Below are 115,343 nucleotides of genomic sequence, written 5' to 3' on the forward strand. Positions count from 1 at the left end.
GGAGCGAATGTATCAATAAAATCATGAAATAATTCAATATCCTCATCGCCTAAGTCAATCCCTAATTTATTTGCAAGTCCAATTACCTCTCTCATGGTATCATCCATTAGCTTTCTAGCATAGTAATCATTTTGAAAAACTTTATAATCAGCTCTAAGAATTGCTGAAGTTTGGTTAATTCCAACGTTTATCATGAATTTACGCCATATAACTTTCATTAAATCTTTAGGAGAATCATAAGGAATTCCAACTTCATCAAATAAATTCTTAATACCTTCTACTCTATTAGAATACACACTATTTTCTTTTTCACCAAACATTATAGTACCCAAATTTTTATAACTTATACCATTATCATTTCTAAGCGCATCAATTCCATAACATACTGAATATAGTAATTTTTCCTCACCAAGTTCTTTGGCAATTATAGCTTCACTTGATATACCATTAAGTAAAGACATTATGACCGTTTTAGAATTTACAAAAGGTTTTACTTGCTTGATAACATCACTTAAATGATGAAATTTACAAGCAATAATAATTAAATCAGCTTTTTCCATATTGTCTTCACTTGAAATAAACTTAAATTTATATTCTTTATTATTTACGATAAATTTTGAACTCTCATATTTTTCTTTACGTTTTCCATTTGCAATTACTTTAAAATTTTCATAGTCATTTTCAATAAATTTTGAGCAAAATGAAGCTCCAATTGCTCCAAGACCTATCAAATATACGCTCTTCATATTTCGCATCATTACCTCCTTATCGCCATTATACATTATTTTTGAAAGCACTCCTACATTATAACAAATATATCTTTAAATGCATTTAAACTTTTAAAGTTTAAAGCACTCTTTAAAATATAATCATATTGACATAAAGAGAAATAACCATTATAATTCATATGTGAGTAAAAATGAGAATATAAGTAAGCTAGTTTATACAAGCGAGAGTGGCGGAATGGCAGACGCGCAGGTTTGAGGGATCTGTGACCACTAGGTTGTACGGGTTCAAGTCCCGTCTCTCGCACCAATTAATAGCAGCCTAATGGCTGCTATTTTTTTTCATATACTCTAAATTGTCTATAATCTTAGTATTGGTATATCCAGAATAAAGTATTAATACATCATTTTTAAGCTCTTCTATACTAAAAGAATTATAAACAATAATATCTGATAATTCAATTTTATCGACTAATAACTTCTGAGCATTTATTCTTTTTATCGCTTCTTCTTTTTTAATATTGTCTCTTTTAACTAGCCTATCAATTTGAGTTTCTTTATCAACATATATTAACCAAGTTTCTGTTACATCATTTTCATATTTACTTTCATATAGCAAAGGACAATCAAAAAAAATAATATTTTCATTCCTATTTCTGTAATACTCAAATTCTTCATAAACTTTTTCTTTAATCCTAGGATGGGTAATCGCATTCAATAATCGTAATTTTCTATAATCACTAAATACAATCTTTCCAAGTTTTTTTCTATCCAAAGTTCCATCTTTATTAATAACTTCTTTTCCAAATGTTTCTTCAATTTCTTCTAATGATTTTTCACCTTTTTTTACAACATCACGAGCAATTTTATCTGCATCTACTATAATCGCTCCAAGTTCTTTTAGCACTTTTGATACAGTGCTTTTACCCGAAGCTATTCCTCCAGTAAGTCCTATAATTTTCAATTTCATCCCTCTTTCTTTTGCTACTTTGTATCAAACCAGCTAGTCCCCACTTTCATATCTACCAAAAGCGGAATATCAAGTTTATATGCATTTTCCATCTCATCTACTAAAATTTCTTTTACAATTTCTATTTCATCTTCACTTGTGTCAATAATAAGTTCATCGTGAACTTGAAGTATAAGTTTGGATTTTAATTTTTCTCTTTTTAATCTATTATATACATTAATCATTGCAATTTTAATTATATCAGCCGCACTTCCCTGAATTGGAGTATTCATTGCAGTCCTTTCAGCAAATGACCTTAAATTAAAGTTTTTGTGATTTATTTCAGGAATATATCTTCTTCTATTTAGTAAAGTTACTACGTATCCAATTTCCTTACATTCTTTGATTGTTGTATCCATATATTCTTTTACACCAGGATATTTTTCAAAGTATTGTTCTATATATAGCTTTGCGGTTTTTCTTGGTATTTTAAGTGTTTCACTTAAACCATAGTCACTCATACCATATACAATACCAAAATTCACTTCTTTCGCTCTACTTCTAATATCTGCTGTAATTTCATCTAAGGGAATATTAAAAACTTTTGAAGCAGTCATAGTATGAATATCTAAATTTTCTCTATAGGCAAGTAATAGGTTTTCATCTTTTGACATATGCGCTAGTACTCTTAGTTCAATTTGTGAGTAATCAGCATCTATTAATTTACAATTATTATCTGCAACAAACACTTTTCTAATTTTTCTTCCGATAGGAATCCTTACAGGAATATTTTGCATATTAGGATCACTTGAACTAAGTCTTCCTGTAACTGCAACAGTTTGATTTAAACTTGAATGAACTTTTCCAGTCTCTTTATTTATTACACTTCTTATTCCATCAACATATGTAGATTTTAATTTTGAATAAGTTCTATACTCTATTACAAGTGGTACAATAGGATGTTTTTTTTCGAGTTTTATTAAGACATCATGACTTGTAGAAAATCCTGTTTTCGTCTTTTTAATTACTGGAAGTTCAAGTGTTTCAAATAAAACCACGCCTAATTGTTTAGGTGAATTAATATTAAATTTTTCGTTAGAATAAGAGTATATTTCAGACTCAATTTCACGCAGTTTATTGGTTAAATCTTCATCAATTTCGTTTAAAACACTTTCATCAACTTTAAAGCCCTCATATTCAGTAGAAGCCAATATCTCAACTAGTGGAATTTCTACATCAATAAATAATTCACTTAAATTAAGTTCAATCAGTTTTTTATCTAATTCACAATGTACTTCAAATAGTATTCTTGAATAAACAGCACTATAATTGGATAAGTCACTAAAACTAATATCACAGTATTTTTTTGCTTTTGCACCTTTTCCAAGCAAATCTTCTTTAGACTTTATTGCCTTTGATAAATACTCCATAGCAACATCTGAAAGCTCATATTTGTTTCTGCTCGGATTAATCAAGTAATTTGCAATAAATCCATCAAACGTATGATTTTCAATGCTTATACCATATCTAAATGCTATTAAAAACTCTCTTTTTCCATTATAAGTTATCTTTTTAATATTTTCGTCTTCAAGAATTACTTTTAAATCAATAAATTTAACTTCACCCAATAAATCAACATAGTAAGTGGTATCTTTATCAGAAATTGCAAATCCAATAGCTTCATTAGTTCTAATATTAGCCTTGTCATATATTGACTTAATTGAAATTACTTTGTTTTTTTTAATTTCACTAACCATATTTGAAAGTTCATTAAGATTATTTATTAACTTAAATTCAATTTCTTCTTCTTCAACTAAATTATTGTTTATTTCATCTTCAGATGTAGTATTTGTCAAATGTAAGCTCTCTTCTTTCAAGTTTCTAATAAAAGAAGTAAATTCATATTTTTTATATAATTCAATTAATTTTTCAATATTTTTTTCTTTTATTAATAATTCATCTACATTAAATTCAAATGGTATATTTGTAACTATTGTAGCAAGTTTTTTACTAAGAAGTGCTTGTTCTTTATATTCTTCAACTAATCCTCTAATTCTCTTATTTTTTACCTTTTCTGAATTAAGTATTAAATTTTCAACCGTTGTAAATTCTAAAAGTAATTTAATAGCTGTTTTAGGTCCAACACCAGGTATTCCAGGAATATTGTCCGAAGTATCACCACTTAAGCCTTTATAATCGATAATCTGATTAGGCATCAAAGTAAATTCTTCAAAAACATCTTCTTCTCTGTATTCTTTAAGATTTGTTATCCCTCTTTTGGTGATGTAAACAGTAATATTATCATCAACTAACTGAAGTGCATCTTTGTCACCTGTAAAAATCATCACATCAAGATTTTCTCTACCACAAAGTTTTGCAACACTTCCAATTAAGTCATCAGCTTCAAAACCTTCAAGTTCCATTCTGTTAATGCCTAAATTATCTAATATTTCTTTAAGCATGTTCATTTGCGGTCTTAAATCATCAGGCATACCTTTTCTAGTTCCTTTGTAATCACTTGAAAGTTTATGCCTAAATGTTGGAGCTTTTAAATCAAATGCAACACTTACATATTTAGGACTGTGTTTATCTAGAAGTTTAAATAACATATTTAAAAATCCATACATACCATTAGTTGGAATGCCTTCTTTATTAGATAATGAAGGTATCGCAAAAAAAGCTCTATTTATTAAACTATTACCATCTATAATAATAACTTTATCTTTCATATTCACGCTCCATTTTTTATTTTCTTATTTATTCTATCATATAAAAAACTAATAATCATCTTAAAACGTTAAAAAAACGAGCTCAAAGAGCTCGCTTTTTTAACGTTTTTGTTTTTTTATTACTAATACTGATATTCTACTGTAACATTTGCTGTAACATCAATATTTTCAGCATTTATTGGTGTAGAAGCTGACAAAGCCTTTGCAGAAAAATCTGCATAAACATTTTCATTATACATTCTTCCGCCATAGCTAGATTCAGTAACTGAAGAAGGTTTAATTGGTGATTCATCAAAGGTTCCCATAATCGCTTTGGCTTTACTTTCCGCAGACTTCATAGCTAAAACAAGTGCATCATTATATGCTTTTGTAGTATCCGCTACTTCAAATCTAACACTATTAATTTTATTTGCTCCATTTTTAGCAGCTACATCAATAACTTTACCTACCATATCTAAATCAGTTAATTTTACTTTTAAGGTATTATTTGCAATAACAACATCTTCTTTTTCTTCTTTATTATATAAAGTTGTTTTATAAAGACTGTAATTACTTGTAGTTAAATTTTCTTTTAATAATCCCATATCAAGAAGTGAATCCATAACAGCATTCATAAGCTTTTTATTTTCTTCTTGTGCTAAAGCTGCAACTTCATTTTGAGTTGTAACACCCACATTTACATACGCCACATCTGGTTTCATAGATATTGTTCCACTTCCTGTTACACTAACTTTATTAGCAGAAGTTTTTGTAATCTCATCCGCTGAGGAAGTAGATGTCCCTTTTATATAACCTCCTCCAAACATTAATGCTACAGCCACGATTCCTACAATACTACCAATAATTAATTTTTTCATAATATTTCTCCTTTTAATTTAAGTTTAAACTACTATAATAACCACAATATTAATCGTTTAAGTTCTTTTTCTTTTTATAATAAATATATATAAGACTTGCTATAATAGTGAGGATTATAATAATAGGTAGGTTTGAAATTGCTAAAACAATTAGTATCTGCACAAAAGTTACCATTTTATTGATATTTGTAATTAAGCCCTCTTTTGATTTTTGCCAAATACTTTTGTCAATTGGATTTACTTCTTTATTTAATTTTTCAACTTCGACAATACTAATATTAATACTCGATAAACTTACTTCTTCATCCCAATTTTTCAAATTACCCTTATACCTATTGATTTCTCCTCTAACTAATGAAAGCTCTCTCTCAACTTCAATCACATCTTTAATGTTTTTAGCCTCATTCATTATTTCTCTTAATTTTTTTTCTCTTACCTCTAAATTTGCGACTTCATTTTCATAATCTCTATACTGTGATGTTATATCGCTAGTATATATATTCTTGTTATTAACTTCTCCAAAATCACCCGCTAGATTAAAGAAATCATAAAATTTGTTTTCTGGAATTCTGATTGTAATATTACCACTTTTTAATTTTTTATCAATTGAACTAATATACTTGCCATTATCGTAAGAAGAAAAATTTTCTATATAACCATTATAATTTTTTACTATTTGATATATAGAAGTAATTGTTTTATCAAAATCCTCGACTTCAATTGAAAAATTACCATTTTTTATTATTTTTCGTCCATTAAAATTATTAGTATTTATTGATGAAGACTTAGTAGTTTTAGCACTTATAGCTTTTGAATTTTCAATATTTCCAGACCTTGTATTATTACTAAGAGTCTCCCCATCAATTGAGCTCTTAAAACTTGGAGCAGATTCTACTAACATATCCATTTCAGGAGCACTTGCCATATCCATACTCATAGGACTAGAAACCGACTCATCCATCATTAAATTCATATTATTAAGATTACTAGACATAAGAGCATTATAACTTGCAAATCCAATAATAAATGAAGCTGCTAGTGCAATAAACCCTTTTTTATGACCATTAACAAATGATTTAATATGAAATATTTTACCTTTAGAAATTACATTCTTTGATTTTTTACTTACTTTACTAGTAGTTTTCATTGTTTGATTTTTTAGCTGTATAATATTTCCGTTTTCAAGTTTTTCATTTAATTCAGATTCATAATTTTCAGGAAGTTCTTTAAGTTTTATATCTCCAAGCATTTCGTTTATTAAAACCATTTCATCAAAAAGTTCTTTACATTCTTCACTTTCTTTTAAATGCATATCTAATTCTTTCCTTTCTGAATCCGTAATATCAGCATCTATATACTTATTTATTAAATATTCGATATTTTCGTATTTCATGTTTTCCTCCTTTCCTTAAAATTCACTTACAGTTTGAAGTTCCGCCTTAAGTATTTCTCTAAGTATTTTTCGACCTCTGTTTATTCTCGATTTTATTGTCCCTATTGTTGTTTCTTCAATTTTACTTATTTCTTCATAAGAATATCCTTCAATATCTCTTAAAATTATTGCAGTTCTATTATTAATAGGTAATTTGTAAATTGCTCCATTAATCTTTTCTCTTATATCTTTTCTTTCATATTCTGTTACAGGATTATAATTATTGTCTTTTGATTCAATAACATCATAACTTTCTTCCCTCTCATCAATAGAAATAGTTTCTTTACGTCTTTTAAGTTCATCTTTACACGTATTAATAACTATTCTATAAAGCCAAGTTGAAAAAGAAGAATCCTTTTTAAATCTTTTTATATTCTTATATACTTTTATAAGTGCATCTTGTGATACATCTTTTGCATCCTCAGGATTTTTCATCATCCTAAGAGCAATATTATAAGCATAAACTTGGTAGTCTTTGATTAAAAGTTCAAAACTTTTAACATCTCCATTTATACTTTTTTCTATAAGATCCGCTTCTCTCATTTTTTCACTCCCTTCATCACTCTATATTAGTTAGACTGATTTATTTAATAAAAGTTCCATAAAAAACAAAAAAACTTAGAAAACTAATTCTAAGTTAATAATATCAAAAAAAAATTTATATTTAAATTTTTATAATGTAACGTAATTCAAAAGTAATATATATATATTAAACTACATCTAATATAGGAATAAACTTCTCTCTATTATAAGGATGAGCATATGCTTCTAGAACATTGTAATCTTTATCAATTACTAAAGTAGCGTTGTGAAGAAAATCATCTTTGAAAATAAATCTTAAATCAACTATATTAAGAATAACTGTATCCTTTTTTTCTTCATGACTAACATGAACATTGGGAGAATAATCCATAAAACATTTTCCAAGCTTTGTAGACCTAAATACATTTACAAGATTTTTATCTATTTTATTAAGTCTTTTAATTTCATTTATTTTTTTAGAAAATATATTTACATTTCCAACAATGCTTTCTTCTTTTGAACTTATAATATAGTCCCATTTATAAAATGTTTTTAAAGAAGGCAAGATAGTAATAATAGTGTCTTTCTCTAGAATATTATAGTACTTTTTAACAAAATCACAGGCTTTTGTTTTCCATATATAGCGAATATATAAATACACAGCTACTAATACTGCCGAAGTAATTAAAGTAATATTGTTTTGATTTCTGTAGAATATCAAAAATAAAGAAATTAAAGAAATAAATGGATCATAGAGTGTTAGTAAATTAAATTTTAACTTTTTATTAAATAGCATAGCACCATAGGAATTTAAAATATCCATCAAAGTATGCGACGTAGCTCCTAAAAATGAAAATAAAAAAACTAAAGGCATATTCATACCTTTAAATATAAAAGATAAAATAAAAGTAATCACAAATGAATATAAAATAAGAAATGGCAGAGAGTGACTTCTACCTCTATGATGTCTTAAATAATACATATCATCTTTAAATAACCTTATTACAACATCAATATCAGGAACAATTGAACCAACAATTGCTGCAATTGTCATAGGATTTGTTAATGAAACTGTTTGACCAGAAAAAGCTGAAACCGCCGCTCCGAGTACACCATGCGTTAATGGATCCATAAAAACTCCTTATCAATATAATAAATACTGCGCTAATCGCAAGTAAGAAAGAACACATAAAAACAATGTTATGTAAACCATTTTATCATACTTTTGCTATTTTGAAAACAATAAATAAAAAAATAGAGTTTTTTAAACTCTATTTTTTAGGTGTCTGCTTTTTCTAAAGTAAGTTGCAAAAAGTGCTGTAAGAGGTATTGCGCTAACAAGCCCAATACTACCAGCAACAGCTCTAATAATTTCAGATGCTATTAAATCCATATTCATAACTTCTATTAATTTCAAATTATATGCATTAAATAATAATATTAGATGTATAGATCCACCTGCATAGGCTAAAATTAAAGTATTTGACATAGAACCCATAATGTCACGACCAACATTTAATCCCGATTTAAGTAAATCTTTGGTTTTTATTTTCGGATGTACTTCTTCAATTTCCCACATAGCTGAAGAAATAGATACTGTAACATCCATTATGGCTCCAAGCGCTCCTATTATAATTCCTGCATATAAAATGCCTTTAAAATCAAGTTTCATATTCTTAGGCAAATATGCAAGTAATTGAGCAGATTCATTGCCGAGACCTGTAAGCGTTGCAAGATTACCCACAATAAACACCATAATTCCTGATATTATTAATCCAGTTACGGTCCCAAGAAGAGCAGAAATCATTTTTTTATTTTTCCCCATAATCAATAGTAGTGACACCACCGTTGTTATTGTACAAGTTATAGTAGAAATTATAACCGGATTGTATCCTTTTAAAATAAGTGGAATAAGAATAAAACCTATAGCAAGTCCAGTAAATACTAAAGCAAGTATTGACTTTATACCATTTTTACCACCAATCATTATTAAAAAAATCAAAAATATTGCAATCGAAAAATATATATATTTATCTCTTACTCTTTCATAAACTTGAAGATTAACGATTTTACCATCTTTGTCTTCCATCATTCTAAGTAACATTGACTGATTTTTCTTAAATATTAACTTATATGGGTTAACCATTTCTATAAGATTCTGAACGGTATATTTTTCTCCTTTATGATTTCCTGATGTTATAATAATTCTTAAATGTTGATACCTTCTATCGCTTTCAATAGGAATATCATTTCTTATTTCTTTTGTTTCATCAAGTGGAACTTCTAGTATTTTAGCTCTAATTATTTGATACTTTGGTTCTTTAGTTAACTGATTGTAGTAAGCATTACGTTTAGCATTAACATCTGTATTTGTACTATTAGAATCATCTGCAAAATTTACGAAAGAAAAAATAGATTGCATAATTATAAATAGAACCAATAAAATTATTTTTTTATTTATTTTCAAAATTTCATCCTTTCAATTAATTAACTGAATATGCCCCCTACAACTTGTAGAGGGCATATTTTTCAAATACATTTTGCTATATTTTTATTATTGTACAGGAATTACTAATTGTTGACCAGGAATAATATAATTAACATTTTTAAGTCCATTATACTCACCAATAGCCTTATAAGTTACTCCATATTTCTTTGCAATTTTCCAAAGCATATCATTCGAAACAACAGTGTATGTTGGAAGTGCTTTGATTTCAGTAACAGCTTTTGGAGTTAATGTTCCTTTCTTAGCTGCTTCAACCAAAACGTCTCTAATTGGAACATAAGTATTTACAACATTTGTAGCATTCGAGAAATCATACTTATCTCCACCACCAAACATAAAGTCATTTACTACAACAGAATAATTTTTATTATCATCAAGTGGTGTACCATCAGCTAATTTAATAGAAACAATTCTTTGTCCAAATTCTTTTGCTGGATCATAAGTAACTAATAGGCCTGAGAAAGAACCGTTAGAAACATCAGGATTAGAAATACCATGCTCAATTGCAGCTCTTAAATCCTTACCTGGAAGATCCATTGTAACTAATGCGTTATCAAAAGGCATAATTTCATACATATCACCCATTGTAATATCGCCTGCATACATATCACGTCTTAATCCGCCACCGTTTTGAATACCAACTTGCACTCCAACTTTGTTTGCCATAACTTCACAAACCCATTGACCTAATGGAGTTACATTATCATCTTTTCTATTGTTTGTAAAAGTAGCAGTAGTTTTTCCAACAACTTCTTTTAATATTGGAGCAAAGTTCTCTTCATAAGTTGCTAAAACTTTCTCTGTAGATGGATCAGGAATAATGTCATTTTTAACTTTATAAACAGCATCTACTGTTGGTTCAACATTTAAAAGTTTATTATTTGCATCTAATGTAATTGTAAGGTGTCCTAAAGCTCTACCATATTTGTATGCTTGAACAATTGCAACTCCATTAACTTTACCATAAACTGTTTTATGACTATGAGCAGAAATAATTCCGTCAAGTCCAGTTACACCATTAGCTAAAGTAACAGCAGAACCAGTAATTTCTTTAGTATCATAGTTTTGTGCTGAGTCAAGGTGAGTTACAGCAATAATAACATCAGGAGTTCCTTCAGCAGCTTTACCAGCCTTTAAGAAATCAATCCATTCTTGAGCAGCTTTTACTGGATCTCTAAACTCAAGACCAGTAACATTTTCAGCTTTTGTAAGTGTTAAAGTATCAGGATGAGCAAGTCCAATAAGACCAATTTTAACTCCATCTACTTCAATAATTTTATAAGGCTTTGCCCATTCTACTGGTTTGCCAGTGCTTGTAACATAAATATTTGAAGCTAAATAATCAAAATTACCTTCTTTAGACCATTTTGAAAGATAATCTTGACCCCAATCAAATTCATGATTACCAACAGCTGATGCAGTAGTTCCAACAGCTTTCATCATTTCATTAACAGGTTTACCATAAGTTAAGTTAGAAATTGCAGTTCCTTGGTAGTTATCTCCACCAGAAATCACAACAGTATTTGGATTTTTAGCTTTTAAATCGTTGATTTCACCAACCATTTTTGCCATACCAATGTTTTTTCCCCAACTATTTACATCTTCTGCAACATTACCATGAAAGTCATTGAATTCTACTATATCAATAGTATGTGCAGGTGCAGAGTCAGCTAAAGAAATAGCTGGAATTGCAAAAAACAGTGTAAACACCATCATAGTTGCAATAATTAAATTCAGTTGCTTAGTTCTTTTCATTTCTTTCCTCCCCGTTTTTATGTAGTATATAAAATTAACTATATATACATATAATATTATAAATATAGACATATGGCAAACAATTATTTACTTTTTTTAATAATATTTTCAACAAAATCTAGTAAATTTATATGTAATTTTCTATTGTAAATATTAGAAATTTATGTTATCATTGTTTTTGTCGTCAAGTTGTACATTTTGCATGCCGAAGTGGTGGAACTGGCAGACGCGCTGGACTCAAAATCCAGAGCCTTTCGGGGCGTGCGGGTTCGATTCCCGCCTTCGGCACCAACGAAAAACACCTTGCTCTTTAGAGTAAGGTGTTTTTCGTTTTTGTCTTAAGGTATGGATAAGAACACGCTAAAAAAAGCCAAAAACAAGTAAAATCTAAATAATAAATAAAATAATCAATTACTATTACTTCAGTTAATAACAAACGCATGGTGGGCTCCACCTTCGATTCCCGCCTTCGGCACCAAGATAAAAATACCTTGCTCATAGAGTTAGGTATTTTTATATTTTTGTTTAAGGTATGGATGAAAACACGCTAAAAAAAGCCAAAAACATGTAAAATATAAATAATAAAAAATTATGTATGTACTTTAGGAACTTTCACCATAGTACATTCTCCAATCGTAATTCAAATCATAGTTAACATTATTATTTTAGCTTTTTACCGATTATAGTGTATCGATTAGCTTAAACATTTCATTATTTTCAGGAATATCCGTCATAGAATGTCCGTAATGTACATATCTAAGAGTTCCATTTTTATCGATCAACATTTGTGCTGGCATCCTTCCTAATTTAAAAAGATTAACCTTTTGTCCATATAGCTTAATAACACTATGTTTTGCATCTGGAATACCATAAAACATATATCCTTTTTCAGCCCAAAACGAAGTGAATTTTTCTTTATTTTCAGGTCCAACTATAATTATTTCAGTTTCTTTTTTTACGAATAAATCATAATCTTGATGCAACTGCATCATATGTTTTCTACAAAATGGTCAAATAAATCCTCTATTAAAAACTATTAGAACATTCTTTTTTTCTTTAAAATTAGAAAGTTTGATTTTATTACCTTTAAAATCTTCAATTTCAAAATTTGGAGCTTCTTTATTAATTTTGATACTAGACATTTAAACCTCCTCAATATATAAAAAAATGTGCAAATTTTTTACACAGCTATATTTGCATTTTAGAATCAATTGATATGATTCTCTTGCTTGAGCACTTCTTTGAATGCTTCTTCATATTTATCAATAATATAGAAATATGTAGTATCAAAATACGTAAATCCGTTCTCAATAAATTTATCAGCTATGATTTTAGTATGTTCCAATTCAACATTATCACCAACCATTGCTAAACGCATAAATCCAAAACCAAATTTTTTAATATTTTCTCCTAAATATTTAGTGTTCATAATTTGCTTAAACTACATTAGCATCTATTTATAGGATTTAGAAGTATTATTTACTAAGCTATATACATCATCAATGCCTATCTTAACACCATCGACCATATGAATTTCTCTTTTATTTATATCGATTTTTTTAATTTTTCCACTCTTATTAATATATTCTCCACCAGATTTTGTCTTATCAGCCTTAAAGTATATAACTTCTACATCAACCTCATTTGGAAGTTGTGCATCTATTTCTTGTAGTTGATTATCAATAAGAGCTTTTCCCATTTCGTCCAATTCTTTTCTTTGATCTGTATATCTTGCTGCTTCTTTAACGGCAGAATTATGTCCAACTACAGCTGCAAATGGTGCGAATTGAGCCGCTCTATTAGATATAGTCATTTGAGGTCTTCGACTTGAAACGTGATGAGGTAAATGAAGTATATCTTCATATTTCTTTAATTCATTAGAATTTTTCTTCTTCATAATATCTTGTATGATTAATTAATAAAAATTAATCACATCTCCTTGTATAATTAGGTTAGAAATATTGCTTAAGTTTCTTGCGAATATTCTTACCTAATTCATTTATATTGTTTGTGATTAAAAATAAGTTCAACCACTTAACATACTGTAATTTTTCTATTATAGTTATCTCATAAAGAGTATATGCGTCTTCTCCTTGAATGACTCATTTCTTGAGTTTATATTCGTAACAAAGCTTGCATTATTGTGAGATTCTTTGATTTAGCTGGTTGAATTTCTCTTTGATCATAAATATTATTAGAGAATTATTCGTGTCACTTACAAGGTTAATTGACTCACTAATTATTGTTACTCTTTATTATTTTAAATGGGGGTTATTTTATGTCTAACTATTACCATTTGCCTGTTGTAGGCATTGATGTTGCTGCTAATTTTTCAGTAGTTACTGCTTTAAAACCTAATGGCGACGTATTCCGTAAGAACCTTAAAATTAGCCATACACTTGGGGGCTTCAATAAACTTCTTCTTTTTCTACAAAAAATTGAAGAAGAGTTTAACGATAGTCCCAAAGTATTTTGCGAATCCACGGGAATATATCATCTTACTCTTCTTCATTTTCTTGTTAAAAATCAGATTGATATACATGTAATAAATCCTCTGATAACTAATTCTAACAAGAATTCGAACATAAGAAAAGTAAAAACTGATAAATTAGATTCTCTTTCCATCGCAAAAATTTGTAAATTTGATAATGTAAAGACTTCAACATTCACTAGTGAGGAGTTTTTACACCTTAAACTCCTAGTTCGTGAGTATTACAAAGTTGTTGATTTAAAGGCAAATTTGAAAAAAACTTTCTCAAATAATATTTATATTAACTATCCAGGACTTCAAAATGCATTTGCTAATATAACAGGTAAGACACCTTTAATATTTATTAGAAAATATCCAACACCTAAACATCTTCTTAACGCTGAGCCCAAAGTTGTTATTGAACTTCTAACAAAGTCATCAAGACGTGGTTCTAGTTGGGCTAATAATAAATATAACAAACTTATAAAAATCGCTAATAGTGCCAATATCATTGGTATTACTCCCTTGCTTTTTGAATCTAAAGTAATACGTTTTAGCGAAAGTTTTGATTTTTATACAAATCAACTTAGAAATATTGTAGATGAAATTCACCAATATATTGACAATGCCTCTTTTGGAGAAGTATTTAAACAAAATATTAATCTTCTTAAAAGTTTCAAAGGTCTTGGTGATATAACTGCAATTACTTTGTTAGTTGAAATGGGTGATATTAATAATTTTTCTAAGCCTCAACAACTTGTAGCTTTTTTCGGTGTAGATCCTAGCGTTAATCAATCTGGCAATTTTAGCGGTGATCGCAATAAAATGTCCAAACGTGGTACTGCTATAGATAGAAGAGCTTTGTACACAGTCGCTCTTGCTTCAATACGTACAAGTAAAAATAAAAAGCCAATAAATCTTGTTTTGTATGAATATTATCACATAGCCCTTGATAAGAAAAAGAAAAAAGTTAAACTTGTAGCTGTTATGAATAAACTACTTCGCTATATTTTTTCAATACTAAAAAATCAAAAACCATATGAAGTTAGAAATCCACTCGTCCACAAAAGGATGTTTTTAGAATCTAAACTTCATAATCCTGTTGCTGCTTAATAAATATTTTTACAGTAAATAATATTGAATGTTCATTTTTACTCGAGCATTATTTAGTATGCTCATTTTTAATAAGAACTTTTTTTATTAAATTACTTGACTATTACTAGCTGGTCTTTAAAGCATCATCATTATTTTCAAGAAATTCTATACCTCCACCTGGTAAATGATAATATGTTTCATCTTTACACACTTCTTCTAAAACTAAAATTTTATCCTCTGATTTTATTAACGCTTTAACTGTATTTCTAATTGATTTCTTTATATAATCGAAAGTTATTATATCTGATTCAAAAAAACGTTCTTGAAACTCGGTTAGTGCTTGTATCTGCTCTTTACTATAGCTATTCAATTCCTTTGCTAGTACTAGTTTATCTTCATTATCATTTTTACGATTAATTATTCCAATTACTTTTCCCTCATACTCAGATAGTGGTTCGAATTCACCTAAAATATACGCATCAATTCCTTCACCATCTCCTGCAATCGTTCCTTCAATATATCCGTAATTTATTGGATAAAACAAATCATATTTTGGATGCTTTGACCCCAATGGTCTATCAATTTTTATCTTTACAGTTTGTCCTAAATATTTATTCATAATATTCCCTTTCTCAACATTTACTTCGCTCTGATTTTTGCATAACGTTCCCGCAGTTTCCGTCGTGTCCCCTCTTTGCTTCGATTCGTTTTTTAAAATCAATATCTAAGCAATTCAATTTCTCTTTAATCACTAAGGATATGAAGGGAACTGGCGTGTTATGTGCCGGTTTCAAAACTTCCATTAACTTTGTTTAACCATTCTATTCTCCTGATTGGTTTGAATAATTCCTAATACTCATTCCAGTATTTTCCCTCATATCAAATCTTTCATAAAAAGATATCTTGTCTTTATCACAAATTAAATCAATCATATATAATTTTTCTAGACTCTCTAACATTAAATTTACTAATTTACTTCCAATGCCTTGACCTTGGTAATCTGGTAGCACTTCTAACAATGGTATATATCCCGATATAAATCCGTCAGTTATTGCATATATAAATCCAACAACTCTTTGCTCTTTGTCATCTATCGCCAACCATGTGTAATTGCTATTTAACAATATTTTTTTAAGCATTTTTCCACTAGGTGGTTTTGGCCAACCTACAAAAAATCCATTGTACTCATATTTTTCGATGTTCTCTTTACTATTTACGTACTTAATCATTTAAATTTTCCTCACGATATAATTTTTAAACAAACACTCCCTAGGGTTTTGAATCTGTCACATAACGTTCCCGCAGTTACCGTCGTATCCTATTTTTGCTTCGTTTTATTTTTAAAAATCCACATCCAAGTAATTCAACATCTCTTTAGTCGCAAGGGATATGATGGGAACTGGCGTGTTATGTGCCGGTACTACATGTTTTAAAAATAATTTTTTTTTTCAATTCTTTATAAATATTCGCCCTAATAAGATATTTTTCGCGAGCAATTACTTCACTTTTTAAATACAAAGTTGACGCGTCGCATCTAAAACCCTCAGCTCAAGCCTAAATATCTTTCGTGAACATTTACTCCACTTTCTTAATTATAAAATGGCGCGTCGCATTTAAAACCTTCAACCAAAACCAAATTGTCTTTCGCGAACAATTGCTCCACTTTCTAAATACAAAGTTAGCGCGTCGCATTTAAACCTTCAACTCAAACCTAAACATCTTTCGCGAACATTTACTCTACTTTCTTAAATACAAAGTAGCACGTCGCATTTAAAACCTTCAACTCAAACCAGAATATCTTTCGCGAACATTTGCTCCACTTTCTTAAATACAAAATGGCGCGTCGCATCTGAATTATTCTTTACTTCTATATCAATATAAAACAATTATATTTTTTGATGCATAATCTAATGTAGTTCTGTCACATAACGTTCCCGCAGTTTCCGTCGTATCCTATCTTTGATTCATTATATTTTTTAAGTTCATATATATGTAAATCTCAACCCTTTTAATCACGAGGATATGAAGGGAATTGTCGTGTTAGAAGAAGTTTCTCAAATTATTTGATACTTAATACTCTTAATCTCAACGGTTTTAATACTATTACATTTAACTATTTGATCACTAAATAAAGTAAGATTACATTTTTCTGGATTTTGATCAAATAATGAACTAAAATATAACACTCCACCCAAACCTTCTGATTTTATCAATTCAGCGAAATATTGCATTGGTAAATAATCAAAAGATGATTCAACCTTAGAGAACGACCTAGAGAACATCCCACCCAATAATAAAATAAAAGACGATAGATTAAAATCCGCACTATAATCAGAAATAGCATGTTTATCTGTTAAATTTACAATCTTTATATCTTCAGTTAGTTCAAATTCAGCAATTTCTATTTTTGTTCTAGCATTTGGTCTTAATTCCGAAACTACTGTTTCAATATCCGTCGCTAAATAAAAATGATTTATTCCATAAGAATTGAATCTACCCAATGACTTTATAGTACTATTTGGCATCATCATATCTACAACTTCATATGGTTTCTGAATATCATCACGAATTCTACCACGGTAATATTTTTCGCCTTTTTTTAGTTCAAAAGTTTTATTAAAAATAACACTTTTGAGGCAATCAATGATATCTTTATCAACAAAATACCTATTTGTTGTTTTAATTGATTTGGTAAATTTTTTAAGAACTTCATATTCTCTATCCATAAATACCCACTTTTGAATATTATTACAATTTGAAAAATTTCTGCTAACGTTCCCACAGTTACCGTCGTATCCTATCTTTGCTTCATTTTATTCTTTAAAATTTATAGCAAGTAACTCGATATCTCTTTAGTCGCAAAGGATATGAAGGGAACTGGTGTGTTATAAGAAGGTGCTGCATGTTTTAACAACACATTAATTTTATCAATTGTTTAAAATATTCGCTCAAATAATTCATTTTTCGTGAGCAATTACTTCACTTTCTTAATACAAAGTTGACGCGTCGCATCTAAAACCTTCAATCTAAATTAAAATGTCTTTCGCGAACAATTGCTCTACTTTCTAAATACAAAGTTAGCGCGTCGCATTTAAAACCTTCAGCCCAAACCAAACTATATTTCGTGAGCATTTGCTCCACTTTCTTAAATGCAAAATGGCGCGTCGCATTTAAAACCTTAAACTCAAACCAAAACATCTTTCGCGAACATTTACTCTACTTTCTTAAATACAAAATGGCGCGTCGCATTTAAAACCTTCGACTCAAAACAAAATATCTTCGCGAACATTTGCTCCACTTTCTTAAATGCAAAATGGCGCGTCGCATCTGAATTATTTTTTACTTATATATCAATATAAAACAATTATATTTTTTGATGCATAATCTAATGTAGTTCTTTCTTATAACGTTCCCGCAGTTTCCGTCGTATCCCTATCTTTATTTCGTTTTATTCTTTAATCTTATATCCAAGCAAATCTCAATCCCTTTAAACATGAGGATATGAAGGGAACTGTGTGTTATGTGCCGGTACTGCATGTTTTAACAACACTTTAATTTTTTCAATTCTTTATAAACACTCGCTCAAATATGATAGTTTACGTGAGCAAATGCTTCACTTTCTTAATACAAAGTTGACGCGTCGCATCTAAAACCTTCTACTTAAAACCAAAATATCTTACGTGAACATTTACTCTACTTTCTTAATAAAGAGTTGGCGCGTCGCATTTAAAACCTTCTTAATAAAACCAAAATATCTTTCGTGAACACTTACTCCACTTTCTTAATGCAAAGTTGACGCGTCGCATTTAAAACCTTCAACTCAAACCAAAATATCTTTCGTGAACATTTACTCCATTTTCTTAATGCAAAGTTGGCGCGTCGCATTTAAAACCTTCAATTCAAACCAAAATATCTTTCGTGAACAATTACTCTACTTTCTTAATTACAAAGTGGCGCGTAGCACCTAAATTGTTTTTCACTCCTAAATCAAATAAAATTGCTATATTTTTTGTTGCATAATCTAATGTAGTTCTGTCACATAACGTTCCCGCAGTTTCCGTCGTGTCCCTATCTTTGCTTCGATTTGTTTTTTAAAATCTATATCCAAGTAATTCGGTTTCTCTTTAATCACTAGGGATATGAAGGGAACTGGCGTGTTATGTGTAGTTCTAGGAACTTATTTTATACTTTTTATAAAATAGACAATACTATAATAGCCATTCATATCTGCATTTTTTTGTCTCAGTTTCTGAATATGCATCTGAATTCTTTGGTATTTCTATTATCTCTAATAAATTGGCACCTATTAGTTCACATGTGTTTCTGGAAGGATAATTATCTGGATTACACGTTATAATAACTTTTTCAATTTTATAGTCTAACAAGACCACTTTTAACAGTTCGCAAGCCTTAACTGAATATTTATTTCCTCTGTAATTTTCATCAATACCATAACCAATATGCCCTATGTAGTTTATTATTTTTTCATTATTTCCAAATCTAAGATTTATATGACCAATGGATTTATCTGAACCATGTAGTAAAACATGAAATTTATATTCAGGACTTCTCTTTTTAACTAGATTGCCAACACTTTTACTTACCATTTTAATATCAATTTCATTACCACATATAATGTCATAATCTTTTAGTTGCATTGTCATCCCCCTATTAGATAATCAATATTTATAACTCTACTATAACTTTGTTCATAGAATTGCACATAACGTTCCCGCAATTTCCGTCGTATCCCTATCTTTGTTTCGATTTACTCTTTAAATTCAAATCCAATTTAATCACAATCTCTTTAAACACAGGGATATGAAGGAAATTGGCGTGTTATCTGACGTTATTTTTTTCAATAATCTATTTTGTATATCATATACGATATACTTTTTATATCTTATATGATATAATTAGATATGAATTGGAATATCGAATTATATACTAAGGAAAATAAAATTCCTGTTTTAGAATTTATTCAATCATTACCAGCCAAACATCAAGCAAAAATTAAACGCGAAATTGATTTGCTTGAAAAATTCGGCATAAATTTGACTTACCCACATACTAAAAAGATTGAAGGTGAAAAATATAAAGGTTTATGGGAATTACGAATCAAATTCAGTAGTGATAATACACGAATTTTCTATTTTCTACACCTTAACAAAACCTTTGTATTATTGAATGGATTTCAAAAGAAATCTAATAAAACTCCTAGTAAACATTTAAAACTAGCTAAAGACTATATGGATAACTATAACGATCGGAGGTAACTCATGCAATGGAGCAATGCAAGTAAAATTATAGCTTCTAACCCAGAAGTTAAAGCTGAACTTCTCAAAAATGAACTTGAATATAAACTCATCGAAGAAGTTATTTCAGCAAGAATTGAACACAATTTAACTCAAAAACAACTTGCTGATTTAGTTGGTACCAAACAATCTAATATTTCTAGATTTGAAAACGGTAATGCTAACCCATCTATTGAATTTCTTAAAAAGGTAGCACTAGCATTAAATAAAAAAGTTGAAATACATTTAGTTTAGACTACACAGTCTAGACTTTTTTTCTATACACTATTTTAAAAATCATGTCAGATAACGTTCCCGCAATTTCCGTCGTATCCCTACCTTTGCTTCGATTTATTTTTTAAGTTCATATCTAAGAAAATCACAAATTCTTTAGACACTACGGATATGAAGGAAACTGTCGTGTTATGTGATGTTTAGGTGGCTTTTGTGATTATTTATTGAGTTTAAGATTATTTCTAAATATTTTTTGTATCCTCCCTTAAAACTCATTCCACGAGGATGCAATGTCCAATATAGTAATCGGTTATCTTTTAAAGTAAGTTTCCATACATACTCATTTAATTCTTCTCTATTAACAATGTTACTTTCACCTATAAATTCTTCCAAACCACATCTATCGCCCCAGTTCATTACTATATAAATATCTGGATTTAATGCATATGAAAAATTACTAATGTTATCAAAAATACCTGTTTCCATTTTCAACTCATTATACTTTTTCTTGTCTATTACTTTACTCTTTTTATTCAATGTTGCCATTTTTTCTAATGCATTAGTATTTCCCCAAGCAAATGCATTCAAAGACTTATTATTGCTTTCAATATTTAAGTTAGTCTCAAAACCAAGGTAACCCATATCATTTAACCTAAATTGCATATTAAATACAAATCTCCAAAACGGAGACCTCTTACCGTTGTCACTCCACTGACCAATATGATCTGTATTAGATAAACAAACAGTAGTTTTTCCAATGTAATAATCATAATTATTCATAGCTTCTTCGATACTAATCCATCCTAAAGTGTCTATTCCGAGATAGCATATACGTAATTTTGCGTTCATGTACTCGGTACCAATACCTGGTATATGAGGTGCTGATAAATTATTTATATCTGTTATATTTGCTATATTCTTTGAGAATTTTTTTACTATAGGATTATATACTTCATATATTTTTTCAATCAATTTCCTGCCTCCTAAATTTTACATAACGTTCCCACAGTTACCGTCGTATCCATATTTTTTATTTCAATTTATACTTTAAGTTCATATATAAGTAATTAGTAATCTCTTTAAACACGAGGATATGAAGGGAACTGGTGTGTTAGAGAGCGTTTAAATCGTTTGACTCATTAATAAAACACGTGTATAATGTACGTATAGGATGAAAGTTTTTCTTTTTAGGTTTTGTTTTTATTCTAAATAATTAATTGGAGGGAATAATGAACTCTCGTTCTTATAACTCAAAAGAACTACTTAAAATACTTTTAAATGATGGATGGAAAGTTATTAGAATCAAAGGTTCTCATCACCAACTTAGACATCCTCATAAAGATGGCTTAGTTACTATTCCACATCCTAAAAAAGATTTACCTCGTAAAACTATCGAAAGTATTCTAAAACAAGCTGGTTTAAAAAAATTTAGTTAGCTTATTATAATTAATACATGAAAGTAGGTGCTACTATGTACAAAGATAGATATATTTTTCCAGCAATTTTTCATTATGCCGACGATGGCATATCTGTTGAATTTCCAGACTTAGCAGGATGTTTTTCATATGGAAGCAATGATATAGAAGCTGTTTCCAATGCCAAAGAAGCTTTAGAATTACACCTTTACGGTCTTGAAGACGATAATGAAATTATCCCTAATCCAAGCAATATTCAACACATTAAACACTCTGAGAATGAAACAATCGTGCTAATTGATGTATGGATGATATCAGTTAGAGACTATATGAAAAATAAAGCTGTTAAGAAAACTTTAACAATTCCTAAATGGTTAAACGATGTTGCTATTGAAAACAAAGTTAATTTTTCGCATTTATTACAACTCGCAATTAAAGACTATTTAGGTATTCACAAAGACTAATTTTGACCTCAATTGAGGTCTTTTTTATTTCCAGATTTTAATGCTCGCTAACGTTCCCGCAGTTTCCGTCGTAGCCTATCTTTGCTTCGATTAAATTTTTAAAATCTATATCCAAGTAACTCAATATCTCTTTAATCGCAAGGGATATGATGGGAACTGACGTGTTATCTGAAGGTGTTGCATGTTTTAAAACACATTATTTTTTTCATTCACTTAAAACATTTGATCAAACAAGTCATTTTTCGCGAGCAATTACTTCACTTTCTTAATAAAAAATTAACGCGTCGCACCTAAAACCTTCAATTCTAAATAAAATGTTTTTCGCGAACAATTGCTCTACTTTCTTAATGAAAAGTTAACGCGTCGCATTTAAAACCTTCAATCCAAACTAAAATATCTTTCGTGAACATTTACTCTACTTTCTAACTGCAAAAGTGGCGCGTCGCATTTAAAACCCTCAGCTCAATCTAAAATTTTTTTCGTGAACATTTGCTCCACTTTCTTAAATACAAATCTAGCGCGTCGCACTTAAAGAGCATAATTTAGCAAAAGTTATTTCAACCAATTATAACATTTTATCAAACAATAGTAATGTTTTTTTCTCTCTATGCCATATAAATAACTATATTTTTTGTTGCATATTATAATGTAATTCTTTCAGATAACGTTCCCGCAATTTCCGTCGTATCCCTATCTTTGTTTCGATTTATTCCTTAATTTTCATATCCAAGCAAATCGCAATCTCTTTAAACACATGGGATATGAAGGAAATTGACGTGTTACATGCAGTCTTTTTCGTTGAAAAACACGGTTCTTTTATTCCGAATTTTCATTATCTTCGTACTTCTTCTTTATCTCATCATGTAAACCTTTGAACATGTTGATATCTTCATCATCAAAATAATTCATAACTTCACTTGTCATTTTATATTCAAGATGGTAATCCTTGAACATTTGAGTATTCTTACATACATAATCTAATGAAAGTTGTATCGTTGACTCAAAAGTAGCTGCTAGATTAACTTTAATTGTCGAATCCACACTTGCACTATTTATTTCAATCAAGTATCCATCTACTTTTTCTTCAATATCTGAGCAATTCTGTTTTGCAATTACTAGATGATTGTATTGTGTGTACATAGTTGTTAGCATTTCACTACTAGGATTGAAAGTACTGTTATCAGAGAATTCTTTTAAATTTTTATCATATTCGATGCAAATGAATTCTAATTTATTAATAAGTCTAGTATTTAAAACTTTAAAATCTAACAACACTGTTGTGTATTCTTGAAATATATCTTTCTCATTTTTTATATCTTTCATTTTTTTCATTTGAGTTGTAATACTAGTCAAATTATTATTCAAGTTTTCGTTAAATAGTCGAATATTCTTTTGAATATAATGAAACTTTATGATTGATAACTTTAACTCATTGAATTCTTTTTCATCTTCTCTTTTCATTCTTCCGATATTCATATCATTTGCTATTTTCCCATTCTTATAAGCCATCAAACCTAAGAAAATTGTTCCAAAAACCTGTAATATTTTTAATATGTCATTTGATTCAATTAGAATCTGACCCTTCAAAAATCCTCTAAACAATTCAAGTATATTAACGAAATTACTTGAGCCTACAAAAACTATTAAAACTAAATAAAGTATGAAATTATTTAGTTCTTCTTTGTATATTGAATAAATCACACCAATTATACTAAAAACGCCAAAAACATAACGTATTTCGGCTAGTTTAGATTTAAGCGTCATAATCAATATACAGATTATTATAATCAAAAGCGTTATCATAAATGTTCGTACATTATTGAATTGTTTTATTTTTCTTATTTTCAATGTTTATTTACCTCCAATTTTTTAATAAAGATCAGACTTAGAAAATTATTGCATGTAACGTTCCCGCAATTTCCGTCGTATCCCTATCTTTGTTTCGATTTACTCTTTAAATTCAAATCCAATTTAATCACAATCTCTTTAAACACTGGGATATGAAGGGAATTGGCGTGTTAGCTGATGGTCGTGAGCATTCACTTTTAATTATAATTAAACCAAACTACTTATTAATAAACTTGTATATATAATTACTAATATTTAAAAGTAGCTCTAGGCTATCAACATAATCGTCCTTTTCTAAATCGTGATTAGCACCTTCAATAATTTTTAAATTCACATTTTTATTATTAGAAATCATATCAATATGCTCTTGTTTAAAACCTTCATCATTAGTTCCAACTATAACCATACTATCCGTCTTATTTATACCTTCTACACATTCAGCCCACGGAGTCAAAAAAATATGTTTTTGATTATATTTTTCAAACTCTTTTCTAATTACATTTTGAATATAAGTCCCAAGACATTTTCCAATAAAGATTAGATGCTTATACTCTTTTTTATCTAAAGCTTTTCTTACAGCTTCTTTAACTTCTTTTATTAAAAGCAAATATGTATCATTATTAAATTCAACTTTTTTATCAATTCTTTGAAAACCGTATTCAATAGCTAAAACATCATATCCAGATTGAACTGATACGTTATATGAATAATATAAAAGTGGAGCAAATGTTGTATAAGTGCCACCAGGTAATAAAACCACCAAGGTATCTTTATCTTGTATCATCAATTCATTTTTTATTTTTACACCCCCAATTTGATTTTATCTCTATAAATTCCATATATATTTTACTCCTTTGATGCCTAATATAAATATAAATCCACACAAAGTTTTTGAATTATATTCTACTTTGTTAGACTGTAAGCTAACGTTCCCGCAGTTTCCGTCGTATCCTATCTTTGATTCATTATATTTTTTAAGTTCATATATATGTAAATCTCAACCCTTTTAATCACGAGGATATGAAGGGAATTGTCGTGTTAGAAGAAGTTTCTCAAATTATTTGATACTTAATACTCTTAATCTCAACGGTTTTAATACTATTACATTTAACTATTTGATCACTAAATAAAGTAAGATTACATTTTTCTGGATTTTGATCAAATAATGAACTAAAATATAACACTCCACCCAAACCTTCTGATTTTATCAATTCAGCGAAATATTGCATTGGTAAATAATCAAAAGATGATTCAACCTTAGAGAACGACCTAGAGAACATCCCACCCAATAATAAAATAAAAGACGATAGATTAAAATCCGCACTATAATCAGAAATAGCATGTTTATCTGTTAAATTTACAATCTTTATATCTTCAGTTAGTTCAAATTCAGCAATTTCTATTTTTGTTCTAGCATTTGGTCTTAATTCCGAAACTACTGTTTCAATATCCGTCGCTAAATAAAAATGATTTATTCCATAAGAATTGAATCTACCCAATGACTTTATAGTACTATTTGGCATCATCATATCTACAACTTCATATGGTTTCTGAATATCATCACGAATTCTACCACGGTAATATTTTTCGCCTTTTTTTAGTTCAAAAGTTTTATTAAAAATAACACTTTTGAGGCAATCAATGATATCTTTATCAACAAAATACCTATTTGTTGTTTTAATTGATTTGGTAAATTTTTTAAGAACTTCATATTCTCTATCCATAAATACCCACTTTTGAATATTATTACAATTTGAAAAATTTCTGCTAACGTTCCCGCAATTTCCGTCGTATCCCTATCTTTACTTCGTTTTATCTTTTAAAACTCATATACAATTTAATCTCAAACTCTTTAAACACAAGGGATATGAAGGAAATTGATGTGTTAGACGAAGGTTTTCTACGGTATCCATTTTCCAACTATAGACTGTTCAAATGCTTCTCTTATTTCTACTATAGATGAATAACGCTCAGAAATTTTATCAGATATACCTTTATTTATAAACTCATTTAAGGTGCTATTCGGTTTTAGTTTTATCTTTTTTCTACCTGTCATTATAAAGTAAATTAAACGAGTTAAAGCAAATGTTTCATGTTCAATTTTATAATCCTTAAAATTTCCGTACATTGCTAATTTAGGGTCGTTTAATGAGCCTTTGAACTCTGTAGATAAACTAGTCAAGTTACTATTTTTTCTTTTAACCAACCCAAAATCTGAAATTTTTATAACTTCAACATCGTGGTATATCTTAAGCAATATATTTGTCGTACTTATATCTCGATGGAGTAATCCTTGACTATGAATATAGTCTAATCCTTTGAATACTTGTCTTACAAATGAAATTCGTTGACTAAATTTCACTTTGTCATTATTACTTAATATGTATTTATCCATAGTAATATCTGCATATTCCATCGTATATTCTAAATCATCAACATTAAATTTGTAAACTTCTAATACATATGGTGAATTCAATTTATTCATTTCATTAAATTCTTCTTTAAATCTAATAATTTCCTTATCCTCTAAATCTACCTTGGCTTTTTTCAAAGCAAAAGTTTTATTGTAAAATTCATCTTTATACTTATATACATTTGCATATGAACCATCACCAATCATTTTAAGTTCATACGCTTTCATTACATCGTTAACTCTAACTGTATTTTTAAGTGAAAAAATAGCTTCATATTCTTTTAAAACAATTTTTTCAAATTCCTCTGGAATTGGGCTTCCACCTGAAGAATCAAGAAATAATTTACATTTTTCAATAACAACTGAATAGTATTCCGTAATTGAAAATTCATATTCAGTGTTAATCAAAGCTCTACAGACATTTTCGTATTCATCTATTATGTGAATAAAGTCTCTACTCGGATCAGCCCAATAATGTAAATTTCTCAATGCGCTATTAATATTAGCAAAATGCCAAAATAATAGACTGTGATAGACTGAAAATAATTCTTTCATAATTAAATTTTCTATAGCTTCATAGTTAGTAGAATATAAATCTTTATTAGATAATTCTATAGAATTATTCCACTCTAATAATTTTTGCTCAATATATTTTAATCGGTCCATTTATTTCTCCTTGTAAGTTGAAATCTTTCGTCTAACGTTCCCACAGTTACCGTCGTATCCATATTTTTTATTTCAATTTATACTTTAAGTTCATATATAAGTAATTAGTAATCTCTTTAAACACGAGGATATGAAGGGAACTGGTGTGTTAGAGAGCGTTTAAATCGTTTGACTCATTAATAAAACACGTGTATAATGTACGTATAGGATGAAAGTTTTTCTTTTTAGGTTTTGTTTTTATTCTAAATAATTAATTGGAGGGAATAATGAACTCTCGTTCTTATAACTCAAAAGAACTACTTAAAATACTTTTAAATGATGGATGGAAAGTTATTAGAATCAAAGGTTCTCATCACCAACTTAGACATCCTCATAAAGATGGCTTAGTTACTATTCCACATCCTAAAAAAGATTTACCTCGTAAAACTATCGAAAGTATTCTAAAACAAGCTGGTTTAAAAAAATTTAGTTAGCTTATTATAATTAATACATGAAAGTAGGTGCTACTATGTACAAAGATAGATATATTTTTCCAGCAATTTTTCATTATGCCGACGATGGCATATCTGTTGAATTTCCAGACTTAGCAGGATGTTTTTCATATGGAAGCAATGATATAGAAGCTGTTTCCAATGCCAAAGAAGCTTTAGAATTACACCTTTACGGTCTTGAAGACGATAATGAAATTATCCCTAATCCAAGCAATATTCAACACATTAAACACTCTGAGAATGAAACAATCGTGCTAATTGATGTATGGATGATATCAGTTAGAGACTATATGAAAAATAAAGCTGTTAAGAAAACTTTAACAATTCCTAAATGGTTAAACGATGTTGCTATTGAAAACAAAGTTAATTTTTCGCATTTATTACAACTCGCAATTAAAGACTATTTAGGTATTCACAAAGACTAATTTTGACCTCAATTGAGGTCTTTTTTATTTCCAGATTTTAATGCTCGCTAACGTTCCCACAGTTACCGTCGTATCCTATCTTTGCTTCATTTTATTCTTTAAAATTTATAGCAAGTAACTCGATATCTCTTTAGTCGCAAAGGATATGAAGGGAACTGGTGTGTTATAAGAAGGTGCTGCATGTTTTAACAACACATTAATTTTATCAATTGTTTAAAATATTCGCTCAAATAATTCATTTTTCGTGAGCAATTACTTCACTTTCTTAATACAAAGTTGACGCGTCGCATCTAAAACCTTCAATCTAAATTAAAATGTCTTTCGCGAACAATTGCTCTACTTTCTAAATACAAAGTTAGCGCGTCGCATTTAAAACCTTCAGCCCAAACCAAACTATATTTCGTGAGCATTTGCTCCACTTTCTTAAATGCAAAATGGCGCGTCGCATTTAAAACCTTAAACTCAAACCAAAACATCTTTCGCGAACATTTACTCTACTTTCTTAAATACAAAATGGCGCGTCGCATTTAAAACCTTCGACTCAAAACAAAATATCTTCGCGAACATTTGCTCCACTTTCTTAAATGCAAAATGGCGCGTCGCATCTGAATTATTTTTTACTTATATATCAATATAAAACAATTATATTTTTTGATGCATAATCTAATGTAGTTCTTTCTTATAACGTTCCCGCAATTTCCGTCGTATCCCTATTTTTGTTTCGATTTGTTTTTTTAGTTCATATCCACGTAAATCGCAATCTCTTTAAACACAAGGGATATGAAGGTAATTGGCGTGTTATGTGTAGGAAAAAGCGTTAAATGTAATTCTACTTTGATAATTCTGTATAGTCTTTAATTACAGCTTCTATTCCATTGAAAATTTCTTTACCTTCAAATAGACCATTATAATTCTTATACACAAAATCTAATTCATCTATATCATCTAAGCTATCAAGATATTTAACATCAAGCTTTATCAAATTACTTAACTTAATAACAACTTTTAATATTTCAAATAATTCCTTTTCATTATATTTCTTTACTAATTCTTCTGCTTCGCCTTCGATGTGTGGTGAAACAATATCTCCGTTGTATAAAAATCCTAAATGGAGCATATTAAATTTCTTATTAAAAAATAAATTATATCCTTTATAAACCTCATTTTTTTTATTAATTAGTGTAAATATACTTCCATTAACACTAACTTCTTCAACAACATCATTTGTCACAATTGTATAACCCTTTTTAATATCTTTTGAAAAGCATTTCGATAAATCTTTGACTATTAGTTTTTCACCAACGGAATCTAATTTTGTATATAATTCTGTACTCATATTTTCTAATACCTTACAACTTTTAATAAATTCTTTTTTCATTTTTTATTCCCCCTATCATTACAATAATTTATATTTAATACATTAAACTTGTAAAAAATTTTACCATTTAATTAATCACTTGAATTTTATAATAACAATATCTAGCTTTTGCTTTCACATAACGTTCCCGCAGTTTCCGTCGTATCCCTATATTTGTTTCGATTTATTCTTTAAATTCATATACAAGCAAATCGCAAACTTTTAAACACGAGGATATGATGAAAATTGGCGTGTTATGCGATGAGCAGAGCGATTTTTTTATAAATATTCTATTAATTTTTCTGGATGAAATACTTTATTTTTTGATTTAAATTCATCCGGATGTACCAGTTTAAACTTACTTTCGACAATATCTCCAGTCATAGCTTTACCATCAAGTATTTTAGGATTAATTTCTAACTCAACATTGTATATTTGAACAATTTCATGAGCCTTCATTCCATCTATTTCAAACATGTTAGTTAAAGTCTTAAACAAAGAAAAATCCACTATTTCACAACCTATTTCTTCATTAATCTCTCTCTTTAAAGCATCATCATTATTTTCAAGAAATTCTATACCTCCACCTGGTAAATGATAGTATGTTTCATCTTTACACACTTCTTCTAAAACTAAAATTTTATCCTCTGATTTTATTAACGCTTTAACTGTATTTCTAATTGATTTCTTTATATAATCGAAAGTTATTATATCTGATTCAAAAAAACGTTCTTGAAACTCAGTTAGTGCTTGTATCTGCTCTTTACTATAGCTATTCAATTCCTTTGCTAGTACTAGTTTATCTTCATTATCATTTTTACGATTAATTATTCCAATTACTTTTCCCTCATACTCAGATAGTGGTTCGAATTCACCTAAAATATATGCATCAATTTCTTCACCATCTCCTGCAATCGTTCCTTCAATATATCCGTAATTTATTGGATAAAACAAATCATATTTTGGATGCTTTGAACCCAATGGTCTATCAATTTTTATCTTTACAGTTTGTCCTAAATATTTATTCATAATATTCCCTTTCTCAACATTTACTTCGCTCTGCTTTTTGCATAACGTTCCCGCAGTTTCCGTCGTATCCCTATATTTGTTTCGATTTATTCTTTAAATTCATATACAAGCAAATCGCAAACTTTTAAACACGAGGATATGATGAAAATTGGCGTGTTATGCGATGAGCAGAGCGATTTTTTTATAAGTATTCTATTAATTTTTCTGGATGAAATACTTTATTTTTTGATTTAAATTCATCCGGATGTACCAGTTTAAACTTACTTTCGACAATATCTCCAGTCATAGCTTTACCATCAAGTATTTTAGGATTAATTTCTAACTCAACATTGTATATTTGAACAATTTCATGAGCCTTCATTCCATCTATTTCAAACATGTTAGTTAAAGTCTTAAACAAAGAAAAATCCACTATTTCACAACCTATTTCTTCATTAATCTCTCTCTTTAAAGCATCATCATTATTTTCAAGAAATTCTATACCTCCACCTGGTAAATGATAGTATGTTTCATCTTTACACACTTCTTCTAAAACTAAAATTTTATCCTCTGATTTTATTAACGCTTTAACTGTATTTCTAATTGATTTCTTTATATAATCGAAAGTTATTATATCTGATTCAAAAAAACGTTCTTGAAACTCAGTTAGTGCTTGTATCTGCTCTTTACTATAGCTATTCAATTCCTTTGCTAGTACTAGTTTATCTTCATTATCATTTTTACGATTAATTATTCCAATTACTTTTCCCTCATACTCAGATAGTGGTTCGAATTCACCTAAAATATATGCATCAATTTCTTCACCATCTCCTGCAATCGTTCCTTCAATATATCCGTAATTTATTGGATAAAACAAATCATATTTTGGATGCTTTGAACCCAATGGTCTATCAATTTTTATCTTTACAGTTTGTCCTAAATATTTATTCATAATATTCCCTTTCTCAACATTTACTTCGCTCTGCTTTTTGCATAACGTTCCCGCAGTTACCGTCGTGTCCCCTCTTTGCTTCTATTTATTTTTTACCACCAATATCTATGTAACTCTATGTACCTTTAATCACAAGGGATATGATGGGAACTGACGTGTTATCTGCTGAGCCACAAACTAATTAATCTTACTTTTTACCACATTGATTTTTTCTCTATTTCTTATCAGTAATGTTCCAATAATTAAAGTTAATGCTCGTCCACTTAATTGTATAAAGGATATTATCCTGAAATTATTGTAAAACTGATTTCCATCATATAATTTACTCATAGTAGAGATTGAAGTAAAAGTTCGTAATATGTTAGAAGCACTAAACAAAATTACAGAAATTCCTAATATGAATAAAACAATACTTTGAATTTTTTGATAATTAATATCACTAATAATTTCTGCATCACCATTATTCTCATTTTTTAATATAATTTTTACAACTGATTCTGAGAAATACCAAAATATTAACCCAGCTATCAATAATAATAAATATTCTGAAAAAATAAGACTATTCTCTAAAATATCTTCTATCTTAATTCCATTTAAAAAACTTAAAGAAATAAAACTAACACCTTCACCCATTACTACATATATTAGATAAACACCTAATGATTTTAATGACAAATTTGCAATTCTTATAATATTCATATTTTTTTATAATTCTCCTTCTTATTTTATACTCTACATCTTTAATTGTTTTCTAATTTACAAAGTGTATTATTTCATGTTTGTGGCTTTTCAGATAACGTTCCCGCAGTTTCCGTCGTGTCCCCTCTTTACTTCGTTTTATCTTTTAAAGTTCCTATCCTAATAACTCAACCTCTCTTTAATCACAAGGGATATGAAGGGAACTGGCGTGTTATGTGCCGGTACTGCATGTTTTAACAACAATTTATTTTTTCAATTCTTTATAAACATTCGCTCTAATAAGATATTTTTCGCGAGCAATTACTTCTCTTTCTAAACACAAAGTTAACGCGTCGCATCTAAAACATTCAATCTAAACTAAAATGTCTTTCGCGAACAATTGCTCTACTTTCTAAATACAAAGTTAGCGCGTCGCATTTAAAACCTTCAACCAAAACTAAATTATCTTTCGCGAACAATTGCTCCGCTTTCTAAATACAAAGTTAACGCGTCGCACTTAAACCTTCAACTAAAACCTAAACAACTTTCGCGAACAATTACTCTACTTTATTAATTACAAAGTGGCGCGTCGCATTAAAACCTTCAGCTAAAACCAGAATATCTTTCGCGAACAATTGCTACACTTCCTTAATTACAAAATGACGCGTCGCATCTGAATTATTCTTCACTTCTATATCAATATAAAATAATTATATTTTTTGATGCATAATCTAATGCAGTTCTGTCACATAACGTTCCCGCAATTTCCGTCGTATCCCTATCTTTGCTTCGTTTTATTCTTTAAGTTCATATATATGTAAAGCGTAATCACTTTAAACACAAGGGATATGAAGGAAATTGTCGTGTTATGTGCAGTTAATTACGAATTACTGAATTGATTCTAAATAATTCAAATGCTCCAATAAATAAATCCCAGCACCGCTGAATTTTATACTTTCATCAGTATTTACGCTAGCATCACCTGGACTATCATCATCAATATCGATTTCAGCTTCTATACTACGAATTACAATTTGATACGCAATACATTTTTCTGCTGTTAGCTCTAAACTATTATCCACATTAATTTCTTTCTCTTTGCAATAATTCTTAAAACCTCTATACAAATCAAACCAAACTATTTTACTATTACGTCTTCTAATATCCCTATAATAGTAAAAATAATTCTTAATAATTATTAAGTTATCAATGTCAAAATCATTAAATGATTGTAGTGCATTTATACATATCAAATCCTTATAATCAAACTCTTCGTCAGAGTTTATTCTCCTATTAAATATCAAACCAATTAAAAACGATGATTTAGTTGAATTGGAATTTATTGCTTTATTCACACTATCAGTCACATATTCTGCTCTTTTCTCATCTTTTATGTAATCATATAACCTATTAAGTTGTTTCTCAGTTGGCTCATTACATGCATTAAATCCCTTCAAAAAATGTGCTAATCTCTTTTTTACTATATAATTACGACCATTATTTAGTAATTTAACAATTTTAAAGGCATCACTAAATCCTTCTAATAAATCTTCATCTATCAAGCTATCTTTGCTTTCCATAAATGATGCTATTCTATCATTCATTGCATCAAAAATATTTTTAGATTTTATAACTTCAAAGTTTGTACCTTTATCGTCCATTTATATTTTCTCCTATCATATCAAGTAATTAATTTCACATAACGTTCCCGCAGTTACCGTCGTATCCAATCTTTGCTTCGTTTTATTTTTTAAAGTTCCTATCCTAGTAACTCAACATCTCTTTAATCACAAAGGATATGAAGGGAACTGGCGTGTTATCGGTAGGTACTGCATGTTTTGACAACACATTAATTTTTTCAATCATTTAAAACATTCGCTCTAACAAGATATTTTTCGCGAGCAATTATTTCACTTTCTTGATACAAAGTTAGCGCGTCGCATTTAAAACCTTAAGCCCAAATCAAAATATCTTTCGTGAGCATTTGATCCACTTTCTTAAATGCAAAATAGCGCGTCGCATTTAAAACTTTAAACTCAAATCAAAACATCTTTCGCGAACAATTACTCTACTTTCTTAATTACTAAGTGGCGCGTCGCATTTAAAACCTTCAACTAAAACCAGAATATCTTTCGCGAACATTTGCTCCACTTTCTTAAATGCAAAATGGCGCGTCGCATCTGAATTATTCTTTACTTCTATATCAATATAAAACAACTATATTTTTTGATGCATAATATAATGTAGTTCTTTCCGATAACGTTCCCGCAGTTTCCGTCGTATCCTACATTTACTTCATTTTATCTTTTAAATTCATATCTAAGCAAATCACAATCTTCTCAACCTCAAGGATATGAAGGATACTGACGTGTTATGCGCTGGCATTTCACGACTTCAACTTAATTTCCTTTTTATTTTATACTCGAATTGAAGCTGATTTGGACAATATTTGTTATTTTCATCAATCACTTTTTTTGATGTCAACTCAAATCCAAGTTTTTTATGTAAATTTATAGACTCAATATTAAATTTGCTTACATGAGCAATTATAATCTCACATTTTTCACCTTCAAGATGTCTAATCAATCCTTTAATTAAAGTTGTACTGTAACCACAATTTCTATAATCAACTGCTGTTTCTAAAGCTTCTTCAAACCATATTAATTCACTCATCTTTATTGCTCTTACTCCACTTACATATTTATTATCTTTATCTATAACTGCAATAAACTGTGAGTCATTTGGAGATGACATAAACGATTCAATGAAATTATAATAATCAGATTTAAATTTTTCATGCGCTTTCTTTTTCTCATATTCATTTTCTTTATCAATTTTACTTAAATAGGAATCTTCAAATATTTCATATGTAGATTCTTTATAAGTAAATTCCATTAGTTGTTCAACTAATTCTTGATTAAAATCTTTGTAATTTAATACTTTAAACATAAACTCACCTTCTTTTATTCATAATACAGTGACATGCTTGCGCTTAACGTTCCCGCAATTTCCGTCGTATCCCTATCTTTGTTTCGATTTACTCTTTAAATTCAAATCCAATTTAATCACAATCTCTTTAAACACTGGGATATGAAGGGAATTGGCGTGTTAGCTGATGGTCGTGAGCATTCACTTTTAATTATAATTAAACCAAACTACTTATTAATAAACTTGTATATATAATTACTAATATTTAAAAGTAGCTCTAGGCTATCAACATAATCGTCCTTTTCTAAATCGTGATTAGCACCTTCAATAATTTTTAAATTCACATTTTTATTATTAGAAATCATATCAATATGCTCTTGTTTAAAACCTTCATCATTAGTTCCAACTATAACCATACTATCCGTCTTATTTATACCTTCTACACATTCAGCCCACGGAGTCAAAAAAATATGTTTTTGATTATATTTTTCAAACTCTTTTCTAATTACATTTTGAATATAAGTCCCAAGACATTTTCCAATAAAGATTAGATGCTTATACTCTTTTTTATCTAAAGCTTTTCTTACAGCTTCTTTAACTTCTTTTATTAAAAGCAAATATGTATCATTATTAAATTCAACTTTTTTATCAATTCTTTGAAAACCGTATTCAATAGCTAAAACATCATATCCAGATTGAACTGATACGTTATATGAATAATATAAAAGTGGAGCAAATGTTGTATAAGTGCCACCAGGTAATAAAACCACCAAGGTATCTTTATCTTGTATCATCAATTCATTTTTTATTTTTACACCCCCAATTTGATTTTATCTCTATAAATTCCATATATATTTTACTCCTTTGATGCCTAATATAAATATAAATCCACACAAAGTTTTTGAATTATATTCTACTTTGTTAGACTGTAAGCTAACGTTCCCACAGTTACCGTCGTATCCTATCTTTGCTTCATTTTATTCTTTAAAATTTATAGCAAGTAACTCGATATCTCTTTAGTCGCAAAGGATATGAAGGGAACTGGTGTGTTATAAGAAGGTGCTGCATGTTTTAACAACACATTAATTTTATCAATTGTTTAAAATATTCGCTCAAATAATTCATTTTTCGTGAGCAATTACTTCACTTTCTTAATACAAAGTTGACGCGTCGCATCTAAAACCTTCAATCTAAATTAAAATGTCTTTCGCGAACAATTGCTCTACTTTCTAAATACAAAGTTAGCGCGTCGCATTTAAAACCTTCAGCCCAAACCAAACTATATTTCGTGAGCATTTGCTCCACTTTCTTAAATGCAAAATGGCGCGTCGCATTTAAAACCTTAAACTCAAACCAAAACATCTTTCGCGAACATTTACTCTACTTTCTTAAATACAAAATGGCGCGTCGCATTTAAAACCTTCGACTCAAAACAAAATATCTTCGCGAACATTTGCTCCACTTTCTTAAATGCAAAATGGCGCGTCGCATCTGAATTATTTTTTACTTATATATCAATATAAAACAATTATATTTTTTGATGCATAATCTAATGTAGTTCTTTCTTATAACGTTCCCGCAGTTACCGTCGTATCCAATCTTTGCTTCGTTTTATTTTTTAAAGTTCCTATCCTAGTAACTCAACATCTCTTTAATCACAAAGGATATGAAGGGAACTGGCGTGTTATCGGTAGGTACTGCATGTTTTGACAACACATTAATTTTTTCAATCATTTAAAACATTCGCTCTAACAAGATATTTTTCGCGAGCAATTATTTCACTTTCTTGATACAAAGTTAGCGCGTCGCATTTAAAACCTTAAGCCCAAATCAAAATATCTTTCGTGAGCATTTGATCCACTTTCTTAAATGCAAAATAGCGCGTCGCATTTAAAACTTTAAACTCAAATCAAAACATCTTTCGCGAACAATTACTCTACTTTCTTAATTACTAAGTGGCGCGTCGCATTTAAAACCTTCAACTAAAACCAGAATATCTTTCGCGAACATTTGCTCCACTTTCTTAAATGCAAAATGGCGCGTCGCATCTGAATTATTCTTTACTTCTATATCAATATAAAACAACTATATTTTTTGATGCATAATATAATGTAGTTCTTTCCGATAACGTTCCCGCAATTTCCGTCGTATCCCTATTTTTGTTTCGATTTGTTTTTTTAGTTCATATCCACGTAAATCGCAATCTCTTTAAACACAAGGGATATGAAGGTAATTGGCGTGTTATGTGTAGGAAAAAGCGTTAAATGTAATTCTACTTTGATAATTCTGTATAGTCTTTAATTACAGCTTCTATTCCATTGAAAATTTCTTTACCTTCAAATAGACCATTATAATTCTTATACACAAAATCTAATTCATCTATATCATCTAAGCTATCAAGATATTTAACATCAAGCTTTATCAAATTACTTAACTTAATAACAACTTTTAATATTTCAAATAATTCCTTTTCATTATATTTCTTTACTAATTCTTCTGCTTCGCCTTCGATGTGTGGTGAAACAATATCTCCGTTGTATAAAAATCCTAAATGGAGCATATTAAATTTCTTATTAAAAAATAAATTATATCCTTTATAAACCTCATTTTTTTTATTAATTAGTGTAAATATACTTCCATTAACACTAACTTCTTCAACAACATCATTTGTCACAATTGTATAACCCTTTTTAATATCTTTTGAAAAGCATTTCGATAAATCTTTGACTATTAGTTTTTCACCAACGGAATCTAATTTTGTATATAATTCTGTACTCATATTTTCTAATACCTTACAACTTTTAATAAATTCTTTTTTCATTTTTTATTCCCCCTATCATTACAATAATTTATATTTAATACATTAAACTTGTAAAAAATTTTACCATTTAATTAATCACTTGAATTTTATAATAACAATATCTAGCTTTTGCTTTCACATAACTCCCTACTTCCCGAACTCCCACCAAGAACACTGTCCAAATAGCGTGCTTCCCGTATGTTGGGAATACTACTCAAAGAGGACAAGCTATATAAATATATTAAACTTTTATTCTACAACCAAATCAATTACACCTTGTATTCTTACACAGTTAAAACTTCAACAAGTACTTACCTTTATTAATTGTAATACGACTATTTAATTGTACCACATTTATTGTAATAATTTGACGTATGTTGAAAATTATTTTGTTTTTATTATACTAAATGTATTTTAATTCAACATTTAGTTCAAACACCTTTGTTTTTGATCTTTACAATAATAAATATAGATTATTTTAAAAATGCCATTACAACTAAAAAGTTTAGTTATAATGGCATTTTTTGAAAATATAAGTGATCTTTATGACTATATAATATCTTCATTATTCTTTACTTGTATTAACAGATAACTTTAGCTTAGCTTTTTCAATTTCAGAAATAGATTCTTCTAGTGGCACACCTTTTTTTAGCTTATTATCTAAATAATCATCATGCAGTCTTTTTTCTACTTCTAGTACATCTTCTCTAAGTTCTCTTGCAGATAAAATATTAGCACCCAATCCTCTAATAATTTTTTGTACTAGACCATCTGATGATGCTACCGTTATGCGGTATTTACTCTGATTATCATGTGCAAATTTTTCAATATAGTGGTCTGCGCTTTGATTTTCTCCAGTAAAAACAACACTTATATTGTGAAATTTTTCAGTAGATTCTGTGCGATCTTTATTTTTGTAAGCATCAAACACAAGAATTAAATGTCCATTTCTAACACCTTGATAGTTATTAAGTATGTCTATTAATTTAATTCTAGCAGATTCCAAATTATCTTTAGCTATGTTTTTTAGCTCATCCCAATCAAATATAATATTATAGCCATCAACTAATAGATACTCATCTCCAGTTGGTCTTCTTTTAACTACCCTACTTGTAGATACAGTTTCATAGTAACTTTCTTTAGCAGTTTTTTGTTTTTTCCAGTTATTTTTTTTCCCCTTATTTGAATAATAGGTGCTATTTATAATGGCATCAATCTCTTCTAAGCTTATTGATGTTGATTTAGAATTCTTATTAACATTAGCTTTACCACTAGTATTTTGGGGTTTTTCTGCTTTAAGATAATTTTCAACATGCATATGCTTCTTTACTTCATTCCAAGGAACAATGTATCCTGATCCATTAGCGCAAAAAACAGAAGACGTTGGATTTTCAATATCTCGTTCAGAGTCATAATTTGCATCTTCAATTACTTTTTGGAAATTATAACACACATCATAACCATATATCGAAATAAATAGTTTTCCATACCCCTTAGTAAATGTGTTTAATTCTTGCTGATAATTTCGCATTGTAGAAACTGGTGCAATACCAGTTAACACTGTTTTTTCAGTGTCTGCATGCTCAATTTTAGATTGTCCATGCATTTTATCAATGTCTGTCATAGCCCTACCAACAAATTTTTCTGGTAATTCCAATCTAAATTTATAATAAGGTTCAAGTAAAACCGTTTCAGCTTCTTTTAAGCCTTGACGAAGCGCTCTATAAGTTGCTTCTCTAAAGTCACCACCTGATGTATGTTTATTATGACTTTTTCCTGAAACTAGGGTAATTTCTATATCTGTAATATATGACCCAGTCAAAACCCCAACATGTTCCTTCTCTTTAAGATGGCTTAATATAAGCCTTTGCCAATTTTTTTCTAGTATATCTTCTTTACATATGCTATCAACTATAATGCCGCTCCCTCTTTCACCAGGCTTCAAGAGTAAATGTACTTCAGCATAATGTCTTAAAGGTTCAAAATGTCCAACGCCTTCACAAACCGTAGAAATTGTTTCCTTATATACAATTTTTCCTTTATCAAATGTCACTAAAATACCATATCTCTCTAAAATTACTGACTGTAATACTTCTATTTGAACATCACCCATAACATGAATATATATCGATTGTAAATCTTTATTCCAACGAACTCTAAGTGTTGGTTCTTCCTCTTCCAGTTCTTTAAGATTTGGAAGCATCTGAAGTTCATCTATAGCTTCTGGCAAAATTAGCTGATACGATAAAATTGGTTCAAGTAGCGGTGAAATCGGATCCCGTTCCTTTCCTATAGCTTCACCAGGTTTAGTATTATTAAGTCCAGTTAAGGCGCACACAGTTCCAGCTTCAACTTCAGATAATGTATTATATTTTTCTCCAGAATAAATTCTAATTTGATTTATTTTTTCTACTATACCTTCTGTATTAATAGTATCTTTTACTTTTAATGACCCACCAGTTATCTTTATATGAGTTAATCTTTCCCCACGTGAATCTCTTGTAATTTTATATATTTTACCTCCTAATTCATTTGAATAACAAGGTATTTTTGAATATAACTTCAAATCTTCTATTAATTTTTCTACTCCAATTTGACGAAGAGCGGAACCAAAATATACAGGAAAAGCATTTCTATGTGCTAGTAATATTCTAATCTTTTCAAGTTCTATATTACCTGTATTTAAGTAGCTTTCCATAACTTCCTCATCACACATGGCTATCTGCTCATACCAGTCATCTTCTTTTTCATCAAAAGGAATGCAATTATCACTTAATTCTTTCTTTATATCAATCATAAGCTTTTGTCTATTAGTTCCACTTTGATCCATTTTATTAATAAAAATAAATGTAGGAATTTTATGGATTTCAAGTAAATTCCAAAGTGTTTTCGTATGACTTTGTATGCCATCAGCTCCACTTACAACCAAAATTGCATAATCTAAAACTTGGAGTGTTCTTTCCATCTCAGCTGAAAAATCAACATGTCCTGGAGTATCAAGTAAAGTCAATTCAAGATCATCAAAGTTCATTACTGCTTGTTTTGAAAATATAGTAATACCTCGACTTTTTTCAAGAGTAAAGGTGTCTAAATATGCATTTTTATTGTCTACGCGTCCTGGTCGACGAATTTTACCACTTAAGTAAAGTAAGCTCTCTGATAATGTGGTTTTTCCTGCATCTACATGTGCAAGTATACCTATTACAAGTTTTTTCATAAATTTATATCCTCATATTTCTTTTTTACTCTATTTTAACATATTTAGTATATCTTACGTAAACTTTATATATACCTGTGATTGCGTTATTTTACTATTGAAAATTAAATATTAAACTATTTTTGCCAAAAAAAAATAATACAAAATACAAGGCTTTTGCCTTGCATTTTGAAAAACAACTTCCACTTTACTTATTTTGTAAATAACCAAACGCCTAATACAAGAAAAATCAGAGCCCAAATGTAAAAGAATATTTCTGTTCCTTTATCACCTAGTATTTTTTTAAATAACTCAATTTTTTTCATGTTCCAAATTTTCTCTGGTTTTGTAACAGCAATAATAACTACTAAAGCTGCATATACTATTGCTAAAGTTGCCCATATTTTCATAATCATTACCTCCTATTTGTTTTCTTTAATCTACTTCAAGCCTTTTCTTATTTTTGGCGCTAATACCAAAAATACTAGGGCACTTATTCCAAGTACAATTCCAGAATAATAGATTATATCAAGCCATGATCCTTTATTTGAAAGAATAAGATCATTAGCTTTGTATGTCCAGTAAAATGGTATCCAGTAAAATAAAATCTGCCACTTGTCAGCCAAAAGTTCTTCACCTATAATGGCTCCAAATAAGGGTAAAAAAAGTAATTTTATATTACCTGCTGCATTAATAACATCATCATTATTTATACCCTCAATAAATCCTACAAGTATGCTTATAATACATGAAGTTGTCACCATAATAAGCACATGGAAAAAGTTGATATCTCTAAATCCTGTTATAAATAAAATTAGAATCGAACTCACTATTGGAACAAAAATTCCAATTACGCTTTTTCCAGCAATATATTCTATTCTTGATACTGGTGATAAATGAATTGCACTTATTGTATTGTCTGTTTTTTCTTCTATGATGTTTAAAGCGATAATCATACCTCCAAGAATTGAGGTAAAAATCATTGATACATTGACCATAATTTTCTTCAAAGGTGGTATTTTTCTACTATAATCCACTATTTCAGCAATTGAATCCTCCGTTTCAATATTATAGTAGTCAAAAGTAATTAAGTTCCTTACGTAGTCTACAATATATTCCGGCTCATTTCCTTGTGTCAAAATATAATATCCATTAGTTTTATCTAAAAGTACAGCTATTATATTGTCTCTTTTTCTAAGGCGCTTTTCAATATCATCATAAGTATTAAACACTTCAACCTTTGCAAACTGATTGAAGTATTCAATCTGCTGTGTGTTTTCTCCTTTAAGAAGTGCAACTTCAACTGAAGTATCGTTAATTCCTGGCGAAAAGACATTAATCATAATGGCAAAAATGATAGGTATAACAAGTATATACAAGCTTATAAAATTTCTTATACTTGTTTTTAGGTCTCTCTTAAATATTAGGTATATTCGTCTTATCATTTTATAACACTCCTTTACCTGGACAGTGTCTTTTTAAATCTATAATTTGCCAAAATAAAAACATCAATCCCAAGCACAGCAAAACCTAAGGAGGCAAGAAGCGCATATGTCATGTTTCCATTTACCGATATTATTTCTTTAAAGCTCTGAAGCATAACATAGGTAGGAATAATCTTTATCCAACTTGGATCCCAGCTAGGCGTAAAATATGAAATATTTGGCATAATCATAAGCATTATAAGAATATACATTACTCCAAACGCCTCTACTATATCGTTGTAATAACTTGCAAGAAATAAGCCAATCGATGCTACAAAAAATCCTGAAGAAATTAGAAATATCAAAAGTACTAAATAATTTGGTTGAAGTCCCATTATTGGCAGGGTTATAATTAGAGATGTTACAATACTTGTTAGTATTATAACTCCGATTTTACTAATCAAATAGCTCCAAACTGAAGATGCAGTTATTGCGTACGCAACTATTATTCCTTCGTTCTTGTCTAGAAAGATATAAGCTGCAATAATAAATATACTCATCAAACTCCCATTGAAAGTTAAAAATACAGGTACCAAATTCTCTTTATCACTTAATGTCTCCTTATCCTTATAAAGGCGTCTTACTTCAATGTTATCAGAATAATTTTTAACAACATCATTTCCTGCTAATCTGTTGTTATATACCAAAAGAAGGTTTTTAAGCTTCTTTGTTTCATATCCCTGTAAATAGTAGGTGTGAATAATTTGATTGTCATCATTTATATGAATGTGAACTGCAGGTACTCTTTCAGTGTTAGAAAATACATCCAACTTGTCTAAGCTATCAACCAAGTAAATTTTCGACTCTTCTGTTTCATAAAGCACTGCATCAATAATATCTTTATCCACTTTCACTTCCACTTGCTTAGCTATATTATCTAGATCATCTTCAAGTAAATTCTTTGTGTATCTGTCTTTAATAACCTGAGGTAGATCAAGATAAATATACTCCTTACTTTTTTTATCAAAATTTTTTGGAACCACAAATAAAAGGATAAGCAAAAGTACTAGGGCCATTCCAATTTCAATATAAAAATACCAACTTTTTGAAGATAAAATCAGCTCTTTTTTAAAACTATACCAGAGTTTCATTTATACCAGACCCCTTCCGGTTACTTTAATAAATATTTCCTCAAGACTTGCCTCCTTGGTATGCATTGTAAGTATTTCATACTTATTAATAACATCAATTAATTTATCTTTTTGATCTTTAAAAACAGTGGAAAAGCTATCCTTTATTAATTCTCCGTCTTTAAAGTATTCTACTTCCACCAACTTTTCGCCGTATTTAAGTTTTAATGCTTTTGGTGAATCTATAAGTCTAATTTTTCCATCTACTATAAAGGCAACCCTATCACATAGTTCATCGGCAATATACATGTTATGAGTTGTCAGAAAGATTGTGACACCCTTTTCGTTTTCTTTCTTAATTATATCCTTTATTTGAGATGATATTGCAGGGTCCAGCCCTGTAGTTGGTTCATCAAGAAACCACATCTGAGGGTTATTAATCATAGATCTTGCAAATGTCAGCCTATGCTTCATACCTTTTGAATATTTTCCAGCTTTAATATTTTCTTTTCCTTCAAGACCCACTAATTTTATCATGTCATTAGGGTCTCTCGTTTCCACATCAAACAATTTTCTGTAGAAGTCAAGATTTTCAAAAGCAGACATCTTGCTATAAAGATTTGATTGTTCAAAAGACATTCCAATTTTATTAAACATTTCATTTTTTATATGTTTAATATTATAACCTGCAACTTCAACCTCACCCTGCTGGAGCTGTAGAATACCTACTAAAATATTCTGAGTAGTTGATTTTCCAGCACCTGAAGGACCTAAAAATCCAAATATTTCACCCTTTTTAATTTCAAAATTCAAATCTTTAATTGCGTATTTATTGTCATTACTATATGAATGGTACAAGTGTTTGACTTTTATCATCCTATTCATCCCCTCATCCATAAGTTTTTTCTTTTCAAATTTTACTTAGTTTTCTTGATAATTTAGTATTACTAAATCTCCTACCTTTAATCCACTTTTTACCTCTATATTTCCGTCCCATTTTTCGCCACTTATTATTTCTTTTTCAACAAGTTTTCCATCTTCAAGAACCTTAACAAACGTTTTTGAACTTTTTTGAAAAGTAGCACCTATTGGAATTATAAGTACTTCTCTTGGCGCATTAACTATCACTTTTGTTTCTAACTCAATTCCAAAGGGAAGCGTTTCAGCAGATTTTGGAAGATCAATTTCTACAGTCTGACGATTTTCTTTAACACCGAGCTCAGATAAAGTCATAAAAGCTTTGGGATATATTCGATTAACTTTTAGATTTTCTTTATTAATATTAAAATCAGTGTCTGATATTTCTGCTGCAAAATTTTCTCTTATATTAATCGCTTTTTCCGCTAAAAAATCAACTAATATAACTTTTTCTGTTGGATCTTGAATTTCGATAATCTTGGTACTTGGAGACGGTATATCACCTTCAAAGGTATTTAATTCTGTCACAATACCATCAATATTCGCATAAATTTCATAATTTGATCTTTTTTTCTCTAATAATTTTAAAGATATTAGTTGTGCTTCAATTTCCGCTTCATATTTTTTCTTAATATTTTTTGAAATACCTTTTGTAAGTTGATTATACGTATTCTCAGCTGTTTTAAGACTGCTTTGAAGTTGCTTCATATTATTAACAGCATCTTCTAGTTCCTTATGAGATACGACTCCATTAGTAAAAAGTTCTTCTGTTTTATCCTTGTTTTTTGTTGCAGTTTGCAAAAGATTTTTAATTCTAGATATTTCTATTATAGAATTATTAATACTTTCTTTGTCTGTACCTGATAAAGCATTTCTATAGGTAGCTTCAAGTGCCTCAATCTGCTTTTGAATCTTTTGAATTTCTAAATCTATATTATCTTCATATTTAACAAGTAGTTGCCCTTTTTTTACATGTTCTCCAAGTTCAAGAGGTATTTTTTCTACCTTGTTTAGGCCATTTCCATAATATCTTCTAATATTTTTTGAACTAATCCTACCCACGTCCTGAACATATTTTTTCATTTCTCCTTTTTTAACTTCTACTGTATTATATTTTTCTCCAATATTAGCAGTTGTCAAAAAATAAAATATACCAGCTCCTATTGCTGTAAACACAATAAAAGCAATAATTAATTTTTTCTTCATAGGGACCTCCAATTTCGTCTATTTGCCGTTTCTATATGTTATTAATCAAATTAATACGCAGAGTTCATTGTATAAACAATAATTCTATACACTATTATTTATACCCCTTATAGTCATTTACAAACGCAACAGACCATACTTTGAATATAATACTATTCAAAGTATGGTCTATTATTGTTATTCATATATTTACATCAAAGTATATTTTTTTCAATATAATTAATTATTGTTTTTTATCTTTTATTCAATTAATTTTCATAGTCAATCTTACTTTTTCTATCAATTTCTTCGATTTCCTTGTATATAATTTCTCCATTTTCTTTTAGAACATCATATACATCTTCACCTACAATAGATTTAAATTTTTTATCTATTACTGACATAATTTCTTTATAATTCAATGCTCTGCGGTAAGGTCTATCTTCAGAAAGAGCTGAAAAAATATCTGCATAGATCACTATTTCTACTTCAACGTCTAATTCTTTAGGTTCAGGTTTACGTGGATAACCAGAATAATTTAATCGTTCATGATGAAAAGCTGCCCATTTTACGATATCACCTAGCCATGTAATTCGACTAAGCATATCATAGGTATAATAAGGATGTGTTTTTATCACATTGTATTCATTATGAGTTAAAGGACCATTTTTATCTAAAATTTCTGATGGTATTGCAATTTTTCCAAAATCATGGAGATACCCTGCAATTTTAATGCCCCAACAAGTTTCATCATCAAGCTCCATTAAGCAAGCAAGACGATATGCTACATGAGACACCTGTATTGAATGAGATGCAGTGAATTTTGATTTATAATCAATAACTCTACTTAATGTAGCTACTAGACCATCTAAAGTATCATAATCTTTTTTTAAGCCAAATCCATCTGTATCCAATTTTTTTACTAATTCATTTATAGTCAGATTATCAATTTCAAACCAAAAGAACTCTTTTTTAGCTATTTTTGAAAAAACTTCAACAAGTTTCGGGTCAAAAACACTTCCGCTTAATGGTTCAATGTTTTTTAAAATATATTCTCTTTGATTAAGTGCTAGCGTATTATTATGAGTTAAAATTTCTATGCGGTCTGCAAGGTGGATTATGAATGCTTCGTAAGGTATAGTTTCATTTGAATTTTCTTTTTCATTTTCATAATTTACATGGTGATTCAAAACAATTTGCCTAATTCTATCAAAAGGTTTAAATGATTTTAACATCCTTGCTCCCATCTCAGCATGTTTCTCAGGATTTATCACATCTAAAACCATTAATTCTTGACTATCTTTAACAGTTAATGCCCCTATATCATGTAAAGAAGCAGCAAGTACTAGTGATGTTAACTGATTTTTTTTAAGTCCGTACGCTTCACCGATATAATACGCTATAACTGAAACACGTCTATGATGATTTTTTAGTATAGGATTAATTCGATCGATTGCATTTATAAAGACAACTACAATATCTAAAAGATTTACATCAAATTTCACATTATCATCCCCTTAATAAACTTTTATAATACTTTATATAATTATACTATTTTATAAATATTCAAACAATAATATGCGATAAATAAAAATCTATAAATAAAGCTCAAATAATTATTAAAATTTTATTAATTTATACAAGAATTATGACATTTTCATATACCTATATTTGATTATTCACTCACAATTTCAATTGATTTGCCTTGTAATTCTTCAATTTTCTTTAAAAAATTCTTCTCCTCACTACTACAAAATGATATAGCAACACCATTTTTCCCAGCTCTTCCAGTTCGACCAATTCTATGAATATATGTTTCCTTAACGTTTGGAATATTCATATTTATCACATAAGAAATACCACTTATATCAATACCTCTTGCAGCAACATCTGTTGCTACTAAAACTTTTATCTCTTTATTTTTAAAAAGTTCTATCGATTTTAATCTTTCCGATTGATTTTTGTCGCCATGAATGGCTTTAGTCCTAATGTTTTGTATATTGATTGCTTTTGCAACTTTATCAGCAATCTTCTTTGTTCTTGTAAAAATAAGAACAGATTCATAAGATTTTCCTTTTAGTAATGATAATAGTAATGAAATTTTTTCTGTCTCTTCTACAAAATACACCTGTTGTTTAATATTCGTTCCCTTTTTATATGTAGTTTTGTCATCAATTTTTACTGGATTTTTTAAAATAGAATATACTATTTTCATAACTTTTGCTGGCATTGTAGCAGAAAAAAGTATATTCTGTCTATCACTTGGAAGCTTTGATACAATTTTTTTTACATCTTGAAGAGTCTTTACATCAAGCATCTTATCAGCTTCATCAAGAACAAAAATTTCAACTTTACTTAAATCTGCATATCCTTTCCCAATTAAATCTAAAAGTCGTCCAGGTGTTGCAATCAAAATATTTGGTTCTCTTTTTAATACTTTTATATGTTGTTTAGGTGTTATACCACCATAGACGACACCAATTCTTATATCTAAATATTTTCCATAAGCTTCAAAACTTTCACCAATTTGAATTGCTAATTCTCGAGTAGGCGCCAAAATCAAAGATCTGATTAATTTAGAACTTTCTATTTCAACTGGTTCTTTCAAAATTGACTGTAATATTGCTAATGCAAATGCAGCTGTTTTACCCGAGCCTGTATGTGCACAAACCACTAAATCATTGCCAGCTAATATGGCAGGAATCGCTTTTTCTTGTACATCAGTTGGAGTTTCGTAGTGTTTTTCTTCAACTGCTTTTATAATAAATTGATTTAAATTTAATTCCTGAAATGTCATGTAGGTTCCCCTTTGTCATGTTATTAATTTTTTAATTTCATTATCATTGATATATTAAGCTTACCACATTCACCTACAAATCCAAGGAGTTTCCGGGTTTTAACCCGACTAAAGGAATTTCCTGGTTTTAACCTGAACAAAGAAATTTACGAATTTTAATCATATTTCAGTTCAACTATTCTTTAAGGCAGTTTTTGGACATAATAAAAGACCACTTTTCAGTGGCCTTAAATAATCAGTCTATTTTTTTAAAACATGTACACATTTATTTATACTAATGGTGGTGTTCCTTCAGCATTTGCTACAATTGCATCTATTTGAATTAATGCATCTTTAGGTAAAGTAGATACTCCAACTATTCTTCTAGCAGGAAGGCCATTAGGGAAGAATGTTGAGTACATTTCATCTACTGCATCCATATCTGCAATATTTTTAACGAAAACGTTTATTTTAACTACATCTTCAATAACATGATCAACACTTTCTATAATTGCTTTGATATTTTTTAAGCATTGCTCAGTCTGCTCTTTTACTCCACCAGATACTATTTCACTAGTTTTAGGGTCAATTGGTAATTGAGCAGAAATATTATTGTAATGAGAAAATGCTACAGTTTGTGTAGATAAAGAACATTTTGGTGCATCTTCAGTATTGTTTGCTTCTAAGATAAGACCATGTCTATCTTCTACAAGCTGTGGAGGAGTACCATCGCCATATGAAACTACTGCTTCAATTTGAACTAAAGCACCCATTGGTAAATCTGCAACTTCTACAGTTGTACGTGCTGGAAAATAAGCTACCGCTCTTGCTATAGCAGAATCTGGGAAGAATGTTGTATAAACTTCATTTACCGCTTCGTTATCAGAAAGATTTTTAAGGAAAACATTAATTTTAACGATATCGTCAAAAGGAACATCAACACTTTCTAAAATCGCCTTTATATTTTTTAAACATTGTGCAGTTTGCTCTTTTACACCGCCAACTACAAATCTACCCGATTTTGGATCAATAGGTAATTGAGCTGATACATTAGTGTAATGAGAAAAAGATACAATTTGAGTTGACAATGGGCTAGTTGGTGCATTTAAAGTATTATTTGTAAGTTTTATTAAGTCACCTGATTGTGGTGCATTTGGAATTGTACCTTCACCGTGAGAAAGAAGTGCTTCAACTTGAACCAAAGCATTCATAGGTAAAGCAGCTACAGCAACTTGCGTCAATGTAGGAAGGTAGCTTGTGAAATAATTTTTATAAACTTCATCAACAGCAGTAAGGTCTTTGATATTTGTAACAAATACTGTAATTCTTACAATATCACTCATAACATGGTCGATACTATCTACAATTGCTTTAACATTTTTAAAACATTGGTCTGCTTGCTCTTTAATTCCACCAACTACTAGTTCACCAGTTTTTGGATCAATAGGTAATTGTGCTGAAAAATTGTTGTAATGAGAGTAAGCTACAGTTTGTGAGTTTTGACCTGCAATTGGTGCATTTTCTGTGTTTCTTCCTAATACTGCATTGTAATTGCTCATATTTGTATTCTCCTTTTTTTTGTCTATATTTTATCTATATTTTGTCTATAAGCCGATTATAAACATTGGACTTACTCCAATGTCAAATTATTTTTTATTTTTTTGTGAAAATATTATTTATTTCTAAGTGAAACATAGGAATTCGAGATTAAAAATGTTGTTTTTCAATTTATAAATTAGTAAATATTAATCCTATTATATATGTATAAGAAAAGATCCAACTAGATTTATTCATCTCGTTGAATCTAAGTATTTTATGCTTTTACAGTAAATTACTAACATATACATTATATAAAAATTAAAACTATTATTGATTAAAAATTAAAAAACAAATGATTTTTATACTTGAAAACTCATTATCCATCCAAACTCTTCATTATGTTTAACCAACAAACAATCTTCAAACTCGGCGCAAACTTCTACCAATTCATCAACTTTTAAGTTTAAAAATTTATTGACATATTCTATTTTAAGTTCATATTTGCCTTCATTTAAGAATAATAAGGAAGTAAACACAGAAAACTCCTTGTTGCTATGCAAATGTTTACATTTGGCCATTGACTTTCCAAGTTCTAATACTTCAAACTCGAAGTGAGGATAATCAACAAAAACTATTTCCTCAGTATTAAAGCTATGTTCACGAAGTATAGATTTTGATTTAAACATATTTTCTTGCATGAAACTATAACTTAATTCATTATTTCTTTTTTCGATTATAAGAGCATTTAACTCTCCACTTTTCTTTACACCTAGCCCACCATCAATAAAAACAATATTTTTATCATTATTAAAAAAAGGTTTATTTGTTAATATATTCTCTCTTAAATTACCTGCAGGCCAATGTCCTACTACTATTTTTTTATCATTTATTTTACTCAAATTATTATAATCATCATATTTAAGAAACTTATCTTCATCTTTATCTATCGAGAATGATTCATCAAAGCCTCCATGCACAAAAGTAAATTCATCAAATTGGACAATAATTGGAAGCTTAGATAAAAAATCAATCATTTCTTTATATTTATTATTGACCATATTAAATAGTTCATTTTCATCAACAAGAGTATGTAGATCAATATTTTCTTTTTTAACTATAGTGCCAATTATAGTTTCATAAGGCTCAGCTTTTAAAAATGATAGTAATCTTGTAAATTTCTCTCTATTAGTAAGAAATTTCTGCATAAAAAACTCATGATTACCTTTTAAGATAATTGTTCTTTCACGTTTTGAAAGTGTTTTAATATACTCATACGTTTCATAACTATCTATACCTCTATTTACAAAATCTCCAATAATAATTAAATAATCATTATCTGCCAAATCAACTTTATTAATTAGTTTTTCTAATACATTTTTATGTCCGTGCACGTCACTAATTGCGACGATTCTATAATTATCTTTCTCATCTATATTTATAATATTGCTAAGCATTTATTTCTCTGATTCTTGACATCATAAGTTCATCTACATATTTACCATTTCTTATTGCGGCTTTTTTCTTTACACCCTCAACTTCAAAATTAAATTTCTTATACAAGTTAATAGCTTTTTCATTGTCAACAAAAACTGTCAATTCAACCCTTACTAACATAAGCCAATTGTCTGCCATATCTATAATCGCTTCTAGTAACTTAGTCCCTACACCGATATTCTGAAAATCTCTATGTACCATAATTCCAAAACTTGCTGAATGACGCAATCTTGAATTTGCATATACAACAATTCCTGCTGTACCTATTATTTGTTCTTCACCTAATTCATTTTTCACTGCAACAAATTGATGCATATTGCTATCCATATTTTCAATATAATTTTCATTTGTTTTTATTCTTTCAGAAGGAATTCCAAGTATATTTTCAAAAACTCCTGGCATTCTTCTAAGTTCATTTATTCCTTTTCCATCACCAATACAGATTGGCCTAATATAATAATCCATAATATTCCTCCATTTAATTTTGTATTATAAATGAATTTCTTGGATTCAGAGGGAGTTTTTACTCCCACTGAATCTTAGAAAACATAATCCAGGGCCTTTTTAGAGTTCTTTATACCCCAATTCTTTAAGAAGTGGGGGTATTAGAACTCTAAGGCATCGGATAAATCTTAAAGAACTAATTTTACTTATTATATTTTGTAACTTCATCTGCTTTATATCCATTTAAATCAACTGTTACTTTTTTCATAACTATATCTTCTATTGGCTTATCATGCCTATCAACTTTTGAAGCTGCTATTTCATCAACAAATTCAATACCTTTTCTTACCATTCCAAAAGCCGCATATTTACCGTTTAATTGCTTTGATGATTGCTGCATTATGAAAAACTGTGAACCTGCTGAATTGGGATCATTAGTTCTCGCCATTGATATAACTCCACGCACGTGAGATAAATCATTATCAAAACCATTTTCTAAGAATTCTCCAGCAATACTATAACCTGGACCACCGCCTCCAGTAGCATCAGGGTCTCCGCCTTGAATCATAAATTTTTCAATAACTCTATGAAATGTCAATCCATCATAAAAGCCACTATTAATAAGTGAGATAAAATTATTTACTGTATTTGGAGCTTTCTCTGGATACAAGTCAATTACAATTTTTTTATCATCAGCTAATTCTATTGTCACAATTGGATTATTTTCAGAACTTACCACGTTTACTTTTTCTAAGGCAGGTTCACTTTGTGCCACTTCTACCTTTTTAGAACAGCCTGCAAATACTAGCGCTAAAATCAAAAGACTTACTAATAACTTAAATTTGTATTTCATTGAAATTCTCCTTTTTCTATTAAAATGGTTAGATTTAAATTTACGATGTCATATATAGTATATACTTCATTCATCCAAATTCATTATTATATTTTATCATGCAATAGTACTTATTGTCTATTAGGAATACTCACTTTCTATTATATAATAAACAATAAAATTACACGAAATTTTACAAAAAAAATATTAACACATATTATCTGTGTTAATATTTTAGTTTATAATAGTTTACACCTCTTCACTTTAACATAATATAATAATAATATTATTATTATTATTATATTCTATGCAAATTTAATAGCTAGTATTCCTTTATCAAGTTTAGCTGATACAATCTCTTTTCCTTGTAGTTGTTTTGGAAGTAGCAAACATCTTTTTTCATTTTTTATTGTAATTTGTATTTCACCATCCGTTTGACCTAAGTCCATATCTGATTTTTCTATAAATGGCAGATATACATTCATTATATATGATTCTTCATTTTGCCTTACTGTAAATATTTTTTGCCTTGCTAAAACATCCGAAGGGTCTAGTTCGCCATATATACCACCAATTTTCTTTAATGTTTCTACTGACCTTAGTTCATGCTTTTGCAACATTAACTTAAAGACTGGAACGTCTCTAAAACTATCTTCTAATTCTTTTAAGCCTTCTTCTTGCAGGCTTACCCATCTATTAAAATATCCTTCTAAAGCTTCTTTTGGATAAACTTTATTGATGATGATTGCATCTACATTGTAATCATAAAGATGTAACCAAGTAAAATTACGTTTAGTTTCTTTGATAACGATTTTTTCAGGTGTACTTACGATTCTAAGTGACAATACATCTTTATTTAACATCAATGTTTGCAGTTCTTCTAAACGTTTAAAGAGTTTTTCAAATTCAGCAAATAAAGAATCCTTTGGCATTGGTATTTTTGTGATTTTTTCTATAGCTGGCCCCGTAGCCTTAACTACTTTTCTTTTAAGAGGTAAGATCTTTTCTATCATGTTGGCGAACATCTCTGGAAACTTAAGGAGGGTAAGCGTTTCTCCAGTTGGAGCGCAGTCAACTATTATTACATCATGTTCATTTTTTTCATAGATATCTAAAATTTTAAATAGAGAAAATAGCTCTTCTAAACCTGGAAATACCAATAATTCTTCAACTTCTAGTCCACCTTCAGCTCTTGAAGAAATTAGTTGTTTGATGTATTCTTGCATCTCACCCCAAGATTTTTCGCTTTCTGATAAAACATCAATTTCCATTGCCTCTAAGTTTTTTATTACTTTAGTTGGTTCATATGTTAATTTAACATCTAGTGAATCAGATAAACTATGTGCTTGATCTGTACTCATAATAATAACTTTTTTACCTTCTGATGCAAGTTTAATACCCGTTACAGCTGCAATAGTAGTTTTGCCAACACCGCCCTTACCTGTATATAAAATAATTCGCATATTCACCCTCCTAATCAATATCAACTTTTTTTAACTTAGATTTATTTTTATCCCAAGTATCTTCACCGATACTTTCTATTAATATTTCTTTTACTTCATTAGCAATTACCTCTAAATGTTTTATTGTCTTTTCAGGAACAACTGATTTCAATAATTTCTTTTTTAGTCTAGAAATCTCCATAATAATTTCAATTGACTCTTCGTTTATAATATTCATAATATCACCCTTTCTAACCCTTAGTTAATGCAATTAAAAGCATTTGATCTTCAAATTTAGCACCACTGATTGTATGATTTCTGAGTGCATTTGGTTTTGGTATATTTCTTTTGTAATTTCCAATTTTAATAATAATATCTGTATTTGATTCATGCATATCGAGTGCCTTTTTTTCAACAGTTGGTAGGTATAGTTTTAATAAATAACCATTTTTCACTGTTTCAAAAGATTCACCTTTTTGCACATCATTGACTTTAAATACATCCCAGCCACTAAGTGCTGCACTCTCAATTTTTTCGATACCACTTAAGCCGCTTAAGTCACTATCAAACCAAGGCACTTCATATGTTGGAACATCCACAAAAATACTGTTTAATTCTTCAATATAGTTATTTTGAATACTTATCCACTCATCGAAAAATTCATTATCAATATCTCTTGGTAATATTCTATTGATGTAAACTCCATCTACATTAAAATTAAATAAATTCATATACATGTAATTACGTTTTGTTTCTTCTACAACCATCTTTTCTGGCATAGCTACAAGCCTTATAGATGTTATTCTACTATTCTTTAGTAGTTCTTGTAATTTAATCAACTTTATAAATAACTTCTCTATATCTGACATAGCTGCTTTATCAGGAAGTTCAATTTTAAATATAACTTTAGATACAGGTGATAAAATTCTCATAGCAACTTTTCCTATAGGAAAAAACTTTTCAATATACCAAGATAAAAGTTCTGGAAACTTAAGTAATGTCAAAGTTTCACCAGTCGGTGCACAGTCTACTATTATTCTTTCATAAATACCACTTTCATACACATCCAGGATTTTAAGTAATGAAAATAACTCATCCATCCCTGGAAAGATACTTAATTGTTCTAAAGTACCTAAGGACATATCAAATGATGAAAGCATATTTGACACCGCTCTTCTCATATCACTAAACTCATTTTCCATCATATAATTCGGATCAATTTCAAGTACATCTAAATTATCTACTACTTGAGTAATTGTTTTACCAACTTTAACTTCAAATATATCACCTAAATTATGTGCCATATCTGTGCTTACAATTAATGTTTTTGCACCTTCTTTAGCAGAATGTAGTGCATGTGCTGATGCCATGCTTGTTTTACCGACTCCACCTTTTCCTGTAAATATTATTATTCTTCCCATACATTTACCTCCATTTTAATTCTTTTCCCGAATAGTTCTTCTGTCGAAGTATCATGTGTTTTTTTACTGCCATTTGGCAGTAAATTTTAATCTATAAGTATTTTTCTTATTTTCTTTTCTACAACTTTATCTGTAGTTTTTGTTTGACTTACTATTGTTACTATTTTTTTAATCACACCTGATAACAAAGATATTTCATCATTAGTCAACGACATCATAACACGTTGACCATAATCCAAAAATACACTTAATATATTGGCAATTTCTTTAGTACCAGACTCGGTTAACACAATAGTTACTACTCTTTTATCTTGCTCACTTCGAATTCTACTCACCATTTTCTTTTTTTCCATACGGCTTACAATACCGGTTGTTGTATTCAAAGGAGCATTTAGATACTCAGCTATTTGACTCATATTCACATCGCTGCCTCTATATAACATCAGTAATACCAACATTTCATTTTTTGTACAGTTAAGTAAAACGTTTTTCCATGTATCCTGTGATAAAAGCATTTTAAATTGATCGATATAATCAAACATCATATTTTCTAAATTATTTATATCGAAATCCATTTTACTTCCTCCTTCGAATTAATTTAATTCTACCACCGAAGTATTTTTTTGTCAAGTTGATTTTTACTTCTTGTTGATTCTATCTTCTTTTCGAAACAGCCTTTAAAAAACCAATCACAATTACATCGCTACAATATCTATAACTTTTATGTGATTCTTTTCTAAATAGTGTAGTTAGTTTATCTTTTGAAATTTCTACTTGTACTGACTTAAACATTTGAAGCATATCTTCACTGTTTAGAGATAGAGCAATCTTCATTTTTTTAAGTATAACATTATTTATACTTTTGACGTCTTCAACTAATGTTGGTTGTCTTTTTTCTTGTCCATCCTTTAAAGGTTTTTCTCCTCTAAAAAATACAATCAGACCATTTAAAAATGATTCTAAATCTTCATATTCAAAATGTTTTTCATTCTTACCTTGTAATAACAATTCAGCTTCATCTTCTGACATTTCAATTTGATCTAATTTAAATATTTTAACTAAATCAGCGGCTTTAAAATCTAAGGCATTACTAATTCTCATTAATCTTTCAGTATTATTCATAATTCCTCCACGTATACGCTCAAATGAGCTAACATCATTATATCATTCATTATAGCTAAAGGATATGTATTAATTAATCCTTTTATTAGTAAATCAAGGATTCTTATTAATAATTGTTGTAATTTTCGATTTTTGATTTTCTTACTTAGAATAGGGTATTTTCATATTGAAGAAGTAAGAGTACACATTATTTATGGAAACAACTACAGGCCAAGCCTTATGTGTATACAAGTAAATATTAAAAATAGGAAGGTGAGTTTATTGATTATTATTACTATGTACGGTTTATTGACCATTTGCTTAGTGGTATCTTTTATTAAGAGTAAGAAAAAAACTATAAAAGCTCTTAAAATCGCACGAAAAGCATTATTTAAAACAACGCCAACTCTATTGACGGTGCTTGGTATTGTGGGATTAACATTGGGAATTTTAACGCCTGAAACAATTTCAAGATTAGTAGGTGAAGAAGCAGGAATTATAGCAACACTTATTGCATCAGTAATCGGTGCAATAACACTAATTCCTTCCATAGTTGCATTCCCGCTAGCAGGATCACTTTTACGCTCTGGTGCAACAGTTATGACTATATCGGCATTTGTAACAACTTCAGTTATGGTTGGTGTTGTCACAGCACCTATGGAAATTAAAACTTTGGGCAAGAAATTCACATTGCTACGTAATGGATTAGGATTTGTTGCTGCCTTAATTATAGCAAGTATTATGGGGTGGATTTTATGATTAACTTAATAAAAAAATTTATGTTCCCCATTCTTATTATCTTTGTGTTTATTGCTTTATCGATATGGAGTACTGATGTAGCTATGCGTTCAATACAAGTGACCCTAGATTACTTCAAAGAAATGATTTTAATTATGCCTCCAGTGTTTATACTGATGGGATTAATGGAAATTTGGGTGCCAAAAGATAAAATTCAAAAATTGCTTGGTAGTGGTTCTGGAATTAAAGGGATTATACTTTCACTAGCACTTGGTACATTACCAACAGGACCATTATATGTGGCATTCCCAATGACTGCATCACTGCTCCGTAAAGGTGCTAGTATCAGAAATATGGTTGTTTTTTTAGGATCATGGGCTGCACTAAAAATACCTCAACTTATGGTGGAAATAAAATTTCTAGGAATATCTTTTGCACTGGCAAGATTTATTTTAACATTTTCTGCACTTATTGTGATTGGAATATTAATGGAATTAATTCTTCGATTTAGTCCAGATCAAGAATGGCTTGAAAAAAGTGGTGAAAAAGAATAATGAGTAGAACTGATCACTTTCTACAAAAAAGCTGCTAAATTAATAGCAGCTTTTTATCTATTTAAACCATTTATCATTCATAAGATCTTTAGCATCTCTCGTTAATGGAATCAAATCTGTTTGATCAATATACTCAATATCAAATTTTCGATTTAGTGCTAAAAAGTGCCTAAGTCCAAATGCAATTTTATTCAAATATGAAAATACTCCAATTGCACCAGTTGAAAAATCATTGGCTTTTAATCCATATATGCTTCTTAAATCGGCTAAATCTCCAAAAAGCTCTTCTTTTGTACTACCATAAGATTTTAAATGCGTAGGTACTGTACCTGCTTTAAGCATTTCTCCAACCTTTTTACTGGTCATTGCAGCTGCCATAGTAGCGCGGCAAATTCCAATAGCTGTCACATCACCATTTCCATAAGCCAATGCTTTAAAAACTTGATCTTCTGATGCAAAACCACCAGTAATAACAATAGCTGGTATCCATTTTCCTTCTTTTTTCACCTTATTCACAATTGTATTAACTGCCTGCTCTAAAACAACCGTTGGCATAGACCATTCATTCATCATTTTACAAGGACTATAACCACTACCACCACCTGCACCATCAAATGTAATCATATCAACACCCGCTACGCTCGCTATACGAATTACTTTTTCTAAATCTATCGGATCATAACCCGCCATTTTAAAATAGAAGTTTTTCCCTCCAAGTTTTCTTAAACTTTCAATACGTTTAACTAAATAATCTTCCTCCCAAAGAGGTAATCTTCCATAAGAATAAAAATTAGGACAAACTCCTTCTTTATATGCCTTCTTCATCTCAGGACTAGTTGGATCTGGATGTACCAAAATACCTTTTTCTTGCTTAATTAAAGCTTCTTCAATATTTTTAAGTTTAGTAACTGGTTGTGTGCCTTTTGCAGATTGTCCAAATTTAAATTCAATAGCCTCTGCACCCTCAACACTTATAGCATATTCTGGAACACCATACATATCATCTTCTACATTACACTGTAAAACAATTTGACCATAACCTCTATAGTATTTTCTAAATGCATCAAGCATTTTTTTTAGAGCTGGAAAATGGTTTACCTTATTATCTTCAATAACAAGTTTTGGATCTTTATTTCTAGCATCCTCTCCAATAACACAAGTTATACCTGCCATTGCAGCTCCTGCATAATAATCTTCCCAATTTAATTTAACTAAGGCAGGCAAGATAATTGGCATTGCAAGTTTTATTATATTTGTATTACCATAAGTTCTCTCTAGATTTACATTAAATATAGATGCTTCATTATATGTAGGATTGACACCTCTTGCACCAAAAACACGACCATTTATATTAAAATGAGAATAATCAATTGAGTAATCTTTTTCTGATCCAACTTGATTTGTTCCCGTGTTTGTAGGGTAAACAGTTCTTGCTCCAAGAACTCCAGCTAATCCAATTTCACACGTGCCAATGCAATCTTCAGTGCAAAGCGAACACATACCTGACTGTGGTGATAGTTTTTTGCTTCTGTTTTTTGTATCATTAAAAGCTGATGATAATTTTGTTGAATATGTCATATTACGCCTCCTTGTAATTACAAGTCCCTAGTATTTAAATTATACCACAAAACAAGTTAATAGCATATGCCCAGAATGTGCCATTTGTCATATATACAATAATATTTTTTAAATTTGACATTTCCTAAAAAATTATGTAGTATAAATTAAAACTATGACTGAGAAATGAAGTACTAAATACCTTTAAGAGAGTTAGCGTTTGGTGGAAGCTAATATGTATTAATATGGATAAAGCCTCATGAGTTGCTTTAATTAGCCGGCTAAACACCGTTATCGAATTAAGTGAAACTAGGATGGTACCGCGTATATACGCTCCTTACAATATATTGTAAGGAGCTTTTTTATATTCTAAATGAAAAAGGAGGTAGCGTGATAAAAACTATCATGCGCATAATATTATGAGTGAAGAAAAAAATGTAGCACAAACAAAATTTAGTGAACAAGAATTAATTAGAATGGATAAATTAAAGGATTTAGAGGAACTAGGTGTGGATCCATTTGGTAGCAGATTTGATATTTCTGATTATTCTGAAGCATTAAAAACAAAATATGCTGATGTATCTAAAGAAGAGCTTGCTGAAATGGAAATTAATGTTTCTGTTGCAGGAAGAATAATGACTAAACGTGGTAAAGGTAAAGCCGGATTTATGCATATTCAAGATAATGATGGACTTATTCAAATATATTTAAGAAAAGATATACTTTCAGAAGTAGAATTTACACTTTTCAATAAGTGTGATATTGGAGATATTATTGGTATACGTGGAATTGTTTTTAAAACTAACACAGGTGAAGTAAGTGTAAAAGCTAAAGAGTATATTCATTTAACTAAATCTTTAAAACCTCTTCCAGAAAAATATCATGGAATTTCTGATGACGAAATCAAATTTAGAAAACGTTATTTAGATATTATTACAAATAGAGATGTAAAAGAATTATTCTTAAAGAAACAAAAATTCTGGAGTACAGTTAGAAATTACTTAATTGAAAATGACTTCTTAGAAGTTGAAACTCCTATACTTGAAACTTCTTCAGGTGGAGCTGCTGCAACACCATTTGCAACTCATCACAACGCACTAGATATTGATGTATTCTTAAGAATTTCTATGGGTGAACTATGGCAGAAAAAACTTCTAGTTGCTGGGTTTGAAAAGACTTTTGAAATTGGAAGACAATTTAGAAACGAAGGTATGAGTAATGAGCATTTACAAGACTATACTCAATGTGAATTTTACTGGGCTTATGCGGATTTTAAAGATGGTATGGAGTTTACAAAAGAATTATATAGAAGAATAACTAAAGCAGTCATGGGTTCTTCAAAATTTTCAACTCGTGGATTTGAAATCGATATGGATGATGAATGGAAAATCTACGACTTTGAAACAATCATCGAAGAAACAACTGGTGTAAATATCTTCAACACAACTAAAGACGTTGTTATGGCAAAATTAGATGAGTATAAAGTTGAATATGATACTAATATTGGATTCTGGAGAATGGTAGACTTACTTTGGAAAGTAGTTAGAAAAGATTTATCTGGTCCTGGATTCTTAGTTGGACAACCAGTTGAACTTAATCCTCTACCTAAGAGACTTAAAGAAGATCCTAGAAAAGTTGCTCAAATGCAAATTATACTTGCAGGATCTGAAATGGGTAATGGTTATACTGAGTTAAACGACCCACTTGATTTAGAGGCAAGATTTAAAGAACAACGTGCAATGAGTGAAGCAGGAGATGAAGAAGCTCATGAACATGATGAAACATTTATAGAAGCTCTAAGATATGGTATGCCACCTGCTTTCGGATTCGGTGTGTCTGAGAGATTATTCTCGGTTATGATGGATAGACCTATTAGAGAGTGTGTTATATTCCCACTAATGAAACCAAAAGCTTAATATTTTAAATAGTAAAAAATATCTAAAACTATAGAAAGATTAATTTCTTTCTATAGTTTTAATTTTTAAAATAAGCACAATATTAAATTAGTAAATTTTCTTTTCTCGATTACTAGATAGATTCATGTGTAGCCACTACTATAGATACTCACAATTATTAACCCAATATTGTTAACCATAATTTTTAGATCCACGACTTCCTCTCTTATATTCCAAAAAAATCGAGAGAGATGCTAAAATTATTTTACAACAATCCATATATAATTTTTATTGCTATAACTAAAATTATTACACCAATAATTTTCTTAACCTGACTAGGATGTAACTTTTCATTCATAAACCAATTTCCAAGCAAACCTCCAACAATTGACGCAGATCCTGTTATTAGTAATAAATAAAAATTTATATCTCCCATTGCAAGATAAGTAATAAACCCTGAAAAGGAAGAAAGTGGAACCACAAAAGCTGTTATAATTGCAATTTTTTTAGGCTTATTTCCCAAATATAACAAAATCGGTGAAATTAAACTTCCTCCACCAACTCCAAGAAGTCCCGAAATAAATCCAACGAAGCTACCAATTACAACCCCATATTTTATTTGTTTGGATTTAGAAAATATTTTTTTAGAAGCTTTAGGAGTATAAAATAAAATCATACAACCTGAGAATAGTAAAAACATTGCAAATAAGCTCATCAAAATATGTCTATCAATATACTTACTAGAATATGCACCTAAAGGAGCAATCATAAATGATGCAATTGCTATAGGCACTGCTAAATCATACTGAACACGCTTATGTACAATATTTTTAAAAGACGCAGCTGATAAACTTAATCCATTCAAAAATAATCCTGTTGGAATTGCAACATTTAATGGTAACCCAAGCCAATAAAAAATTGGAATAAAAATAAATGCTGCACCCATTCCCGCCATAGCAAGAATAGTGCTGAATACAAGAACCACGATACCACAAATTAAATAGAATATCATTTTATTCTATTCCTACTATAACTGGAATACCTGTTTTGTTTTCTATTTCTTTTGCAATTTCATTTACATCAAAATAAGGGCATTTAACATCTTGTAGCATACATCCTGAAAAATGAATTGCATCTATATTCTGTTTAGCCAACATCATTCCTTGTTTAACAACTCTTACTCCTGGACAGCCGCCACACGTTGCCATAGCAACAACTTGAATATTTTTTTCCTCATATACTTCAAATTTACCTTTTTTATTAGTTGCATAATCAAAACATTTCCAACATACATCTGAACCCGGACAACCACGCAGCATAAATTTTTCACATGCTAAAATTCCTATTTTTTTCATAAAGCACCTCCAAAATTTCAAAAGTAGGACAAAATTTCAAATGAAAAATTGTCCTATATTAAACTTATTTTTTATTTACGTCTAAATTTTCTTCAAAAACAGATTGCATTTTAGAAATCATCTCTTTTGCTAAATTTTGCTTTTCTTTTGAATCAAGCTCTGAAAATATCATATTTAGACATTTTGGCATCATATTCGACATAAATTCAATTCGTTCCTCTGGTGACATTTTCGCAAACATATTATCCATCATATTTGGCATCATTTCTTTCATATCTTCAGGTTTCATCATTCCAGACATCATTTTCTCCATCATTTGTTTCATAATTCCTCCTTGTAGTAGCTATCAAGTAATTTAACATATTGTATTTGACAATAATGACTAACATCAATTTCTCTAAATACCACCTACCTCAAAACAATATATCTATTTAACTTCCTTTAAATTGTAATTTACAACCATATTGACGATCTTCCAGATCGTATCACTAGCTAATCAATAAAAATTATAAGCTCCTTGACTTTCAACTCTGACCATTGAAGCTTCTTTTAGTACTTTTAAATGATGCGAAACTAAAGGTTGTGATAGTCCTGCATTTTTTGCAATTGAATTCACACTTTTACATTCTTTAGTTAAAGATTCAATTATACGTATTCTATTTCCATCAGCTAGTACTTTAAAAGTATTTTGAATTTCCACATAATTTTTCATTATATCTTCCTCCTTCCAATAATTACTATCCATATTAGCTTAGAATCTGTTTTTAGTAAAATAATAAGTTAAAAGACATTAACTTATTATATCTTTTTTCATTCGTTCAAAGTCCTCTTTAGATATTTCACTATTTACATATCTTTTATTTAGTATATCTAAAGCTGACTCTGAATTTTTATCATCTTTAAAATTCCTATTATAATCATATGATGAACTACAACCACTAAATCTTCCACGACTAAAAACCATGTAAAAAACAAATAACATTACAATTATCCCAATTACCGGAAAAATCCACATTCCACTCCACACAAAAAATTGTGATCCCATATTAAACCTCCTCTTGTGTATATTGTCTGTTCGAAAAATTGTAAATATAATTATAAAAAATATTAAATTTTTATTTTTCTATAATTACAGTTCATATTATTCTTAATAATCACACTATAACATAAACCGGCATTTATATCAATAGTCATTTATATAAACGTAAGTTTATATAGAGGGTGCTATTTTTTATTTAATACTAATTTTTATATTAAATAGATTAAAAAACAAAAAATATCCACATTAATTTGTAATGCAGATATTTTTAAAATTTATAATGCATACTAAAATTCCACTTGGAAAAGCAATAAAATACACTTTAAATCAGTGTAATAAATTAATAAGATTTTTAAAGGATGGTAGAATAGAAATTGATAACAATAGAGCCGAAAGAGCAATAAAGCCATTTGTGATTAGAAGAAAGAATCGGATGTTTTCTAGATCACCTAATGAATCAGTTGATAGTGCTATTTATTACAGTGTAATAGAAACGACAAAAACAAATAAACTTAAACCGTTTTATTATCTTGAGTATTTATTTGAGAGGCTTCCAAATTTGGATTTAGAAAATCCACGTGAATTAGACGCTTTGTTGCTATGATCAAAAACATTACCTAATAATATTAGACTATAAGACTAGAGTTTAAGAGAATATACGCTTACAAAATAAGCACAATATTAAATTAGTAAATTTTATTTTCTTGATTGCTAGATAGATTCATGTGTAGCTATGCTTCATCAAGTAAAAAGTCAAATAAATTCAAATGCCTAATTCCATTATTAGACAAATCAACTTTATCCATTGTTATTAAAATTTTAGGATACTGATCATTAATTTTACTTAAAGATTGTATCTCTCTATTTAGAGTTGATTCTTCTAAAGTGGTTAAACTAACTTGAAAATAAAGAGGTTCTGCATTTTTCACAGCTATAAAATCAACTTCATATGATAGATTTTTACCAACTGTAACCTCATAACCTCTTCTTAATAATTCTAAAAACACTATATTCTCAATAACATGACCTAAATTTCCTTACCTATATCCAATCAACCTGTTCCTTAGTCCAGTATCTACTACAAAAGCTTTTTCAATATTAAGGTTTTTATAAGCTTTAAAAAGTAAAAATTCCTTAAATGACAAGGGAAAAACTTTCAACTCAATATATCTTCCGGACAGATATGTCAAATGATCTCCTAAGAACATTCTAGAATTTGAACTAGTAACATATATATCAGCATTCAAGCTAACTCTAAGACTATTAACGACCTTTACCCATTCTTCTACTTCTTGAACCTCATCTATTAATATATATACTTTAGAATCATCTTTAATTTTATCCATTTATATTTATGAAGATTTTTACCATCTTTTAATTCTTCGAATATAAATTTTTCATAGTTTATCTCAATAATATTTTCTTCACTAGTATTTTGTTCTAATAAATATTCTTTGAATAGTTGCAATATTGATGATTTTCCTGAACGTCTAACACCTGTAATCACTTTTACAAATTCATTATCCTTATACTGTATCAATTTAGTTAAATATTTATCTCTAGTTTTCATAAACCATTCACCTCTTTTCCTAATTATACTTCACAAAAACTCTTTAGCCAAAAGTTTTCATAGTGTTAGTCGTAAAATTGTTATTATAATTATAACTACTCACCTTTTGTCAATGAAAGTCCAATAATATCAACATCATCAAATCTATGAAAAAGTATTAATTTTTTTTGAGTTTGATCATATTCATAAAAATCACACGGCGATTGCCAGTTTACATTCAATTCTACAATCACAAAATACTTATCATCATCCATAATTATCTGAAATTTCCAAATATCATGCTTAATTTCTTCTGCTATTTGGAATATTTCTGTGATTATTTCATCGTTATCAACAGTATTCCCATCCGAATCTATTAAAACAATTTTCTTTAACTTATTAAGAACTTCATTATCAGAAATATATGATTCATAGCAATCTGAATCAGCAGTGTATATTTCGATATCATCACTTTTAAATTTATCAATCATTTCTATATTCCCATTTGAATAAACTGAAACATACTCTATTTTATCTATCCTCTCATCATTTGTTATTAAATTTATTAGCCATCGCTTAGGAACTTGGTATGAGTTTAATATAAAAGCAAATAGAATTATAACTATTATAACCGAAATAACTTTAACCATTTTTTTCATAATTTATTATTCTCCCACACATCTAATTATTTCTACTTCATTCAATTACATAATTATTTAATCTATAACATTTCTCTTTCTACTTCTTTTATCACAAACCATTTGTTTAATCATACAATAAATTATATATTATTTCAAACTTTCAAATTAATTATTAATTCTATCAACTATGTAATAATGGACAGCGCTAAAAAGAGACGATGAAAGTTCACCTTCTCTTTTTTTATTCATTAATTATACTAATTTCAATTTGTTTTTATATTCAAATAATGCTCTAAGATGGCCTTTTTCTTGACTTATAATCCTATCAATTGATTCATAATAGCTACTATCTATTAGTAGTCGAATTTCATTAAGGAATAAAATTGTATCTTTCTCTAACTGAATAGAAATGTCAAAACCATTTTGAAAATTAGTTACTTCACGGCTTTCACTTAAAAATTTTACAGTTTGTTCCAAAAGAACGTCCATATAAGCTCTATACTCATCGTCCACTTTATCACTATTGAATGAAATAATTTCCTTTTTGTATTTTTCATACAATTTTTTGTGGGCAAATTCTTGTTTTGCAAGACTCTCGAATAGTACTTTTAGACTTAAAACATCAGTTAGCCCTTTCATATTATCATAATGAATATTACCAAGTGTTTCAAGTTCAATCATTACATTAAATATATCTTCAAGTGCAAATACTTCTCTCATAACACGGCCTCCTAGTTTCGTTAAAATGATTTAAACTGATTATCTTGTTTGTACCTATAACCATTCCACTGAATATTCTCAGCAATTTGAATCTTGTCGTTTAAATGAATATCTTTAAGTACCTCTTCCTTAAACACTTGATAACCTACTCGATCCACAATATAACCGATATGCTCTTTTTTAAGTGAACGATCAATATGTTTTTCAACAAAATCATAAGTATTTTTAATCACTTGAACTATCACATCTTCTGAAGCCCACTTCATAAATGGCATAGCAATTCTAGGGTTTTTCTTACCAGTACGACCCATAATCACCATGCGGTAATAAGGCCTTTCACTTCTAGACCACGCGCCAACGGGGCATTTTAATACACATTCACCACATCCAATACATTTTTCAGTATCTCTCTCTACGTTAAATCCATTCATAGTAAGGGCTCCAGTCACCTTCTGCTTGCAATTAGTGACACACGCCTCGCAACTGATACATCTAGATACGTCATATTGTGGTTCTGTTGTACATATAATGCCAAAATCCTGCATATGTGCTTTGATACAATCATTTGGACATCCTGTTACAGCTATCTTAAAATGAAAATCATTCGGAAAACATGTTTTTTCAAGACGTTTTGCAATTCTTGTTGTATTGTCATTAGCCATTGGACAAATTCTGTCTCCTACGCATGCCGATATATTTCTTGTTCCAGCAGCTGGATAACCATAATCATTCACTTCTACAGCAAGGCCTAATGATTCAATCAAAGGTCTAATTTTTTTATTGATTTCAGGTATTGAATCAAAATCTACAAAAGGTATTTCAAAACCTTGACGAGTCGTAATATGAACCGTTCCGTCACCATACTCTTCTGCAATTGATTGAATAAGAGTAAAATATTTTGCTTCGAGATAACCACCAGGAACACGAATTCTTAAGGCAGTTTTGCCACGCGTTTTGGTTATTCTATAGGCATTCTTTGTTATTTGTTTACGATTAATGCTCATTTCCAACCTCCTAATCAATTAACGTCTTAGCCTTTATATAATTAAATACAGGTCCATCTAGACATATATAAGTTTCATCAATTTTACAGTGACCACATTTTCCAATACCACAACTCATTTTTCTTTCAAAAGATACCCATATATTTTCTTCTTTAAATCCATTTTTAATCAACTCAAGAGTTGTAAATTTCATCATAATCGGAGGTCCTACAACAACAGCAATCTTTTCTTTTACATTAGATAAATCTAATTTACCAATATGTGTAGTAATAAGTCCAGTTTCACCTTGCCAAGTATCATCGCCCTTATCAACCGTTACTGTTACATTACCAAACTTTGACCATCTATCTAAATCATCAATAAACAAACGATCGCTTGGTGATTTAAAACCAACTAATACTTCAAGAATTTTTGTCTCATCAATACCTGTCATAAAATGATCAATAGTTTTACGAATAGGCGCTAGACCAGTTCCACCAGCAATAAATGCAACATCCTTATTTTTAAATATATTAGTGTCAAATCCGTTGCCGTAAGGCCCCCTCATAAATAAACTGTCACCAGCTTGTAGGTTAAAAATTTTGTCTGTCAATCTACCAACTCTACGAATTGTCATTTCAAGTGATGTTTTATCAAAATTACAAATAGAAATCGGAGCTTCTCCAACTCCTGGAATAGAGATTTCCATAAATTGTCCACCAATAACATTACCTTGAAAAGCTACCTTAAATGTATAATCAATCGCTGTTTCTTTTCTTATTTCTAATATCTTATATGCTTGTGGTAAATAAGGATTATTCATTAGCGCTATCCTCCTTGACAATTTCATTCAGTTTATTGATACACTTTGAAAAAGATATATATTCAGGGCACACATCATCACAACGCCCACATCCTACACACATATGCTCATCAAATCGTTTGTAGAAATCATTGATTTTATGCATTGTTTTGAAACGCATACGCTCGCCATTCTTATCGCGGAAGCTATGCCCACCAGCCATATCACTAAATCCATTAACATGACAACCTGTCCAAACGCGTCTTCTCTCACCTATACGATTGTCATCACTAAGCGAAACATCTTGCATTGTAAAACATGAACATGTAATACAAGAGGTATTGCAACGTCCACATGCTATACATCTACTTGTATACTCCTTCCAAATTTCATTATTAAATGTTTCTTTTGTCACTTTATCTACATCAGGTATATTTACTTTTACTTTATTTTCTTTTATAAATTCTGGCTCAAAATCTATATTCTCTTGTCCATCAAGGTTTTCAACCATCAATGCATCATCTACAATTTTTAAACTAACAGAACCATCTTCAAATCTAATCGCTGCATCATAATCATGTGCTTCATTTGAACCCATTGACACACAAAAACATGTATCAAAACCTTCAGTACATTCCATCATCACAAATTTAACCAAGTCTCTACGTCGTTTATAATAAAAATCAACTGCCTCGCCATTACGGAGAAAAATAGTATCTAATTTTCTGACACCATTTAAATCACATGGTCTGACAAAAATTACTAGCGGTTTTTCTTCAAATTTTGGTACTTCTATCTTATTATCTGTAAAATAAAACAGGGTCTCTCTAATAGGATAGAAAATCTCTTTTGGAGAAAAATATGATTTTTTATCTATTTCTATTTCCTCAAGGGTTTTAATTTCCCCATAACCTACCACATTTGTTTCTGCAAATTTTCCTTTTCCTTCTTTAACAATAGGTGCGAATATACGATATTTTTCTGAAAGCTTTTCTAAGTAATCATTAAAAGCAATATTGCTTAGATGAATGCCCATATTTATCCCCCTTATTTTTTACCCATATAAAAGTACGTACCACCAAGCAGAATTCCACCACCAATAAAATTACCAATTGTTACTGGTATCAAATTGGCAAACATTCCTCCAATTGAAATTGTTTCTGGATGTTTCATAAATAAGCCCATTGCAAAAATAGTCATATTTGCAACACTATGTTCGAATCCAGATGTGATAAAAGCAAATAGGCACCAGAATATCATAATTAGTTTTCCAGATTCACTTTTCATTCGAATAGAGCAAAGTACTGCAAGGCAAACTAGTAAATTACACAGTATGCCCTTAACTAATAGCGGCATAAATTCACCACCCATTTTCCCCGCTGCCACTTTTAAAACAAAATCACCTACTGGACTACCTTGCATACTAGTCAAAACAAATAGCCCCGCAATAATAAACGAACCAATAAAGTTACCTATATAACTCGCTATCCAGATTTTTAAAGCATCTAACCACGTTACTTTTTTATCAAGTGCACCCACCACTAAAATCATGTTATTACCTGTAAATAACTCTGATCCTGCCATTATAACTAAACTAAGTGCTATTCCAAAAGACAGCCCCATAAATATTTTTGTATAAGGAGAGCCTGCACCAGAACTAATACTACCAACTACCATAATTAAAAAAATTCCGAATCCTACAAAAGCACCTGCCCAAGCTGATGCAACTATGTACCTACCTAATGATGATTTCATAAATGTTACTTTTTTAACAGATGCATTTGAAAGTGTATCTTTAGTTGCTGTAAACATATAAACCTCCCATATTAGTTTTTCTTTAACATGGTTGAAGTATATCAAAATTTATATCCAATTTCCGTGACATAAATCACGCTTTTTTGAATATTTATAAATTTTATTATAAAATGATTGAATTTAATCAACAATAATGATATGCTACCTACGGTAAACTCAAAAATATTTTTACAACATAAATAATCAATTACACAATTTAATTATATAAATAATATATCAAGAGCTTATTTTTATAAGCTTTTTTTTAATGCTAAGAAGAGGTAAAAAAATGTTAAAAGTTGATAAACTATCCTACTCATTTCCCAATAAAAACCTTTATAACAATATTTCATTTACAATAGAGGACAAAGATCATTGTGCTTTCATTGGAACTAGCGGAAGTGGAAAAAGCACTTTAATAAATATCATTACAGATCCAGAAAACTATATGTATGATGGAAAATTAGAAGTAAATCCATCTTGGAAAATCGGATATGTGAGTCAGTTTTCAAATTTGGATAAAACTAAAGAAACTACAGTTTTTGACTATATAAGTGAAGACTTTATTTTTCTACAAAATAAAATTTCATCTATTTGTAGTGAAATGGAAACAGCTACAGATATTGATTCTTTACTAGAAGAATATCAAATAGCACTTGATTCATTTAATGCAATAGATGGAGATAATTTTGAAAGCAATATTAATAAAAATTTAAATCTTGCAAAATTAAGCCAACATAAAAATCTAAGACTATCTGAACTTAGTGGCGGAGAATTCAAACTTATTCAAGTAATCAAAGAAATGCTTAATAGCCCAGATTTAATGATTATGGATGAACCTGATGTATTTTTAGACTTTGAAAATCTTAATGCTCTTAAAAAATTAATAAATTCACATAAAAAAAGAATGTTAGTAATTACCCATAATAGATATCTACTAAATCATTGCTTTAATAAAATTATACATCTTGAAAATATGGAATTACAAGAATTTGAAGGCAGATATATCGACTATAATTTTTCTTTACTTCAAAGCAAAATTGAATTACAAGAACTCTCTTTAGAAGATGATGAAGAAATCGAAAGAAATGGAATTTTAATTGATAAATTAAGACTTATAGCAACTTACAATTCTGAATCTTCAAGAGGAAAATCACTAAAAGCTAGAGTTAAAATTCAAGAAAGGTTAGAAAAACGTAGAATCAAAGCCCCTTTTGTAGCTATTAAAAAACCAGATATAAACTTAGTTACTAATAATGAAATTGAAGAAACTATAGCTTTAAAAGTTAGTGATTATAGTATTTCTTTTGACGAACTTCTTTTAGAAAATATCAACTTTGAAATTAAATCTACTGATAAAGTAGCTATTATCGGTCCAAACGGTTGTGGGAAAACAACACTTTTAAGAGAAATATTTAAAAACAACAATTCTTCTATTGAAGTAAATGAAAATATTGAACTAGCATACCTTTCTCAACTCCAAGGCGAAATACTAAATGAATCAAATACAATATATGACGAGTTTTTTGATGCAGGATTTGAAACATACGCTCAAATCAGATCATATGTTTCTAATTATGGTTTTGATGGTGAGATTGTGGAGCAAAAAATCGAATCATTGTCAGGTGGAGAAAAAAATATTCTTCAATTAGCTAAAATTTCTGCCAGTAAAGCAAATATGCTGCTTCTTGATGAACCAACAAGTCATTTGGACACCTATTCACAAATTGCTTTAGAAGAAGCCATCAAAAATTACAAAGGTGCAATTTTAATGGTTTCTCATGATTTTTATTCTATAGTTAATTGTGTGGATTATGTCTTAATTATTGAGGACAAAACTATTAGAAAAATAAGTATGCGAAAATTTAGAAAGATGATTTATGCTAATCACTTTAATAAAGACTACTTAGAAATTGAACAAAAGAAAAAATCAGTTGAGACTAAAGTTGAATTAGCTTTAAAAAATACTGATTTTGAGCTTGCAAGAAAACACTCTGAGGAGCTTGAAAAAATAATAAAATTACTATAATAATATTCTAAAAACCATCTATTTTAAGAGTTAAAGCTCTTAAAATAGATGGTTTTACTTTTGCCTATATTCCAACCATATCAAGTTTTTCTAAATCATACTTCTTAATAATATTAATAAGTTTAATAGGATATTTTGGATCTGTTGCGTACCCTGCCCTTTTAATAGCCCAAGCACCTAATGTACTATCATACATAACATCTCTAAAAGGTTTATATCTTGATAAATTTAGTAGTATTTTTTTATGATCGTCCCAGCTCTCATTTATATTATTATAGGCTCTAAAGTTTGCATCAATCCTATAAGTTACACCATTATAGACTTCCCAAGTATTTGATACTACTGATCCATTAGTAGATGTGCCCTTTATCCCAAATAAATTATATGAAAATTTACCATTATATTTGTCTACTGGTAAACTTTGTCCCCAACCACTTTCAAGTATCGCCTGCGCTGTTTGAAGGGCAGCTGACATCCCAGTTTTCTTAAAGGATTCCACTGCAAGATTTGATGCTAAATCGAGAAATTTTTCTTTTTCAATTAAAGCTTTTGCTTTATAAAGAGTACCATTATATATTTTAAAGGAAGTCTTAGAACTTGAAATTTTTTTCCCATTATATAAGACTTCCGCTTCAAGTGAAATATCTCCAACATCATCTTTTAGGGGAGTAAATGTAAAATTGTCATCTGCCGAAAGATTCATTGCTATATATCTTTTACCACCACTAGTATTATTTCTTAGTATATAATTCACACTATCTGCTTTAAAATTAGTTTTTACATAAAGTTCAATCTTTCCATCAATTACTTGATTTGGTGCTACTCCATATAAATAGACCTTGTCACTTCCATCAATATAAACCTTTTTATGGTCACTTTCATGTATCTTTCCATAAATATCTTTAACTCTTACAAATATTTCTTTATCACCTGAATATTTGGAGTCTGGAAACCATTTGTAACTGCCATATGGAACTTTTGCAATAATAGTCTCTTTTTTTGTTTTATTATCAATAAGAACGTAGCTTGTTTCAGTTACATCAAAATTTCTTTTTGCTAATAATGAAATAGGTTTATTTATTGTCATTCCACTTTTTATATTATTAAGCGATAAAGTCCTACTAGCATCTACTGATAAATTTTTAATATCACTTTCGTAAGCATTTCCATTTAAATCATATGCAATCATTTTAATACTATAAGTCCCTCTATCTTCATAATCAATTATAAGTGTACTTGAAAGTTTTGGATCTTTTTCTTTAAGCACTATTTTTTTATTATTTTCAGTATTGGTTAATTCGTAATTTACATAATTAGCTGTAAAATTAAGTAATGACGTTAATACTATTTTTCCAACTACAGTTTTGTCATTTGAAGCTTTTAATGTAACCACTGGATCAACATTAATATTTATAGTAACAGCATCTCCACCAAGAAAATTTGAGTCCTTGTCATAAAAAGCAGCTACTAATACTTTTTCTCCCTTATCTTCTATTTTAGGAAGATATGCTATTTCAAAGTTAAAACCATCTTCATCTTTAACGATATATCCCTTTGATTCTCCCTTATTAAAAATAAGTAGCCTTGTTTTTTTTACTTTACTTTTAAAAGTATTTGAAGCATCCACCTTTATTAGAGTTTTCCCCTTTACAATATCACCGTCATTTAAAGATGTAATATTTATATCAAAAAATGGTTTTATTGCAGATTTTTCACTTGAATTTACAATAACACTCCGAGTTAATTCGTCCCATTTTATCCCTACACCTAAGGCATTACTAATAAGTCTAACAGGTACATAGGTTCTTTCGTTAATTATTTTAGGCTTAACATCACTAAGGTTATGTATAGTGCCGTCATTATATTCTATAAAATTGCTATCAATCCATAAAAGTACAGTTTTTTCGCCCTTTTTTACATATACAGATCTCTTTTCACCGTCCCATATAACAGTTGCCCCAAGTTCTTCAGAAACAAATCTTATTGGTACAAGCATTCTATTATTTTCAATGACTGGACTTGATAAACTAGTAATGTCTTTTCCATCAACAATTAATTTAATATCATTTTCTAAGGTGGTATCTGCATAACTAACAAATGATAAAATCATAACTATAGTCACTATAAAAATTAATAATCCTATTTTCATATTATTTTTTTTAATATTCATAAAAACCTCCATTCTCATTTCTGTTAATTTATATATTATGTATTATACTATAATTTAAATTTTTTCATTAAAATATAATTAAAATGAATTTTAGATTTAATATATTTAAAAACTAATACTACTGAAAAAAAAATAAAAACTTCAGAAAGAGTATACACTCCCTCTGAAGCTAAGAAATTCATTTATCCAACTATAAGTTTTATTTCTCCAATATTCGTGTGAAAAGGTATCATATATAGATCTTTTCCCCCCAATATATAATTTTCTTTACACGACTGAATATTAAGCCTTATTTTAATATTTTTATCAGACATATTAACTGCAAACAATCCATTGTGTAAATTTAAAAATTCTTTACAAACGTCTAATGTGTATTCATCTATAGTCTCAATTTTTTCTTTAGAATATTTTTCCGCAAATGAGATTAATACATCTCTAGAAGCTGTATATGCTGTATATAAATTTTTATCATCACGTATGTTTTGTTCAAACAAAAATTTATATTTCTCATTACTTTCTAGTTTTGTAGACTCAGAAATATAGACTTCATCCGAAATAAATCTTATAATATTTTTATAAAATAACGTTACGTAATCTTTAATATCATTATCATCAATTTTTAACATACTGTATATTACATCTTCAATTTTACCATTTTTTAATTCCTCAAAAGATTCATTTGAAATATTATAAAGTTTCTTATACATTTCAATAGCTTTTTCAAACTCTTCAATAGTCATATATTCTAAGTTCACCATTGTTTGGGCTAAAATAAGATGTTCTGATTGTTGTTTGTTTAGTATTATATCTAATTCATCATTAGTTATATACATAAATTCAACAGCTATTTCACCAAATCTTCTATCGTGTTTTTTCTGAAGTTCATTTATTTTAATAACTTGATTTGCATTTAAAAATCCTTCATTTATTGCAATCATACCAAGTCTTAATCTAGTCGTTTTGACATTTTTAAATACTTCTTTTAATTCTTCTGGTTTTATTAAATCCTGATTTAAAAGAAATTGTCCAAAAAATTGCGTAAACATTTTAAGCCCCCTTTGAAAATTTAACTAAAGTTTTTTTAAGAATTTCAATTTCTACTGGCTTTTGAATAAAGTCCGATGCTCCAGCTTTAAGTGCTTCTTTTAAATTTTCTTTTGTACCAACAGATGATAACATTACAACTTTAGCTTCTTTATCATGTTCAACAATACCTTTAACCGCTTCGATTCCATTCAACTATGGCATAATAATATCCATATAAACAAGCTCAGGTTTGTTAGCTTTATACACTTCAATAGCTTTACTTCCGTTTTCAGCTTCAAAAACTTCATATTCTCCAAGTGATAATATTAAATTTTTTAATTGTCTTCTAATCATCAATGAATCATCACAAATTAAAATCTTCATTTTAAATCCTCCCCCATTTTTTATAAAAGAATATTTTTTTTAACAGTTTTTATTATAGATTAAGCTGTTAAATAAGCGATTATTGTGCGTTTTATTTATTTTAACTATATATATAAAATTTACGCTATATTTATCACTCTAGTTATAATATTAACATATTATTTTACTTTTCGCATCTAAAATATTTGCAATTTTCTAACATTTTATACTTTCCTTGTACATGTATTGTAATTTAAGTAAAAGCAATATTTTTTAAATATAATAGACTAAAAAAACTTATTTTATATTATTAAGTTTTTAATAAATTTACAATATCATCTTTTATTTTACTTAACTTTATTGTATTATGAATTTATATGCTTAAAAGTAATTACTTTTTAAAAATCGGAGGTACAATGAATAATTTTGCAAAGCTAAATATAAACGAAAAAATAATAAATGGTTTAAAAAAAGAAAATATTACTATACCAACAAAAATACAAAGTGATAGTATAGCAGATATTTTAGAGGGAAATGATGTTATCGCTGAAGCCGTAACTGGTAGCGGAAAAACACTTGCCTTTCTACTACCTTCTTTTGAAAAAATAGATACAAGTTCAAAGGAACTTCATACTATTGTAATTGTTCCCACTCACGAACTTGCACTTCAAATAAATAATGTTATAAAAGCATTGGCAAAAAACTCTGAATTTCCAGTTCGAAGTGTTCTAATAATAGGTCAAGTTAATATTAAAAGACAAATTGAATATTTAAAAGCAAAACCACACATTGTTGTTGGTACGCCTGGAAGAATTCTAGAATTAATTAAGCTAAAAAAAATAAAAGCTCACCAAACTAAAACGATCGTTATAGATGAAGCTGACAAAATGCTTTCTGATAATAATATGTCTACTGTTAAAGCTATTATTAAAACTACACTTCGCGATAGACAAGTCTTAGCTTTTTCAGCTTCAATTAGTGAAAGAACAAAAGAAAGAGCTCGTGAAGTTATGAAAGAGCCTAAATTAATTAGTCTAACAGGCGAAAAAATAAATTCAGATATAAAACATATTTTTGTTAGAGCAGAAAGACGGGACAAAATTGACCTTTTAAGAAAAATAATTCATGCATTAAAACATCCAAAAGTTATTGTATTTATTAATAGAAATGAGAAAGTTCAAGAAGTAGTACTTAAATTAAGTCATCATAAGATTGCTACCGTTGGAATTTATGGTAATGCTGAAAAAAACGAAAGAAAACAAGCACTTGATTTTTTTAGAAATGGAAGAGCAAATGTTATGGTTGCATCTGATGTTGGAGCAAGAGGACTTGATTTTAAAAATGTTACACATATTATAAATTTAGATTTACCTGAAGATCTTAATGAATACACACATAGAGTTGGAAGAACAGGAAGAAATGGAAAAAAAGGAACTGCTATCTCTATTATTACTTCTAGAGAAGAAGAATCTATGAATATTATTGAAAAAAGAAATAAAATCGAACTTGATGAAAGAATTATTTATAATGGCAAACTTTTGACTTTTGATCAATATAATAATAACTTTAAAGAAAGATAAGGTGAATTATGTCATTTTATAAATTGGGTGTAAATGGCGACTGGGTATATGCACTTGAGTGTCAAAATATAATTACGCCTACACCAATTCAAACACTAAGTATTCCTCCCATTTTAAAGGGAAAAGACTTAATAGGCGAAGCTCAAACAGGGACAGGTAAAACTTACGCTTTTCTCCTTCCTATGTTTCAAAAAATTGATCCATCAATAGATCATATTCAAGGCTTAATAATAGTACCTACTAGAGAGCTGGCACTTCAAATTACTGAAGTCGCAACGATTCTTTCAAAATATAATGATATAAATATACTTGCTGCATACGGTGGACAAGACATTAAAGCACAGCTTCATAAATTAAATGGCAATGTACATTTAGTTATTGGTACTCCTGGAAGAATTTTAGATCACTTAAGAAGAGAAACTATAAATTTTGATAACTTAAAGATTTTTGTAGTAGATGAAGCAGACCAAATGTTTCATATCGGTTTTAAAAAAGAAGTAGATGAAATAATTAAGAACCTTCCTAGTAAAAGGCAAACTCTCTGCTTTTCTGCAACTATAAGCAGTTCAGTTAGTAAATTTGCAAATAAATACTTAAATAATCCTATTTCTGTAACTGCTCCTAAAAAACAGATAATACTAGATAATTTAGCTCAATTTGTTTTAGAAACTTCAAATCGTCAAAAATATAATGATTTTTTAAGGATAATTAAAGAAACCCATCCTACAAAGTCAATTGTATTTTGTAGATCTAGGCGTGGTAGTGAAGCTTTATTTGAAGAAATGAAATTAAGTGGATTTAAAGTAGAGAGACTCCACGGTGGATTAACACAAGGCAAGAGAGAAATTGTAATGAATGGATTTAGAAACAATCAATTTGATTTTCTTATAGCAACTGATGTAGCATCTCGAGGAATTGACGTAGAAAATATTAGCCACGTTTTTAACTATAACCTACCTGACGATATAGAAAATTATGTACATAGAGTTGGACGATGTGCTAGAAAAGGTAACACAGGAGTAACCTATACTATTTTAACTCTAAAAGATGAAAAAAGACTGGAAGAAATCGAAAAATTTATTAAAATGAAAATTAAAAGAATTAGCTTTTCAAGTGATAGAGAAAAAAATAATGCTGCTAGTATTAATACTAAAAAGATTATTTCTAAAGCTAATGACTCTAATAAAAAAAATAGCACTAAACCGATTAATAATGGTGCAAATAAAAAGAAAACTAACTATAGTAAATACAAAAAAAGTAAAAACTCAAAATAATAATATATACAAAACTAAACGACTTATAAACTAATTTGATACTAGCTATAAGTCGCTTTTTATATTATGTTTTTTTCATATGCTTTCATAAAAGCTCTAACACACTTAGGATCAAACTGAGTTCCTGAATTTTTTTCAATTTCATTTAATGCGTCTATGACTGATATCTTTTCTTTATATGATCTATCACTAGTCATGGCATCATATGAATCAGCTACTGCAATGATTCTGGACGCAAGAGGTATTTCTCCACCTTTTAAACCTTCTGGATACCCTAATCCATCATATCTTTCATGATGATAAAGAACATTTTTAGATATTTTCTCAAATTGCCTTATCTTAACTATAATATCATAGCTTAAAACTGGATGTTTTTTAATAGTTTGATACTCTTCTCTTGTAAGTTCACCTTTTTTATTAATGATATTTAATGGAATTAAGGCTTTACCAAGGTCGTGAAGAAGACCTGAAAGATATATTTCCTCAGCTTGAGCTTTATTAAGTCCATATTCTAATGCTATTGCTTTTGAAATCTTAGATACATTAACAGAATGTCCCTTTGTATATTCATCATATAATTCAATTATATTTGTCATTGCCATAATTATATCTATAAGAATCAGTTCTTTATTACTTAATTCATTTTTAAGTTCTTCATTCAAATCCAAAATTTCTTTAGTATTTAATTTCACTTGATTTTTTAAAGATCTGCTCCAAATTAAAATAAATAAAGTAATAAATAAAAGTACCACAATAATTCTTTGAAAAAGAAGATTTTCAATCAATGATTTACTTGAACCTAGGCTTATCCATTTATTATAAATATCATTTTTATATTTTTTTGGCATAACTTTTAGAGATTTATTAATTATACCTTCGAGAAGTGGATATTCTTTTCTAAATGCAAAACGCATATCATAAGTAAAATCTAATGTTTTATTTACTTTTAAATTCACAATTTTAAGCTTTTCAATATAATAAGAAACTTGTGCTAAGGATCCTATAAAAACATCACAGTCTCCAAAAGAAAGATTTTTAAGTCCTTCAGCTGTATTATTAACTAATATAAGATTTTTAAGTTTAAGTTTTTCTTTAACTAAATCTTCTGTACCTGAAGACTTAATTACAGCCACTCTAAGTAAATTAAGGTCAGAATTATTTATAGTACTAGCTTCTTTTCTAGTAACTATAATTTCAGGAATACTTATATAACTTTCTGAAAATAGTAGAAAATTTTCTCTATTTTCTGTTTTAGCAACTGCACCTAATATATCTACTCTATTATTTTTAGTAGCTTCTATAACCTTGCTCCAAGATGGATATTTCTTAATTATTACATTTAATCCTGTATTCTTTTTTATCCATTTTAAATAATCTGCACTTATACCAGAAAATTCATTATTTTCATCAAAAAATTCTAGTGGTGCAAAAGAAGGATCTGGCGCTAAAATTAACTCATTATGATTTTTAATAAATAATTTTTCTTCGGATGTTAAATTAATTGGGAAAGTATATATAAACTGAACATAAATTAAAAATACAAAAAATGACAATAAAAATACAAAAGTTAAATTAAGTACTATTTTTGATTTCATAATACTTTTAAAATTCATAATACCACCTTCAAAATATATTTATGCAAAATAATTTACACATTATATATCATATTACTACCCATAATAGTATTAATAAAACTAAATAATAAAATTAGTAAAAAAATTAGCTCATCTTATTAAATTAACTTATTTAAATATTTATTTTATTTTCTTGTTTGTTAGTGCATCCTTAACTGCATTTATTATACCTTTCGATGAATAAGTAGAACCTGAAACTACATCTACATCGTATGTTTGTTTTTTAATCATATTGTCTGGAATAACGTTATTTGCTCTAAAAAACCAATTATAATCATCGTGTTCTTTAACAACTTCTATATTAAGTATTAGTCCACTTTTCACAGTTACTTCAACCGTAATTGGTCCGTTAAAACCATCTGCCTGGCCAATATATACTACTTCTTTTGTTGAAGCCTTTGATGAAATATTATTTTCTTTAGTTTCTGTTACTTGTTTATTATCTGTTTTTATAGTCTCATTTGAAATATTAACTTTTTTAGTATCAGTTTTAGGTAATTCATTAGGTATATCAACTTCACTAGTGGTGGCTTTAGGTAATTCATTTGGTATATCAACTTCACTAGTGGTAGTTTTAGGTAATTCATTTGATATATTTACATTAGAAATATCATCCTTAAATGCTTCATTTGAATTAACATCACTCTTATTTACATTAGATGTAATTTCTTTTGTATTATTTTTGAATTTACCTTTTCCAAAATGCTTTCTTTGATCTAATTCTAGTTCATTTTTAATTATATCTTCTGCGCTATTCATTATACTTTTTAAATCGTTTGCATTAACAATTTCACCAAGATTAGCATGATTTACAAAAACAATTAAATACACTAATAATATAGCAACTAATAAAGTAATCTTCTTTTTATTATGTTTTTCTTTAACTGCAGTTTTAAGATTTAATGTGTTTTCAACTGGACAAGCGCTCACACATTCATAGCAATCTATACACTGAAGTGAATTAACAAGAGATTTTTCTGAAATAGTAATATTCATTGGACATGATTTATCGCACAATTTGCAACTAATACAATTTTCATCGTTCCTTGTTATTTTAAACAATTTTAATGCACCAACAAGAGAATATTTAGCTCCTTCATAACAAAAATAATTACAAAATGGTCTTTCAAAAAATAAAGATATTAATAGAAAACTTACTATAATCAAAATTGAAACTATATCCAAATAACGTCCAAGTAAAAGTTGAAGTAGATTCGATCTTGGATCATACCTTAAAATAGTAAATATAATATTTAAACTAAATACTGTTACTATAAACAGTACTATATACCTTACATATACAAGATAGTTTTGAATGTATTTTGGCATTTTAAATTTTTTTATGCTCATTTTTCTCCCAAGGGTTGACATTAAGTCTTGTAAAAAACCTAATGGGCACATAAATCCGCAGTAAATTGGACCTATAATAAATGTTAAAACCATAATAAGAGTCATTGTAATTTCAAATTTATTTATTAATCCTATTATTGTTAATAAAAAAAATAGAATTTGTGAAATTTTCCTTATATTTTGTATTTTTTTCATGTTTTTCATTTTGCACCTCTTCTATCTATTTATCTATTTATCTATTTATCTATTTATCTATTTATCTATTTATCTATTTATCTATTTATCTATTTATCTATTTATCTATTTATCTATTTATCTATTTATCTATTTATCTATAATTAATTTTACACTTTATTTGTTCCAACTTTGTTACAATTATAAATATATTTCACAAAAAAAGAATATAAACCGTGTAGTTTATACTCTTTTTTACTTTAAAGTGTAACTTCTTTAATTTTATCATATACATCTTCAACGTCAATATGCTTATTTAACACTTTTTCATATAATTCAATCATAATTTTTTCATCAAGCATAGACTTAAAACCTTTTATTCCAAAAAAGTTTCTTACAAACTCAGAATTTGGTTTATAAATCAAATCTTCTTTTGTACCCATCTGCTCAATTTTACCCTTATTTAAAAGTATTATTCTACTTCCAAGTTTTAATGCTTCGTTAATATCATGTGTAACAAAAATAATTGTTTTATTAAGTCTTTTTTGAATTTTAATTATTTCATTCTGAAGAGAATTCCTATTAATTTCATCGACAGCACCAAATGGTTCATCCATTAAAATTATATCAGGATCTGCTGCGAGTGCTCTTGCAACACCAACCCTTTGTCTTTGACCACCACTGAGTTCTCTTGGATATCTACTTAAATACGATCTATCTAAACCAACCAATTCAATTAATTCATTTGCCGTTTTTCTTTTATATTCATCCTTAATTTTAAGAAGATTTAGAACGTAATTGATATTTTTTTCTACAGTCATATGAGGAAATAAACCGATTTGCTGAATTACATAACCTATACTTCTTCTTAAATCGATAGTATTCCAATTCTTAATATCTTTTCCATAAACTTTAACAATTCCATCGTTTGGGCTTATTAATTTATTAATCATTTTAAGCATTGTAGTTTTACCACAACCTGATTCTCCTAAAACGGTTACAAATTCACCTTTATAAATTTTCAAATTCAGATTATTTATTATTTTATCATTATTTATATATGCTTTTTCAACATTAATAAATTCAATTATTGGCATTATAGTAAACCTTTTTTTCTTAAAAATTCTTTTGCAACATCTTTTGGATCTTTCTTTTCAATTTCTACTTGATAGTTCATATCAATCATTTCTTCATTACTGATTTGCCCTGTTAAAAGCTCTATAACATCCCCCAGTTCTGGATACTTGTCTAATACTTCTCCTCTAACTAAAGTTGCAGCAAAATATGAAGGGAAAAAGTTTTTATTATCATCTAAAACCTTTAATTTTTCCGCTTTTAAACGTCCATCAGTTGAAAATACATTAATTACATCAACCTGATCACTTGAAATCGCTTGATATTTTAGACCTATATCAAGTTCTTTTTTATCATTAAATTTAAAATTATATGCTTTTGAAAGTCCCGGATAACCATCTTCTCTTTCATAAAAATCATACTCTGCACCCATTTTAAGTTTATCGCTAACTTTTGCTAAATCTGAATATGAATTTAAATCAAGTTTTTTTGCAAGTTCTTCTTTTACCGCTATTCCATAAGTATCATTAAAGCCATATAGTCCGCTCCAAACAATATTATATTTTTCTTTATATTCTTTTTTTACAGCTTCATAGAGTTTATTAGGATCATTAATTAAGTCTTGTTTTAATACAAACATCCATCCTGTACCAGTGTATTCAGGATATATATCAATTTCTCCTTTTTCCATTGCAGGTTGAATATTAGAAGTTCCTCCGCCAATACCCATCTTTTGCTCGACTGTTATATCTGTTTTAGCTTCAATTAATTGACTTAACATTTCTGCAAGTATATATTGCTCAGTCATAGGTTTACTTGCTATAACAACTTTTTTTTCTTCCTTTGTACAACCTGCTAAAGAGACAAGTAATAAGGCTGCTAAAATTAGTAAAATTATTTTTTTATACATTTAATACTCCCTTCTTTTCATTTCCTAGTATTTTTTTTCTCATAATATTTTCAATATTTTGTAAAAATAAATCAACAATAATTGCAAAACCCGCAACAAGTAAACTTCCCGCCATAGTCATTGCTGGATAATTCGTTGTAATACCCCTCCAAATAGCAACCCCAAGTCCACCTGCACCTATAAAGGAAGCAATTCCGCCAAGTGCAATCGTCATGATTACCATAGTCCTAAAGCCAGTAAAAATAACCGGAAGAGCTAAAGGTAATTGGATTTTTAATAATAATTCCTTTTCAGTTGTTCCCATTCCTATAGCCGACTCAATAATTTCTGTATCAACTTCCATAATGCCTACATATGTATTCCTTATTATTGGAAGTACACCATAAATAGTTAAAGCAATAATCGCGCTATTTCTACCAATACCTGTTATTGTAACTAAAACTCCAAAGAGAGCAATTGATGGTATAGTGTAGAAAAAATTTGTAAGCGCAAACATTAGACTTGCAAATAGTTTATTTTTTGTCATAAGAATACCTAAAAATAAACCAATAATAGTAATTAATAATACTGCTATCAATGTTAATACAATATGCTCCACTAGTAATTTTGTGAAAAATGAACTTCTACTAACATAAAGTTGAAAAATTTCTTTTAACAATATCAAACCTCCTTTTAGTTTATTTATTCAGTGCCTAAAAATTCTAATACTAAATTTTCATAAACTTTAACAGCCATATATTATTTTTTCTATCATTTTAACTTTACCCAATAGAATAAGTAATACTGCATTAATTTACAAATTAAATATTATAGAAAGCAATATAAGATATATTATATCAAATTCCTATCAAAATAGTATGTTATTCGAAATATTCTATACATATTTTTCTTTTATTAATTTATTAAATAGTTTTTTAAATTTACATACCTTTAGGAAGTTCAATCGCATTTACTGGGCAAAGAGAATAACATATACCGCACTCATCACATTTTTTTGGATCAATACTAAAAGGCTCTCCTACTGAAATAGCATCAAAAGGGCATTCTTTTTTACAAATTCCACACTCTATACAAGAATTTGTGATAGTGCATCCACTAGTATTAACACTTTCACCACCAAAAGAAAATCTTTCACGCATCATTTTACCGTTTTTACCGCTTAAATCAAAAATTTCTCCATTACCTTTATAAAGATAAAAAACAGAAAATATTTCAGTATTTCCTGAAAATAATTCATTTAAACTTGGATTTTTTTGAAATATATCTTTAACTCTAATTTTATCAGTTTTTTTCACTTCCCCATTTAACCTAACTTGAATAAAGTCTTTTGTCATAGCAGTTATAGAAATTTTATTATTTATAATCAAATTTCTATAAAATGGTTTAGCTTTGCATGTTACAAAATAAACACCACCACTGTCATAATCCATTATTTCAACAATTCTTGAAGTCGGTACTCCATTAGTTGCAGTAGAAATTACTACTGATTTTATTTCTCTTAGCATTTTAAAGGCCTTTTCCATATTTCCTCCTTGATTTTTTAAGTGAGTGTTAATTTTTCTTTTTATATCCTCCATATTCGATTTTACTTCGATATCGAAGTAAAATTTTAAAAAAAATGTGATTCTATTTAATCACAAAATTTTTATACACTCTGTCTAAATTTTCTTTAAATTTTTCAATTTGGTCCTCAGTCATACCTTTATACTGAATTTTGTATAACATTTCAGATATTTCAATGAAGTCATTTTTCATTTTATAACCTTTTTCAGTTAAAGATACTACAATTGACCTAGCGTCTTCTAAGTTAACCTGAGAAGATAAATAACCTAATTTTTCTAACTTACTGATTAGAGTAGTTACTGTTGATTGTTTTCTATTAATCTTATTTGATATTTCTTTTTTTGTCATATTTCCATGAAAAATCAAAGTCGATAGAATATCTCCATGTGAAGGAGCCAAACCAACATGTCCCCTTTTATTAAGCTCTTCTATTATTAACTCGTTTGCTTTTTCTTTAATTTTACCCATTTTTGAAATCATATTATCTATTTTCATATTCTTATATTACTTTGACATCGAAGTAATGTCAAGTCAATAATTCTCGTCTTTGAGAATTATTGACCTTTAAAATAAAATATTTTTTATTTACAAAAGCTAATTTACGTTTTATATTACAGATCCTCTTGACTTTGTCTAGTCTTATATTCCTCTATCGCTCTCATAAACTGTAATCCATAATTTTTAAATTTTCTCTCACCTACACCTTTTATATTCATAAAACTTTCTTTATCAAGTGGCATATAATGTGCCATTTCTTCAAGCGCACTATTATGGAAAACAACATATAGAGGAACTTTCTTTTTTGTTGCTATTTCTTTTCTTACATTTGCTAAAAGTTCAAATAATTTATCATCAAAGTTTAAGTTTTCATTTTTAATTACACGTTTTTTCTTTTTATCTTCTACTTTTACTCTCTCTTTTCTTATTAGAATTTTTTCTTCACCTTTTAATACTTTTCTTGAGCTTTCTTTTAATTTTATTATTGGAAACTTATCTGTCGTCATTGCTATAAAACCTCTAGCAATTAAATTCATTATAAGTTCACGAAGTCCGCCTTCAGACTGATCTGTAATTATTCCATACGTGGATACTTTATCTAAATTCCAATCTAATATTTTCTTATTTTTTGATCCTCTAAGTACTTGTATTATTACATTTACTCCAAATCTTTGATTGGTTCTATATATGCACGATAATATTTTTTGTGATTCTAGTGTCATATCTACGAATTCTGAGTCACACAAACAGTTTCCACAATTTTCGCAGTTATTAGTCACAGATTCTTCTCCAAAATATCTTGTAATCTCATTCCTAAGGCAGTCATTTGTATGACAATAACTAACTAAATACTGTAGATTTTTAAGAGAAATTTGTTCTCTACTTAAATCATTTGCATTTTGAGCAATCATTAATCTTTGTTTAACTATATCAGAAGGTGAATACATTAAAATACAATCACTTTTTTTACCGTCTCTACCAGCACGACCTGCTTCTTGATAATATGCTTCCATATTTTTAGGCATATTGTAATGTATAACAGCTCTTACATCAGGTTTGTCAATTCCCATACCAAAAGCATTTGTTGCAACGATAATTTTTATTTCATCTAGCATAAATGCATCTTGAATTCTATTCCTTTTTTCAGTATCAATCCCTGCATGGTAGGCAGAAACCGAAAACCCACTTTCAAAAAGTTTTTTACTTAACGATTCAACAGTTTTTCTTGTTGAACAGTAAATAATTGCAGAACCTTCCTTAAATTCTTTAGTTAAATATTCTTTAACATATTTATATCTATCATTTGGCTTTACAACTTTATAAAAAAGATTTTTTCTATCAAATCCTGTAGTTAGTTCAAAAGGATTTTGTAATTTAAGATTATTCTTTATTTCCTCTATAACAAGTTTAGTAGCCGTTGCAGTTAATGCAACAATAGTTGGCCTTTTTTTTAGTCTAGAAATAAAGAGAGGTATATTTCTATAACTAGGTCTAAAATCGTGACCCCACTGACTTATACAGTGAGCTTCATCAACTGCTACAATATCAATATTTATTTTTTCATTAAGTCTTATAAAATCTTCAGAGAGTAATCTTTCAGGAGCAACATATACAAGTTTATATGCTCCATCTATAATACCCGAAATTCTATTATTTGTTTCTATACTTGTTAAAGTACTATTCAAAAAAGTAGAATTTATACCAATTTCATTTAATCCATCTACTTGATCTTTCATTAATGCAATAAGCGGTGAAATTACTATAGTTATTCCGCTTTTCAATAATGAAGGAAGTTGATAACATAATGATTTACCACCACCAGTTGGCATGACTACAAGTGAATCTTTTTCATTTAAAACATTATCAATAATATCTATTTGACCTTCTCTAAAATCATCATAACCAAAATATTTTTTTAAAAGTTTATATCTATTCAATACGTACTCCCTTGTTTTTTTATTATATATAATAGTAAAATTATAACATATACTATACGGATTTATATAAAAAACAACCTATATTTAGGTTGTTTTTTGTATTTTTATTGTATGAAATTTTAAATTTATTAGCAAACCTCTTCTACTATAAATGTATTTTTTGATTTGCTCTTTGCTTTATACAAAACTTCATCAGCAAATTTAAATAAGTCTACCTGATTTATTTTAGAATTTTCTGTAATAATTCCACCAGCACTTAGGGTAACTCTATCTGAAACTAAAGAATATTTATGTTCAATATTTAAATCAAAAACTATTTTTCTTATGTTTTCAAGTGCTTCTTCTAAGTTATTTTTAGATATTTTCTCAAAAATTATTAAAAATTCATCTCCACCATATCTAAATATATGTGCTTTTTCTTTCTTTATAACTTCAATAATATTTGATGTTATTTTACTTAAAACTTTATCACCTTTAACATGACCATAATTATCATTATACTGCTTAAAATGATCTAAGTCTATCATGCATACCCCAAGCGGCATAATAAGATTTTTATTTTTATCAAATACGCTTTCAATATATTCTGAAAGAGCATGCCTGTTTTTTGCACCTGTTAGAGCATCGACTTTTGAAATAAGTTCAAGTTCTTTATTTTTATTAAGTATTTCTTTGTTTTTTTGATAATTTGTAATTGATATTGCTAAATAAGACGATAAAAATCTTATTTTTTCTAAGTCCATATAGTTATATGTAAAATTTTTATCACTTTGAACTGTAAGTCCACCAATAATTTCATTATCAAAAAATATAGGACAAAATATAACTGATTTAACTTTGGAATTATAAATTAAATCAACTAAGTCTTTACTAAATTTATTCTTATATTCACTTAAATTTTTAGAATCAACTATAAAAATTTCTTTCTTATCTCTTATGCATATATTCATAAGTTTTTTATAATCGTCTAAATCAATATATGCTTGTTTAAATACATTTTCATGAGAATATCTATAGTGTAATTTTTCGGTTTCAATAATACCTACACCATAAGTCATAAGATTCATTGTTTTAGAGAGATGTTTTTCTAAAATTTTATAAACATCATTAAAATCAATACTTGTAGTAATTACTTTACCAATCTTACTTAGTGTATCCATAATCTCTAAAGAACTTTTTAGTTCGTCCATTTGATTATTGGTTGTTACTTTGTTAAAATCACTTCCTATATAAGCAAATTCCATTTCATTCCACTGAGAAATTGTGTATTCCATTAACTCTGATTTTCTTTTTTCGTAGTAAAAAGCTTTTTCATAATTTGATTGTTTCATATAATACATACTAAGCAAATTAAAGGCTTCTTTTTCTTTTAAAAAATATTCATTTGATAAATTTTTCAAATTTAAATTTTCTAAAATTTCAACAGCAACTTCAGTATAATCATACTTTGTAAGTTCAAAAGCATAGTTATACACTACTTCAATATAGTCATGCATATTTCCAATATCTTTAACTCTTAAATTACTTTTTTCAAACATGTCTATTGATTTTTTATAATCAGTCTTAATATAAAGCTCCGCTTCAAGGCAGTTACACATATCTTTTCCTAATTCATCTTTAATTCTAATTGATATTTCTCTACTATGATTTAATAGTTCACTTGATTTCTTATATTGGTTTTTAAAACACATAATCTCAGCAATATTATAAAGCGATATTGCCTCTAAAATACATTCATTTGATTTAACAGAAGCAATTCTACATTCTTCAAAATATTTTAGTGCTAAATCTATTTTCCCTAAATCTCTATATATTACTGCACTATTATTAAGTATAGATGCTTTTCTATGAATAGATATATTTTCTTCATTAATTTTATTTAGAAGTTCTAAATATATTTTTAGTGCAAGTCTGTGTTTTCCAGAAAACAAAAAAATTCTGGCTCTTTTCCTTTGCACATCTATCCAAAGTTCATTTTTACCTGCATGTTTTGCAAGTGTTAAAGCTCTACTATATTTATCAAGTGCATTATTTAAATCACCTTTTTTCTCAAAAATTGTACCAAAATTTATATTAGATTTAATAATATCATTATCATATTCGCATTTAATTGAATTATTGTATATTATTTTATTAATTTTTTCAGCTTCAACCAAATTGTTTTCTTCAATAAATTTTACAACTTGATTATGTTCTTTTACGTATTTACTCAATGTTTTCCCCCGGTTTTTAATAAAATATAACACAAATAAATGAATTTCTAAGATTCAGAGGGAGTTTTTACTCCCACTGAATCTTAGAAAACATAATCCAGGACCTTTTTAGAGTTCTTTACCCCCCACTTTTTTTAGAAGTGGGGGTATTAGAACTCTAAGGCATCGGATAAATATATCTTATATTTTTGATGTTTTATATTTTTGTTATGTTAACTTATTATAATATTTTTTTTTATTTCTTACAAGTATGTATATTTTAAATAGAAAAATTTCAAACATGTATATCTTTTACATTTATACATATAATCCACTAGTACCTATAATTAGTTCTTGATTGTTAAACAAATATCTATTAAACTTATATTATAATAAAACTTGAGAGGAAGTGTTTAAGCTGAAAAGAGTAGCTATAATCGGAGCAATTTTAGAGAATCCTAAAAATTCCTATAATAAGTTTAATGATATCGTTAAAGACTATCAAAGCATCATTAGAGGACGAATGGGACTACCTTTTAAAGAATCAAAAATTAGTGTGATTTCTCTAACTGTTGTTGGTACGCTTGATGAAATTAATAGTTTAACTGGAAAATTAGGTAATCTTGAAAATATAAGTGTAAAAACTTCTATTTCAAAAAAAGAAATCTGTGACTAATTTTATTATTTTATTTGTGTGTCAAAAGTTAATTGACATTCATTTAAATGAATGATAAACTTTTAACATATATATTATATCTTTACTTTTGATTGTATTCAAGTGCTTTTAATAATAAAGATATACAATAATTTTCTAATACACAATTAAATATAATAATTTCCTAAAAGTAAAGTTGTTTCTAAACTTAAAGGAGTTTACACCATTACATATTTTTGTATTTAAAGTATGTAAACTTCTTTATTTTAACTTTAACTCTTTCTTTTAGAAGGAGTTATTTTGTTTTTTGAAAGGAGTTTTAAATGCCCACTACAGAAGAACTTATTTACAAACTATATGAAAATGAAAATCTTAGCGACAATGAACTTTTGAAATTGTTAGATGAAATTGACATATTTTCTTTTACTGATAAAAATCGTGATTTGCTATTTGAACTTTCTAGAAAAAAAAGATCTATTTATTACAAAGATGATGTTTATATGAGAGGATTAATTGAATTCACTAATTATTGTACCAATAACTGCGATTACTGTGGACTTAGAAATAAAAATATTAACGTCGATCGATATAGATTAAGCAAAGAACAAATAATAGATTGTTGTAAAGAAGGATATAAACTAGGCTACAGAACTTTTGTACTACAAGGCGGCGAAGATAACCATTTTAGTGACGATGTATTAGTTGATTTAATTATCTCTATAAAAAAGCTTTTCTCAGATGTTGCTATTACACTATCAATTGGTGAAAAATCAAAAAAAAGTTATCAAAAGTATAAAAACGCTGGAGCAGATAGATTTTTACTTAGACATGAAACAGCAAACAAAGAAATATACGAAAATATTCATCCAAATATGTCTTTTGAAAATAGAATCAATTGCCTTAAAACTCTAAAAGAACTTGGCTACCAAGTAGGAGCCGGATTTATGGTTGGACTTCCAAATCAAACTAATAGCGTTTTAGTTGAAGATCTTAGATTTTTAAAAGACTTGGATCCAGAAATGATTGGTATAGGCCCTTTTATACCTCATGAAGATACACCACTTGGAAAATTTAAAGGTGGAAGTGTTGAACAAACTTTAATACTTTTAGCTATAATTAGACTCTTACTTCCACAAGTACTTCTACCTTCTACTACTGCCATGGGAACGCTAGACAAACTCGGCAGAGAAAAAGCTCTTAAGGCAGGTGCAAATGTAGTTATGCCTAATTTATCTCCTACTAACGTAAGAGAAAAATATGAAATATATAAAGACAAAATTTGTACTGGTGATGAAGCTGCCCATTGTAGAGGTTGTATTGAAAGAAGAATTAATAGTGCTGGATTTAAAGTTAATATGTCTAAAGGTGATTATTTTAGTTGGGATAATATAAATTCTCAAAAAAATGGAGGTAAAAATGAACAAAACACCCTCGTCAAATAGAATCCATATCGCAATATTTGGTAATAGAAATGCTGGTAAAAGTTCATTAATTAACGCCATTATTGGTCAAGATGTATCTTTAGTTTCAAGCGTAAAAGGAACAACTACAGATCCTGTTTCAAAACTAATTGAGTTAATACCACTTGGACCTGTTGTATTTATTGATACTGCAGGACTTGATGATGAAGGCGAACTTGGAAATTTAAGAGTTGAAAGAAGCAAAAAAATACTTCAAAGGACAGATTTTGCTATATACTTAAACGATATTACTAATTTTGATAAAGAAAAGAAAAATGAATTCGTGAGTGAATTTAAAGAATTTAATATACCATACATTTCTGTTTTTAATAAAATTGATTTAATTGAAAAAAGCAAATTAAATAAAATTAAAAATGAATTTCCAAATGATTATTTTATTTCTACTAACGATAGTAAAAATATTTTAAATTTTAAAGACATTCTAATTAATCATATTAAAGATGGGGTCAAAGAACCTTCTATAATAGGCGGTTTAGTTAAAGAAAACGGAACTGTTGTTATGGTAGTTCCCGTAGACTCTGAAGCCCCTAAAGGCAGACTGATATTACCTCAGGTTCAATTAATCAGAGATTGTTTAGATAACGGCATTAAAAGTTATGTCGTTCGCGACACGGAACTTGAAAGTGCGCTTAAAGATCTTAAAAGTATTGACCTAGTTGTTACAGATTCGCAGGCCTTTAAAAGAGTAAGTGAAATTGTTCCGAAAAACATAAATTTAACTTCTTTTTCAATTTTATTTGCTAGATATAAAGGTGATATAAATACATTTGTTTCTGGAATTAGTTCTGTAAAAAGACTAAGAGATGGAGCAAAAATTTTAATTTCTGAAAGCTGCACTCATAACCATTCTCACGAAGATATTGGTAGATACAAAATTCCTAATCTTCTTACTAAACATGAAAATAAAACTTTCGATTTTCATTTTAAGATGGGCCATGATTTTCCGCTCGATTTAGATAGCTACGACTTAATAATACACTGTGGTTCATGTATGCTTAATTCTAAAACTATGAAATCTAGACTTATGATTGCTAAAAAAGCTGGTGTCCCTATTACAAACTACGGAGTTATTCTTGCCTACTTAAGTGGAATTTTAGATAGAACTTTAGAAGTTGATGGAATTATGAACTAAAAATTCAATAGACAAATAAATTTTTAAACTTAAGAAAAAATTTGCTTTGTATGAAGCTTATAGGTTTTAGAAATCGTTTAAAATCGGATAGGAGGGGAAATTGAATAATTCCCCCGATCTTCCACAACACCGTACATACGGGTCTCGTATACGGCGTTTCCTAAGTTTATGCATTAACAGATTTGTAATAATCAGAAAAGAATAGATAACCAGACTCTCTAAGTCGATTATCTGTGATAGAACAACTTAGTATTTGGCTACCGGCGACTTGCCAGTAGCCTTTTCTAGTATTTGCATACTTAATTGCATTGGAATGGTTATAACCGAGACGCTTAAGCATTCTGTACCTCGTTCTTACTTTCTTCCACCTTTTCCAGATAAACATCCGAAGCCTTCTGCGTAACCACCTGTCAGTACGTTGTAAAAGAGTTTTCATGTCAGCTAGTTTAAAATAATTCACCCAACCTCTAACAAATTGTTTCAGTTTAAGCTTTAAAGCTTCATAACTGATACCTTTGCTTCTTGATGTGATTTCTCTTACTTTCACTTTCATTTTGCCTACATTTTTCTTGTGCACTCTCAGTTTTATACCAACTCTACTTGGATAGAATCCATAGCCTAAGAACTTTATGTGTCCAATGTAAGACACTGAGGTCTTTTCTCTGTTCACACGAAGTTTTAGCTTCTCTTCGATGAACGGTAAAATATGTCTCAGTATCCTTTTAGCGCTCCGTTGTAGATAGGCATTTTATTTACTATTATAACACTTATTATTCTTCAAAATAAACAAAGGACCTACATTAAATAATTGACTAAATTTTAATCAGATTATTTAATATAGGCCCTTTTTATGTTATGCTATCATAAAATAATTAAGAAAGGAAAAAAGACAGAAGAGCCCTTCGAAAGTTTCTTCTGCCTTTCTAAATGCTTACGTAAATCCATAGGATTTTCATAAGTAAGACATATATTATGATAACTATTTTTTCTACAATAATCAAGTCTTTTTCACAAAATTCTTATAATACGATGATTGATCATTTACCGTTTCATCGCCTTTCTTGTAGCTGTGGCCAAAAGGGCTGTCTTATTAAACACGCCTATTATAAACGTTTTATTAAAATTTCTGGTAAATTATACGAACTAAAAATTCTAAGATTAATCTGTAAATGTTGTGGTAAAACTGAATCAGTTCTACCAAGTTGGATTGTTCCTTATTCTCAAATATTATTAAAGGATATTATCACAGTTATTCAGACTTATTTAAAAAAATTACCTTTCGAAAATATTATGATCAACAACTTACTTATTGATGAAAGTAACATTAGATATATTATTCGTCAGTTCAATCGGCACTGGAGAGAGCGATTAGCTGTTTTTAAGATACCAATAAATCATAAATTTACAACTATTATGTCTTTTAAAAAATATAATAGACAGTTTATGCAAATTAAAAGCACTTCAAATATTTTATTTAATAACACCCACATAACTTAGTTTTACGCTTACTTTTTAATGATTTATACTCCTAATAAACTTATAAATACAGGAGGATTTTTTAATGAATAACGATGATAAGCAAAAAATTGCACTTTTTAGGTATAGCATTCTTGCTCCATTAATTAGCGGAACATGTGATGATTCGAAATCTAATAAGGCTTTTTTTCGTGATGCCTCTCATAACACTTATACCAATCCGAGGGGCATGGATACTATTATTTCGGCTACAACTATAGAGCGTTGGTACTATAGTTATCAAAAATATGGTTTTGATGGTCTAATGCCTAAAAGGCGTAATGATACAGGTCAATCAAGAAAACTTGATGATGATATGATAGAGCAAATTAACTATCTTAAAAGTGAATATCCAAGAATTCCTGCTACATTAATTCATCAAAAGTTAATTAGTAATGGCACTATTAACAAAGGTGAAATTTCACTTTCAACAATTAATAGATATGTAAATCAATTAAATAAAAATAATCTTTATACCAATAATAAGGATATGAGAAGATATGAGCGTCCTCATATCAATGAAGTATGGTGTGGTGACAGCAGTGTTGGACCTTACTTAATGATTAATAGGAAAAAACATAAAGTGTGGATTATTGCTATGTTAGATGATGCTTCACGTATGATAACTGGTATTGACGTATTTTTTAATGATAATACAGTTAATGTAATGTCTGTACTAAAATCTGCAGTTTCAAAATATGGAAGACCAAAACGACTAAATTTTGATAATGGATCTTCATATAAAAATAAGCAAATCACCTTACTTGCTGCTCGCATTGGTTCAACGCTTAACTACAATCCACCTTATACACCAACTGGAAAAGCTAAGGTAGAAAGGTTCTTTAAAACCCTTAAACAACAGTGGATGAGTGGACTTAACATGAATGATTTTTCATCACTCGAGGATCTTCGTTTATCACTTTTAATATATGTAAAATCTTACAATCAAAAGATTCATAGTTCTTTAAACGGATTATCACCAATGGACCGTTTTTTTAGTGAATCAGCGCTTATCAAAAGATTAAGTGAAGATCATATTTATAAAAGTTTTCTACTTGAAATAGAGCGGCGAGTTTCAACAGATAATGTAGTTGTAATTAATGAAGTGGAATATGAAGTGCATTATAGATTTTCTAAACAAAGAATTACTTTAAGGTATTCACCTGATATGAAAAATATTTTTATATTAGATAAATATACAGGAGATTTAACGCCTATTAAGTTACTAAATAAGCATGAAAATTCTAAAATCAAACGTGAAAAAGTTAAATTAACAGGAGGAAAAAATTAATGGATTATACAAGTCGTTTTGGGTTAGATTTTAACCCATTTATAAAAAATAGTAAAGAAATAATAATTGAAACATCTGAATACAAAGAAACTTTGTTAAGACTTAATATACTACTTGAAACTAGAGGATTTGGTCTTATTACAGGATCACCTGGAAAAGGTAAAACAACTATTATAAGAAGTTGGTCTAAAATACTAAATCCTTCACTTTTTAAGGTTATTTATAGTTCATTATCAACTCTAACTGTAGCTGAATTTTATAAAAATTTAGCTCAGCAATTAGGTTTAGAGCCAATGATGAGAAAAAATGATAATTTTAAGATAATTCAAAATGAAATTACTAGATACGCTGTTGAAAAACGCATAACTCCGGTTATTATTATTGATGAAGCAAATTACATTAATAATGGTATACTAAATGATTTGAAAATTCTTTTCAATTTTGAAATGGATTCAAAAGATCGTGCAGTTGTATTATTAGTTGGACTTCCAAATATAAATAATACTCTTAGATTAGTATCACACGAACCGCTAAGACAAAGAATAACTATGAATTATCATTTAGATGGACTAAATAAAGAAGAAGCTAGAAGCTATATAAAAAATAAACTCATCGGAGCTAATTGTCATGTAAATATTTTTAGTGAAGGAGCCTTAGAAGGCATAATTAATTCTTCAAATGGTATACCAAGAATTATTAATAAAATATGTAATGCATGCTTATTAATAGGTAATAATCAAAATATTACAGATATTAATAACGATATTGTAATGATGGCGGTTAATGAAACTGAATTAGGATAAAAAATAATAAAACTATGATTTAGTTATTTAATCATGGTTTTATTTCATTTTAAAACACATTATTTAACATGAATAAGCTACATCAATAAATTTGAATATGCTATTTTTTTAGCTATTTTTAACGTAATTTAATTTGAAGAATCCAACATCAAATAATTTGACAATCAACACAAACAGCAATGCATCATCTGCATAACGAACAAAGCGTATTCCACGACGTTCCAGTTCTTTATCCAATTCATTCAACATAATATTACTGCACAGTGGGCTTAAGTTTCCACCCTGTGCTAAACCTATAGATGTTTCTTCAAACTTTCTATCGACTATTGCTCCTGCTATTTGGATTGTCAACATTAATTAAGACAGTTTTTTATCAGACATTATAGTTTTATATTCAATGGGTGTTAAATAATCTAAAGACCCATGAATTCTCTTGTTATTATACCAATTTACGTAATCAAATAACTCTAATTCCAATTCTTCAAAACTCTTAAATATTCTATTAAATGCAAATTCTGTTTTTATAATTTTATATGTTGCTTCTGCTACTGCGTTATCATAAGGACAGCCTTTTTTGCTTAAAGATCTCTTAATATTAAAATTTAATAATACTTCATCTAACAGTTTATTTTTAAATTCACTTCCACGATCTGTATGAAAAATTTCTATATTATGTAATGGCTCTTTTACTCTCGTAAGAGCTTTATATACAAGCTTTGCAGTCTTATTCTTACCTGCTGCATATCCTACTATTTCACGATTAAAGAAATCTAATATTAGGCATATATAATTCCATTTACCATTTACATTAACGTAAGTTAAATCACTTACTACTACCTCAAGACACTTTTTGTCATCAAACTCTCTTTTAACTAAATTTTCAATTTTATCTTCATTAACTTTTGATTTTGTTACTTTATATTGCTTAATTGTATATGATGAAATAAGGTTGTATTTTTTCATTATTTTGCCTATTTTCTTTCTTGAAGCTATCATATTTACTTTTGAAAGTTCTTTTTTTATTTTTCTTGTACCATAGGCTTTTCTATTACTTTTGAAAATTTCTATAATTCTATTTTCTAAAATACTATCTATTTTTATTGTTTTTTTTTCGTAATAATAAGTTGACCTTGCTATTTTAAGAACCTTACACATGGCGCTAATACTGTACCTATCTTTATTTGCATTTATTACTGCTATTTTCGTCCCATTATTAGCGCCGCTTGCTTTTAAGTGATTTCTAGGTGCTTTAGCACCTTAGAGGAACTTATCCTTTAGGGCAAATATCATTTTCCATTTTTAACTGTTGGTTTTCTTTTCGTAATTTATCAAGTTCTTTATCTTCATCACTTTTATTATCTTTAGCTTTAAATGATCCAGTAGTATTATAGTCTGTAATCCATTTATAAACAGTAGAACGTGCTATATTGTATTCATTTACAACTTCTATTTGCGGTTTACCATTTTTAATTAAATTAACTATCTGAACTTTAAATTCATCTGTATAATGCTTATTTTTTTTTGACATGATTACCTCCGTTTTCTAATTATTTTTAGTTTATCATGTCCGAGTATTTGTTGTCTAATTAAGTATATCCTATCCAATTAAATATTTGTGAATCAATGAAATGACGCGTCCATCTTTAATTGTTCTTGATAGGATTTCTATCATTTTCGATTGACTCACTGTATCAAAAAATTTCTCTAAATCCATGTCTACAACATATGTGTAACCTTCATTAGCATATTCTTTGCACTTCTTTAAGGCATCATGAGCACTTCGCTTTGGTCTAAAGCCATAACTGCTTTCACTAAATGTTGCTTCATAGATTGGCGATAGTATTTGCTGAATTCCTTGTTGCACCATTCGATCTACCACTGTTGGTATTCCCAACTGTCGTTTCTTTCCATTGTCTTTCGGTATTTCTACTCGTCGAACTGGTTGCGGACGGTATTTTCCATCCAGTATGGCCTTTTTCAACTCATCTCCATTGTCTTGCAAATGTTGTAGAAGATGCTCTACTTCCATTCCATCAACGCCGTGAGAACCTTTATTCTTTTTCACCTGTTTATAGGCTTTATTCAGATTTGCAGATTCTAAGATTTGTTCTAAAAGTCCATTTGCATCTCTGTCGGCATCGGTGATGTTGTTTTCAGTTATCCTCTTTTCGGTAAGCACTCTGTCATACCCTTCGTGTGCCGCACTAGCTCTCCGACAGTAGTCATTGTCACTACAATATTTTCTGCTTTTCTTCATCCCGATTTCGGTAACATTCATTGACTTTCACCTCCTTAGGTTCAACCCTTCATGACTTCATAGGCGAAGTCACTAATATGGTATCGGCTGACTTCTCATGATAAATCTTATTTCAACCACGATTCACACAAATGTTTCACATGTCCATGAGATCTCCCCAGGTAAGAACACAATCTTTCTCTCCATGTATCTGCCACATTTACGCTGTTGATTCCGAGTAGTTATTGGACTTTGATTTGTTTAGCAACCTTATCCATCAACTTGCGCCTTATGTGATTTCTGTTCGTCAGACCAGAGATTTGCCGCCGGCTTCCTTCAGATTCCTCGTCACCAAGGACACCCTTGCCATAAGCTATACACTTCCCACTACTAGGGTATGTTGTTGATTGTCAAATTATTTGATGTTGGATTCTTCAAATTAAATTACGTTAAAAATAGCTAAAAAAATAGCATATTCAAATTTATTGATGTAGCTTATTCATGTTAAATAATGTGTTTTAAAATGAAATAAAACCATGATTAAATAACTAAATCATAGTTTTATTATTTTTTATCCTAATTCAGTTTCATTAACCGCCATCATTACAATATCGTTATTAATATCTGTAATATTTTGATTATTACCTATTAATAAGCATGCATTACATATTTTATTAATAATTCTTGGTATACCATTTGAAGAGTTAATTATGCCTTCTAAGGCTCCTTCACTAAAAATATTTACATGACAATTAGCTCCGATGAGTTTATTTTTTATATAGCTTCTAGCTTCTTCTTTATTTAGTCCATCTAAATGATAATTCATAGTTATTCTTTGTCTTAGCGGTTCGTGTGATACTAATCTAAGAGTATTATTTATATTTGGAAGTCCAACTAATAATACAACTGCACGATCTTTTGAATCCATTTCAAAATTGAAAAGAATTTTCAAATCATTTAGTATACCATTATTAATGTAATTTGCTTCATCAATAATAATAACCGGAGTTATGCGTTTTTCAACAGCGTATCTAGTAATTTCATTTTGAATTATCTTAAAATTATCATTTTTTCTCATCATTGGCTCTAAACCTAATTGCTGAGCTAAATTTTTATAAAATTCAGCTACAGTTAGAGTTGATAATGAACTATAAATAACCTTAAAAAGTGAAGGATTTAGTATTTTAGACCAACTTCTTATAATAGTTGTTTTACCTTTTCCAGGTGATCCTGTAATAAGACCAAATCCTCTAGTTTCAAGTAGTATATTAAGTCTTAACAAAGTTTCTTTGTATTCAGATGTTTCAATTATTATTTCTTTACTATTTTTTATAAATGGGTTAAAATCTAACCCAAAACGACTTGTATAATCCATTAATTTTTTCCTCCTGTTAATTTAACTTTTTCACGTTTGATTTTAGAATTTTCATGCTTATTTAGTAACTTAATAGGCGTTAAATCTCCTGTATATTTATCTAATATAAAAATATTTTTCATATCAGGTGAATACCTTAAAGTAATTCTTTGTTTAGAAAATCTATAATGCACTTCATATTCCACTTCATTAATTACAACTACATTATCTGTTGAAACTCGCCGCTCTATTTCAAGTAGAAAACTTTTATAAATATGATCTTCACTTAATCTTTTGATAAGCGCTGATTCACTAAAAAAACGGTCCATTGGTGATAATCCGTTTAAAGAACTATGAATCTTTTGATTGTAAGATTTTACATATATTAAAAGTGATAAACGAAGATCCTCGAGTGATGAAAAATCATTCATGTTAAGTCCACTCATCCACTGTTGTTTAAGGGTTTTAAAGAACCTTTCTACCTTAGCTTTTCCAGTTGGTGTATAAGGTGGATTGTAGTTAAGCGTTGAACCAATGCGAGCAGCAAGTAAGGTGATTTGCTTATTTTTATATGAAGATCCATTATCAAAATTTAGTCGTTTTGGTCTTCCATATTTTGAAACTGCAGATTTTAGTACAGACATTACATTAACTGTATTATCATTAAAAAATACGTCAATACCAGTTATCATACGTGAAGCATCATCTAACATAGCAATAATCCACACTTTATGTTTTTTCCTATTAATCATTAAGTAAGGTCCAACACTGCTGTCACCACACCATACTTCATTGATATGAGGACGCTCATATCTTCTCATATCCTTATTATTGGTATAAAGATTATTTTTATTTAATTGATTTACATATCTATTAATTGTTGAAAGTGAAATTTCACCTTTGTTAATAGTGCCATTACTAATTAACTTTTGATGAATTAATGTAGCAGGAATTCTTGGATATTCACTTTTAAGATAGTTAATTTGCTCTATCATATCATCATCAAGTTTTCTTGATTGACCTGTATCATTACGCCTTTTAGGCATTAGACCATCAAAACCATATTTTTGATAACTATAGTACCAACGCTCTATAGTTGTAGCCGAAATAATAGTATCCATGCCCCTCGGATTGGTATAAGTGTTATGAGAGGCATCACGAAAAAAAGCCTTATTAGATTTCGAATCATCACATGTTCCGCTAATTAATGGAGCAAGAATGCTATACCTAAAAAGTGCAATTTTTTGCTTATCATCGTTATTCATTAAAAAATCCTCCTGTATTTATAAGTTTATTAGGAGTATAAATCATTAAAAAGTAAGCGTAAAACTAAGTTATGTGGGTGTTATTAAATAAAATATTTGAAGTGCTTTTAATTTGCATAAACTGTCTATTATATTTTTTAAAAGACATAATAGTTGTAAATTTATGATTTATTGGTATCTTAAAAACAGCTAATCGCTCTCTCCAGTGCCGATTGAACTGACGAATAATATATCTAATGTTACTTTCATCAATAAGTAAGTTGTTGATCATAATATTTTCGAAAGGTAATTTTTTTAAATAAGTCTGAATAACTGTGATAATATCCTTTAATAATATTTGAGAATAAGGAACAATCCAACTTGGTAGAACTGATTCAGTTTTACCACAACATTTACAGATTAATCTTAGAATTTTTAGTTCGTATAATTTACCAGAAATTTTAATAAAACGTTTATAATAGGCGTGTTTAATAAGACAGCCCTTTTGGCCACAGCTACAAGAAAGGCGATGAAACGGTAAATGATCAATCATCGTATTATAAGAATTTTGTGAAAAAGACTTGATTATTGTAGAAAAAATAGTTATCATAATATATGTCTTACTTATGAAAATCCTATGGATTTACGTAAGCATTTAGAAAGGCAGAAGAAACTTTCGAAGGGCTCTTCTGTCTTTTTTCCTTTCTTAATTATTTTATGATAGCATAACATAAAAAGGGCCTATATTAAATAATCTGATTAAAATTTAGTCAATTATTTAATGTAGGTCCTTTGTTTATTTTGAAGAATAATAAGTGTTATAATAGTAAATAAAATGCCTATCTACAGTATGTTAGGGACTTTCACCCGTTAGATTGTGCCCATGCTGGGCACACTAAAATAAAGCTATAATGAAAATAATTTTCATTATAGCTTTTAAATATTCTCTTTTTACATAATTATTTTAAACACTAACACCCAATTTCTCTATATCATTATCCCTATTTTCTTTATCTTCGGAAAAATTGATATACCTAAAGTAAAGATCCATTGCCTTTGATTTAATAGCACTTTCTGCTTCAACTTCAGTAAGCAAATTCATCGCTTCTTTAAGAAATTCATCTGACACACTAGTCACCTCTTCTTTTTTTATTAGCTTTATTTTAACACATATGAAATAAAATATGTGTTTTTTTTCTTACAAATAAAACTTCCATAAATATTATATAAAGATATAGGTAAAAAAACGATCATTAGGCGTTATTTTTGTATTAATTCGACAAATTTTTTACTTCATTTGCAATATATTCTCCAATTTCACATGTAGAAAATCCGCTTTCTCCTATTATGTCTTTAGATAATATTTTATTATTGATAGCATTTTCTACTGCTTTTTCTATAATTTCAGCTTCAATGTCCATTTTTAAACTATATCTTAATAAAAGTGCAACTGATAAAATAGTTCCAATAGGATTAGCAATATTTTTTCCAGCAATATCCGGAGCGCTACCATGAATTGGTTCATAAAGACCTAAGCCACTTTCACTAATACTAGCTGATGGAAGAAGTCCAATTGATCCTACTATAGCCCCTGATTCATCTGAAATAATATCTCCAAACATATTTGAAGTTACAATAACATCAAATTTATCCGGATTAAGTATAACCTGCATTGCTGCATTGTCTACATACATATAATCAATTTCAGTTTTTGAATCCCTTACTTTTTCTTTTGCAACTTTTCTCCATAGTCTTGATGTTTCTAGTACATTTGCTTTATCAACAAGTGTTATTTTATTATTTCTTTTACTTGCAATTTCGATTGCTTTATCAATTGCTCTTTTTATTTGGCTTTCACTATAAAACATTTCATCTTTAGCAGCAATTTCACCGCCAATAGTTTCTGTATTTTTATTACCAAAATAAATTCCACTTATTAGCTCCCTAACTATTACATAATCAATATTTCTGTTTTCAAGTTTAATTGGAGATAAATTTTTAAGAGAATCAAATATCTTTACAGGTCTAATATTACAAAAAACCTCCATTGTTTTTCTTAAAGAAAGTAGTGCACTTTCTGGTCTTTTTTCTAGTGGAAGTTCATTCCACTTAGGTCCACCAACTGCGCCTAAAAGGACTGCATCCGCTTTCATTACCCCTTCTTTTGTTTCACTTGGAAATGCATGAGAAAACTTATCGTATGCACAACCACCAAAAGAGTATTCTTTTAAGTCAATCTTTTCTTTCATACCTTTAATAGCAAATAATACTTTTATTGCCTCTTCAACAATTTCACTTCCGATTCCATCGCCTCTTAGTACTGCAATATTATATTTCATTTAATATTCCCTCCGGCTTTGAAATTCTATTTTTAATAAAGTTAACAAGTCCACCATTTTCTAAAATATTTAATTGGTATTTACTTGGTTTTGTAATATTCACTTCTTCTCCTGTACTTAAATTTACAATACCTTCATCAGTATTAACTAAAATTAAATTTCCTTTTGAAACTTTTTCATATATTTCACTATTTTCAATTGGTATTAAGCCAATATTAATTGCATTTCTATAAAATATTCTAGCAAAACTTTTTGCTATAACAATATTTACTCCAGATTCTTTTATTGCAATTGGAGCATGTTCTCTTGATGAACCACATCCGAAATTCTCACCTGCAATAATTACATCACCGCGTCTTACCCTTGATGAAAACTCGCTGTCAATATCTTCCATGCAATGCTTTGAAAGCTCTTTTGAATTACTACTATTTAAATATCTAGCTGGTATTATAACATCTGTATCTATATTATCACCATATTTATGAACCTTGCCTTTAATAATCATAATGACCTCCATATTCTCTATCTACATTTTTATAGACTTACTTATATTTGTTTTTGTAAGTATATTCTCTTATAATTTTGATTTACATAATACATTTACATAATCTTTGATATTTCTAATTTTGTATCCTTATTTATATTATAAAACTTCATTTGGATGAACAATATAACCCTTTATTGCAGTAGCTGCTGCAACTGATGGACTAGCAAGATATACTTTTGACTCGACATGCCCCATTCTGCCAACAAAATTCCTATTTGTAGTTGAAATGCATACTTCATCTTTTGCAAGCACTCCCATATGACCACCTAAACATGGTCCACATGTTGGTGTACTAACAATAGCCCCTGCTTTAATAAACTCCTCTATATAACCATTTTTTAAAGCATCTAAATATATTTTTTGTGTAGCTGGAATTATAATAACTCTGAGTGAAGGATTTATTTTTTTACCTTTTAATATTTTATATGCTGCTTGTAAGTCACTTATTCGTCCATTCGTACAAGAACCTATCATAACTTGATCAACTTTTATTTTTTCATTTATTTCATCAATTTCATGCGTATTTTCAGGTAAATGAGGAAATGCTACAGTTAATTTTAACTTCGATAGATCAATTGTTATTTCGCTTTCAAACTCCGCATTTTCATTTGGATACGTTATTTCATATTTTTTATCACAATGTTCATCAAGATACGCTTTTGTAATTTCATCAAATGGAAATATTCCATTTTTTGCTCCTGCTTCAATTACCATATTCGTTATAGTAAATCTATCATCAATACTTAAATATTTTAGTCCATCGCCATAAAATTCTAATGATTTATAATTTGCTCCTGAAACTCCAATTTTACCAATTAAATTTAATATAACATCTTTTCCGCTAACCCATTTTTGAGGTTTTCCTATAATATTCACCTTTATAGCACTTGGAACTTTAAACCAAATTCTACCGGTTGCCATAGCGACACCCATATCAGTACTGCCTATACCAGTAGAAAAAGCATTAAGTGCACCAAATGTACATGTATGTGAATCTGCACCAATTATAATTTCACTTGGCTTGATTAATCCTTTTTCAGGTAAAAGAGCATGCTCTATACCCATTTGACCAAGCTCAAAATAATTATCAATATCAAATCTTTTTGCAAATTCCCTTACTTTTTTACATTGCTCTGCTGATTTAATATCTTTATTTGGCGAAAAATGATCAGGTACAATAGAAATTTTAGATTTATCGAAAACATCAATTACTGATGTTTTTAAAAAAGATTCTATTGCAACTGGCGTTGTAATATCATTTCCAAGTACCATATCCACATCTACTTCAATAATCTGGCCGACCTCAATTTCCTCTCTTGCTGCATGTTTTACTAAAATTTGCTGAGTCATTGTCATTCTCTCTTTTATCATCTCTTTACCTCTCTACATTTTTTATTTTATATATATATAATAAAAAAAGAGCCCTAAAAAGGCTCTTCTTATTACCGCAATAAACAATATATTTAAAAATTATTATTCAAAACATCTATAATAAACCTCTTTTTTATAAATTATTAAATTGCATAGCTTTAAACAAACGTTTAGTACGAGGACTAAACCTTTGCTAGTGAGGACTAATAATTTATTTAAAAAGTTTATAGGTTTTCTTGAATTAATCATAATATACATCTCCAAATCAAATTAAACTAAATCTTATTATATCGTCATAATTTTCAAACAATTCATTTCTTAGTATTATAGTGAATTAACTTATCTATGTCAATACAATTTAATCATATAAATTAATTATTATCATTTGAACAATAATTATTATAGAAAATCTAAATAGAATTTGTTTAAATTATTTTTTAATATACGCCTTGATTTTCTTAACTAAACTAACATCAATGCATAGATAAACTTATTTTTTGTAGTTCTTTACCTTTAAGTTTTATTGTTCCATTAAGTTTCTTTTCATCGCCAGATAAATTCAAATCAATCTCAGTTTGTGGATTTTCATCTGCATTGATTATTCTACCATCTTTAAATTTAACATTTTCAAATAGTTTCTCACTACCATCCGCTAAATCAATATCCATATATGCATATGTATATCCATCTACCTTAACATTTCCCTTTTCAATAGTAGTTATAACATTTACTTCTTCATCAATTTTTCCTTCCCACTTTCCTTCAACTTTATAAAAATCATCGTCTCCCGAAAAATATCCAATAACCATATTAAATATTGCACCTACAATTAATAAAAAAATTGCACCTATAATTAATAGTATTTTTATAAATCTTCCGCTCTTTTTATTTTTCATATTTTATCCTTTCCATCAAAAGTATAACCACAGTATGGGCAATATTTTGATTTACTATTAATTTCTTTACCACATTCTGGACATTTATTTAATTTAATTTGATTACCTCCATTATCAAAAGACATTTTTTTAGGTGCAATTTTTAAGTAAACATATAAAAATATAATAACCATAAAAAAAAGTATTAAAAACCTAAAGTGCGAAAGTAATGCTAACATATTTTCCCTCCTAATTAAAATATTTATTAATACTATTATACACAAATATTTAAAATATTAAATATTTTTTCTTTACTACGAACACACGTTCGTATATAATGAAATAGAAATCACTAATTTTTATTACTAAAAAATGAAAGGTGCTAATATGAAGGTTGTTTATAAAGCAATTGATATGATTGCATGGTTTGAAAAAGATGGTAAAATACACCCTATAAAATTCAGATTAAAAGAATCTGAAGAAGATAAAATTATAAGCATTGATAAAATCAGATGTGTTAAAACAGAAAAATTTGGTGGAAATTTAATGTATGTTTTTGAATGTGAGAGTGTAATTAATAGCACTTTAAAAATATTTGAAATAAAATACGAAGTTAATACTTGTAAATGGGTTTTATTTAAAATTTAATGTAAAAAAACTAACTCTTAATAAAGTTAGTTTTTTTACTACTGTAGCTGTAATTATTTTCTATTAAAGCCATCACGTCTAATGCCAATACCTAGTCTTTCATTATTACTGTTTCGACCTTTTCTATTATTTATTCTTCCTTGTACTTTATTTCCATTTACACCATTTTCAAATGCTTTAAGATGTTTTTCAGATCCTGATTTTAAATATTCAAATACATTTTGAACATCTTTAGGTAAGTCTTCTTTTAAAAACGCTTCATACATTGCTATATTTGCAATTTCTGCATCAATACCAAGTGTGAATGAATTTTCTAGGCTATCAGGTTTAACTAAATATATATTGCTATCAAATTCAGGTAAGTCTACTCCGTAAGTTTCAAACAAAGGTTTTAATAAACTAATGTGTCTTTCTTCAGCTTTTACTATATTTGTAAAAGGTCTATCTCCGCCAAGATTATCAATCACATAATCATATTCTGCTTTTGCCATATATTCATCTTCAATCGCATATTCAAGCATTTCCTCTAGTGTATAACTTGTATCTTTCTTTGCCGAAACTGCACCAACGGTATCATCAGCAAAAGATAATCCTACTGCTGATAAAATCATTAAACCTATTAATAAAACTGATATTATTTTTTTCATTATAATTCTCCTTTCAAATAATTGTCTATAAGTTTAAGTTAAGTTGTAACTACTAATAATCTTTTTTTAAGTTGTTTTAATTATAGATTTAATTTGTCACAGTCTTATGACAATTAAATGAAAATTGTGTTCACTTTACAGCTGACTTCGCATTTTAGGGTAATCGTCTTCTGACGATACTCCGCCCGTTATCGGTTTTACTTTACCACGTAGAAATGTAGCTCTTAAAATAATATCTTTACCATATTTTTCTCTAAGTTCATCTAAAGTATTATCAAGCTTTTCGAGTTTAATTTCTTTTTTATTTTCAAAAAAAGATAATTGTTTAAAAGGTTCTTTCTCAGTAGTAACAACCCTTACACCTAAAAGTCTAATTGGTTTTTTATCCCAAAGCAAATCAAATAAACGCTTAGCTTCTCTATAGATTTCATTTGTAGAAACTATTGTTTCGAATAACTTTTTTTGCTTTTGACTTACAATAAATTCATTCGTTTTAATAGTAATTACAACAACTTTTGCTCTCTTTTCTACTGCTCTAAGTCTCATACCAACGCTTTCTGAAAGTGAAAGTAAATACTTATATGCATCTTCCTCGCTAGTTACATCATAAGAAATAGTTGTTGAATTTCCTATACTTTTTATAAGAGAATATTTTAAATCTCCTACTTTTGAATCATCTATACCATTAGCAAAATTATAAATTAATTCACCATGACTTTTTAATATATGTTTTAAAAAACTTAAATCGCTTTTAGCTAGTTCTCCAATAGTATTAATTCCGTATTTTCTAAGTTTTTTAACACTCGAGCGCCCTGCCATAAAAAGTTTTGATACATCTAGTGGCCACATTTTTTCTTCTATTTCATCTATAAACAAAGTATGTACTCTATCAGGTTTTAGAAAATCAGAAGCCATTTTCGCAAGTATTTTATTTGATGAAACTCCTACATTAACAGTAAAGCCAAGTTCATCATATAATCTTTTTTTTATCATATAGGCAGCTTCAATTGGAGAGGCAAATAATTTTTTCATGTTTGTATAATCTAAAAAGCACTCATCAATAGAGTAAATTTCAATATTTGGAGAGTATTCTCTAAGAAGTTTCATCATTGCTCTACTAGCCTTAGTGTATATATGATACCTTGGAGGAACTGATACCAAATTTGGACATAGCCTATATGCTTCAACTAAAGTTTGAGCTGTTTTGATACCATACTTTTTAGCTGGAATCGATTTTGCAAGAACAATTCCATGCCTATTAATAGGATTACCTCCTACAATAGAAGGAATCTTTCTAAGATCAATTTTTTCACCATGATTTAATCTATCCACTGCATCCCACGATAAGAATGCAGAATTTACATCTATATGAAATATTATTTTATTCATTATTATCACCTATTATATTTTAGCAAACATATGTTCGGTTGTATATAGTAAATATTTTTTTATACGTATATACTTATAAACCATAATCCCCAAAATTCATTATTCTATTTTTCACTAATAAACAATTTGCATTGTTAAAATATCTACTTACCTAAATTCTATTGCAACTTTTCACTATATACTATAAAATTACAGTGGATAATTTAAATATTGTTAAAAAAAATGCAACCATTAGCTAATAAATATTAGGAGGATAAAATGTTTATTAAAACAAATGTTGAAGATGCTCTAAAAGAAAGCATCCTTTTAAATCTTAAAGATCGTGAAGCAAAAGCTTGCTCTACATGAGACCTTAAAGCTACCTTAGGTTACGCAGTTGGCGTAAAGGAATCTTTAGAATTAAGCGAAATTGAAGAAGTAAGTGCATATGGCGAAAAAGTACAAGGAAGTAAATTAACTCTTACAGATGGAAGAAGAGTCGATTTATTAAAAATTGATGTAAAATCAAGAAAAGATACAGCTTTTTTGATTTTCAGATATCAATTAATTTTTGATGAACCAAAATCGCAATTTGCAAACGTTTTATAAAAAATTTAAAATTTATATTTTTTAATTAAAACAATTATATAAAAATGTTTTTAATATTCAAGCGGTAAAAAATAGAAAGCTTTAAGGATTTTTTCCTATAAGCTTTTTATTTATTTCACCTATTAACTAATTTTTTTTATTTTGTTTTTTATGCAATTATTTTTTTATTTTGTTTTTCTTCTATTTGTTTCATTTTAGACAACAATTTACATACAGTAGTTTTTTTACCACCTTTAATATTGGTTAACATAGCTCCGACTGTATATATTGGTCCCCATGGCAACCCCCACCAACCTAAAACAGTCGTCATTAAAAAATAAATTACACCAATAAGTTTACTAGGGTTCTTATCAATTATAAAATATCTAGAATTCATTTTTAAACTTACTATTAAAAATGATACACATAGTTGATATTGTTTCAATTCCGTTCTTGGTGTAATTCTAACATCATCGTAATATGCTCTTTCACTAATAATTTTATCATGATTTTCATATAACCACTCTAAAAACTCGACTTCTTTTTTTTCTTCTAATTTAACAAAACGATATATTCCAACTAATAACAAGCCTATAAATAATTCTACTATTGCAGTTATATAAAGAGCATTAATCAAGTTAATAACTGTACCTATAAAAAATAATAATGCAATAATCAATAATACCATTAAAACTTCCCCCTTTTATTTTAAAAATAAAGCACTCATTTTCATATATTTAATCTAGTATAACAATTCATGTATTATTAAGACGTTTTTTTATCATATATATTTACACTATTTTTTTTATCAATAAGTGTTACTATTTCCTCAACAATACTAAAAACTTTTGTGTATAAATTTATTACGTTTTTATAATTAATTTTACTATATATACTAGGTTCTAATTCTGGTCCTTTTAAATTTATAGCAATACATAATCTATCGTTATTTAAATTAAGTGATAGTCCATGTTTCAGCGATTTATTTATATCAACTAATTTGTCAATTATAGTCAAAGACAATATATCAAGCATTTCGTCTGAACTATTACAATATCCAAAAAACTCACTATCAAAATTTCTAAGTCCTAAATTTGCTGATTTTATAAACTTAGGTTCTTCACTAAAATCACTTTTTTTTGTGTGAATACTTAATTGATTTTCAATATTTCTACTCAATTTAATTTCAAAATAAAATCCTAAAAATTTTGTCTTTAAAAATTTCTTTAAGAATTTCGACTTTCGAGCCGTTAATATTTGAGAAAATCTAAATTTCATCCCATCCATAGTACTCATAAGAAAATTTGATGATTCAAAATATTCATCATTCTTAATAAGATTCGTCTTCAAAATGTCTTCTTTAGAAATTCCGTCATCAAATTTACACTTCCACTTATCATCAATACTTTCAATAATCTTATTTGTTATATTTGTATTATAAAATTGAATAAAATTTTGTTTCTTTTTCCTGTGATTTGAATATATAAAATATATAACTACTAAAAATAAATTTCTAACTGATCTATGACTTATATCCGTATATCTCATAATAAATATTGCTAGCCCAATATATATCACTATCATAGCTAAAATCATTGACCAAGTAGATAAAATCATTTTTTTATGCATTTTATCTACTTCAACTATTTGGTTCTGAATTTTCAACATTATTCTCTCGATCATTTTTCTCTCCTTTAAAATACTCATCTATGCCTATATTACTGAATTTCTATATCTTTATTATCACAAAAAACAAAAACTAATACTTCTGCTAATAGCAGAAATTTTTCTTTTATAAATGAATTTCTAAGATTCAGAGGGAGTTTTTACTCCCACTGAATCTTAGAAAACATAATCCATAGCCTTTTTAGAGTTCTTTATCCTCCACTTTTTAAGAAGTGGTGGTATTAGAACTCTAAGGCATCGGATAAATAATATAAACAAAAAATATAAAAATATACTACTAAATTTTTGATAGTAGTATATTTTATATTCATAAGATGCATTGTATTCTAATACTTCCACTTCTTGAAAATAGTAGACATAGAAGTTCTTTTGAAAGAAGAAATTCATTTATTTATTAATGAAGTCCAGGATTCCCTTTATAAACATCCTCTAAGGAGTCTTGGATCGAACCAATATTTTCAAGCGGTATAATATTCTCAATCAAATTATTATTAAGTTCTAAGGTAGTTAAGTTACTCCCTCTTTTTAACAACTCAACATTTGTTAATTCATTGTATCCCATATATAATCCATATAAATTTTTTATAGTAGAGGACAACGGTGTAATATCTTTAATATCATTAGCTGTTAAAGCAATAACCAAAATATTTTTACCCCTTAACGGTGTAATATCCTTAATATAATTATCAGTAAAATCCACATTTTTGTATGCAATATCATCTCTAAATCCACTAACATCAGTTATTCGATTTTTAAGTATAACTACTTCCTCACAATTCGTCAAATATTTAAGATCTTTAAGAGATTTAATTTCACCTCTTTTAATTTTCTTATACTGATCCCCTTTATAAAAGGTCCCATCTACATAATCTTCTCCCAAATCAAGATTACCAATAGCATAAGAAAACTCCTCATTTCTATCATATATACGGTTTCCTATAACATTTATATAAGTTATAGTATCAAGATTCAATTTTGTTAGAGGAACATCACTCCCAATACCCAGTATTCTCCTCACTAATTTTTCAAAAGCTTTATCTTCAAAATGAACAACATCAAGATCCACAGTTATTATGGAATCCTCTTCATTTGTTGCATCTTTATTAGTATCCTTTAACTGACCTTCATTATTTTCATATTTATTAACTTCTTCAAGTTCATAAATAGTAACTTTAACAGTATTAGTTTTCTTTTCAGAATTTATATGAACACCTAATTCAGATCCATAATTTTTATATTTAGAATCTAATTTAACAAAATGTTCAACGTGATGATTTGTCTGAATTGATTTCAAATCAATCCTAGCATCAATTTCTTTTCGTATCAATATACCTGTTTTATCAACTGTAATTTTTACTACAAAGTCCTTGTAATTAGATTCATTTAAAATGATACCTCCATTATTGCCATTATGAGCACTTCTATAGAGATATAGCGAGCTTAAATTAGGTACTGAATCATTTATACTTATTTCAAAAACTGTATTTTCACCTTCTGAATATTTTTTAATATTATTAATACAATTCGAAATATCTTTAAGCAATAATTCATCAAATTTATTTACTTGATTTTTATATACTTCAATAGGAATTTCACTTAAATCTAATTTATCAATATAAGATGGAACTTCATAATCGTAAATGTCCCCGCCCCAAGAATTACCAGGGTTCTCGCCTGTCAATAAGGTGAAATATTGTTTATCACCAATTATAGCAATTTGATAATTTTTTTCCTCTTCAAAAGAATTATAGCGAGTTTTTTGATAATAAGTATCCATTTTTCTATCAATTCTTTTTTCAACACTTGACTTATAATCTTCGTCTAAAAAATTAATATTAAAATTACTATATTCAAAATACGAAGTATTTAAATTTCTTTCAAATGCATTAACCAACAAAGGATACTTTTCTTTTAATTTATCAATTCTATTAGAATATTTATTTCCATCGTAATCATACGATTCAATAATAATTTGATTATCTTTATTTCTCATAGTTGAAGCTGTTATACTAACTATAAAATTTAAAGAAATATATTTTTTACCATTAATTAATTTATAAGCGTATTCACTATCAAAAGCTCCATTCGAAAATGGATTTACAAATGAATAATTGTTTGTACCTTCCATTATGTTAATTACTGTAGCTCTATTATCAAAAAATTGAATATCACCATCATCACTTGTACTGTTAAATCCCATAACTTTCATAAATTCGTTAAATCCAACATATAGTTCTTTATTAATAATTTTACTTTCTTCAAATTTATAAGGCATACCATTAATAATATAAGGTGAGTTAATAACTTCTTTTGTAACTTCAGTTTTTTCTTTTTCTATTATCTTTATATCATTATTTTTTATACTTTGATTCTCATTTGAATCACTAAAATTATTTAATATAAATACAGTAAAAATTCCACCAAATAAAACAAATGTAATCAACAATGTGAATATAATTTTATTTGAATTTTTTTTAGTAGTATTTTCTGACAAATCATATAGTTTCTTTCTAAATTCATCTAGATTTTTATATCTATCATTAGGATTAAAAGCTGTAGATTTTTTTATAAATTTCTTAACTTTTATTGGCATTAAGGCAGTATCCAATTTATTGCCTAAGCTACTATCATAAAGTAATTCACCACTTAACATATAAAAAAATGTACAACCTAATGAAAAAATATCTGATTTAAATGTAGTTTGCGAAAATCCATATTGTTCAGGAGCAGCATAGCCCCTTGTGCCTGAAATTATAGTATCTGAATTATTTGTTTTACCTTCACATATTGTTCTCGCTGCATTAAAATCAATAAGTTTTACTTTTTTATCTTTTGTTATCATTATATTTTGTGGCTTTAAATCCCTATGTATAACTTTATTTTTATGAAGATAACTTACTACATCAATTACTTTTAACATAATTTGAATTGAATCTTCTAAATTAATTCGTCTATCTTTTTTTACCGCATCTTCAATAGTAAGTCCATCAATAAATTCCATAATTATGTATGTTGAATCAATTGATTCTATGATTTCATATACTTTAGGCAGTGCATCATGAGCTAATTTATTTAAAATTTTGTATTCTTTAACTAATTCACTTTCATTAATACTTACTTCTTTACACGCAAAAAAGGCACCATTATTATCTATAACTTTGTATACATTAGAATATTTAGTCCTACTTAATGTTTCTAATATATTGTATTTTTCTTCAAAAACTCCAACATTTGGATATCTTGATTC

General features: G+C 28.5%; 109 protein-coding genes, 2 tRNA genes, 4 pseudogenes and 1 other annotated feature (2 of these 116 cut by a window edge). Of the genes and pseudogenes, 23 read left to right on the forward strand and 92 right to left on the reverse strand.

From position 1 onward, the window contains the following. On the reverse strand, positions 1–755 hold the 5' portion of the coding sequence (locus tag AACH12_RS07605) for a ketopantoate reductase family protein (protein WP_338534838.1). Its footprint begins 163 nt before the window's first position; only the first 755 of its 918 coding nucleotides appear in the window; its start codon is at positions 753–755; its stop codon lies off the left edge, out of view. A gap of 194 nt (positions 756–949) precedes the next feature. Between AACH12_RS07605 and AACH12_RS07610 the strand changes: the two genes are divergently transcribed. After that, positions 950–1,035 (forward strand) — tRNA-Leu (locus tag AACH12_RS07610). A gap of 12 nt (positions 1,036–1,047) precedes the next feature. Here the strand turns inward: AACH12_RS07610 and coaE are convergent. From coaE to AACH12_RS07650, 8 genes are all read right to left on the reverse strand, one after another. Beyond that, positions 1,048–1,695: a dephospho-CoA kinase gene (gene coaE / locus AACH12_RS07615; protein ID WP_338534839.1), complete on the reverse strand. Its 648-nt coding sequence runs from the start codon at positions 1,693–1,695 to the stop codon at positions 1,048–1,050. Between the two features lie 14 nt (positions 1,696–1,709). Then, a complete protein-coding gene (polA, locus tag AACH12_RS07620; RefSeq protein ID WP_338534840.1) occupies positions 1,710–4,403 on the reverse strand; it encodes a DNA polymerase I in 2,694 nt (897 codons plus the stop codon). A gap of 122 nt (positions 4,404–4,525) precedes the next feature. Continuing rightward, positions 4,526–5,260: an SIMPL domain-containing protein gene (locus AACH12_RS07625; protein WP_338534841.1), complete on the reverse strand. Its 735-nt coding sequence runs from the start codon at positions 5,258–5,260 to the stop codon at positions 4,526–4,528. Positions 5,261–5,309: 49 nt separating this feature from the next. Continuing rightward, complete coding sequence (locus tag AACH12_RS07630) at positions 5,310–6,653, reverse strand: DUF4349 domain-containing protein (protein ID WP_338534842.1); 1,344 nt, start codon at positions 6,651–6,653, stop codon at positions 5,310–5,312. A 15-nt stretch (positions 6,654–6,668) separates the two neighbouring features. Next, positions 6,669–7,235: a sigma-70 family RNA polymerase sigma factor gene (locus AACH12_RS07635; RefSeq protein WP_338534843.1), complete on the reverse strand. Its 567-nt coding sequence runs from the start codon at positions 7,233–7,235 to the stop codon at positions 6,669–6,671. Between the two features lie 166 nt (positions 7,236–7,401). Beyond that, entirely contained in the window at positions 7,402–8,346 is a 945-nt protein-coding gene (locus AACH12_RS07640) for a metal-dependent hydrolase (protein WP_338534844.1), read from the reverse strand. A 132-nt stretch (positions 8,347–8,478) separates the two neighbouring features. Continuing rightward, on the reverse strand, positions 8,479–9,681 hold the full coding sequence (locus AACH12_RS07645; RefSeq protein ID WP_338534845.1) for a YibE/F family protein: 1,203 nt from the start codon (positions 9,679–9,681) through the stop codon (positions 8,479–8,481). 87 nt (positions 9,682–9,768) lie between these two features. Continuing rightward, positions 9,769–11,475, reverse strand: a complete 1,707-nt coding sequence (locus AACH12_RS07650; protein ID WP_338534846.1) for a 5'-nucleotidase C-terminal domain-containing protein — start codon at positions 11,473–11,475, stop codon at positions 9,769–9,771. Positions 11,476–11,679: 204 nt separating this feature from the next. Here AACH12_RS07650 and AACH12_RS07655 point away from each other — a divergent pair. After that, a tRNA-Leu gene (locus AACH12_RS07655) sits at positions 11,680–11,766 on the forward strand. Between the two features lie 389 nt (positions 11,767–12,155). Here the strand turns inward: AACH12_RS07655 and AACH12_RS07660 are convergent. The 4 genes and pseudogenes from AACH12_RS07660 to AACH12_RS07675 all read right to left on the reverse strand — a co-directional run. After that, a pseudogene (locus AACH12_RS07660) lies at positions 12,156–12,473 on the reverse strand (peroxiredoxin family protein); the annotation flags it as partial. A gap of 12 nt (positions 12,474–12,485) precedes the next feature. Then, positions 12,486–12,617, reverse strand: coding sequence for a thioredoxin domain-containing protein (locus tag AACH12_RS07665; protein WP_338534847.1), 132 nt, complete (start codon positions 12,615–12,617; stop codon positions 12,486–12,488). Positions 12,618–12,682: 65 nt separating this feature from the next. After that, positions 12,683–12,853 carry a hypothetical protein gene (locus tag AACH12_RS07670; protein ID WP_338534848.1) on the reverse strand — a complete coding sequence of 57 codons (171 nt, stop codon included), beginning with the start codon at positions 12,851–12,853 and terminating at the stop codon, positions 12,683–12,685. A 75-nt stretch (positions 12,854–12,928) separates the two neighbouring features. Next, positions 12,929–13,372, reverse strand: a complete 444-nt coding sequence (locus AACH12_RS07675) for a YolD-like family protein (protein WP_338534849.1) — start codon at positions 13,370–13,372, stop codon at positions 12,929–12,931. A 381-nt stretch (positions 13,373–13,753) separates the two neighbouring features. On the opposite strand from AACH12_RS07675, the gene AACH12_RS07680 reads away from it, so the two are divergent. Further along, positions 13,754–15,058, forward strand: a complete 1,305-nt coding sequence (locus AACH12_RS07680) for an IS110 family RNA-guided transposase (RefSeq protein WP_338534850.1) — start codon at positions 13,754–13,756, stop codon at positions 15,056–15,058. Between the two features lie 106 nt (positions 15,059–15,164). Here AACH12_RS07680 and AACH12_RS07685 read toward each other — a convergent pair whose 3' ends face one another. The 4 genes from AACH12_RS07685 to AACH12_RS07700 form a co-directional block, all read right to left on the reverse strand. Continuing rightward, positions 15,165–15,659: an inorganic diphosphatase gene (locus tag AACH12_RS07685; RefSeq protein ID WP_422388892.1), complete on the reverse strand. Its 495-nt coding sequence runs from the start codon at positions 15,657–15,659 to the stop codon at positions 15,165–15,167. 202 nt (positions 15,660–15,861) lie between these two features. Then, complete coding sequence (locus AACH12_RS07690; protein ID WP_338534851.1) at positions 15,862–16,269, reverse strand: GNAT family N-acetyltransferase; 408 nt, start codon at positions 16,267–16,269, stop codon at positions 15,862–15,864. Positions 16,270–17,094: 825 nt separating this feature from the next. Continuing rightward, a complete protein-coding gene (locus AACH12_RS07695; RefSeq protein WP_338534852.1) occupies positions 17,095–17,766 on the reverse strand; it encodes an RES family NAD+ phosphorylase in 672 nt (223 codons plus the stop codon). A gap of 1,482 nt (positions 17,767–19,248) precedes the next feature. Then, positions 19,249–19,698, reverse strand: a complete 450-nt coding sequence (locus AACH12_RS07700; protein ID WP_338534853.1) for a GNAT family N-acetyltransferase — start codon at positions 19,696–19,698, stop codon at positions 19,249–19,251. A 264-nt stretch (positions 19,699–19,962) separates the two neighbouring features. Here AACH12_RS07700 and AACH12_RS07705 point away from each other — a divergent pair, with 264 nt between their 5' ends. Next, positions 19,963–20,316, forward strand: a complete 354-nt coding sequence (locus AACH12_RS07705) for a type II toxin-antitoxin system RelE/ParE family toxin (protein WP_338534854.1) — start codon at positions 19,963–19,965, stop codon at positions 20,314–20,316. Between the two features lie 3 nt (positions 20,317–20,319). Then, complete coding sequence (locus AACH12_RS07710) at positions 20,320–20,589, forward strand: helix-turn-helix transcriptional regulator (protein ID WP_338534855.1); 270 nt, start codon at positions 20,320–20,322, stop codon at positions 20,587–20,589. Positions 20,590–20,757: 168 nt separating this feature from the next. Here AACH12_RS07710 and AACH12_RS07715 read toward each other — a convergent pair whose 3' ends face one another. After that, a complete protein-coding gene (locus AACH12_RS07715) occupies positions 20,758–21,540 on the reverse strand; it encodes a hypothetical protein (protein ID WP_338534856.1) in 783 nt (260 codons plus the stop codon). Positions 21,541–21,797: 257 nt separating this feature from the next. Here AACH12_RS07715 and AACH12_RS07720 point away from each other — a divergent pair, with 257 nt between their 5' ends. Beyond that, a complete protein-coding gene (locus tag AACH12_RS07720; protein ID WP_338534857.1) occupies positions 21,798–22,004 on the forward strand; it encodes a type II toxin-antitoxin system HicA family toxin in 207 nt (68 codons plus the stop codon). A 35-nt stretch (positions 22,005–22,039) separates the two neighbouring features. Next, positions 22,040–22,447 (forward strand): type II toxin-antitoxin system HicB family antitoxin, encoded by a 408-nt coding sequence (locus AACH12_RS07725; RefSeq protein ID WP_338534858.1) that lies wholly within the window; start codon positions 22,040–22,042, stop codon positions 22,445–22,447. 816 nt (positions 22,448–23,263) lie between these two features. Here AACH12_RS07725 and AACH12_RS07730 read toward each other — a convergent pair. The 4 genes from AACH12_RS07730 to AACH12_RS07745 all read right to left on the reverse strand — a co-directional run bounded on the left by AACH12_RS07730 (position 23,264) and on the right by AACH12_RS07745 (position 27,374). Then, positions 23,264–24,295 carry a hypothetical protein gene (locus tag AACH12_RS07730; protein WP_338534859.1) on the reverse strand — a complete coding sequence of 344 codons (1,032 nt, stop codon included), beginning with the start codon at positions 24,293–24,295 and terminating at the stop codon, positions 23,264–23,266. Positions 24,296–24,512: 217 nt separating this feature from the next. After that, the gene (locus AACH12_RS07735) at positions 24,513–25,079 is read right to left on the reverse strand and encodes an alpha/beta hydrolase family protein (protein ID WP_338534860.1); all 567 of its coding nucleotides are present in this window, start codon (positions 25,077–25,079) and stop codon (positions 24,513–24,515) included. Positions 25,080–25,347: 268 nt separating this feature from the next. Continuing rightward, positions 25,348–26,019, reverse strand: a complete 672-nt coding sequence (locus AACH12_RS07740; RefSeq protein WP_338534852.1) for an RES family NAD+ phosphorylase — start codon at positions 26,017–26,019, stop codon at positions 25,348–25,350. A 176-nt stretch (positions 26,020–26,195) separates the two neighbouring features. Further along, entirely contained in the window at positions 26,196–27,374 is a 1,179-nt protein-coding gene (locus AACH12_RS07745) for a protein kinase family protein (RefSeq protein ID WP_338534861.1), read from the reverse strand. A gap of 266 nt (positions 27,375–27,640) precedes the next feature. On the opposite strand from AACH12_RS07745, the gene AACH12_RS07750 reads away from it, so the two are divergent. Together AACH12_RS07750 and AACH12_RS07755 are read left to right on the forward strand one after the other, a co-directional pair. Continuing rightward, entirely contained in the window at positions 27,641–27,847 is a 207-nt protein-coding gene (locus AACH12_RS07750) for a type II toxin-antitoxin system HicA family toxin (protein WP_338534857.1), read from the forward strand. Positions 27,848–27,882: 35 nt separating this feature from the next. Then, the gene (locus tag AACH12_RS07755) at positions 27,883–28,290 is read left to right on the forward strand and encodes a type II toxin-antitoxin system HicB family antitoxin (protein WP_338534858.1); all 408 of its coding nucleotides are present in this window, start codon (positions 27,883–27,885) and stop codon (positions 28,288–28,290) included. Between the two features lie 829 nt (positions 28,291–29,119). Here the strand turns inward: AACH12_RS07755 and AACH12_RS07760 are convergent. The 25 genes from AACH12_RS07760 to AACH12_RS07890 form a co-directional block, all read right to left on the reverse strand. Next, entirely contained in the window at positions 29,120–29,668 is a 549-nt protein-coding gene (locus tag AACH12_RS07760; RefSeq protein WP_338534862.1) for a hypothetical protein, read from the reverse strand. A 258-nt stretch (positions 29,669–29,926) separates the two neighbouring features. Next, a complete protein-coding gene (locus AACH12_RS14290; protein WP_463670979.1) occupies positions 29,927–30,676 on the reverse strand; it encodes an inorganic diphosphatase in 750 nt (249 codons plus the stop codon). Positions 30,677–30,857: 181 nt separating this feature from the next. Then, positions 30,858–31,607 carry an inorganic diphosphatase gene (locus tag AACH12_RS14295; protein WP_463670979.1) on the reverse strand — a complete coding sequence of 250 codons (750 nt, stop codon included), beginning with the start codon at positions 31,605–31,607 and terminating at the stop codon, positions 30,858–30,860. 177 nt (positions 31,608–31,784) lie between these two features. Then, positions 31,785–32,306 (reverse strand): hypothetical protein, encoded by a 522-nt coding sequence (locus AACH12_RS07785; RefSeq protein ID WP_338534863.1) that lies wholly within the window; start codon positions 32,304–32,306, stop codon positions 31,785–31,787. Between the two features lie 866 nt (positions 32,307–33,172). Then, a complete protein-coding gene (locus AACH12_RS07790) occupies positions 33,173–33,946 on the reverse strand; it encodes a hypothetical protein (RefSeq protein ID WP_338534864.1) in 774 nt (257 codons plus the stop codon). A gap of 733 nt (positions 33,947–34,679) precedes the next feature. Next, entirely contained in the window at positions 34,680–35,234 is a 555-nt protein-coding gene (locus AACH12_RS07795) for a GNAT family N-acetyltransferase (protein ID WP_338534865.1), read from the reverse strand. A gap of 206 nt (positions 35,235–35,440) precedes the next feature. Then, a complete protein-coding gene (locus AACH12_RS07800; RefSeq protein WP_338534860.1) occupies positions 35,441–36,007 on the reverse strand; it encodes an alpha/beta hydrolase family protein in 567 nt (188 codons plus the stop codon). Positions 36,008–37,485: 1,478 nt separating this feature from the next. Continuing rightward, the gene (locus AACH12_RS07805; protein WP_338534862.1) at positions 37,486–38,034 is read right to left on the reverse strand and encodes a hypothetical protein; all 549 of its coding nucleotides are present in this window, start codon (positions 38,032–38,034) and stop codon (positions 37,486–37,488) included. Positions 38,035–38,578: 544 nt separating this feature from the next. Then, complete coding sequence (locus tag AACH12_RS07810; RefSeq protein ID WP_338534866.1) at positions 38,579–41,230, reverse strand: translation factor GTPase family protein; 2,652 nt, start codon at positions 41,228–41,230, stop codon at positions 38,579–38,581. Between the two features lie 191 nt (positions 41,231–41,421). After that, entirely contained in the window at positions 41,422–41,619 is a 198-nt protein-coding gene (locus AACH12_RS07815) for a hypothetical protein (protein WP_338534867.1), read from the reverse strand. A gap of 30 nt (positions 41,620–41,649) precedes the next feature. Continuing rightward, positions 41,650–42,654 carry an ABC transporter permease gene (locus tag AACH12_RS07820; protein WP_338534868.1) on the reverse strand — a complete coding sequence of 335 codons (1,005 nt, stop codon included), beginning with the start codon at positions 42,652–42,654 and terminating at the stop codon, positions 41,650–41,652. A 14-nt stretch (positions 42,655–42,668) separates the two neighbouring features. Next, on the reverse strand, positions 42,669–43,784 hold the full coding sequence (locus AACH12_RS07825) for an ABC transporter permease (protein ID WP_338534869.1): 1,116 nt from the start codon (positions 43,782–43,784) through the stop codon (positions 42,669–42,671). Then, entirely contained in the window at positions 43,785–44,648 is an 864-nt protein-coding gene (locus AACH12_RS07830; RefSeq protein WP_338534870.1) for an ABC transporter ATP-binding protein, read from the reverse strand. A 36-nt stretch (positions 44,649–44,684) separates the two neighbouring features. Beyond that, positions 44,685–45,887, reverse strand: a complete 1,203-nt coding sequence (locus tag AACH12_RS07835; protein ID WP_338534871.1) for an efflux RND transporter periplasmic adaptor subunit — start codon at positions 45,885–45,887, stop codon at positions 44,685–44,687. A 248-nt stretch (positions 45,888–46,135) separates the two neighbouring features. Next, the gene (locus AACH12_RS07840) at positions 46,136–47,371 is read right to left on the reverse strand and encodes an HD-GYP domain-containing protein (protein ID WP_338534872.1); all 1,236 of its coding nucleotides are present in this window, start codon (positions 47,369–47,371) and stop codon (positions 46,136–46,138) included. A gap of 170 nt (positions 47,372–47,541) precedes the next feature. Continuing rightward, positions 47,542–48,663 (reverse strand): DEAD/DEAH box helicase, encoded by a 1,122-nt coding sequence (locus tag AACH12_RS07845; RefSeq protein WP_338534873.1) that lies wholly within the window; start codon positions 48,661–48,663, stop codon positions 47,542–47,544. Between the two features lie 269 nt (positions 48,664–48,932). Beyond that, positions 48,933–50,201 carry a RidA family protein gene (locus AACH12_RS07850; protein WP_338534874.1) on the reverse strand — a complete coding sequence of 423 codons (1,269 nt, stop codon included), beginning with the start codon at positions 50,199–50,201 and terminating at the stop codon, positions 48,933–48,935. A 339-nt stretch (positions 50,202–50,540) separates the two neighbouring features. After that, a complete protein-coding gene (locus tag AACH12_RS07855) occupies positions 50,541–51,635 on the reverse strand; it encodes a metallophosphoesterase (RefSeq protein ID WP_338534875.1) in 1,095 nt (364 codons plus the stop codon). Beyond that, a complete protein-coding gene (locus tag AACH12_RS07860; RefSeq protein ID WP_338534876.1) occupies positions 51,628–52,140 on the reverse strand; it encodes a GNAT family N-acetyltransferase in 513 nt (170 codons plus the stop codon). Before AACH12_RS07860 ends, AACH12_RS07855 begins: the two co-directional genes overlap by 8 nt. Positions 52,141–52,321: 181 nt before the next feature. After that, positions 52,322–52,972: a peptidylprolyl isomerase gene (locus tag AACH12_RS07865; RefSeq protein ID WP_338534877.1), complete on the reverse strand. Its 651-nt coding sequence runs from the start codon at positions 52,970–52,972 to the stop codon at positions 52,322–52,324. A gap of 284 nt (positions 52,973–53,256) precedes the next feature. Beyond that, a complete protein-coding gene (locus AACH12_RS07870) occupies positions 53,257–54,414 on the reverse strand; it encodes an ArsA family ATPase (protein WP_338534878.1) in 1,158 nt (385 codons plus the stop codon). Between the two features lie 10 nt (positions 54,415–54,424). Then, positions 54,425–54,631 carry a hypothetical protein gene (locus AACH12_RS07875; RefSeq protein WP_338534879.1) on the reverse strand — a complete coding sequence of 69 codons (207 nt, stop codon included), beginning with the start codon at positions 54,629–54,631 and terminating at the stop codon, positions 54,425–54,427. Between the two features lie 13 nt (positions 54,632–54,644). Next, the gene (locus AACH12_RS07880) at positions 54,645–55,814 is read right to left on the reverse strand and encodes an ArsA family ATPase (RefSeq protein WP_338534880.1); all 1,170 of its coding nucleotides are present in this window, start codon (positions 55,812–55,814) and stop codon (positions 54,645–54,647) included. An 86-nt stretch (positions 55,815–55,900) separates the two neighbouring features. Further along, positions 55,901–56,389 carry a MarR family winged helix-turn-helix transcriptional regulator gene (locus tag AACH12_RS07885; RefSeq protein WP_338534881.1) on the reverse strand — a complete coding sequence of 163 codons (489 nt, stop codon included), beginning with the start codon at positions 56,387–56,389 and terminating at the stop codon, positions 55,901–55,903. A 79-nt stretch (positions 56,390–56,468) separates the two neighbouring features. Then, positions 56,469–56,936: a DUF1456 family protein gene (locus AACH12_RS07890; RefSeq protein ID WP_338534882.1), complete on the reverse strand. Its 468-nt coding sequence runs from the start codon at positions 56,934–56,936 to the stop codon at positions 56,469–56,471. A 408-nt stretch (positions 56,937–57,344) separates the two neighbouring features. Here AACH12_RS07890 and AACH12_RS07895 point away from each other — a divergent pair, with 408 nt between their 5' ends. Beyond that, positions 57,345–57,674, forward strand: coding sequence for a permease (locus AACH12_RS07895; protein ID WP_338534883.1), 330 nt, complete (start codon positions 57,345–57,347; stop codon positions 57,672–57,674). Then, the gene (locus AACH12_RS07900) at positions 57,671–58,207 is read left to right on the forward strand and encodes a permease (RefSeq protein WP_338534884.1); all 537 of its coding nucleotides are present in this window, start codon (positions 57,671–57,673) and stop codon (positions 58,205–58,207) included. The genes AACH12_RS07895 and AACH12_RS07900 overlap by 4 nt, the downstream gene beginning before the upstream one ends. A 57-nt stretch (positions 58,208–58,264) precedes the next feature. On the opposite strand, the gene AACH12_RS07905 is transcribed toward AACH12_RS07900, so the two are convergent. After that, a complete protein-coding gene (locus AACH12_RS07905; protein WP_338534885.1) occupies positions 58,265–59,785 on the reverse strand; it encodes a glutamate synthase-related protein in 1,521 nt (506 codons plus the stop codon). Between the two features lie 145 nt (positions 59,786–59,930). Next, positions 59,931–60,105, forward strand: a binding site (T-box leader). Positions 60,106–60,183: 78 nt separating this feature from the next. Between AACH12_RS07905 and lysS the strand changes: the two genes are divergently transcribed. Then, positions 60,184–61,680 (forward strand): lysine--tRNA ligase, encoded by a 1,497-nt coding sequence (gene lysS / locus AACH12_RS07910; RefSeq protein ID WP_338534886.1) that lies wholly within the window; start codon positions 60,184–60,186, stop codon positions 61,678–61,680. Positions 61,681–61,924: 244 nt separating this feature from the next. Here lysS and AACH12_RS07915 read toward each other — a convergent pair whose 3' ends face one another. The 5 genes from AACH12_RS07915 to AACH12_RS07935 form a co-directional block, all read right to left on the reverse strand. Then, complete coding sequence (locus AACH12_RS07915) at positions 61,925–62,671, reverse strand: sulfite exporter TauE/SafE family protein (RefSeq protein ID WP_338534887.1); 747 nt, start codon at positions 62,669–62,671, stop codon at positions 61,925–61,927. Between the two features lies 1 nt (position 62,672). Then, complete coding sequence (locus AACH12_RS07920) at positions 62,673–63,014, reverse strand: CGGC domain-containing protein (RefSeq protein WP_338534888.1); 342 nt, start codon at positions 63,012–63,014, stop codon at positions 62,673–62,675. A 64-nt stretch (positions 63,015–63,078) separates the two neighbouring features. Beyond that, on the reverse strand, positions 63,079–63,339 hold the full coding sequence (locus AACH12_RS07925) for a hypothetical protein (RefSeq protein WP_338534889.1): 261 nt from the start codon (positions 63,337–63,339) through the stop codon (positions 63,079–63,081). A gap of 171 nt (positions 63,340–63,510) precedes the next feature. After that, entirely contained in the window at positions 63,511–63,726 is a 216-nt protein-coding gene (locus AACH12_RS07930) for an ArsR/SmtB family transcription factor (RefSeq protein WP_338534890.1), read from the reverse strand. Between the two features lie 78 nt (positions 63,727–63,804). Continuing rightward, complete coding sequence (locus AACH12_RS07935; protein ID WP_338534891.1) at positions 63,805–64,059, reverse strand: SHOCT domain-containing protein; 255 nt, start codon at positions 64,057–64,059, stop codon at positions 63,805–63,807. A gap of 250 nt (positions 64,060–64,309) precedes the next feature. Between AACH12_RS07935 and AACH12_RS07940 the strand changes: the two genes are divergently transcribed. After that, positions 64,310–64,657, forward strand: coding sequence for an IS66 family transposase (locus AACH12_RS07940; RefSeq protein ID WP_422388893.1), 348 nt, complete (start codon positions 64,310–64,312; stop codon positions 64,655–64,657). 127 nt (positions 64,658–64,784) lie between these two features. Here the strand turns inward: AACH12_RS07940 and AACH12_RS07945 are convergent, their stop codons facing one another. From AACH12_RS07945 to AACH12_RS07985, 9 genes are all read right to left on the reverse strand, one after another. Beyond that, the gene (locus tag AACH12_RS07945; protein WP_338534892.1) at positions 64,785–65,060 is read right to left on the reverse strand and encodes an ATP-binding protein; all 276 of its coding nucleotides are present in this window, start codon (positions 65,058–65,060) and stop codon (positions 64,785–64,787) included. 30 nt (positions 65,061–65,090) lie between these two features. Beyond that, positions 65,091–65,399, reverse strand: a complete 309-nt coding sequence (locus tag AACH12_RS07950; protein ID WP_338534893.1) for an ATP-binding protein — start codon at positions 65,397–65,399, stop codon at positions 65,091–65,093. Next, the gene (locus AACH12_RS07955; protein ID WP_338534894.1) at positions 65,360–65,623 is read right to left on the reverse strand and encodes an AAA family ATPase; all 264 of its coding nucleotides are present in this window, start codon (positions 65,621–65,623) and stop codon (positions 65,360–65,362) included. The genes AACH12_RS07950 and AACH12_RS07955 overlap by 40 nt, the downstream gene beginning before the upstream one ends. Positions 65,624–65,718: 95 nt before the next feature. Next, positions 65,719–66,261: a hypothetical protein gene (locus AACH12_RS07960; protein ID WP_338534895.1), complete on the reverse strand. Its 543-nt coding sequence runs from the start codon at positions 66,259–66,261 to the stop codon at positions 65,719–65,721. 234 nt (positions 66,262–66,495) lie between these two features. Continuing rightward, positions 66,496–66,963, reverse strand: a complete 468-nt coding sequence (locus AACH12_RS07965; protein WP_338534896.1) for a hypothetical protein — start codon at positions 66,961–66,963, stop codon at positions 66,496–66,498. 20 nt (positions 66,964–66,983) lie between these two features. After that, positions 66,984–67,967: a sulfite reductase subunit C gene (gene asrC / locus AACH12_RS07970; RefSeq protein WP_338534897.1), complete on the reverse strand. Its 984-nt coding sequence runs from the start codon at positions 67,965–67,967 to the stop codon at positions 66,984–66,986. A gap of 10 nt (positions 67,968–67,977) precedes the next feature. Beyond that, on the reverse strand, positions 67,978–68,769 hold the full coding sequence (gene asrB / locus AACH12_RS07975) for an anaerobic sulfite reductase subunit AsrB (RefSeq protein ID WP_338534898.1): 792 nt from the start codon (positions 68,767–68,769) through the stop codon (positions 67,978–67,980). Beyond that, positions 68,762–69,784 (reverse strand): anaerobic sulfite reductase subunit AsrA, encoded by a 1,023-nt coding sequence (asrA, locus tag AACH12_RS07980; protein ID WP_338534899.1) that lies wholly within the window; start codon positions 69,782–69,784, stop codon positions 68,762–68,764. The genes asrB and asrA overlap by 8 nt, the downstream gene beginning before the upstream one ends. Positions 69,785–69,795: 11 nt before the next feature. Further along, positions 69,796–70,560, reverse strand: coding sequence for a formate/nitrite transporter family protein (locus AACH12_RS07985; protein ID WP_338534900.1), 765 nt, complete (start codon positions 70,558–70,560; stop codon positions 69,796–69,798). A 271-nt stretch (positions 70,561–70,831) separates the two neighbouring features. On the opposite strand from AACH12_RS07985, the gene AACH12_RS07990 reads away from it, so the two are divergent. Then, a complete protein-coding gene (locus tag AACH12_RS07990) occupies positions 70,832–72,571 on the forward strand; it encodes an ABC-F family ATP-binding cassette domain-containing protein (protein ID WP_338534901.1) in 1,740 nt (579 codons plus the stop codon). A 64-nt stretch (positions 72,572–72,635) separates the two neighbouring features. Here AACH12_RS07990 and AACH12_RS07995 read toward each other — a convergent pair whose 3' ends face one another. The 3 genes and pseudogenes from AACH12_RS07995 to AACH12_RS08005 form a co-directional block, all read right to left on the reverse strand. Then, positions 72,636–74,741: a stalk domain-containing protein gene (locus AACH12_RS07995; protein WP_338534902.1), complete on the reverse strand. Its 2,106-nt coding sequence runs from the start codon at positions 74,739–74,741 to the stop codon at positions 72,636–72,638. A gap of 182 nt (positions 74,742–74,923) precedes the next feature. After that, positions 74,924–75,787 (reverse strand): hypothetical protein, encoded by an 864-nt coding sequence (locus AACH12_RS08000; protein WP_338534903.1) that lies wholly within the window; start codon positions 75,785–75,787, stop codon positions 74,924–74,926. A 1-nt stretch (position 75,788) separates the two neighbouring features. Next, a pseudogene (locus AACH12_RS08005) lies at positions 75,789–76,151 on the reverse strand (response regulator). A 395-nt stretch (positions 76,152–76,546) separates the two neighbouring features. On the opposite strand from AACH12_RS08005, the gene AACH12_RS08010 reads away from it, so the two are divergent. Together AACH12_RS08010 and AACH12_RS08015 are read left to right on the forward strand one after the other, a co-directional pair. Beyond that, positions 76,547–77,710: a DEAD/DEAH box helicase gene (locus AACH12_RS08010; protein ID WP_338534904.1), complete on the forward strand. Its 1,164-nt coding sequence runs from the start codon at positions 76,547–76,549 to the stop codon at positions 77,708–77,710. Positions 77,711–77,718: 8 nt separating this feature from the next. After that, on the forward strand, positions 77,719–78,984 hold the full coding sequence (locus AACH12_RS08015; protein WP_463670980.1) for a DEAD/DEAH box helicase: 1,266 nt from the start codon (positions 77,719–77,721) through the stop codon (positions 78,982–78,984). Positions 78,985–79,043: 59 nt separating this feature from the next. On the opposite strand, the gene AACH12_RS08020 is transcribed toward AACH12_RS08015, so the two are convergent. From AACH12_RS08020 to AACH12_RS08060, 9 genes are all read right to left on the reverse strand, one after another. Continuing rightward, complete coding sequence (locus AACH12_RS08020) at positions 79,044–80,597, reverse strand: HD domain-containing phosphohydrolase (RefSeq protein ID WP_338534905.1); 1,554 nt, start codon at positions 80,595–80,597, stop codon at positions 79,044–79,046. A gap of 141 nt (positions 80,598–80,738) precedes the next feature. Continuing rightward, the gene (locus tag AACH12_RS08025; RefSeq protein ID WP_338534906.1) at positions 80,739–82,172 is read right to left on the reverse strand and encodes an FMN-binding protein; all 1,434 of its coding nucleotides are present in this window, start codon (positions 82,170–82,172) and stop codon (positions 80,739–80,741) included. A 230-nt stretch (positions 82,173–82,402) separates the two neighbouring features. Then, positions 82,403–83,239, reverse strand: a complete 837-nt coding sequence (locus AACH12_RS08030) for an ABC transporter ATP-binding protein (protein ID WP_338534907.1) — start codon at positions 83,237–83,239, stop codon at positions 82,403–82,405. Continuing rightward, entirely contained in the window at positions 83,239–84,126 is an 888-nt protein-coding gene (locus AACH12_RS08035) for a glycine betaine ABC transporter substrate-binding protein (protein ID WP_338534908.1), read from the reverse strand. The genes AACH12_RS08030 and AACH12_RS08035 overlap by 1 nt, the downstream gene beginning before the upstream one ends. Further along, positions 84,119–84,784 (reverse strand): ABC transporter permease, encoded by a 666-nt coding sequence (locus AACH12_RS08040; protein WP_338534909.1) that lies wholly within the window; start codon positions 84,782–84,784, stop codon positions 84,119–84,121. Before AACH12_RS08040 ends, AACH12_RS08035 begins: the two co-directional genes overlap by 8 nt. A gap of 262 nt (positions 84,785–85,046) precedes the next feature. Then, positions 85,047–85,649: a 4Fe-4S binding protein gene (locus tag AACH12_RS08045; protein WP_338534910.1), complete on the reverse strand. Its 603-nt coding sequence runs from the start codon at positions 85,647–85,649 to the stop codon at positions 85,047–85,049. A 103-nt stretch (positions 85,650–85,752) separates the two neighbouring features. Then, positions 85,753–86,184 (reverse strand): MarR family winged helix-turn-helix transcriptional regulator, encoded by a 432-nt coding sequence (locus AACH12_RS08050; protein WP_338534911.1) that lies wholly within the window; start codon positions 86,182–86,184, stop codon positions 85,753–85,755. 116 nt (positions 86,185–86,300) lie between these two features. After that, complete coding sequence (recQ, locus tag AACH12_RS08055) at positions 86,301–88,124, reverse strand: DNA helicase RecQ (protein WP_338534912.1); 1,824 nt, start codon at positions 88,122–88,124, stop codon at positions 86,301–86,303. Positions 88,125–88,252: 128 nt separating this feature from the next. Continuing rightward, positions 88,253–90,337 carry a GGDEF domain-containing protein gene (locus AACH12_RS08060; protein ID WP_338534913.1) on the reverse strand — a complete coding sequence of 695 codons (2,085 nt, stop codon included), beginning with the start codon at positions 90,335–90,337 and terminating at the stop codon, positions 88,253–88,255. A gap of 397 nt (positions 90,338–90,734) precedes the next feature. Between AACH12_RS08060 and AACH12_RS08065 the strand changes: the two genes are divergently transcribed. The 3 genes from AACH12_RS08065 to hydF all read left to right on the forward strand — a co-directional run bounded on the left by AACH12_RS08065 (position 90,735) and on the right by hydF (position 93,584). Then, positions 90,735–90,992, forward strand: a complete 258-nt coding sequence (locus AACH12_RS08065) for a TM1266 family iron-only hydrogenase system putative regulator (protein WP_338537359.1) — start codon at positions 90,735–90,737, stop codon at positions 90,990–90,992. 302 nt (positions 90,993–91,294) lie between these two features. Further along, positions 91,295–92,413, forward strand: a complete 1,119-nt coding sequence (gene hydE / locus AACH12_RS08070) for a [FeFe] hydrogenase H-cluster radical SAM maturase HydE (RefSeq protein WP_338534914.1) — start codon at positions 91,295–91,297, stop codon at positions 92,411–92,413. Beyond that, positions 92,388–93,584, forward strand: coding sequence for a [FeFe] hydrogenase H-cluster maturation GTPase HydF (gene hydF / locus AACH12_RS08075; RefSeq protein ID WP_338534915.1), 1,197 nt, complete (start codon positions 92,388–92,390; stop codon positions 93,582–93,584). Before hydE ends, hydF begins: the two co-directional genes overlap by 26 nt. A 166-nt stretch (positions 93,585–93,750) precedes the next feature. On the opposite strand, the gene AACH12_RS08080 is transcribed toward hydF, so the two are convergent. After that, positions 93,751–94,137: a group II intron maturase-specific domain-containing protein gene (locus tag AACH12_RS08080; RefSeq protein WP_338534916.1), complete on the reverse strand. Its 387-nt coding sequence runs from the start codon at positions 94,135–94,137 to the stop codon at positions 93,751–93,753. Between the two features lie 476 nt (positions 94,138–94,613). Here AACH12_RS08080 and AACH12_RS08085 point away from each other — a divergent pair, with 476 nt between their 5' ends. From AACH12_RS08085 to AACH12_RS08095, 3 genes are all read left to right on the forward strand, one after another. Further along, positions 94,614–95,081: a DUF6431 domain-containing protein gene (locus AACH12_RS08085; RefSeq protein ID WP_338534917.1), complete on the forward strand. Its 468-nt coding sequence runs from the start codon at positions 94,614–94,616 to the stop codon at positions 95,079–95,081. A gap of 64 nt (positions 95,082–95,145) precedes the next feature. Then, positions 95,146–96,390: a DDE-type integrase/transposase/recombinase gene (locus AACH12_RS08090; RefSeq protein ID WP_338534918.1), complete on the forward strand. Its 1,245-nt coding sequence runs from the start codon at positions 95,146–95,148 to the stop codon at positions 96,388–96,390. Continuing rightward, the gene (locus tag AACH12_RS08095) at positions 96,390–97,193 is read left to right on the forward strand and encodes an ExeA family protein (RefSeq protein ID WP_338534919.1); all 804 of its coding nucleotides are present in this window, start codon (positions 96,390–96,392) and stop codon (positions 97,191–97,193) included. Before AACH12_RS08090 ends, AACH12_RS08095 begins: the two co-directional genes overlap by 1 nt. 171 nt (positions 97,194–97,364) lie before the next feature. On the opposite strand, the pseudogene AACH12_RS08100 reads toward AACH12_RS08095, so the two are convergent. From AACH12_RS08100 to AACH12_RS08155, 12 genes and pseudogenes are all read right to left on the reverse strand, one after another. Beyond that, a pseudogene (locus AACH12_RS08100) lies at positions 97,365–97,529 on the reverse strand (reverse transcriptase domain-containing protein); the annotation flags it as partial. Between the two features lie 21 nt (positions 97,530–97,550). Continuing rightward, positions 97,551–98,721, reverse strand: a pseudogene (locus AACH12_RS08105) (IS3 family transposase). 69 nt (positions 98,722–98,790) lie between these two features. Then, the gene (locus AACH12_RS08110; RefSeq protein WP_463670981.1) at positions 98,791–99,471 is read right to left on the reverse strand and encodes a reverse transcriptase domain-containing protein; all 681 of its coding nucleotides are present in this window, start codon (positions 99,469–99,471) and stop codon (positions 98,791–98,793) included. 529 nt (positions 99,472–100,000) lie between these two features. Continuing rightward, the gene (locus tag AACH12_RS08115; RefSeq protein ID WP_338534919.1) at positions 100,001–100,804 is read right to left on the reverse strand and encodes an ExeA family protein; all 804 of its coding nucleotides are present in this window, start codon (positions 100,802–100,804) and stop codon (positions 100,001–100,003) included. Next, positions 100,804–102,048: a DDE-type integrase/transposase/recombinase gene (locus AACH12_RS08120; protein ID WP_338534918.1), complete on the reverse strand. Its 1,245-nt coding sequence runs from the start codon at positions 102,046–102,048 to the stop codon at positions 100,804–100,806. Before AACH12_RS08120 ends, AACH12_RS08115 begins: the two co-directional genes overlap by 1 nt. 64 nt (positions 102,049–102,112) lie before the next feature. Continuing rightward, the gene (locus AACH12_RS08125; RefSeq protein WP_338534917.1) at positions 102,113–102,580 is read right to left on the reverse strand and encodes a DUF6431 domain-containing protein; all 468 of its coding nucleotides are present in this window, start codon (positions 102,578–102,580) and stop codon (positions 102,113–102,115) included. 411 nt (positions 102,581–102,991) lie between these two features. Then, entirely contained in the window at positions 102,992–103,156 is a 165-nt protein-coding gene (locus tag AACH12_RS08130) for a hypothetical protein (RefSeq protein ID WP_338534920.1), read from the reverse strand. Between the two features lie 142 nt (positions 103,157–103,298). Continuing rightward, positions 103,299–104,366: a 3-isopropylmalate dehydrogenase gene (gene leuB, locus AACH12_RS08135; RefSeq protein ID WP_338534921.1), complete on the reverse strand. Its 1,068-nt coding sequence runs from the start codon at positions 104,364–104,366 to the stop codon at positions 103,299–103,301. Beyond that, positions 104,356–104,871: a 3-isopropylmalate dehydratase small subunit gene (locus AACH12_RS08140; RefSeq protein ID WP_338534922.1), complete on the reverse strand. Its 516-nt coding sequence runs from the start codon at positions 104,869–104,871 to the stop codon at positions 104,356–104,358. The genes leuB and AACH12_RS08140 overlap by 11 nt, the downstream gene beginning before the upstream one ends. 138 nt (positions 104,872–105,009) lie before the next feature. Continuing rightward, the gene (gene leuC / locus AACH12_RS08145) at positions 105,010–106,281 is read right to left on the reverse strand and encodes a 3-isopropylmalate dehydratase large subunit (RefSeq protein WP_463671016.1); all 1,272 of its coding nucleotides are present in this window, start codon (positions 106,279–106,281) and stop codon (positions 105,010–105,012) included. 476 nt (positions 106,282–106,757) lie between these two features. After that, the gene (locus AACH12_RS08150) at positions 106,758–107,180 is read right to left on the reverse strand and encodes a protein-tyrosine phosphatase family protein (protein ID WP_338534924.1); all 423 of its coding nucleotides are present in this window, start codon (positions 107,178–107,180) and stop codon (positions 106,758–106,760) included. Next, the gene (locus AACH12_RS08155; RefSeq protein WP_338534925.1) at positions 107,177–107,398 is read right to left on the reverse strand and encodes a zinc ribbon domain-containing protein; all 222 of its coding nucleotides are present in this window, start codon (positions 107,396–107,398) and stop codon (positions 107,177–107,179) included. Before AACH12_RS08155 ends, AACH12_RS08150 begins: the two co-directional genes overlap by 4 nt. A 148-nt stretch (positions 107,399–107,546) precedes the next feature. Between AACH12_RS08155 and AACH12_RS08160 the strand changes: the two genes are divergently transcribed. After that, positions 107,547–107,807: a hypothetical protein gene (locus AACH12_RS08160; RefSeq protein WP_338534926.1), complete on the forward strand. Its 261-nt coding sequence runs from the start codon at positions 107,547–107,549 to the stop codon at positions 107,805–107,807. A 53-nt stretch (positions 107,808–107,860) separates the two neighbouring features. On the opposite strand, the gene AACH12_RS08165 is transcribed toward AACH12_RS08160, so the two are convergent. The 5 genes from AACH12_RS08165 to AACH12_RS08185 all read right to left on the reverse strand — a co-directional run. Continuing rightward, positions 107,861–108,454 (reverse strand): ferritin-like domain-containing protein, encoded by a 594-nt coding sequence (locus AACH12_RS08165; RefSeq protein WP_338534927.1) that lies wholly within the window; start codon positions 108,452–108,454, stop codon positions 107,861–107,863. A gap of 135 nt (positions 108,455–108,589) precedes the next feature. Beyond that, entirely contained in the window at positions 108,590–109,843 is a 1,254-nt protein-coding gene (locus AACH12_RS08170; protein ID WP_338534928.1) for a DNA polymerase Y family protein, read from the reverse strand. A 736-nt stretch (positions 109,844–110,579) separates the two neighbouring features. Beyond that, positions 110,580–111,098, reverse strand: a complete 519-nt coding sequence (locus AACH12_RS08175; protein ID WP_338534929.1) for a hypothetical protein — start codon at positions 111,096–111,098, stop codon at positions 110,580–110,582. 77 nt (positions 111,099–111,175) lie between these two features. Further along, the gene (locus AACH12_RS08180; RefSeq protein WP_338534930.1) at positions 111,176–112,093 is read right to left on the reverse strand and encodes a DUF3137 domain-containing protein; all 918 of its coding nucleotides are present in this window, start codon (positions 112,091–112,093) and stop codon (positions 111,176–111,178) included. A 397-nt stretch (positions 112,094–112,490) separates the two neighbouring features. Continuing rightward, positions 112,491–115,343, reverse strand: partial view of a protein kinase domain-containing protein gene (locus AACH12_RS08185; protein WP_338534931.1) — the 3' portion only. 30 nt of this gene lie beyond the right edge of the window; the window shows 2,853 of its 2,883 coding nt (coding positions 31–2,883); its start codon lies off the right edge, out of view; its stop codon occupies positions 112,491–112,493.

Source organism: Helicovermis profundi (genome assembly GCF_033097505.1).
GTDB lineage: Bacteria > Bacillota > Clostridia > Peptostreptococcales > Acidaminobacteraceae > Helicovermis > Helicovermis profundi.

Excerpts from the sequence above, each read along its gene's own strand:
- coaE (WP_338534839.1), bottom strand. The coding sequence starts at position 1,695 with ATGAAATTGAAAATTATAGGACTTACTGGAGGAATAGCTTCGGGTAAA.
- polA (WP_338534840.1), bottom strand. The coding sequence starts at position 4,403 with ATGAAAGATAAAGTTATTATTATAGATGGTAATAGTTTAATAAATAGA.
- AACH12_RS07625 (WP_338534841.1), bottom strand. The coding sequence starts at position 5,260 with ATGAAAAAATTAATTATTGGTAGTATTGTAGGAATCGTGGCTGTAGCA.
- AACH12_RS07630 (WP_338534842.1), bottom strand. The coding sequence starts at position 6,653 with ATGAAATACGAAAATATCGAATATTTAATAAATAAGTATATAGATGCT.
- AACH12_RS07635 (WP_338534843.1), bottom strand. The coding sequence starts at position 7,235 with ATGAGAGAAGCGGATCTTATAGAAAAAAGTATAAATGGAGATGTTAAA.
- AACH12_RS07640 (WP_338534844.1), bottom strand. The coding sequence starts at position 8,346 with ATGGATCCATTAACGCATGGTGTACTCGGAGCGGCGGTTTCAGCTTTT.
- AACH12_RS07650 (WP_338534846.1), bottom strand. The coding sequence starts at position 11,475 with ATGAAAAGAACTAAGCAACTGAATTTAATTATTGCAACTATGATGGTG.
- AACH12_RS07665 (WP_338534847.1), bottom strand. The coding sequence starts at position 12,617 with ATGTCTAGTATCAAAATTAATAAAGAAGCTCCAAATTTTGAAATTGAA.
- AACH12_RS07670 (WP_338534848.1), bottom strand. The coding sequence starts at position 12,853 with ATGCGTTTAGCAATGGTTGGTGATAATGTTGAATTGGAACATACTAAA.
- AACH12_RS07675 (WP_338534849.1), bottom strand. The coding sequence starts at position 13,372 with ATGAAGAAGAAAAATTCTAATGAATTAAAGAAATATGAAGATATACTT.
- AACH12_RS07680 (WP_338534850.1), top strand. The coding sequence starts at position 13,754 with ATGTCTAACTATTACCATTTGCCTGTTGTAGGCATTGATGTTGCTGCT.
- AACH12_RS07685 (WP_422388892.1), bottom strand. The coding sequence starts at position 15,659 with ATGAATAAATATTTAGGACAAACTGTAAAGATAAAAATTGATAGACCA.
- AACH12_RS07690 (WP_338534851.1), bottom strand. The coding sequence starts at position 16,269 with ATGATTAAGTACGTAAATAGTAAAGAGAACATCGAAAAATATGAGTAC.
- AACH12_RS07695 (WP_338534852.1), bottom strand. The coding sequence starts at position 17,766 with ATGGATAGAGAATATGAAGTTCTTAAAAAATTTACCAAATCAATTAAA.
- AACH12_RS07700 (WP_338534853.1), bottom strand. The coding sequence starts at position 19,698 with ATGCAACTAAAAGATTATGACATTATATGTGGTAATGAAATTGATATT.
- AACH12_RS07705 (WP_338534854.1), top strand. The coding sequence starts at position 19,963 with ATGAATTGGAATATCGAATTATATACTAAGGAAAATAAAATTCCTGTT.
- AACH12_RS07710 (WP_338534855.1), top strand. The coding sequence starts at position 20,320 with ATGCAATGGAGCAATGCAAGTAAAATTATAGCTTCTAACCCAGAAGTT.
- AACH12_RS07720 (WP_338534857.1), top strand. The coding sequence starts at position 21,798 with ATGAACTCTCGTTCTTATAACTCAAAAGAACTACTTAAAATACTTTTA.
- AACH12_RS07725 (WP_338534858.1), top strand. The coding sequence starts at position 22,040 with ATGTACAAAGATAGATATATTTTTCCAGCAATTTTTCATTATGCCGAC.
- AACH12_RS07735 (WP_338534860.1), bottom strand. The coding sequence starts at position 25,079 with ATGATACAAGATAAAGATACCTTGGTGGTTTTATTACCTGGTGGCACT.
- AACH12_RS07740 (WP_338534852.1), bottom strand. The coding sequence starts at position 26,019 with ATGGATAGAGAATATGAAGTTCTTAAAAAATTTACCAAATCAATTAAA.
- AACH12_RS07745 (WP_338534861.1), bottom strand. The coding sequence starts at position 27,374 with ATGGACCGATTAAAATATATTGAGCAAAAATTATTAGAGTGGAATAAT.
- AACH12_RS07750 (WP_338534857.1), top strand. The coding sequence starts at position 27,641 with ATGAACTCTCGTTCTTATAACTCAAAAGAACTACTTAAAATACTTTTA.
- AACH12_RS07755 (WP_338534858.1), top strand. The coding sequence starts at position 27,883 with ATGTACAAAGATAGATATATTTTTCCAGCAATTTTTCATTATGCCGAC.
- AACH12_RS07760 (WP_338534862.1), bottom strand. The coding sequence starts at position 29,668 with ATGAAAAAAGAATTTATTAAAAGTTGTAAGGTATTAGAAAATATGAGT.
- AACH12_RS14290 (WP_463670979.1), bottom strand. The coding sequence starts at position 30,676 with ATGAATAAATATTTAGGACAAACTGTAAAGATAAAAATTGATAGACCA.
- AACH12_RS14295 (WP_463670979.1), bottom strand. The coding sequence starts at position 31,607 with ATGAATAAATATTTAGGACAAACTGTAAAGATAAAAATTGATAGACCA.
- AACH12_RS07785 (WP_338534863.1), bottom strand. The coding sequence starts at position 32,306 with ATGAATATTATAAGAATTGCAAATTTGTCATTAAAATCATTAGGTGTT.
- AACH12_RS07790 (WP_338534864.1), bottom strand. The coding sequence starts at position 33,946 with ATGGACGATAAAGGTACAAACTTTGAAGTTATAAAATCTAAAAATATT.
- AACH12_RS07795 (WP_338534865.1), bottom strand. The coding sequence starts at position 35,234 with ATGTTTAAAGTATTAAATTACAAAGATTTTAATCAAGAATTAGTTGAA.
- AACH12_RS07800 (WP_338534860.1), bottom strand. The coding sequence starts at position 36,007 with ATGATACAAGATAAAGATACCTTGGTGGTTTTATTACCTGGTGGCACT.
- AACH12_RS07805 (WP_338534862.1), bottom strand. The coding sequence starts at position 38,034 with ATGAAAAAAGAATTTATTAAAAGTTGTAAGGTATTAGAAAATATGAGT.
- AACH12_RS07810 (WP_338534866.1), bottom strand. The coding sequence starts at position 41,230 with ATGAAAAAACTTGTAATAGGTATACTTGCACATGTAGATGCAGGAAAA.
- AACH12_RS07815 (WP_338534867.1), bottom strand. The coding sequence starts at position 41,619 with ATGAAAATATGGGCAACTTTAGCAATAGTATATGCAGCTTTAGTAGTT.
- AACH12_RS07820 (WP_338534868.1), bottom strand. The coding sequence starts at position 42,654 with ATGATAAGACGAATATACCTAATATTTAAGAGAGACCTAAAAACAAGT.
- AACH12_RS07825 (WP_338534869.1), bottom strand. The coding sequence starts at position 43,784 with ATGAAACTCTGGTATAGTTTTAAAAAAGAGCTGATTTTATCTTCAAAA.
- AACH12_RS07830 (WP_338534870.1), bottom strand. The coding sequence starts at position 44,648 with ATGAATAGGATGATAAAAGTCAAACACTTGTACCATTCATATAGTAAT.
- AACH12_RS07835 (WP_338534871.1), bottom strand. The coding sequence starts at position 45,887 with ATGAAGAAAAAATTAATTATTGCTTTTATTGTGTTTACAGCAATAGGA.
- AACH12_RS07845 (WP_338534873.1), bottom strand. The coding sequence starts at position 48,663 with ATGACATTTCAGGAATTAAATTTAAATCAATTTATTATAAAAGCAGTT.
- AACH12_RS07850 (WP_338534874.1), bottom strand. The coding sequence starts at position 50,201 with ATGAGCAATTACAATGCAGTATTAGGAAGAAACACAGAAAATGCACCA.
- AACH12_RS07855 (WP_338534875.1), bottom strand. The coding sequence starts at position 51,635 with ATGCTTAGCAATATTATAAATATAGATGAGAAAGATAATTATAGAATC.
- AACH12_RS07860 (WP_338534876.1), bottom strand. The coding sequence starts at position 52,140 with ATGGATTATTATATTAGGCCAATCTGTATTGGTGATGGAAAAGGAATA.
- AACH12_RS07865 (WP_338534877.1), bottom strand. The coding sequence starts at position 52,972 with ATGAAATACAAATTTAAGTTATTAGTAAGTCTTTTGATTTTAGCGCTA.
- AACH12_RS07870 (WP_338534878.1), bottom strand. The coding sequence starts at position 54,414 with ATGCGAATTATTTTATATACAGGTAAGGGCGGTGTTGGCAAAACTACT.
- AACH12_RS07875 (WP_338534879.1), bottom strand. The coding sequence starts at position 54,631 with ATGAATATTATAAACGAAGAGTCAATTGAAATTATTATGGAGATTTCT.
- AACH12_RS07880 (WP_338534880.1), bottom strand. The coding sequence starts at position 55,814 with ATGGGAAGAATAATAATATTTACAGGAAAAGGTGGAGTCGGTAAAACA.
- AACH12_RS07885 (WP_338534881.1), bottom strand. The coding sequence starts at position 56,389 with ATGGATTTCGATATAAATAATTTAGAAAATATGATGTTTGATTATATC.
- AACH12_RS07890 (WP_338534882.1), bottom strand. The coding sequence starts at position 56,936 with ATGAATAATACTGAAAGATTAATGAGAATTAGTAATGCCTTAGATTTT.
- AACH12_RS07900 (WP_338534884.1), top strand. The coding sequence starts at position 57,671 with ATGATTAACTTAATAAAAAAATTTATGTTCCCCATTCTTATTATCTTT.
- AACH12_RS07905 (WP_338534885.1), bottom strand. The coding sequence starts at position 59,785 with ATGACATATTCAACAAAATTATCATCAGCTTTTAATGATACAAAAAAC.
- lysS (WP_338534886.1), top strand. The coding sequence starts at position 60,184 with ATGAGTGAAGAAAAAAATGTAGCACAAACAAAATTTAGTGAACAAGAA.
- AACH12_RS07915 (WP_338534887.1), bottom strand. The coding sequence starts at position 62,671 with ATGATATTCTATTTAATTTGTGGTATCGTGGTTCTTGTATTCAGCACT.
- AACH12_RS07920 (WP_338534888.1), bottom strand. The coding sequence starts at position 63,014 with ATGAAAAAAATAGGAATTTTAGCATGTGAAAAATTTATGCTGCGTGGT.
- AACH12_RS07925 (WP_338534889.1), bottom strand. The coding sequence starts at position 63,339 with ATGAAACAAATGATGGAGAAAATGATGTCTGGAATGATGAAACCTGAA.
- AACH12_RS07930 (WP_338534890.1), bottom strand. The coding sequence starts at position 63,726 with ATGAAAAATTATGTGGAAATTCAAAATACTTTTAAAGTACTAGCTGAT.
- AACH12_RS07935 (WP_338534891.1), bottom strand. The coding sequence starts at position 64,059 with ATGGGATCACAATTTTTTGTGTGGAGTGGAATGTGGATTTTTCCGGTA.
- AACH12_RS07940 (WP_422388893.1), top strand. The coding sequence starts at position 64,310 with ATGCAGATATTTTTAAAATTTATAATGCATACTAAAATTCCACTTGGA.
- AACH12_RS07950 (WP_338534893.1), bottom strand. The coding sequence starts at position 65,399 with ATGGATAAAATTAAAGATGATTCTAAAGTATATATATTAATAGATGAG.
- AACH12_RS07955 (WP_338534894.1), bottom strand. The coding sequence starts at position 65,623 with ATGAAAACTAGAGATAAATATTTAACTAAATTGATACAGTATAAGGAT.
- AACH12_RS07960 (WP_338534895.1), bottom strand. The coding sequence starts at position 66,261 with ATGAAAAAAATGGTTAAAGTTATTTCGGTTATAATAGTTATAATTCTA.
- AACH12_RS07965 (WP_338534896.1), bottom strand. The coding sequence starts at position 66,963 with ATGAGAGAAGTATTTGCACTTGAAGATATATTTAATGTAATGATTGAA.
- asrC (WP_338534897.1), bottom strand. The coding sequence starts at position 67,967 with ATGAGCATTAATCGTAAACAAATAACAAAGAATGCCTATAGAATAACC.
- asrB (WP_338534898.1), bottom strand. The coding sequence starts at position 68,769 with ATGAATAATCCTTATTTACCACAAGCATATAAGATATTAGAAATAAGA.
- asrA (WP_338534899.1), bottom strand. The coding sequence starts at position 69,784 with ATGGGCATTCATCTAAGCAATATTGCTTTTAATGATTACTTAGAAAAG.
- AACH12_RS07985 (WP_338534900.1), bottom strand. The coding sequence starts at position 70,560 with ATGTTTACAGCAACTAAAGATACACTTTCAAATGCATCTGTTAAAAAA.
- AACH12_RS07990 (WP_338534901.1), top strand. The coding sequence starts at position 70,832 with ATGTTAAAAGTTGATAAACTATCCTACTCATTTCCCAATAAAAACCTT.
- AACH12_RS07995 (WP_338534902.1), bottom strand. The coding sequence starts at position 74,741 with ATGAATATTAAAAAAAATAATATGAAAATAGGATTATTAATTTTTATA.
- AACH12_RS08000 (WP_338534903.1), bottom strand. The coding sequence starts at position 75,787 with ATGTTTACGCAATTTTTTGGACAATTTCTTTTAAATCAGGATTTAATA.
- AACH12_RS08010 (WP_338534904.1), top strand. The coding sequence starts at position 76,547 with ATGAATAATTTTGCAAAGCTAAATATAAACGAAAAAATAATAAATGGT.
- AACH12_RS08015 (WP_463670980.1), top strand. The coding sequence starts at position 77,719 with ATGTCATTTTATAAATTGGGTGTAAATGGCGACTGGGTATATGCACTT.
- AACH12_RS08020 (WP_338534905.1), bottom strand. The coding sequence starts at position 80,597 with ATGAATTTTAAAAGTATTATGAAATCAAAAATAGTACTTAATTTAACT.
- AACH12_RS08025 (WP_338534906.1), bottom strand. The coding sequence starts at position 82,172 with ATGAAAAACATGAAAAAAATACAAAATATAAGGAAAATTTCACAAATT.
- AACH12_RS08030 (WP_338534907.1), bottom strand. The coding sequence starts at position 83,239 with ATGCCAATAATTGAATTTATTAATGTTGAAAAAGCATATATAAATAAT.
- AACH12_RS08035 (WP_338534908.1), bottom strand. The coding sequence starts at position 84,126 with ATGTATAAAAAAATAATTTTACTAATTTTAGCAGCCTTATTACTTGTC.
- AACH12_RS08045 (WP_338534910.1), bottom strand. The coding sequence starts at position 85,649 with ATGGAAAAGGCCTTTAAAATGCTAAGAGAAATAAAATCAGTAGTAATT.
- AACH12_RS08050 (WP_338534911.1), bottom strand. The coding sequence starts at position 86,184 with ATGAAAATAGATAATATGATTTCAAAAATGGGTAAAATTAAAGAAAAA.
- hydE (WP_338534914.1), top strand. The coding sequence starts at position 91,295 with ATGCCCACTACAGAAGAACTTATTTACAAACTATATGAAAATGAAAAT.
- hydF (WP_338534915.1), top strand. The coding sequence starts at position 92,388 with ATGAACAAAACACCCTCGTCAAATAGAATCCATATCGCAATATTTGGT.
- AACH12_RS08080 (WP_338534916.1), bottom strand. The coding sequence starts at position 94,137 with ATGAAAGTGAAAGTAAGAGAAATCACATCAAGAAGCAAAGGTATCAGT.
- AACH12_RS08085 (WP_338534917.1), top strand. The coding sequence starts at position 94,614 with ATGATTGATCATTTACCGTTTCATCGCCTTTCTTGTAGCTGTGGCCAA.
- AACH12_RS08090 (WP_338534918.1), top strand. The coding sequence starts at position 95,146 with ATGAATAACGATGATAAGCAAAAAATTGCACTTTTTAGGTATAGCATT.
- AACH12_RS08095 (WP_338534919.1), top strand. The coding sequence starts at position 96,390 with ATGGATTATACAAGTCGTTTTGGGTTAGATTTTAACCCATTTATAAAA.
- AACH12_RS08110 (WP_463670981.1), bottom strand. The coding sequence starts at position 99,471 with ATGAATGTTACCGAAATCGGGATGAAGAAAAGCAGAAAATATTGTAGT.
- AACH12_RS08115 (WP_338534919.1), bottom strand. The coding sequence starts at position 100,804 with ATGGATTATACAAGTCGTTTTGGGTTAGATTTTAACCCATTTATAAAA.
- AACH12_RS08120 (WP_338534918.1), bottom strand. The coding sequence starts at position 102,048 with ATGAATAACGATGATAAGCAAAAAATTGCACTTTTTAGGTATAGCATT.
- AACH12_RS08125 (WP_338534917.1), bottom strand. The coding sequence starts at position 102,580 with ATGATTGATCATTTACCGTTTCATCGCCTTTCTTGTAGCTGTGGCCAA.
- leuB (WP_338534921.1), bottom strand. The coding sequence starts at position 104,366 with ATGAAATATAATATTGCAGTACTAAGAGGCGATGGAATCGGAAGTGAA.
- AACH12_RS08140 (WP_338534922.1), bottom strand. The coding sequence starts at position 104,871 with ATGATTATTAAAGGCAAGGTTCATAAATATGGTGATAATATAGATACA.
- AACH12_RS08150 (WP_338534924.1), bottom strand. The coding sequence starts at position 107,180 with ATGAAAAATAAAAAGAGCGGAAGATTTATAAAAATACTATTAATTATA.
- AACH12_RS08155 (WP_338534925.1), bottom strand. The coding sequence starts at position 107,398 with ATGTTAGCATTACTTTCGCACTTTAGGTTTTTAATACTTTTTTTTATG.
- AACH12_RS08160 (WP_338534926.1), top strand. The coding sequence starts at position 107,547 with ATGAAGGTTGTTTATAAAGCAATTGATATGATTGCATGGTTTGAAAAA.
- AACH12_RS08165 (WP_338534927.1), bottom strand. The coding sequence starts at position 108,454 with ATGAAAAAAATAATATCAGTTTTATTAATAGGTTTAATGATTTTATCA.
- AACH12_RS08170 (WP_338534928.1), bottom strand. The coding sequence starts at position 109,843 with ATGAATAAAATAATATTTCATATAGATGTAAATTCTGCATTCTTATCG.
- AACH12_RS08175 (WP_338534929.1), bottom strand. The coding sequence starts at position 111,098 with ATGGTATTATTGATTATTGCATTATTATTTTTTATAGGTACAGTTATT.
- AACH12_RS08180 (WP_338534930.1), bottom strand. The coding sequence starts at position 112,093 with ATGATCGAGAGAATAATGTTGAAAATTCAGAACCAAATAGTTGAAGTA.